Raw genomic sequence first — 115,343 nt, 5'->3', positions numbered from 1 at the left:
GCCCTCTGCCAGATCGTCACCAATATTCTTACCAAGCTCGTCAACGTCGGCCTGGTAATCAAGCACATCATCTATCAATTGAAAGGCAGTTCCTAAATGCATGCCGTAATTTTGCATGGCTTTGGTAACGCTTTCGTCCTGATCGGACAGCACAGCGGCGAGTTGGGTCGCAGCTTCAAACAGCTTGGCCGTTTTGCAGTAAATGACCTGCATGTAACTTTCTTCAGTAGTATCCGGATCGTTCACATTCATCAGCTGCAATACTTCGCCTTCAGCGATGATATTGGTCGCATCTGCCAGAATTTCCATCACCCGCATTCTGCCAAGTGACACCATCAGCTGAAATGATCGAGTATAAAGGAAGTCACCAACCAACACACTAGCCTGATTGCCAAAGACCGCATTCGCCGTTTCTTTGCCTCTTCGCAGCATCGACTCATCGACAACGTCGTCATGCAATAAGGTTGCTGTGTGAATGAATTCGATAATAGTGGCGAGCGTGACATGTTGCTGGCCTTGATAGCCCAACGCGCGCGCAGCCAGAACCGCCAATAATGGACGTAGCCTTTTGCCACCACTATTGACGATATAAATACCAAGTTGATTGATTAAAGCGACATCTGAACTGAGCTGAGAAAAGATGTACTGGTTGACTGCTGCCATGTCGTCTTGGCTTAACAGCTTGATTTCATCGAGCGTCATTCTGAATAACTGCACCAACGGTTAAAGTGGCTTGATTCTACACCAAGAGCCAGATCGGCAAAACTAAAACTGCAGCATTTTGTGAAGTGCTGATCTTTTTCAGAATTATGCTTGCGAGGGTAGGGGAAATTGCGTACAATTCGCGCCCTGTGAATGTAATTAACACGCCCCTTATGTGGCTGGCGTGATCTGTACGGAGTTAACTATGTACGCGGTTTTCCAAAGTGGTGGTAAACAGCACCGTGTGACTGAAGGCCAAACCCTTCGTCTAGAAAAACTGGACTTAGAAAAGGGCGCAATTGTTGAATTTGCTGCTCTGATGGTTGTAAATGGTGAAGAAGTCAAAATCGGTACTCCTTTAGTTGAAGGCAGTAAAGTTACTGCGGAAGTGGTCAATCATGACCGTGGCGATAAAGTTAAAATCGTCAAATTCCGTCGTCGTAAACACTCTCGTAAACAAGCTGGCCATCGTCAGTGGTTTACTGAAGTGAAAATTACTGGCATCAGCGCTTAATTTCAGGAGTAACGACTCATGGCAAGTAAAAAAGGTGTAGGTAGTACACGTAATGGTCGTGATTCAGAAGCGAAACGCTTAGGTGTTAAGCGCTTCGGTGGCGAATCAGTATTAGCTGGTAACATCATCGTGCGTCAACGTGGTACTAAATTCCACGCTGGCACCAACGTTGGTATCGGTAAAGACCATACCCTGTTTGCTTTAACTGACGGTAAAGTTCAGTTTGAAGTAAAAGGCGAACATAACCGTAAATTCGTCAGCATCGTTAGCGAATAATCGGAAAGCTTTTTGAAAAAGCCCCGCCTGAGTGCGGGGCTTTTTTTATGTACAGGACATTGATGTCGCTCAGCACCATGGGAATGCGTAAGCCTTTCCAGTAAAATAGAAATCAAAGAGTATTCCCACACTACGTCAGTAGTTGTATTGAGAAACCAATTCATATTTGTTGATATTGCAGCGTTTATATCAATTAAACGGCAGCAACTGGTCGACTGGAGTGATTGTTTTTTCGCCGAAAGTCATGCTTGGGTTTATAATATCCGCAAGCAAAATAGCAGGATAGGTCAGATGAAATTTGTTGATGAAGCGGAAATCCGCGTCGAAGCCGGTGACGGTGGTAATGGCATAATTAGTTTCCGCCGGGAAAAATTTGTCTCCAAAGGTGGCCCTAACGGTGGCGATGGCGGTGACGGCGGCGATGTTTATCTGCAAGCTGATACAAACCTGAATACCTTGGTTGACTTTCAATTTGAGAAAATTCATATCGCTCAAGGCGGCCAAAATGGCATGAGTACCAACTGTACCGGTAGACGCGGTGAAGATATGGTGCTGCGTGTTCCTGTTGGTACTCGCGCAGTCGACATTGATACCAATGAAGTTTTAGGTGATCTGACCCAAAATGGTCAAAAGCTGATGGCGGCAAAAGGCGGTTGGCATGGTTTAGGCAATGCCCGTTTCGCCAGCAGCACCAATCGTACACCACGGAAAAAAACCAACGGTACGCCAGGTGAAGTGCGTAACTTACGGCTTGAGTTGTTATTACTTGCTGATGTTGGCATGTTGGGATTACCAAACGCTGGTAAATCAACGTTTATCCGCGCAGTGTCATCGGCGAAGCCAAAGGTTGCCGACTATCCATTCACCACATTAGTGCCTAATTTAGGTGTGGTCCGTACTGAAAGCGCCAAATCATTTGTGATTGCAGATATCCCGGGATTGATCGAAGGGGCTTCTGAAGGTGCCGGTTTAGGTATCCAGTTCTTAAAGCATTTGGAACGTTGTGGTTTGTTGCTGCATATGGTTGATGTATTGCCGGCAGATGGTTCTGATCCAGCTGAGAACGCCCAAGTCATTATTCAGGAACTGGCGAAATATAGCGACAAACTCGCGCATAAGCCACGTTGGTTAGTGTTTAATAAAATCGATTTAGTGTTGGAAGACGAACTCGATGAAATTAAACAACGTGTGATCGAGACGATTGGCTGGGATGGCCCTGTTTATACAGTATCGGCTGCTTCACGCACCAATACCGAGCAGATGTGCCGTGAAATTCAGCAATATTTAGATGTGCTGCCAAAAGAGGTGGTCACTGAGCAATTGCTGGATCCGGTACAGTTCAAATGGGATGACTATCATGAGCAAGCCATGGACTTATCAGATGATTTGGACGACGATGACGATTTTGATGACGACGATTATGATGTAGAAGTCATTTATCAGCGCTAAGGATTTTAGATGAAGATTGCCTTGGTAGCGGCGATGGCCAATCAGAATGTGATTGGCCTGAAAAATCAAATGCCATGGCATATGCCAGCCGATCTTGCACATTTTAAGCAAGTGACGCTGGGCAAGCCAGTCATTATGGGGCGCAAGACCTATGATTCGATTGGCCGCTTGTTGCCTGGCCGTCGCAATATCATTATTAGCCGGCAGCCAGCGCCACAGCAACTTGCTGCTGACTGGGTTCATTCGATTGACGAAGCGCTTGCGCTGGTTGCAGATCAAGCTGAAGTCATGATCATTGGTGGTGCTGAATTGTACAAGCAAATGCTGCCACGCGCTGACCGACTGTACCTCACCCATATCGATCTCGACACTGCAGGTGATGCTTTTTTCCCTGACTATCAAACCGAAGCCAACTGGCGACAAATAAGCAGCGCAGAATTTGCTTCTGATCACAAAAACCCGCATTCCTATCGTTTTGTTTTACTTGAAAAGTAAAGCTGTCGTGTTGGTTGATTGCGCAGCGTATAACATGTTGCTACTATTAGTTCGGTCTGGATCCTAACTGTTTGAGAGGTCGTCTATGAAAGTATTACCAGCGATGTTATGCAGTTCGCTGTTAACTGGTCTGTTTGTGGTATCTCCTGTAGCGCATGCTGATCAACAGTTGGCTGCGTCGATGTGTGACTATGTTAAAGCAGATGATAAAAACCGTTTTCGAAAATTACTCAGTGATAACCGCTTACGTCTGCGTAATATCTATGACGGCGTTATGTGCGATGGCCATCCGCTCGTGCGTTTTGCAATCGTCAGCAATGCAGCTGGCGCCGGCGAGTTTATTATTAAGCAGTTACCCGCTACACAAATTAGCTCATCAGGTGATATCGCGTGGGCAGAAGCAAATCATGCAAGCTCAGCATTGATTGCAGTGTTAAAAGAACGTGCAGGTGGCGGTGACTAGTTAGTTACTTCAGAACCAAAAAAACCGCAGCAATGCGGTTTTTTTATGTCCATGGACGGACGGTATGGTGATTTCGGGCTTTCGAAATGCCAACGATTTGGCATTTCGCCGACATCACGCCAGAGCCTCTGGGACTGGCCGGTGACTAATGCCGGGAGCGTTTTTTAGTAGATACTCAGTTCGAACCTGGCAAATCGCGGGCAAAAAAACACCGCAGTGCGGTGTTTTTTATCATGAATAACCTTGGTTACACTTTAAACTGATCAACCGATTGACGCAGTTCTTCAGCTAAGCGGGCTACTTCATGGCTTGAATCAGAAGTTTGTTCAGCGCCTGAAGCAGTTTCTTCAGCGATATTTACAATCGATTCCAGTAATTTACTGATCTCATGTGAAACCTGATTTTGCTCGCGAGCCGCGTGCGAAATTTGCTCGCTCATATCGTGTGCTAAGTGCACCGCATGGGTGATGGAATCCAGCGCCTGATCGGCAATTTCAGTTTGCGCCACACAGTTTTCTGCCTGACGTTTGCCTTTATTCATTGCTTCTACAGCGGCATGTGCACCAGATTGCAGTACCTGAATCATCGCCTGGATTTCCTGGGTCGATGACTGGGTTTTGCTGGCAAGTGAACGTACTTCATCAGCAACCACCGCAAAACCACGACCTTGTTCACCGGCCCGTGCTGCTTCAATCGCAGCGTTTAATGCCAGTAAGTTAGTTTGCTCAGCGATGCCACGGATAACATCGAGGATGCTGCCAATGGAGGCGCTGTCCTGGTGCAGTTTGTTGATAACTTTAGAGGCTTGTTCAACTTCCTGCGACAACTGCAGAATGGTTTGTTTGTTGGTATTAGAAATACCTTTAACCCGTTCCGCTTCACTGTCGGCATGTTTGATTTCTGCCAGCGCATCACTTGAGCTTTGCATTACGCCTTGTGAGGTACTGCTCATTTCGGTCGTGGCTGTTGCAGCTTGTGTCACTTGTGACTTCTGCTCACGAATCGCCTGCGTCGATTGAACGGTAATGGCCGAAGTTTGCTCTGAAGCTGCCGCAAGCTGCGTAGAACGTGAAATAATGCCTTGGATCAACTGGCGCAGATTACCAATAACCTGATTACAGTTGCGTGCCAATTCACCGAATTCATCGCTGGCTGTGTCGTCTAAGCGTTTGGTTAAATCTCCTGAAGCGACAACACCTAAAATTTCATTCACTTTAGCCAGTGGGGTAGTGATGCTGCGAACGGTTTGCATAGCAATCCCGATAGCGATGGCGATTGATACCAGTACCACCACAAAAATGGTCACGACAGCTGAACTGACGCTAGACTCAGCTTCCTGCTGAATTTCACCAGCTGCAGTACGTACTTTTGCCAGCAACTGTGCAAGTGCCTCAACTGCCGCTGTGGTCTGTTGTTCTGTGGTTGCAAGTAACTTGGTCGCTGTAGTCTGCGCCGTTAAGCGCTGCTGCTTCAAGGTTAAAATACCTTCAGCACCGCCAATTAACTCGTTAATTTCATTAATTTTGTCATTTAAATCTGTCACCATCTCCACACTATCACCCGTTTCGGCGGCGATGATGGCCATTTTTGCGACGATATCACTTAAACGATTTTTAACTTCATTGCTTAATGTATCCGCTGTTGCTTGCGCGTTAGTCCGTGTTAAGTCAACTACAGTACTGACCAGTGCGTTCATACTGGTTTCCATTTCCGTGGCTGCTTCAGTGGATTTTGGAAAACGGCGGCTAACATCGCGTACATCAGAAAAATCAAGAATCAGGGAAGCTGCGTCATCTGAGCTGCCTTCTAAATCTGACAACTTGCTGTTCATCTGGTCGCGCAGGGTCAGACTTTTTTTCAGGTCGGCGAACAATGCATTACTACCGGTGCTGAACTCGTCATATTCTGAGGAAAGCTGTTTAAAGCTGGCTGCGAGTACCGGCTCTGCTGCGACAACCGCTTGCAGAGCTTTTGCTGCAGTGTCGTATTGAGATTTTTCGTTGTTAAACTCACCTTCGAGCTTAACCACGTCTTTCACTTCTTCACTGTAGAACGCCTGCAAACTGATTTTGCTCATTTTGACAAATTCACTTTGCAGCGCTGCACTGTTTTCGAGGGCTGGAATGGAGATGCTATTCACCTGATTGGTGGAATCACTGATCTCGCTCAGACTGTAGTAAGACGTGCCCCCTAAAAACAGTAACAATATTAAAATAGCGCTAAAACCACCTACAATTCGCATTGCTACAGTTAACTTCATGTGGAACTCCCAAAGGGTTTGTAATTAGTCGCTCGATTGTGCGTGCGGTTCGGCCTGACGACCAATTGTGCAGTCAAAAAACGATCGTATTATAGTTGTTTTTTGTATCCTGTGACACTATAACGCCGTTGCGTTTCAATACAATAGGCTGTTAAAGAATTTCCCCAGACGCATCCTGTATCCAGTGCATGGATCTTTTGTACAGAGCATTGACCTTGTAAAGCTGCCCAGTGACCGAAAAAAACCTCCGGGTGCTGACGCTCTCGCCAGAATTCAAACCAGGGTTTTAAATCGGGATTGGTCGATATTTCACCTTTTTCTTTCAGCTCCAGCCGACCATCTGCATAACAATAGCGCATACGGGTCAGACTGTTAATGCTAAAGCGCAGCTTCTCTGCCGTGGTTGCGGCATCAGACCATAAGGTCGGCGTATTGCCATACATCTGGCTAAACACAAATTCCGGCCGATGTTGGAGTTCCATAGCGACATGCTGACTGGCCACCAGCGCCATTTGCAGATCCCATTCCGGAGCTAATCCGGCATGAACCAGTAACAAGTTTTGCTCTGGTTCGAAGTGAAGTAGTGGTTGTTGTAGCAGCCAGTCGGCAAGTTGTTGTTTATCTGGTGCTTGTTGCAAAGGCGTCAGTTGATCGGCGGCAGAAATTTTGCCAAACCCATACAAAGAGGCCAGAAAATTCAGATCATGATTGCCAAGCACGGTGATGGCATTGTCCGCCAATGCTTTGACGAAGCGCAGACATTCGAGTGATTTTGGACCCCGTGCAATCAAATCACCGCAGAACCACAGCTGATCGCAGTCGCTTTGAAACTTAATTAACTGCAATAACTCCTGCAGTTGATCAAAGCAGCCCTGAACATCGCCAATCACATACCTTGCCATATCAGTTCAGAATATTTGGGATGGCCAGACGAAACACCGGAATTTGTGCATGAAAGCTTTCTCCGTTGGCAGCAGTCATTTCATAGTGACCTTGCATGGTGCCGACCGGTGTTTCCAACACGGCGCCGCTGGTATAGGTATAACTAGTACCTGGAGCGAGTTCCGGTTGTTCGCCAATGACACCGTCGCCATACACTTCACTGTGTTTGCCGTTAGCGTCGGTGATCGACCAATAGCGGCGCAGCAGTTTCACTTTTTGCTCACTTTGATTGCGGATGGTGATGGTATAAGCAAACACAAAACGTTCTGCGGCAGCGTCGGATTGGTTTTCAACGTAAAAAGTCTCAACCTCTATCGGAATGGCAAACTGACCGCTCATACTTTACTTTCCGGCTGTTGTGATAACCACTTGGCGATCCGGATAAACTCGCTGACCGGCAATTGTTCCGGACGTAGCGAGGGATCGATACCAAGGCCTTCAATTTGCTCAGCAGTGGCAAAATTACTGAAACAATTGCGCAAGGTTTTGCGACGCTGATTAAAGGCTTCCAGACAAACCCGGTTTAGCACCGTCACTGGTACGCCATCACGTTCGCTGTCAGCTTTAGGAATAAGCCGCACCACAGCGGAATGAACCTTCGGCGCCGGTTTAAATGCACCTGGCCCAACTTCTACGACAGGCATGGCGTGACAAAAAAACTGTGTCATCACGCTGAGACGGCCATAAGTTTTAGAGCCATGACCAGCGGTCATGCGTTCAACCACTTCTTTTTGCAGCATAAAATGCATGTTTTCAATATGTTCTGTAAATTCGAACAGGTGAAATAGCAAAGGCGTTGAAATGTTGTACGGCAAATTACCAAAAATTTTCAGCTTGCCACCAGCGGGCACCAAGGTGCTGAAATCAAATTTCATCGCATCGCCCTGGTGAATGGTCAGCTTGTCGGAAAGTGTCGGATGCTCGCGCAAGCGCTGAGCCAAATCCCGATCCAGTTCGACGACCGTCAGGTGACCACTGCGTTCTACCACCGGTTCGGTTAATGCGCCAAGGCCGGGGCCAATTTCAACCAGATGTTCACCTGGTTTTGGTGCTATGGCTTTAACAATACGTTCGATAACTACCGGGTCGTGCAGGAAGTTCTGGCCAAATCTTTTGCGGGCGGTGTGGCCCATATGTACTTTATCTGTCATTGCGTGAATTCGATTGAGTCGCTAAAAAAATCGCCTGATCCAAAGCATGATGAAAGCTGCCGGCATCGGCGGTGCCGGTGCCTGCTAAATCGATCGCAGTGCCATGGTCGACGGAAGTGCGGATCAGCGGTAAACCCAGGCTGATATTGACCGAACGGCCAAATCCTTTATGTTTCAGCACAGGTAAACCCTGATCATGATACATCGCTAATACAGCATCAGCGTTGTCGAGATATTTGGGTTGAAACAGCGTGTCGGCCGGAAGAGGGCCGACCAAATCCATACCTTCGGCGCGCAGGTCGTTTAAGGTCGGGATCATCACATCGATTTCTTCCCGGCCTAAATGGCCATCTTCACCAGCATGTGGATTTAACCCACAGACATAAATCCGCGGATTGGGAATGGCAAATTTTTGCTGCAAATCTTGCTGCAAAATCCGCAGCACCTGGGTCAGGCGCTCACGGGTAATGGCCTTGGCGACATAAGCCAGCGGAATATGGGTTGTTGCCAATGCTACCCGCAGCCCCTCAGTTGCCAGCATCATCACCACGTAAGGTGTATTGGACTGATGGGCGAAAAACTCGGTATGACCGCTAAATGGAATACCGGATTTATTAATAATGCCCTTATGCACCGGACCTGTGACGATGGCAGCAAATTCGCCGGAGATTGATTTTTCTCCGGCAAAGGTCAGGGTATCCACTACATAACGGCCATTATTTTCATTAAGCACACCAGGTACCACCGGCTGTGCAACCTGAAATGGCGCTATGGTGAGCGTTCCGGCTGCTTGTGGTGTCGCCGGATTCTCCGGTTGATAGGGCAATAAACTCAACGGCAGCTGTAACAATGCTGCCCGTTGTTGTAACACTTCCGGATCGGCGCACACCACCAGTTCAACCGGCCAGCTTTGCTGCGCCAGTTGAATAATGAGATCAGGACCAATGCCTGCCGGTTCACCGGGTGTTACGCCAATTCTTAGGGTCATTCAGTCTCAGCCAGAATTTCAATAAAGGCCTGGTCACGTAATTCGCGCAGGAAGTTACTGGATTCTTCATTATAACGGCGGTTGTAAATCAGTCGTGTGACTTGTTCACGCTTCTTCTCAGCGGTGGCATCCACGGTACGACGGTCATGCAATTCAATAATATGCCAACCAAAATCTGAACGGAATGGTTCGCTGATTTCACCTTTTTTCATCTTGGCAATGGTATCGCGAAACGCCGGTACATATTTACCAGGATCAGCCCAACCCAGCTCACCGCCTTTTAATTTTGAACCCGGATCTTCCGAATGCTCACGGGCGAATGCTGCGAAATCGCCTTTGCCGGCTTTGTACTCTTTAACGAAGTTAGTCAGGGTATTTTTCGCTTTTTCTTCGCTGACGATAATTGACGGTTTAATCAGCACGTGGCGGGCATTTACTTCCTCAAATTCAACAACGTTAGCGCCGCGAATATCAAAAATAGTCAGAATATGAAAACCAGCGCCTGAACGCAGCGGGCCAATCATGTCTGTTTTCTTTTTACCACGGATCTGGTCAGCAAATAGCGTTGGCATTTCGTTGATATTCAGCCAACCCATGTCACCGCCTTCCAATGCGGTTTCAGCAGAAGATGATGCGATAGCGATTTTTTTGAAATCACTGCCGCTACGCAATAACTCAATGATTTTATTTGCTTTAACTTCAGCTTCTTTCATTTGTTCAGCATCTGGCTGGCTTGGCAACGCCACCAGAATATGGCCGATATTGTATTCTTCGTTACTGGCACCTTGCTGTTCCATCAGTTTGGTAACAGTGTCGATTTCCTGCGGACTAACATAAATACGACGTTGCACGTTGGCGCGCAGCACTTCTCCGGTGGTGATTTCTTCGCGCAATCTTTCGCGGAAAACTTCGTAACTGCCTTCTTCCCGCACCACTTGATTACGGAATTGTTCCAGCGTCATTTTCTGCTCGCGGGCAATATTTTCAATTGTTTCATCAAGCTGTGGATCGGTAATTTGTAAACCCATTCGCTTCGCCATCTGCATTTGCAGGCTATTCAGAATGAGTCGTTCCATCGCCTGCGTACGCAATGCACGATCCGAAGGCAGCGTCTGGTTTTGACGGCTGGCATTGGTTTTTACCCGTTGCACCATCTCGTTTACTTCACTTTCAAGGACCACGCCGTTGTTGACAACAGCAGCGACCGCATCCACTTTCGTTTCAGCAGCCTGAGTGCTCAGTACGAAGCAGGTCGTTACGGCAACAGCAATCAACTTTTGTAACTTCATAAAATTCCACATTAATTATTTAATAAATAAGGGCGGCGGTAGCCAAAAATACCACTTGATAACATATCCGACACATCAAATCCGGCTGAATCACCAAAACCTTTTAACACAAATCGCAGCGCAATGCCGCTGTCTAGTTTGACCGGATGTGCGAAATTATCGATCGCGAGGTCAAGATTGGTTTCGATTTGCCGTCTGGCGACCAGGCGAATAGCCCAGCAGCAAGATTCGTATTGAAAACCGACGTTGGCTTCAATCATCCGATGATTGTTGATGTCCCGGTAGTAACTGGCCACTGCCTGCCATTTATCAGCGATGGGCATGGTGCCCAAAGCGCCAAGTTGAGCGATTTCGTTGCTTGAGACATCCCGGCTATAGCGATGGTTCAACTGAAATATTTTTTTATCATCGGCCCGATAATCGAGTGATACGCTGCTTTTGACCATGCGTTTGGTTTCAGAATCATACTGTACACCACCGTTAAGGAACCAGCGTTGTTGCCAGTGCAGCAGTGTCTCGGCAGCGAAAATCGACTCGGTCGCTGCGATGGCCGGTGGTTGACCTGGCGCAATTTCAAATTCGGTTTTGGGTTCATCTAAAAACAGGATTTGGCCCATACTGAAACGAAAGCGTTCAGTGTCCAACTGGTCGTAGACCCGGGTGGTCCAGCCAAGCGTCAGCTGATTGGTGTCGTTAATCCGATCCAAACCGGAATAACGATTTTGCCGGAATAAACCGTAATAATCGTCCTGTAAGCGGGCAGTATCAAACAAGCCAATATTGCGCTGATCACGGTATGGAATATACAAATATTGAATTTGTGGCTCCAGCGTTTGCAATGAATTGGCACCAAACCAGCTGGTATCGCGCTCGAAGTTCAGTTTGCCGTTCATACTGAGCTTGGGCATGCTGCGTTGTACCGATTTATCCAGCACTGCAGAGGGAAGCTGCAGGTCTTGCTGATAATAGGTTTGCAGCAAACTGCCTTCAAACAACAGCTCCAGTGCTGCGGTGTTATAGGGCAGCCTGACGGTTGGTTCAAGGTGTAAACGATCGGCCGCTTTGACCAGCTGACTGTCGTTGCTAAAGTGTGCGTATTGCCCTAACCACAAAAATTGCAACCCGCCGCCTAACTCTAATGGCTTGGTGGAGCTGAGGTTCAATTGCGGCAGAGCTGCGTAAGCTTTATTGTAATTACCAAGAATTTCAAAGCCTTGCATTTGTAAGTCAGAACGGACGTAATCACCGTAGTAACTCAGCGTAGCCTGACGGTAAAGCTGGGTATCACTTTGGTTGTTGATGTCGGAACCCAGTTCAGTCAGGTAACTGTCATCGCTGATATCGGTAAAGTCGACCGTCGCTCGCCAGCGGTCGTTAAAGTCGGCTAAATGACTGATATGCGACAAGTATCTTTTGCCAAAATCTGCGGCTTTATCTTGATCTTTATTCAGATATTCTAAGTACAGGCTGCCCTGATGCTGGCTGGTTAAATAACGAAATTCAGATTTCAGCTGGGTGCCGCGCTGGCTCATGTAACGCGGCGTCAGGGTGGCATCATAGTTGTCGGCAAGGTTCAGATAATATGGAACTTCAACATCGAGCCCCAGTTTTTGCGAGCTGCCGATTTTTGGGAATAGCACCCCGGTTTTGCGTTTGTCATTGACCGGGTAGGTCATGTACGGCAAATACAATACCGGAATATCTTTAATCTTAACCACCGAGCCCCAGGCTTCACCCCAGCCATCTTCGGCGTTGATGCTGATTTTGTCAGCGGCCAGTGCCCAGCCGTTATCACCTTCCGGACAAGTGCTGAATGTTGCTTGATTGAGGACCACACCTTGATCGGACGCCGACATTTCATTGGCGTATCCACGGCCTGCCTGACTGATAAAACGATATTCGGCGTCACGCATTGTCACTTTGTTTTCAGCCAGTTGCGCGCTGAACGAGCTGCTGCTGACTTTCAGTGCTGAGCTGTAATAGCTGATGCCGCCATCGGCGAACATACTTTGGTCAATTTTGCTGACGCGAGCCATTGGCGCAGTTAATAAAGTATCGCGGTAGGTCAGTTGTAACGGGCCGGTAAATTCAGCGGTTTGGTTATCAATAAGTTCTGCTTTATTGGAGTCAATTCGCAGCTGGTCGTCGTTTTTATCCAGCGTGGCCATTATGGCCGGAATGTCGGCTTTGGGATAACACAGCTGCACAGGTGCTGAGTCTGCAACCCGTGGCGAGTTTTCTACCTGAGGAGTGACGTCAGCCCAAATTGCAGGGGAGGTGCCAGCGAACGCCAACAACAGCCATTGATTTAATAAAGTTCGTTTCATCCAGCAGTCTCAGAATTGATGCATGTTGCTTAAGCCGACCGCAAAAACAGCAGGATGCTCATGATAAAGCAATTTTCTGTGCGTTGCTAATCAGATATAGTGCAGCCTTTGACTGCACCGGAGTGAAAAGTGCCAGATCGGTTGAACCTTATTTGTAGTTTTTTATCCACTCTGTGGCCAGAGCACCCATATCAGCTGTCTGCAATCAGCGGTGATGCCAGTTTCCGCCGCTATTTCCGTGTCCATTATCAGGGCAAAAACTACGTTTTGATGGACTCGCCGCCGACGCTGGAAGATGGTCAGCGTTTTGTGGCGGTGCAACAGGCATTTCTGGCCAGCGGGCTGCGGGTTCCGGCAATTTTGCAGCAGGATTTAGCTGCAGGATTGTTACTGCTGGAAGATTTAGGCGATCAGTTGTTACTGGATCTATTAAACCCTGACACCGTTAACGACTGGTACCAAAAAGCGCTGGCCGAGCTAGTGAAAATCCGCACCATTCACAGCACTGAGCAAGGGCCTCTTCCGCGGTTTGACCGGGCGTTTTTACTGCGGGAAATGCAGTTATTTATCGACTGGTTTGTCAATATCCATCTGGCATTGCAGCTTAATTCCGATGAGCTGGCGATGTTGTCGAAGCTATTTGAGTTTTTGGCGGACGCAGCGCTGGAACAACCGCACGCCGGTATGCACCGCGATTATCACGCGCGCAACCTGATGGTACTCGCGGATCAACAACTGGCGGTGATTGATTTTCAGGATATTGTCGTCGGGCCAATCAGCTACGATGCGGTATCGCTGCTCAAAGATTGTTATAAACGCTGGCCAGACGCGTTGGTCGCAACGCTGCGGGATGAGTTTTTTCAGCAATTGCAACAAAGTCAGCTGCTGGGTGCAGATTGGGACAGCAGCAGATTTGCCCGAAGTTTTGATTTGATGGGCTTACAGCGCCATATCAAAGTTTGTGGAATTTTCAGCAGATTATATCACCGCGACGGTAAAGCCGGTTATTTGGCCGATTTACCACGGGTGCTGGATTACATCATTGATGCGGCTGCGCAATACCCGGAATGCCAGCCGTTCTACAAGTTATTGCACCAGAAAATTCAGCCACGCTTGTTGGAGGTCATCGCATGCGGGCAATGATTTTAGCCGCGGGTCGCGGCGAGCGCATGCGGCCGCTGACCGACCACTTACCCAAGCCCTTGTTAACCGTTGCTGGTAAAGCCTTAATTGTGCACCACATTGAAGCGCTGGCTGCTGCTGGCGTGTTGGATATTGTGATTAACCATGCCTGGCTTGGCCATTTAATTGAGCAGCAGCTCGGCGATGGCCGGCAGTTTGGGGTACGTCTGCATTACTCCGCCGAAGGTGCAACCGGGCTCGAAACTGCCGGTGGCATCAAAAAAGCGCTACCCATGCTTGGGTCTGAGCCCTTTATGGTGATTAACGGCGACGTGTTAAGTACATTTCAACCGGCGTCGTTGATTGCAAAAGGTTTACCCCAAGGCGCGTTGGCGCATCTGGTGCTGGTGGCCAATCCGTCACAACACCCTAATGGCGATTTTGCTTTTGTGCCGACATCGCCGTGGCTTTGCTCGAGCGGTGGTGAGCAATTCACTTTTAGCGGTATTGCGTTATATCATCCAGATTTTTTTAAAGACGTGCCAGAAGGCTCCCAAAAACTGGCGCCGTTTTTGCGCCAGGCGATGGCTCAACAACAAGTCAGCGGTGAGTTGTTTACCGGTTATTGGGCAGACATCGGTACCCCGGAGCGTTTACAACAAGCGGATTCCACGTTTGCAGCACAACAAGAAATGCAGTTAAGGAAAGATCATGTGGGGTAAAATTCTCTGCGCTTTGTTCGGCATGGCGCTGTTTAAATGGCCCGGATTTTTTCTTGGGTTGATGATCGGCCATTGGTTTGACCGTAGCCTGCGCTCGTCGTTTGAAGGTGCGGGTGGTTTTGGTGCATTAAAACGCGACCAAGACGATGCCGAAGGGCTGTTTATGTACAGCACCTTTGCGGTGATGGGGCATTTGGCGAAAGCCGATGGTGTGGTTACAACCGCACACATCGATAAAGCCACTACGTTTATGCAGCAGCTGGGGCTTGATGCTGCGCAGCAGCAAGAAGCGCAGCGGGCGTTTCGCGAAGGAAAGGCTGCTGACTTTCCACTGCAACAGCAACTCGCTCAGTTAAAACAGCGTTATCGCTGGCGCCCGGATTTACTGCAGATGTTTTTGGAGATCCAAATCAGCGTAGCTTATGTTGATGCCAAGTTGAGCACAGTTGAATTGACCTTATTGCAGCAAGTGGCTGCAGCGCTGTCGATTTCAGGCTCCCGGTTGCAGTATTTGCTGGGACGATTTGAAGCCGAAGCGCGTTTTGCCAACCGGCCACCACAGCAAAAACCGAAAAATGCGACCGTACAGGATGCCTATCAGCTGCTGGGTGTTAAATCGGATTGTTCGAAAGCTGAACTGAAAAAAGCCTATAAAAAACAAATGGCACAGCATCATCCAGACAAACTAATGTCACAAGGTTTACCCAAAGAAATGATGGAACTGGCCAAACGCAAAACCCAGGATATTCAGGCTGCTTACGAGCTGCTGTGCCAGCATCGTCAGGACTGACATCAAGTAATCAGCTTTTGTGATAAAACATAAAATACACCGCGCCCAATAAACAAATTCCGGCATAGACGTAATTCAGTTTAAAGGGCTCTTTCATATACAACACCGCAAATGGAATAAACACGCTCAGCGTGATTACTTCCTGCAGAATTTTCAGTTGCGCCAGTGAAAAGACCGTCGCGCCGATGCGATTGGCCGGCACCATCAGCATGTATTCAAAAAACGCGATGCCCCATGACACGAAAATAGCCACAAAAATAGCAGAACCTTTCAGGTGCTTTAAGTGGCCATACCAAGCAAAAGTCATAAAAATATTGCTCATCACTAATAACAAGATGGTGGTCAGGGTAGGGCTTAGCTGAGGCATATCATTCTCCTGCAATACGAACCGTTATTATTACTGAAAATCATTGATTTTACCCCGGATTTTTACTGTTTGCTGCTCGTTAAAAAAAGCGTCGGCAACGCTTGTAATCAGTCGCAGCTCAGCTAGCTTTAATTTGAAAAGTTTCCAAGATAGAGACTTTCCAGGACCTAAACATGATGTTTTTATTCGAAGGATTGCCATGCCATGCGTCAGAATTTACCTGTTACCACCCGTGAACGTACCTTTGCCACTGAGCAAAGACTCATTTCAGCTACCGATGTTCAGGGCAATATTCAATTTTGTAATGATGCTTTTGTCGATGTCAGCGGTTTTACCCGGGAGGAACTGATTGGCAAACCTCACAATCTGGTGCGGCATCCTGATATGCCTGAACCTGTTTTTGCCGGAATGTGGGATTACCTGAAAAAAGGCCAATGCTGGATGGGCATTGTAAAAAATCGTTGTAAAAACGGCGATTATTATTGGGTGAATGCTTATGTCACACCGATTTTACAGCATGGCAAAGTGGTTGGATTTGAATCTGTACGGGTAAAACCCACCGCTGAGCAAGTCCATCGCGCACAACTGGTGTATCAGAATATGAAGGATGGTAAAGCTGTTGCAAGCGGCGTGTTTGCAAATTCGTGGCAATTGCCCGTCGGCGTGGCAGCAGTAATGGCAGTGACAGTGGGTGGCGCCATGTTGTTTGGTCAATACGGTGCCGGAGTTGCTGCCGCATTTGCCAGTTTTGGTCTGGTAAGTCTGGAGCGTGCGGGTACTCATAGCGCCCAGCAGAAATTTAAAGCACAGCTTAGTAATCCATTTTTATGTCCGGTGGCTAGTCAGGTCTATACAGGCAAAGGTGGCCACTGGGCGCAACTTGAGCTTGCGCTTATCACCGAAGGTGCGCATTTACGGACGGTATTAACCCGATTGGAAGATGCGGCTTTACTGGCATCAAAAGAATCAGCGCGAGCGCACAATTTGAGTAAAGCGACGCTGACATCTATTGCTTCACAACAAAACGAGACCGATCAGACCGCCACAGCAATGAATGAAATGACCCATACCATTGCTGAAGTTGCGCAGAACGTGCAACTTACCTCCAACCAGGCGGTGAATGCGAACGAGCTAACCAGTCAGGGCCAGCAGGTGGCACTACAAACGAAGGATGCTATTCAGGCGCTGGCAAGGGCGGTACAGGCAATTTCAACCGCAGTGAGCGATTTAGCAACGCAAACGTCCAGTATTACTCAGGCTGCCGACATTATTCAGCAAATCGCTGAGCAAACAAACTTATTGGCACTGAATGCAGCCATTGAAGCGGCAAGAGCGGGCGAACAGGGGCGAGGTTTTGCAGTGGTGGCTGATGAGGTCCGGCATTTAGCAAAACGGACCCAAGAGTCAACCAAGCAAATTCAGTTGATTATCAAAAACTTACAACTCGGTGCCAGCTCAGCGGTTTCGGCAGCAAATGACGGGATGAAAGCAACTGAGCTTGGTGTTGCAAAAGTGATCGAAACAGAAACCATGTTGCAAGGCATCATGGATGCAGTCAACATTATCGCCAAAATGGGGCATCAAATTGCAGTGGCAGTTGAAGAGCAGGCTCACGTGTCGGAGGATATTAATCGACAGGTCAGCCGGATTGCCGATTTAGCCGGTGAAAGTTACCAACAAAGTGAGCAGGCAGCGTCAGTCAGCAGTGATTTGGAGCAAAATGCCGAATCACTGTATCAGTTGGTTGAAAGATTTAAAAAATAGTGTTTTGGCTTTAAGACCAGAGGCAAGCGATATAGGCGGTTGGGTTAAAATCCCAGATAACTCAGCCAGCCATACACTTCGTTAAACACCCATTGCTGATTTTGCGGTTGGTCAATTGAACCCGGTAGCAGCCGTTGCCGGTAGATTTCTTTGATGTGTTTTCGCACCAGTTGCAGCCGCAACTGACTACTGGCCATCACAAACGAATTATCCTGTTGTTGCTGGATATCTAAGGTAGGAACTTTATGCTTGGCCAGTGCCAGCGACACAGCCTGATTCAGTGCTTTATCCGGCAAATAGGCGCTAAGCAGAATCAATCCCTCCGGCGCTGTCAGCTGCCCGGTCTGATACAGTTGATTAATCAAAGCGCCGCTACTGCCTTGCGCCACCACAATAATACTGCCGGTATTGTTTTCAGCGCTTTTCATCACTGCTTGTAGCCGTGTTAACAGCGCCGTCTGATAGGTTAACAGGGTCTCGGCGGTCGTTTCAGTAAGCTGCTCGGGCACCATCATCGCGATGGTATTCCAGCCGTAATCGACCAGTTGCTGGCGAAGTACATTGATCATTCTCGGGCTTGCAGCATGTTGTGACCAATCGGGCACCAGGATCACGGTGCCTTTGGTAAAAGCAGTCATCGCTGGTTTTTCCAGCACGGTAAATGACAGTTCTCCAGCCTGAAGTGGTTTGATTTCAATAGGGTCTATTTGATTTTGTAGATCGGAAGTGGTGAAACTTTCGCTACTGAGTTCGGCATTATTGGCATCAACGGCTGGGGAGAGGAGTAGCAACAACAGTAATCCGCGGGTAGCAGAACGAATCTTAAAAGTGATCATCAGGAATACTGTCATGAGGATAGATTAAACAAAGTATCGGCGAGCAAGCCGGAAACTTAAAGTTATCACCAGGATAAAAAAAGGCTCAACCTGAGTTGAGCCTTTTAGCAATCAAGCAATGGCTAAAAAAGCCATGCAGAAAGTTCGATATTAGCGGGTAACTGCTTCTTTTACTGACGCAGTTACATGGCCTTCGATACGACGGTTAACCGCGTGTGCAGCAGCAGTGTTGCCGGCAGCGCGTGGTTTAGTTACACCGTAACCGACAGCTTTTACGCGTGAGCGGTCGATACCGTATTGAGTCACTAATACATCAGCAACGGCGTCAGAACGACGTTGTGACAGCGCCATATTGTAGGCTGGTTTGCCAACATTTGAAGCGTGACCGGCAATTTCAACATCAGTATTTGGGAAACGTTTTAAGAAGTTTGCCAGTTTTTCGATGTCAGCATGATATTCAGGTTTCACAACTGAAGAGTCGTTGTCAAACTGAGCGTTTAAATCAATCCGCACTGAAGTTTCAGTGAAAATTGAACAACCAACAGTGTCAACTTTGTCAGTGATCGGCGTGTTTGCACACTGATCTTTATCATCAGTCACACCATCCTGATCCGCATCACCAATCACTGGTGCTGGCGCAGGAGCTGGTTCTGGCTGTGGTGCTGGTGTTGGAGCAGCTTGTGGTGCTGAACCAAATACATAGCTTAAACCAACTTTCAGGCCAGTATCAGCAAATGACTGGCTGATACCCTGGTAACGGTTCGCTTCAGCAAAAATAGCTAAGTTATCTAAAACAAAGAAGTTTGCGCCGATACCTACGTTTGCAGCTGATGCTGAACGGCCAGTTGTGAAGTTTTTCACACCGCCTAAAACGTAAACTGGCAGGCTGTCAATGTGGTACATCAGGTCGATACCAGCACGATTGCCTTTAACATCATAACCTACAGTAGCTTTGTCCAGATCCTGACGAGCGAACTCGGCACGGATTGCCCAATCTTTGCTGATACGGTAACCGATGTTCAGACCACGGCCATTGCCGTTGTCGACGTTTTGCCATTCGGTAGAACGTGCTTTGTCACTATCAGGGCTATACACTTCGTAGAAAACAGAACCAAAAACCCGATCTTGTAAATCTTCTGCAGTTGGGGCAGCAGAAGCAACAAACGACATCAGGGGTAAAGCAGCCAAAACGGCCAGTGCGCTAGTATTAAGTTTCATCCATCTCTCCTTTAGGGGTTTTTCCAACTCGCTAATTTTATTTGATTCGTCAATATTAAACAAACATTGCTTAAATTTAATTCAGATTTTCTGAATGTTTTATGCGCGAGCGGCGCTATCTTACCAGTTATAACTGAATCAAAGGTTAATTGATTCGTATATACCCGTCATCCTTGAAGATTCGGGGTTGTTGTCTTCGCTCTCTCACCCCAGTCACATAGACAGCTATGTTCCTGAGGCTTCGCGCTCTCGTCGCCTACCCGAATCTTCAATGATTTTGGGTATAAGCACTAAAATGGACTTGGTGCCGAAAACTCAAGCCACCGTTCATCGGTCGGATGTCGAAGTGCTAAAAACTCTGCATGTAGTTGCAAACGATCCGCTGCGGCGAGCCCATCGGTTGACGCATAAAATTTGTCACCAAGGATTGGATGCCCCAGCCACTGCATATGCACCCTGAGCTGGTGCGAGCGTCCGGTGACTGGCGTTAATCGCACTCGGCTACTTGTTGCATCCGTTGCCAGCACCTCAAAGTGAGTCAACGCTTTTTTGCCACGGCTAAAACAAACCATTTGTTTTGGCCGATTCGGCCAGTCGCAGATCAGCGGTAGTTCGACACTGCCGCGACGTGCACTGACCACGCCTTCCAGCCTGGCAATATAGTGTTTGGCGGTTTGACGCAGTTCGAATTGCCGGTTGAGTTGCCGCTGGCTGTCAAGGCTCAGCGCCATCACTACCAGACCGGAAGTGGCCATATCCAGCCGATGCACAATGCGCGCAGTCGGGAACACCCGTTGCACCCGGCGCTCCAGACAATCCTGATGTTCTGGCGCTTTGCCAGGGACCGTCAGCAAGCCGCTGGGCTTATTCAGCACCAGCAAATCGTTGTCCTGATAGACAATCTCCAGGTACGGCCACAGCGGCGGTTCATAGTGGATCAGCATCGAAATCCCACAGGCCGCAAAGCGGAGCGATAATCCAAGTCGTGATGACCTTTAATCATCATTTTTCCTACTCATTGCTGGCCACAATCACCCGAATTGCATCAAATTTCAGTCGGGCTTTGCTGATGTAATCCGTCAGTTGCGTTTGCATTGACTGCAAATGAGCGATTTCTTCCGGTCGCACTGACGGGTTAATTTTAGACAAGGCCTGCAGGCGACTGATTTGTGCCGTTAATGCCAGCTGCATTTTCTGCTGGGCGTCTTGCTGAATTTGCGCTAGCTGTGTTGAGGCATAAGCTTCGGCTTTAGCAATCAACGGGTGGATAGTGGTTTGCAACGCTCCAACTAATTTGCTGGCTGTCTGACGGCCAACCGGTTTTAGCTGCCGGTTAAAGTTGTCAAATGGTACATTTGGTGCCAGGTTTTTGCCGGTTTTTTCCAGCAATAACCGGATTGGCGTTGGTGGCAGATAACGGCCTAACTGCAACTCAGCCGGCGCACTGGCTTCGGCCACATAAATAAATTCGACAAAAAAAGTACCGACCGGTAGTTGTTTGTTGAACATCACCGCGGCTGAGCTGTTGCCCATGCTGTCGTTAGTCACAATATCCAGCGTGCCTTGGACCATTGGGTGATCCCAGCTTAAAAACTGGATATCTTCCTGCGCCAGCGCGGTTTGGCGGTCAAATGTGACGGTAACACCGTCTTCATCGAGGCCAGGATAATGACCCTGTGTTTGTTCTGATGGCGTCAGGATGATGCTGGTGTCGCTGCGATCGTCCTGATTAATCCCCAGAATATCCCAGGCTTTAATCATGTACAGCGGCAGCACGGTGTCGTCGTCCTGGGCGGCAATTTGCCCGGCGATAGAGGCAGCATAACCCCGGCCGGCAGAGTTAATTTCCAGCAGTTTATCGCGGCCTTGCTCCAGCTTAGTTTTCAGCTGCAAATTCAGCGCCTGAGTATCGTGCAGCAGTTTTGCCACAGCATCGGCATCTGGCTGATTCGCCGCAAGCTGTGCCAGCAACTGATGCTGCAGTTCTTCAAACACAGCGCGGCCGGTCTGACTGGTGAATTGCAACGCCTGCAGACCTTCGTGATACCACTGCACCAGAATTTCTTGTGGGTGATTCTTGAAGAATGGCAGGTAGATTTGAATATCGTGCTGCTGCCCAATCCGATCCAGGCGGCCGATGCGTTGCTCAAGTAAATCCGGATTCAGCGGTAAATCGAACAATACCAGCTGATGCGCAAACTGGAAATTACGACCTTCGCTGCCGATTTCCGAACAAATCAGCGCCTGTGCGGCGTTGTCGTCCTGAGCAAAATAAGCGGCGGCTTTGTCGCGCTCGACGATACTCATACCTTCATGGAATACCGCAGCCCGAATGCCTTCTTTCACCCGCAGCGCTTCTTCCAGCGCAATGGCAGTATCAGCATGGGCGCAAATGATTAGGAACTTTTTGTATTTATTGGCTTTGATCCGATCAATGATCAGTTCAACTCTGGGATCAAACTGCCACCAGCTACTTTTATTGCCTTCAAATTCCTGGAAAATCCGCTCCGGGAATAACTGTGCCCGGGCTTTTTGGGCGTCAGTTTGACTGGCATTAAAGGCCTGCTGCACTTTAATGGCGTTTTGGTATTGCTCCGGCATTTCCAGCGGTAATAAATGCGGCTGCCGTTTTGGAAAACCGGCAATCGCGGCGCGGCTGTTGCGGAACAAAATGCGGCCGGTACCGTGGCGATCCAATAACTGACTGAGTACGGACTGCTCGGCAGCCTGACGCTCTGCGCTCGGCTCACTCTGTTGCAATAACTTCAGCTCAGCAGACAAATCCGTTTCAGCAATTTTTTGCTGCAAGGTTGCTGCAGTCGCTGCTGAAATAGCAGGCGCGTCCAGCACTTCTTTGGCGAGTTCAGCAATGGCTTTGTAATGCAGCTCTTCGCCCAAAAAGGTTTGATAATCGTAAAAACGGGCAGGGTCTAATAACCGCAAGCGGGCGAAATGACTTTCGTGGCCCAGCTGATCCGGAGTGGCGGTTAATAAAATAACGCCTGGTGTATCCTGAGCCAGTGCTTCTATACGCTGATACTCGGTACTTGGGTTGTCCTGACTCCACTGTAAATGGTGCGCTTCGTCCACCACCAACAAATCCCAGTGCGCTTCGGTGGCCGCTTCGTGCCAGCTTTTTTTGCGGCTGAAAAATTCCAGCGTGGTCAGCACAAGCTGTTCAGATTCAAATGGATTGCCACCATCGCCTTTGGCTTCGGTGCAGCGTTCTTCATCAAAAATGGCAAACTTCAGGTTAAACCGACGCAGCATTTCGACCAGCCACTGGTGCATCAGCGACTCTGGCACCACCACCAGCACGCGCTGCGCTAAACCGGCAATCAGCTGTTGGTGAATAATCAGACCAGCTTCGATGGTTTTACCTAAACCCACTTCATCCGACAGTAAAACACGTGGCGCATGCCGTTTTGATACTTCATCGGCGATATAAAGTTGATGCGGAATTAAGCTAACCCGTCCACCGCCCAGACCGCGCATCGGGTTTTGCTGCTGCTGATGGATATGCTGCCAGCTGTGGTAGCGCAAGGTAAACCATTCAAAACGGTCGATTTGCCCGGCGAACAACCGGTCTTGTGGCTGGTTAAAGCTAATAAAATGATCAAGGAAAGTTTCGCGCAGACTGACTGCTTCGCCGTTGTCTGTTTTATGGCCGTGGTAAATCAGGGTCTGATTTTTTTCTTCAATGGTATCAACAACCAGGCTGAATTCATCGGCACTTTTGATGGTATCACCCGGATTAAATTGCACTCGGGTCAGAGGCGCTTCGGCAATGGCATAAAGCCTCGTTTCGCCGCTCGCCGGGAACAACAGAGTCAGCATGCGGCCTTCAATTCCAACCACGGTACCCAAGCCTAAATCAGACTCAGAGTCGCTGATCCAACGTTGCCCTAGTGCAAATTTCATCATATTTTTTACCACTCCGAAAAAGGGGCTGCATGGTACTAAGAATCGCCACAAACTGCATCTGAATGCTGCGGTTTTTTTGCAACAGATGAAAATCTGTCATGCGAATGTCATCCGTAACTACGATTCTTGCTCTACATTAAAAAGAAAAGAAAACCAATTCGTGAAATTCCGCTTTACCCACGCTAAGGAGCTGCATATGGCGCGAAGAAAAAGCAAAGAGAAAAAAATCTACGTTCTTGATACCAACATTCTGCTGCACGAACCTTTCGCCTTCTTAAACTTCCAGGAACATGACGTGGTCATCCCGATGACCGTGCTAGAAGAATTAGACCATATTAAAGATAAACACAAAGATGTTAGTCGCGAAGCCCGCGTGGCCATTCGCGCACTGGAGGATGTTCTTAAAGATGCCACCCCGGATCAGATGCTGGCAGGTGTGGCATTGCCGGCGCCAACCGATTTAAAAGAAAGCGGCCATTTATTTATCGTCAACGACCATCATTTATCCGATCAAATTCCAGGTTTACCTGGTGGTGAGAACGACCACCTGATCATCAATACCGCGTTGTTTTTACAACGGGAAAAAGCGCCGGTCAAAGTGATACTGGTCACCAAAGATATCAATATGCGGCTGAAGGCCAAAGGTGCCGGGCTGAAACTGGTTGAAGATTACCGCACCGACCAACTAATCGACGATGTACGCTTTTTATACAAGGGGTATTTTAAATTTCCCGGTGATTTCTGGAGCCAGATTAAAGATTGCCGCAGCGCCAATGAAGGGCGTGAAACCTATCACTATCTACCTCGCACCGTGTTACCCAATGCTTATATTAATGAATATCTGGTCGACGAATACGAAACCTTTGCTGGCCGGGTGGTCACTATCAACGATCATGAAATCAAAGTGCTGGATTTAGGTTTTGAGCGGCTGATGCATAAAAAGGCCTGGGGTGTGCTACCGAAAAATATCTATCAGGCGATGGCGCTTAATGCATTACTGGACCCGGATATGGATTTGGTGATCCTGACCGGTCCGGCCGGTTGTGGTAAAACCCTGCTGGCACTGGCGGCAGCGCTGGAAATGGTGATCGAACGTGGCTTGTACGATAAAGTCATTGTCACCCGTAACACGCCGGAAATTGCCGAGTCGATTGGCTTTTTACCCGGCACTGAAGAAGAAAAAATGGCGCCCTGGCTGGCGGCCATTACCGACTCACTGGAAGTGCTGCATAAAACCGATGAGCATCCACATGCCAGCGTGAACTACATTATGGACAAAGCGAATATTCAGTTTAAGTCGGTGAATTTCATGCGCGGTCGCAGCATTCAGAATGCCATAGTACTCTTGGATGAATGTCAGAACTTAACTGCAGCACAGCTCAAAACCATCATTACCCGCTGCGGTGAAGGCACCAAGTTGATTTGTTCGGGCAACTTGTCACAAATCGACAGTAACTATCTAACTGCGGTAACTTCAGGATTAACCTATATCGTCGAACGGTTCAAAAACTTCGAAGGCAGTACCACCATTAACCTCAATGGGGTGGTGCGCAGCCGGCTGGCGTCTTTTGCCGAGGCCAATTTGTAAACAAGTTGACTTGATGGGCTGATAGGTTACGCTATTCAGCCCTGTCGCATCGAGGAAGTGGAAGCCTGGTGAAAGTGTTTTCGTGGTCTGGTCTGGTCTTTGTCTTGTCCATCAGCTTTATTTGGAGCTGTGGTTATTGGTTATTGCTGCAAAGTGGATCGTGGCAGCTCCTTCAGCAAAAAAATGAACTCACCCAACAGCTTGATAAAGCTCAGACTTTGCTGCAAAACTGGCAACAGGGTTATCAGTTGCATTTGGCTTATCTGGAAACCGAATTGCTGGAAGTGCAACAACTGCCGGCTGCCGGTGTTGAATCGGCGCTGGTTGACCCATTACAGCAACTAGATGAACAAATCCGCCGGGTGTTATGGCCTGATCCATTGCTGGCGTATGCCGTGTTAGATAGTCAGGGCCGGGTGCTGCGGCTCAGCTCAGCTGATGCCAGTACCTACTTTAGCCAAACCAATTTTCAATCTGCCACTGCAGCAACTTTTTTACCGCCGTTAGTGCTCAAAGATCAATGGATCCTACCGTTGCAGGTCGACCAGCAGCAACAACGACTGGTGCTGTGGTTTGATGCCAGTCAGCTGCAACAACAATTACAACGATTAATGGCGACGCCACTGCAAGTGACAGAGCTGTTGCTACTGTCCAAAGATGCCGAGTTGTTATCCAGTAGTCGGTTTCAGAAATCGTTATTACCAAGATTGGGACTGGATAATCAAGATCCGCAACAAGCCCTTAAAATTTATGCCAAAAGGCCGCCGGAAAATTTGCTGCGCAGTAAACAACGTTATCAGGATGCCGGAGCCTGGCCGTTGACCAGTCTGATGAACGAAGTTGCGCGCAGCAGCAGCGGTTTTATTGCCAGTCATTACCTGAATTACCTGGGACGGCAAACGCTGGCCAGTTACCGGCAGCTGCCGGAATGGCAACTTTATCTGGTGGTTGAACGGGACGCTGCGCCGATGCTGGAAGAACTGGCGAGCATCAAAATGCGCTTACTGGCTGCCTTAACCGGCTTAAGTTTGTTATTAGGATTAGCGTTTTATCTGATCCACCGCCGGTTACGGAGCGCAACTGTGGCCGCGAACGCCGCCGAAGTGGCTGCGGCAGAATTTACGGCAGCGCAAATGACCGAGGGACAATTTGCCACGGCAGAATGGGCCGACCCGAATGAACATGGTTTTGATTCCCCGGTGCTGGGCACCCTTGAGCTGGCATTGCTTGCGGATCAGGATAAGCAAACAGTCACTGACGATATAGCTTCAACTGAGCAGTTCGTGGCCAAGCCCACGACAGTCGACAACAAAGAGCCGCAATCTGCCGACTTGCTGCTCACCGGGTCTCGTCAGACCGAATCAGCTACTGCCGAATCACCGATTGCCGAAACAGCGGGTAGTGCGCAACAGCCTGCGGCTTTTCCAGCAGCTGCGGCCTTATTACAAGCATGGCTGCAACAGCCGGTTGTTGATCCAAAACTGGCCGACATCAGCCGAAGCTGGTTGCAACAAGTCACACCAGCCGCTATCGGACAAATTTGGTGCAGCGATATCATGTTGGATCTGACGGCTATGCTGGCGCAGCGCCATCAGGTGGATACCAAACTAAATTATTTATTGGAAGCCAGTACCGATTTCCCCGAAGCCTTGTTGGTCCAGCAACAACGATTATTACCTTTGGTGCAAAGTCTGTTGGCGCAGACTGAATTGCGCGTTGGCAACGGCACCTTATTGGTCCGGCTGCTGCTGGCGGAAACGAATCAGCTGCGGATAGAAATTGTTGATCAGGCGCATAGTCTCACCGATGGGCAATGGTTGAGCGTGTTGAACCCCGTTGCCGATGATCAAAGCGCCACGGCGCTGGCGTACCGGCACATTCAGCAACAATTAGCTGAACTTCATGCGCATTTATCGGCGCGGGCTGATTTGGCGGCTGGTAACAAAATGGTGCTAACGGTGCCTTGTGAAGTTCCGTTGCAGCCCGTTGTTGCTGCCGCCGAGCCGCAGCCAGGCAGCGCGATGTTATTGTGCCCGCCCGGTGAGGCGCAGCAATTGTACCGGCGATTGTTCAGACAGTCTGGTTTGGACTTACTGCCAATGGACGACGCCAGTCAATTGCTGCAATGGTGTGAGAGTTCGCCGCAAGAACTCAGCAAAATGCTGATTGATGAAGATTTTGTGCAGTCGGATGCCGCTTTGGCCGGTAAAATAGCGGCAGTGGTGCGGCGATACTTTCCCGACGTGCAAGTCCTGCTTGTGGTTCGTCAGCCGCAACAATGGTTGAGTCTGGCGCAATCGGAACAGTTATTTTTGCTGGCAAAACCGCTGACGCCACTGGTTTTAACCAGGGCGTTTCACAGTACCTCCGCTGGAATTGTCACCGGACAAAAAGCAAAGATCTGGCTCTGTCAGCCGGATCCGCTACAGTATTGGTGGATTGAACAACAGCTGCACAACTTGCATTATCAGGTGCAGGGCGTGACGCGATGGCCAGAATTGCCCGGGGACTTGCAGCAGGATTATTACTGTCTGCCATGGACGTTGCATGAACAACTCGCGTCCAATCAGGCTCTGCCGCGGTTTGTTGTATGGTGTCTTGGGAATGAGCAGGCACCATCGCAGTCGCAACTGCAAGAATCTCATCCATTGTGGCCGATGGCGGATGGCGGCGCGGCATTAAGCCGGCATTTATATCAGATCACTTTACAACATCAAGGCAGCACTACGCGATGAATCCACTCCATACCGAATATAAAAGATCACAGCTGCGCACTTTTATCGTAGTGTTATGTCTGGCTTTTTCCGCTGCAGTGTTCGATTATTTTATTGCTTTAAATCAAAGAATTGCACAACAACAGAACTTACTAAATTCAGCTGTGGAAGACTTGGAACATCAGTTCAGTCCATTGCTGCATTTAATGACCGTCCTCAAAGCCGATGCCGAACTGAGTTTGTTGGCCGAGCAACCAAGTGACGCCAGCAAGCCGCTGACCGGGATGTTGTGGTCAGTTGTTGCTGAACAGCCTGATGCGACGCTCAGTGATGCTGAAGTCGCTATGTTGCAACAATTGATGCCAAAACTGCAGCATAGTCAGCGTAGCACGGTCGTGATCCGCCAGTTCAGTTATGTATCGAACAGCGGCGTCTGGTACTCGACGAATGACGGTCGCACGGCGGCACAGGAATTACAGTCAGAGTTGTACTGGGAACAAAAACAACAGCAGCACAAGTTGGGGTTACCGGATATCCGGCTGCATAAAGTTGATGCCGCTGAAGCGATATTTTTACTGGCAATCCCACTGCAGAAAAAAGAGCAGCATGTCGGTGAATTGCTGCTGGAACTTGATTTAGCCTTCATGTTGAAATTAGTCGCGAAGGCGCAGCAAGGCGCGCGTGTGCAGCTGATGAATGATGTTGGACAGGCGTTGTTAACTGTTGAAAAAATGCAGGTAGTGCCGGTACAACCACAAGATTTAATCCACCACAGCGACAATTTAAAATCCCTGGAGCAGCTCAATCTAACGTTACATCTGGAGCCGGTGCATATCGCTTCAGTGAGCAGTGAGTTGATGAGTTTTATGGGGCATGTGCTGCTATATCTGGCGACATTAATGCTGTTAGCGATTTATCTGCGGCGTCGGTTCAAGACCAAAGTGTTGTCACCGTTTCATCGGTTGTTGGTGCATATCGAGCGGTTGCGTCGTGGTGATATTCAGGGCGTACGGAATATTCCGGCAGATTGGGGGCAGGTGTTTCAACAAGTTGAGCAAATCCGCACCGGCACGGATGAGACTCAGAACAAACGGTGAGTAAACTGGCGGTTGGTCAGATAGGTTTGATATTTTTGCGCCAAGGTCCCTAACTTCGTTGGAGCCGGACCTGTTGGATCCACCACCAGATAGGTGATCCCCTGTAAGGTGACAGTCAGTTCATGTTCCAACGGCGGAATTTGCGCCGCCACGACGGCATGATCCGGAAAATACAAAATACCGATACTGTTTTTCGGGAAAATGTTCTGCAGTATCGCCGCATACAATACCGCTTTACTGTCGCAATCGCCGCCATGTTCCACTAACAGTTTTAGCGGTGGTGAATAGCCGCTACCCGCTGAGCCTTGACGGTCGGATAAATCCTGATAGGGGATTTGTTGCACCCATTCACTGATTTTTCCGGAAATTTGCCGGATATTATTTTTGCCATATAAATCGACAAAGGCATTTGAGATTGACTGCAGCGCCGGGCGGCTTTGTTGCATCACCCGCACATGGTCCGGGATCACAAATTGCTCGCCGGTCGGGCTTTTCATCAGATAATAAAAATCGCGTTTCAGGTAATTATCGTAGGCTTGCTGCTGAGCTTGTTGCAGTTGCTGCTGCACTTTCTCCACTTGACCCGCGTCATCGCCGCGCACAGTTACCCGAAATGGCAGATTTTTCGGCGACATCTGCACCCGAACTCCGCGCTTTTGCAATTTCACCGCCGCCAGTAGCACTTGATGGCGGATATGTTGATCGGCAAGTTCAGTGGAATAACGCCGGTTGCTGCCGGATTGCGCTTTGATATCGGCGTTGTCGAGCTGAAAACTTAACTCTGGTTCCGGCGGCCATTGATAGCGAAATTCAGTGGTTTTTTCCGCAATTGTTTTTTGCACATCAATGGCAGCTGCCAGCAGTGGTGACCAAAGTAAACTATTCAGTACAAACAGAATTTTCAGCACCAAGTGATTTCCGTCGATTCAGATAAACACAGCTTAATGCTAAAAAGCTGAAAACTCCAAGACTGCCGCCGGATTCTTCCCGCACTATCACTTCAACATAATCGTCGCGGCTTTGATCTTCCAGCGGCAGACGATTTAAGGTGTCGTTATCGTAACCGGACACTTCAGCCAGCAAGTAACCGGTGCTGGCATCAACCAGTTCAATCAGCAATTTATAATAGCCGGTCCGTAGCTGGCTTAAATCGGTTTCAATGGCAAACCAGTCCTGGCTGCTTTGACCGTACAAAGTAAACACCGAACTGGTATGAATGACCCGTTCCACACCAGCACTGTCGATCAGGCTGTACACCGCGTAAACCGGTTGCGAGTTGTAGTCGGTGTGCGCGTCAAAACGAACATAAAGCTGTGAATAAAAGCCGTTGTTGTTGCTGTCATAGCGCATGGTTAAATCGATGGTATGGAACCAGGCACTGCTCTGAAAGGCCTGCGTAACTGCCAAGGAGCGGTTCACCGCAATATTTGGTAAGGCTTGAGCGCTGCTGGCCACGGTGCTGGCGGGTAAATGAGATTCTTTGGTGGGTTGTAAAGCAGCTAAAGGTTCAGCTGCGAGCACTGAAGTAGTAGTCAATAATGCGAAAATCAACGGTAGTACATGGGTTTTCATGGTCAGTGCTCCTGTAGCTTTGATATCATCCTCGCCTGTTGCGGCTGAATAGCTCCTGAATTTTTTTCTTCTTACAAATGCCGGAAAAACCGGTCACTGGATGAGTTATGCGGATCTCAAAAACTATCGTTGTCAGCGAGCAAGCTCTTGCCATTGATGTGCTGTGCGCTGCGGTGCCGGAACTATCAAAAGCGCGGCTGAAAGATGCAATGAACAAAGGCGCCGTAAGCTGGCAACGTGGCAAACAGCACAAAAGATTACGCCGGGCGCAAAGCCCGGTCGCCGCTGGTGAGCAACTGCATTTAAACTATGACAGTGATTTACTGCAGCGTAGCTGTGACGCACCGGTGCTAGTGGCGGATGAGGGCAATTTCAGTGTCTGGTTCAAGCCTGCCGGCATGTTGTCGCAAGGCAACGAATGGGGCGACCATCTGAGTTTGTTGCGTTTTGCCGAACTATATAACAACAGCAAAAGACCGGTGTTTTTACTGCATCGACTGGATCGGGAGGCCAGTGGTTTAATGTTAGTGGCCCACCAGCAAAAAACCGCTGCTGAACTCAGTCAGTTAATCCAGCAGCATCAAATCAGTAAAAAATATCAGGTACTGGTGCTGGGGAAACTCGATGCCACTTTAATGGCTGCCGGACAAATTAATGCGGTACTCGACGGTAAAGCCTGTGAAACCAGGTTCAGCCCGGTCCCGGGCTGGCAGGAACCCGCGACTACTTTGCTGGATATCACGCTGATTAGTGGCCGAAAACATCAGATCCGCCGTCATTTTGCTGACATTGGCCATCCGGTGATGGGCGATCCACGTTACGGCACGCACAATCAGGATCCGGCAGGCTTGGGTTTGCAGGCGGTCGAGCTGAGTTTTGCGCTGGTGGGCGGCCGACGTAAATATCACTATCAATTGCCAGCAGAGCTGCGTCGTTATGGCGTGAAGTGACTGCTAATGTGGCTTCGCCAGCGGCAAATCGTTACAGGTTAAACTAATCAGACCCAACCGCAGTGCATTGTTAATGTCGCCGCGAACATTTTCAGTTTGCCAGCTGCAAGGGTTGGGCTGTGAACAATACAACTGCACCCGGTACAACTGCTGCGCTTTTTGTTGCTGATCCGCCAGTTGCCAGCTGAGCCACACCAGTTCGCGCAGGCCCGCTAAATCTGCCGGTTGCCAGTAGTCACCTAACAACGGTTGTAGCGGCGCGATAAAACTATAAAGCGTCGGTTGGGTAGGTAGTTGTGCCCGTTGTTGTAACAGCAGGTAATTCAGTTGTTGTTCGACCTGAGTAAAACCTTCCGGTGGGCAACGCCAAATCAGCCATACCGCATCGGTATGCACGGCATAACTGGCCAGATGTTCTGCCGGTAAAGCGCTGATCAGCTGCTGCATGGCTCGGCGCAGAATGTGCTCGCCAAACAGAAATTTAAACTGCTGCGGTTGTGCCAACTGAATACATTGCAGTTGCAGCGGCTGGGATTTGTGGTATTCGCGCTGCAGTTTACGGCAAAATTCCGTCCAGCTGGCCGCTTGGGGCAGATGTGTTGCCTCAGTCAGATCTTCACGGCCACTGTCCTGTAACCTCCGTCTGAATAGCCAGACCAGGCTGGCCAGCCAACTGATACATAACACAATCATGGTCAGCAGATACCAGTGTTGTTGTCGTTGCAAAACGCTCAGTTGTTGTTGCTGCTGTTGCAGCTGCAAACTATTGTTCAGTAAGTCCACGGTGTATTTTTGTTGGTTTTTCAGTAAGGTGCGCTGCAATACGTTGGCCTTTTCGCTGGCCTGGAACGCTGGCTGCCATTGTAAGCGTGCGGCATTTAACTGCGCCGCCATCTGCCAATACCGTTGTTGCAAAAAATCCGGCGAATTGGTCAGTAATTTTTCGGAAGGCATCGCCTCGATGGCCGCTTCGAGATCCTGCTGTTGCAGTGCAACCTCCACAATAGCCAGACTGATTTCCAGCTGCAGTCCGGAATGTTCGACCTGATTAAACAGCTGCAACGCTTCGTGCAGCTGTTGCCGGGCTTGCGGGAACCGATGTTGTTGCATCGACCACTGCGCCTGCCCGTAGTACACCAGAGCTATTAAATGCACATCTTTAAGCTCATTCGCCAGAGCCAGGGCTTTAGCCAGAATAGGTTCTGCCGCAGTCGGATCAGCCACTTGCAGATAGGTTTCGGCCTGATTAACCCAGACATTAATCCGCTGACTGCTATCGGTTGGTTTTTCGTACAGCTGTTCGGCTTTGGCAAAATGTTCCAATGCCAGACTATGCTGCGACAATTTCCGATATGCCATGCCAAGACGCAGATAAATAGAAGCCAGCGAGCTGGTGCGTTTCAGCTCAATCGCCAGTGCCAGAGCACGGCTGAAGTGCATTTGGGTCAGCACAAAATTGTTTTGCTGCAATGCCAGTCGGCCAGCGGTCAGGCGCGCTTGTAATTCCGGCAGCGGTAACTGATGTTCAGTGGCAATGGCGATACTGAGTTCGGCATACCGAATAGCTTCGGTCATGTTGCCGGTTTGATTGTAGGCCTGGGCAAAGCTTTCATAAATACTGGTTTGTAATTGTGGCTTATTCGCCGAGCTCAGATGGTCGAGTTTGGTTTCGGCAAGTTGCAGCGCTGCCAAGGCTTGTTGATTATCACGAAATAACATGCCATAAATCAGTGCTTTTTGCTCCAAAGCCTGCACCGTAACATCATCTGGTAATCCCAACTGCAACGCCATATTGACACTACTGAGCGCAGCATCTTTGTTTTTCAGACGTAAATACGCATGTGTGAGCTTAAACCAGTGGATGGCATCCCGTTGCTCGACCGCGACTTCACTCAGCTCGCTGGCAAATCGTGCCGGTTCGAGTTGGATCTGCTGAATTTCGGTGGCCAACGGATCTGCGCGCAACGGGGCGCTCAGACACACCAAAATGATTAACCAACGACATTTCACCTGGGCTGCTCCTGCAAGAAAAGTAGTGTGGGCATCATGTCGCTGCACTACAAACGTCTAGTGTACTCTGGCGGCAGTGAGCCAGCCAAACACTATTGACCACAAAAACGGAACTTAACTGCAAAACCCTTCAGCAACAACGTTTGGGTGTCCCGGTAAAAAAGCTGCGGATGTTATCAGCGGTTTGTTCGACCAACGCTTGCATCGCTTGCTGACTGGCCCAGCCGACATGAGGCGAGATCAGAATGTTCGGTACGTCTGGCTGTAATAGCGGATGATCGGGTGGCGGCGGTTCGATGTCTAACACATCCAGTGCGGCGCCGGCCAATTGACCGTTTCTCAGCGCTTGTGCCAATGCGTTAGCGTCAATCAGACTGCCTCGTGCGGTATTCAGGACTACAGCCGAAGGTTTCAACCAGCTCAGGGTTTCGCTATTGAGCAGCTGTTGATTGTCGGCAGTAGCGGGGCAGTGCAGTGATAATACATCTGCCTGCTGTAACGCCTCGCGAAAACTTAGTCGTCCTGGCCGGATCATCGCACTCCCCGGGCGCTCAGCGATCAGAATGTTCATACCGAAAGCTGCTGCCAGTTGCGCTGTCGCCTGTCCCAGCCCGCCGTAACCGACTACGCTAAAATTCAATCCGGCCAGTTGCCGGATGGGATATCCCAGCCAGCAAAACTGGCTGCTCCGGCTCCAGGCGCCTTGTTGTACCGCCTGGTGATAAGGCGCAATTTGATTAAACAATCCCAGTAATAACGCCATCGCTTGCTGCGGTACCGTGTGCTGAGCGTAGTCCCGGGCGTTGCAGACGGTGATCCCGGCACGTTGAGCTGCCACCAGATCAATATTGTTGATGCCGGTTGCCGTGACACAAATCAGTTTCAAATTTGGTAATAGCGCCAGCGTGGCGGCGTTAAGCACCACTTTATTCACGATAGCGACAGTGGCGTCGGCCAATCGTGTCAGCACTTCGTCAGGCGCAGTGTGTGGATAGCTGCGAAGGGGTAGAGACAGCTGTTGTAAAGGGCTTAAATCCACGTCCGGCAAAGTTGCCTGATCTAAAAATACCAACTGACTCATGAGGGTTCCTTGTTAACTCCAAGCTTGCTTTTACCAGAGGAAACGCCTATTGATAAAGCAGTATTATTGTTGGTGTGGGTCAATCGACCCAAAGTTTCATGGCGCTGGATGGCAGAGCATGCATGTGTTGAAGTTACATTTTGCCATAATCCGTTACTGCTGCGGCCTGTTGTTACTGTTGTTTTTACCTGCAGTGATGGCGAAATCCATTACCATCGCAGCCTCTCCGTGGCAAGGGTTGACCCATGCTGACGGTTCTGGTTTATATTTTCAGATTTTCCGCGAGGCGATGGCGACGCAGGATGTCAAATTGAATTTCCGGCTCAGTAACTGGAAGCGGGCAAAGCATATGTTTTATGCCAAGCGTGCTGACGTGTTGCTGGCGGATTATCGCCACGAAGATCCCAGTCGATTATACCCACGCTGGCATCTTGATTATGACCAAAGCGTGCAGTTATATAGCCTGCAGCCGCTACAAAACTTAGCTCAGTTACAAGGCCGTCCGGTGGGCTGGATGCTGGGTTATGACTTTGATCAGTATTTACCGGTGCCGGTCGAACGCTACGAAGTAGCCACCGAAGAAGAAGGGTTTATGCTGTTGCAACACCAAAGGTTGGCGGCATTTATCAGCTATCAGAGTCATCAGCCTGATCCGATGGTTTTACCTTTATATAGCCTGGAGATTTTAGCAGCGCAGCCGCTTTACCCATTGTTTCAGAACGATTTTGAAGGCAGACAACTGGCCAGAGCTTATGATTTGGGCATGGCGCAGTTGTATCGGAGCGGCCGGCTGGCCGAATTACATGGCAACCAGGCACGTTATCAACACGCCCGTTATGAACAGGTGAAATGACCTGTTGTTCAGCACTTTCCCCCAATACCGGTCAGTTCAATCCAGGTCGTCCAGTCAAGCTTCCTTCCTTGGCGCAGTGTCCAATTTCCCCGGACTAACGATACACCACATCACCATACATTGGTGCTAACAGTCCCAACAGTTGGTTTTGTGCGGCAATGCTGATGTTTTGTTCGGTCATCGCTTTCATCAGATGCCGTACCAGATTGTCAAAATCGGCCTGGGTGATCTTAAAACCGGTGTGACTTTCCTGCATACTGGCCCCGGTATATTTACATGGGCCACCACTAAGTTCACATAGCTGTTCAATCAATAACTTACGAAATCTGGCAATATCAGTGTCGCGAAAATGGTGGACAATCTGTGGGTCATGTTCAATTTCGACCAACAAAGCGTCGACGACTTTTTCGATGCCTACAGTACTACCAAGCTGTTGATAGAGATGATCTTTCGGAACTGTCTGGCTACAACCGTTCAGCGTAGTCACACCAAACACCGCCAGACACAAGCTCAGCCACAGGCCGGAATATGTTGCTGCTTTCATTAGGGCTGCTTTCATTAAAAGGTGGCCTCCAGCGCCAGATAATAGCCTTGTTGTTGTGCCAGACCAGCAATGCTGCCTAAATCGACATAGCCGCCTACCACACTGAAATTTTGATTGATAAACCAGCCAACAAAAATATCCCGCCAATGCTCTTCGTCAGCAAAAGCCAGATTGTTCGGTTTTTGCCGGAATTCAATACCGACGGCCAGATCCGGGCGCAGCAAAACTGCCGCTGAGCTTTCAAACATATATTGGTAGTGATTGTGGTCGGCGCCGCCAAAACCCAACAAACCAATTTGGTTGGCTTTAGTGGCGCGAACAGTCGCGTTTAACAGCAGGTTACGACCCGCCACCGCGCCAAAATAGACTTTACTGGCGGCCAGGTAGATATCAGTGCCGGAATCCTTTTGTGCGCCAACCGCCAGTGGTAAACCGGAGTTGCGGTGTTTTTTATACTGCAGTCCAACACTGATTTGCGGCAGACTGGTATACAGCAATTCGCCGGCAATATGGTATTTCAGGCCAAATACATCCTGCTGCAAATCGCCGCCAATGGTATCAAGCTGAAATTTTTGCCGGGTTAGTGACACTTCCCATTGATTGTTGTAACTGGCGCCAATACCGAAATTTTGCAGCGTAAAGTCGTCAACACCGACGCTGCTGGTAAAACTGTTGACCGACCACTGGCCGCTGCTGGCGTAGCCGTTAATGACTGCCCAGGGCACAATGCCGCCACCAGCGGCACCTTCAATCGAGGTCGAACCGCCGGTCGCAATCACTTTACTACCGGCAACTGCCGGCTGTGACAGTAGTACACCAAGCAGAGCGCACATCAGTAATTTCATCAATGACTCCCGGTATTGTCGCTGCGACCGAACCAGCGGTCACGTGCGGGTTCAAATGCCAGCAGCCATTGTTCGAAGGCGGCTGCCGGCAGAGGTTTCGAGAAAAAATAACCCTGTACTGTATCCACGCCATGCTGTTGTAGTTTGGCAAGGCCAGCTACATTTTCCAGCCCCTCTGCCGTCACCAGTAAACCCAGGCCATGTGCCAGCTGAGTGGTGGCTTGCACTATAAGTTCATCGTTTTGATTATGCTCAATATCTTTGATAAAGGCGCGGTCAATTTTCACTTCGTGTACCGGCAATTGTTTCAGATAAGCCAACGAAGATTGACCAGTGCCAAAATCGTCAATTGCCAGTTCGATGCCCATAGCCCGCAATTTGGTCAGCACACTAATCACTTGTGCCGGGTCCTGCATCACCGCGCCTTCGGTCACTTCCAAAGCTAATGCCGACGGCGACAGCTGAAAATGCTGTAACCGGTTGGCCATTTGCGCCGGTAACTCTGGATTGAGTAAATCGTGCGCGGATAAGTTAATCGCGACTTTCATTTTAATCTGCTGCTGTTGCCAGCGCGTCAGCTGCGCCATCACCTGGTCAATCATCCAGTCAGTCACCAGCGCAATTAAGCCGGAATGTTCGGCCAGCCGGATAAACTCATCCGGTGGAATAAAGCCAAGTTCCGGGTGTTGCCAGCGGATCAGTGCTTCGGACGACTGACAAATCTGTTGGCCAAGACTGACTTTTGGCTGATACACCACAAACATCTGGCCACTTTTTAAAGACAACGGCAGGTCGCGCAGAATAGTCAGTTCACGCTGGTGACTTTCGTCCTGACCCGGTTGGTACACCGCCAGATGATCATGGCGCACTTTGGCATGCACCATCGCAATATCGGCACGACGCAGAGCATCGTCGGCGCTGATCTCGGTGGATTCCAGCACATAAAGTGCCAGCGCCAGTGTCAGATTCATACTGGAGCCACCCAGTTTAAATTCCTGACTGAGGGAAAATTGCAGGCTTGCTAGCGGTGTTGCCGGGAATTGTTGGGGCGGCTGTTGTGGTAACACCAGTAAAAACTCATCGCCGCCAAGCCGCGCCAGTAATAACGGCGGCAGTGGGCTCAACAGTGGGCTTGATTTCAGCCGGCTCGCCAGTTGTTGCAGCAATAAATCGCCGTTCTGATAACCAAAGGTGTCGTTAATATGCTTAAAGTCTTTGATGTTGATCAGCAACAACTGTAAGTCAGGCTGGTGCAGCAGCGTCGGTAATTGTTGTTCGACAAAACTGCGGTTGGCGAGGCCGGTCAGTGAATCATGTTGCGACTGGAACAAGATTTGTTGTTCACGCTGCAAAATATCCTGTTGCATTTTGGTCAGCGTCTGACTGAGCAAACCCACTTCACCTTTATGTATTAGGGGCGCGTTTGCTCGGATCCCCTGACCAATTTGCCGTGCAAAATCAGTGAGCTGCCGTAGCGGCTGCGTGATGCTGCGCGCCACCAGGTATGCCAGTGCTAAGGCCAGCGATAAACCAATGCCAAAAATCAACAGCAGCTGACTGCGCGCCTGCAGATAATTGTCACGCCAGCGGGCGGTGGATAAATGTAAAAACGCAAACAACTGTTGCTGGCTGTCGAGTGCCACGGCATGGGTTAAATAGGGGGGGATCACATCATCAAACACCAGGCTATCGCTATCACCAGCGCCATCACTTGGGCTTAGCGACAAGGTTGCCGGTAACTGTTTTTGCAATGTAGTGGCCAGTAACAGCTGTTGGCCTGGCGTCACCCGGCTGAAGCTGATGTCCAGATCGGTCACACCTTTGATTTGGGTGGCTAAATCTTGATCCAGCAAAAATCCCATGCCAACCCAGGCGATCAGTTGCGGTGCTTTTACCGGCATCATTACCAATTGATAAGCTTCGTCACCGATCAGCACAATATCGGCCAGACTGTCGCGGCCACTTTGTTTCATTTCTTTATATAAAATTGTGATTTGCGTCTGGCTGATTTGTTGCTGCGTGCTGGCAAGTAATTCGCCGCTGGGGGATAACAACACACTGACATTGGCCTGGATGCGGCCGCCATGATTCTCCAATACAGAAGCGATGGTTTCCTGTTCGGACGTCGCTACGGCGCGGCGAAAGCCAAAATCGCTGGCAACGATTCGTACTGAAGTACTGAGCTGTTCTGAGCGGTTAGCGAGGGCTTGCTGGAAAACTTTGCTGGCAACCGACAACGACTGCCGGGCCTGATCGTAACTGTCTCGTTTCATCGCGCTGAGTGTGGCAAAACCAATGGCAACCGCCATAAAGCTGAGCAAGCCTAACAACAATAAGATCAATCGGATGCGTAACGAATCGAACATGAGACCTCGGTGATTTTCGGTCCTCAGCAATAGCCTGAGCATACCATAATCGAAACATAACAAAAGTTACGGATTTGCATATCCATCTGATTTTTCGACAGTTCAATCGGTTGATAACGATGAAAAACCCTGTAGTAGTCCTTGTTGCGGGTATTTTCGTCAATAATCGCCTGCCACTAACCTTAAGCCGGGATGTGCAGAAGTTCAACTCGCAGGCCGTCACAACAACCCGTTTATGAACAGAGAGGGAAGTTGAATTGTCTTGAGGTTCAGCATGGCATCAAGTACAAATGTGGGACAGTGTTGCTGCTCCGGCAGTTGCCTGAACTTCGAAATAACCATTTTAAGGATGAAAATATGGGATTTGGTGGAACCAGTTTAAGCGGGCTATTGTTGGCATTGATGATTTACATTCTGCCCTCTGTTATTGCATTGTTCAAAAATCATCAGCATAAAAAATCAATTATTCTGCTGAATCTTGTTGGCGGTTTGCTGTTGGGCACAGGTTGGCTGCTGGCCTTTATCTGGTGCTTTATCAGCGGAAAACGGGAATAAGCTGTACTGTATTCTACAGCTGCAGGCATAGCTTTTTTGCAAAAGTGGCACCTGCGTTCGATCCCTGGCATTGACGGTGCTTCTATCTACTTAGCTAGCTACCAACAACTGTTGGATCTGATGTCGTAACCAGCGTCGTAACGGATCGTCCTGAGTTCGGGAATGCCAGATCTGGCTGATTTGCACTGTGGGCAGCGGCACCGGACAATCTTTGATGATGAGTTCCGGATGGCTGCACCGGGAAAGTTCGGCCAGCGATTTCAGGCAGGTCAGCAGCAGATCATTTTTTTCAAGCAAGTAAGCAGGCGATAAAAAACCGGATAAACCAGCGCAGACCAAACGACTGTGACCGGTTAAAGCGAGCGCTTGGTCAACAATGCCATGCAAATCGCCGGTTAAAGTGGTGACGATATGCCGGGCCTGGCAATAATTTTCAAGCGTCAGTATCTGATCCGAGAGCGGATGTTGCTGACGCAGTAGCACCACAAACTGTTCCGCCAGTAGTTGCTGCTGATAAAAACTTTCCGGTAAATCACGATAAAAGCCGGCAATTGCCAGATCACATTCGCCCCGTTCCAGTTGTTGTTTCGGCAAAGTGCCCTGGGTGTGCCGAAAGACCAGCTGGACATTTGGTGCTTGTTCGCTGAACCGCGCCAGCAAATCCGGCAGCAGCAGAGATTCGATATAATCGGTGCTGTAAATCACCAGCCGATCGGTCTGGGCTAAAAAATCTGGTTGCGTCTGCTGTTGATAAAAACCTTCCAGCTCTGACACCAGCTGCAAAATTGCCGGCGCCAACGCAATCGCCTTGGGTGTCGCTGTTAAACCCCTGGCGGCGCGGACAAACAGTGGATCAGCAAATTCATGGCGCAGTTTATTCAGCTTATGGCTCAGCGCTGGCTGGCTTAAGTCCATCCGCACGGCGGCACTGCTGACGTTCAGTTCCTCAAACAACACCTTAAACAACAGCAACAGATTCAGATCTTTGGTTTTGATATTCATAATTTGGATTGGTCATATGAAGACAATTCATTTCTTTTGAGTTTAATGCCGGCGCAGAATAAACACCATCATTCACAGCACAAAAGGGCACACCAATGAAACTCTCAACCTATGTCGTAAAACTGGGGCTGGCGACAGCCTTAATCCTCAGCAGTACTTTCGCTTTCGCCGCAGAGAAAGTACTCATCGTGGTGACCAGCCACAGCAAAATGGGCAACACCGCGGAAAAAACCGGTTATTGGTTAGGGGAAGTGACGCATCCGTATAAAGAGCTGTTGGACGCCGGTTTTGAAGTACAGATTGCCAGTATTCAGGGCGGCGAGGCACCGGTTGACGCGCGTAGCCTGGCCGAGCCTGATGCGGTGAATCAATGGTTTATGGCGGACAAAAATCACAGCGTAAAACTCAAGCAAACCCGCAAACTGTCGAACGAAAAAGCTGCTGATTATAAAGCGGTATTGTTTGCCGGTGGCCACGGCACCATGTGGGATTTCCCGCAAGATCAACACTTACAGCAGTTTGCGGCAGATTTATATCAGCAGAATGGTATCGTAGCGGCGGTCTGTCATGGCCCGGCGGCGTTAATCAACATCAAACTGGCCGATGGCAGTTATCTGATTGCCGGCAAAAAGGTCACCGGTTTTAGCAACAGTGAAGAGCAGCAAGTGAAGTTAAGTGAGGTGATGCCGTATTCGCTGGAAGATCAGTTAAAACTGCGGGGCGCCAGCTATAGTGCAGCAGCAAGTTGGCAGTCAAAGGTGGTGGTTGATCAGCGACTGATCACCGGCCAGAACCCGCAATCGGCTGCGGATGTGGGTAAGGCGTTAGTGAAACTGCTGCAACAATAAGCTGTTGCGAAACAAACAAAAATGCCAGTCGATCATCTTGACTGGCATTTTGTTATTTGTTGGTTGAGCAGCGTAACCTCAGCGGCGGCGGGCTAACCACAGCAGTGCTGGTGCTAACAACAGCAAAGTTGCCGGTGCCGGAACTTCTTCCACACCTTCAATCACGCCGCTGGTGTTGCCGATTTGGACTTCGTCAGCCGGGATCTCAAAACCCCAGCCATCGCTTAATTCAACTTTGTTGAAGTTCAGGGCAAAAGCACCGGCTTTTTTCGCGATAAAAGTAATGGTCGCCAGCTGGAAACGGTTGTCTGGCGTGGCTTGTAACTCAGCCAGTTCAAAATCCAGTGCGTCAAAGTTCAGTTCAGAAAAATTTAGCAGATTGCCGCTGACTGCTGAATATTTATCGGTGTCAGCAAAGACTGTCAGGTAATTGCCAAAAGTGATGCTGTCAAAGGTCAGAGCCGTTGATTTAAACCATAAATCGATATTAAAACCGGCCAGCGCGGTGTTTAAATCGCTCATCCAGATACTAGCGCTGATGGTATCGCCTTTCTGATAGCTGGTATTGTCCAGTTCAACACTGATTAAAGCAGCCTGTGTTTGCAGGCTGAAGAATAAACCTAGTACCGCAAAGAATTTTTTCATTGTTCACATCCAAAATTAGTCATTCAATCAAATTGTTATGCTTTAAAGACCGCAGCGCAGAACCAGGCTGCGGTCAGCATGTTGTTTTAAGCAGACCGCTTATTTAATCGCGCAGCGTGCGTAAGTACATAACGCCGCCATCGCCCGCGCATCAGTACTGTTCACTTTGCCATCTTTGTTAAAGTCGTAGCTTAAACTCAGCACCGCGCCACTGCGCAGTAACTGGTTAAACAAGTTGATATCGTTGTTGTCGACGTCACCGTCTTTATCAAGGTCAGCAGGTTTTGCAGTGCTCAATGCCAGCTCAACCACCACCGGATCATGGTCAGAAGAACGGAATGGCGTGTCCTGGTACAAATCGGCTTGTTGCTGTGCTGTTTTGTCTTCGACGTTGTAGTCAAACACAATCGGCTCATCAGAGTTGATATGCCATTCAGTGGCATAAGATACCTGAGACGACAGGCTGTTGCTGGCCAGGGCGTGGTCCAGATAACCACTTTCACCGCTGAAGCTGTAGCCATAACCACGGTTACCCTGATGCTTTTCAATCAGGTTAACAAAACCGGCGCTGACGAAGGTATGAATTGGATCTTCTTTGGCGTAAGCGTTTAAGTCACCAATCACCAGTACATCTGGATCGGTGCTGCCGGTAGGCGATGTATTTAAGAATGCCATCAGCTGTGTTGCGGCCTGTACTCTGGTCGCATTCCAGCAGCTTTGACCATCTTTAAAGTCGCGGTCCGGGCTGGTTGAACCCGGGCAGCTGCCTTTTGATTTAAAGTGGTTGACTGCCACACTGAACACTTCATTGGTTTTCACTTCTTTGAAGGTTTGGACCAGTGGCTGACGGTTACCAAAACCAAACACACCGCTGCTGGTGGTAACTGCATTACCCACCGGCACTACCGAAGCTGCTTTGTAAATCAGGCCTACTGAAATTTCGTCAGTACCAAGTTCGGTGCTGCCTGGCACGCTGGCGAAAGTATAAGTGCCGGCACCTGCCACCGCGTTCAGGCGGCTGACTAAGTCAACGATTGCGCTGGCTGAACCATAACCGTCGTTTTCAATTTCCATCAGACCTACCACGTCTGCGTCCATCGCCGCCAAAGCCGCGACAATTTTGTCAGCCTGACGTTCAAATTCCACGGTGCTGTTGGCGCCACGTGAGGTTGGGAAACCCGTGCCATCGCCGTTACCGTTGAAATAATTCAGTACGTTAAAGCTGGCAACTGTCAGACTGTCCTGACGTTTCAGCTCTGGTGCGTCCTGTCGCAGATTGCTGGCAGTATGAGTTGGCGTGACGGCTGGCAATAACCGCCAGGCGCTGAAGCTGAAATCCAGCACACCTTGCAGATTACTGAAAGTATCGCCCAGACGGACCGGATTGTTCATGGTTAAACCTGGCGCCGGGTAGGTGATATTGGCCGGGTTTTTGCCGTTTTGCAGGTCGTCCAGAATGATTTTATCCAGCTTGTTCTGCGCGGCCAGTGCGATGGCTTCAGCTGTGCCCGGACGGAACTGGTTAGTTGGGGTGTACAGACGTTTCGACGACAGACCCAGTTCACCATAGGTGCCAAGGCTGAAGGTATCAGACACTGTCAGCGACTGATTAATCTGTACTTGCATACTTTCCAGCGCTTCCAGGCCAGTCAGATTGCTGAACGGCAGGCTAAGTGCAACCGGAGCAATTGCTTCACCCGGGCCGCAATCCAGCAATGCTGCTGAGCGTTTTAATTGCGTTTTGGTGAAGAATTCTTCAACCACACCGATGATCCGGACTTTGCTGCCCGCTGCCGGGTAATCAGTCACGCCGTTGTTGTAGATAAAGATTGCTTCGGAAGTGGCTGGGTTATTGTCAGAATCTGCCGCTTCTTCCTGCACATAAAAGCCGGTGGCTGTTTGCAGTTGCTGAGTGACAATACCTTCAATAATATGAATTTTGCCAACTTCGGCTGATGCAGTGCCGCTGCCCTGAATGGCGCTGATGAAGGTTGCGGCTTCACCGCAGGCGCCGATCAAAGGATCCGGCGTTGGGTCCGGATCTGGATCCGTGCCGCCACCGTCGCCTTCCATACTATGTGCACCTAAATTGCTGTAGGTGTTTTCGGCAAAGCCCAGCCATTGTGCTGCAGGATCAAAGGCATCGCTGCCATTGGTATCACCTTGATTTACAGTCGGTTTACGCACCAGCGTTTTATTCAGCGTCTGCACATCACCGCTACCCCAGGTGGTGCCAGGGTCAAAACCAATCTGACCAACTACATCAATTAAGGTGCTGCCGTTGTATAACGCAATGGCGTCATCACCGTTAAAATTGCCTGAGCCGAGCGTTAAGCTGGCGGAAGTTTGTTTGTCTTTTAATTCCTGCACTGCGGCGGTATCAACCAACACCAATACCGATTTTGCAGCAATTTCACCGGATAAATTCACGGTTTTGCCGGCGGTGACCGCGCCGTTTGAAAATACTTTCAGGCTGTAACCGGTCAGATTTAACGGTGTAGTACCAGGGTTGTAAATTTCCAGCGCTTTATTGTTTGAAGAACCTTCTACATATTCAGAAATAAAAGGTTCAGCCTGAAGTGCGGGCGCCAAAAGCGCTGGCAGCAGGAGCAGTTTAAATTTCATAGGGTTTCCATGGCTGTTTAGTTGATTGTTTAGTTAAATGTTTGTCGATTCTTTTGTTAGTTCTGTTGTTTATTCTGTTGTTGATCGTTTTGGTTGGATATTTAAGAGTGCCGACTTTGCTATCGGACTCATACACCACAGATCACGACTGTTGTGTTGATGTTCAGCTTGGCTAAATTAGAGAATAATTATGACAATTTCAATATAGAGTTATTAAGCTTTTCAAAACGTTATCTCATTTATGTAAAATATCTTGACACTTTTTTGCTAAGCTTTTGATTTACTGGACGGATCAGTAATTAAGTTTTTTTGAATTAATTTTCAGCAACCTTTGTCACGGCAGTTGGCAGGCAAGCACTTCGCCGTTAAGCTGGTTGAAACCTGTTTTTTCAGGCGGTTTTGTTAACATTTGACGCCGCCAATATTGCTTGCGGAGCAACCATGCCACAACCGGTGATCCTGGCCATTGATCAAGGCACTTCGTCCAGCCGGGCGATGTTATTTAGCCGTGACGGCGAGCTGTTGGCGCAAGCACAACAAGAGCTGAGTTGCCACTTTCCACAATCGGGCTGGGTGGAGCAGGATGCCGAACTTATTTGGTTGTCGGTGCTGGCGGTGTGCCGGGATGTGTTGCAACAAGCGGCGGCCTTGCAACTCGAGGTGATAGGCCTTGGCATCAGTAATCAGCGCGAAACTACCGTGCTGTGGCATAAACAAAGTGGCGTGGTACTGGCTCCGGCTATTGTCTGGCAAGACCGGCGAACTGCTGATTATTGTCAGGGATTACAAATGCATGCGCCAATGGTGCGGCAAAAAACCGGGCTGGAACTGGACCCGTATTTTTCTGCTTCGAAAATTCGCTGGTTGCTTGAAAACGAGCAGCAGGTGCAACAAGCGCTGGCGGACAACCAACTGGCTTTTGGCACCATCGATTGTTTTTTGCTGTGGCGTTTAACGGGCGGTAAGGTACATGCCACCGACACCAGCAATGCCAGCCGCACCATGTTGCTCAATATTCAAAGCCTGAGCTGGGATACGGAGTTACTGCAGCTGTTTGATATTCCTTTGGAAATATTGCCACAGGTCAAACAAAGTGCCGACGATTTTGGTTGTTGTGATAAAAAGTGGTTTGGCGCTGAATTGCCAATTCTGGCGCTGATTGGCGATCAACAGGCAGCGGCGATTGGCCAGGGTTGTGTCAGTAGCGGTTCGTTAAAAAGTACCTATGGCACTGGCTGCTTTGCGCTGTTAAATACCGGTTGTCAGCCACTGATTTCCGAGCAGCGGCTGCTATGTACTGTGGCGAGTACAGTGCAGGGGCAAACCCAATATGCGCTGGAAGGGGCGATTTTTGTTGCGGGCGCGGCGGTGAAGTGGCTGCGCGACCAGCTTGGGATCATTGTCTGCGCCAGCGAAACAGAAGCCTTGGCCGCCAGTCTGCCTGATAACGGTGGTGTGTATTTAGTGCCGGCTTTTACCGGACTCGCGGCGCCGTATTGGCGATCCGATGTTAAAGCCAGTCTCAGTGGCCTTAGCCTGGGTAGCGGCAAAGCGCATCTGGCGCGTGCTGTGCTGGAAGCTGTTGTTTATCAAACCAGCGATTTGCTGCAGGCGATGCAAGCGGATGGCGCCAGTATCAGTCAGCTGCAAATTGATGGTGGCATGGTGGCGAACAACTGGTTCTGTCAGCACTTAGCCGATGTGCTGAACCTGACGGTGCTCAGGCCAGCCGTGGCGGAAACCTCGGCTTTTGGCGCGGCATTATTGGCGGGGGTTCAAGCCGGTTGGTACAGCAGTCTGGCCGATACCGCACAAGTGCAATGTAAAGTGACCCGTTTTTCTCCGGCAATGCCTGCAGCCGAACGCGCTTTGTTACTGGAAGGTTGGCGCCATGCAGTGCAAAAGGTGCTCAGCTGATGCTGAAAAAGTACCTGCAGCAAATTAAAGACGGTAAAGCGGTGCAGTACAGCAAAATGCTGCAATTGCTGCCGCCGGGTTTTTATCAGCGCCGGGCTGAGCTATTTAAAGTGCGGGTGGTCGGCGCCGGAAAATGGCAGGTCAGTATTATTAATGCTGAACTATTTGAGCAGCTGTGGCAAAGCGCGTTGGAACCGGCTAGCCGGCAAATCGCCAGTTTGCAGGGCGATTCGCACCGCGCCAATACCTCGCACAGTTATCTGCTGTTGTATCATCAGGGGTTGACGGATGCGCGACCCGATTTAGTGCTGGCGCAAAGTAAGTTTGATGGCAGTGTACAGCTGCTGCAGAATTTTCAGCCGAAAAAGTGCCTGTTACTGATTGAAAACGAAGAGAATTTTTTCCGGTATCCTGAAGTCGCCATGCTGGCGCAGCAGATGTTGGTGCAGGATTTTAGTCTGGCGGGTAGCGATATAGCGCTGGCGTCCGGCTCGCGCATTGGTTCGGCGTTACTGCAGCCATTTCTGGCGCAGTACAAAGACATTTATTGTGCTTTTGACTATGACGCTGCTGGCCTGGAAACCTTTGATTTACTGCAGAAAAAATGGGGTGACAAAGTAAAGCTGGTGGTCGCGCCGGATTTAACGCCCTGGCTTGCAGGTTTTATTCATCCGCCAAAACAACCGCAGCAACTGGTGAAAGCTTTGCAACTGGCGGAGAAACATCAGCTGTTTGGCTTGGTGGATGCATTTACCAGGACCAAAAACTTCCTGGAGCAGGAAGTTTTGTTGCGGGGGTAAATGACGCAGAAGGTATTTATTCGAAAACCGCAGGCTACATCCGCCATTGCCGTCAATGGCGTACTATCGCTGACGCGATGAGTAGCGCCCTACGGTTTTTATCTTTAAATCAATGTTTTAAGCTTATTTTAAGCGTAAGGCGGACTCGGCCGAAGGCTAGTCCGCCACCAAGCCGATGGCGTTAGTCGTCATCCGGCATTTTTAAACAAAAAAATGTTAAAGCAAACCTTAACTCGTTGCCGCCACCGCTTCTTTCACCTGCAATGCCAGCTGCTCCTGTAACGCCGGATCCAGTTTGAGCTGGCGTGCTAATTCCTGCAAATAGGATTTTTCCATAAAATTCTGCTCATCAACCGTCAGCAAACTAGCGAGATACATTTCTGCCGCCATCGCCTGATCTTTAGCGTGCGAAGCCACTTCGGCCGGATCGAGTGGCTTTTTCAGCTCGCGATCAACCCATTGTTGTAACGATGGATCCGAAGTTAATTTCGCCACTTCGCCATCAATCAACTCGCGTTCGCGATCGTCGATATGGCCATCGGCTTTGGCGGCAGCAATCAGCGCCACCAGAATCACCGTGCAATGCACTTCGGCTTTTGGTGCAGACAGCTGATCAAAAGGTTTTACCGGATTTGGCTGCTGATGTTGGCTCGGCGTCTGCTGTTGATAATTTTGGTAGGCCTTAAACGCCAAAGCGCCAAGGGCGGCTAAACCACCGTAAGTGAGTACCGTGCCACCCATTTTACGACCGGACTTGCTGCCAAGTAACAAACCTAAAGCGCCACCCGCCAATGCGGCGCCGCCTTTGCCAGATAACAACGATGACAGCGTGTCGGTGAGACTGCCGCTGCTTTGGCTTTTTTGCTGGCCGTAGTTGCTGTTGCCAGAAGTCGATTGACCATAGCCCGAATTGCCAAAACCAGAATTGCCTGAAGATTTCCCTTGCAACATTTCGCTGCCTGAACGTAATAACTGGTCGAGTAAACTTTTAGTATTCATCCGTTGTCCTTTTATCCAGTGGCGAACAGTTTTGTGTCCGATAACGAAAGCTTAACGCTGTCTCTGACCTCACAGCAAGACGGTAAGTTGCAGCAACCGGCAAAGCTTTGTATCTGAATGTAACACTTTTGACTGCGGGAACGGCGGCCAATACTTTTAGTCTGTACAAATATACAGTCTTTGATACACTCAAAAGATCTCAGCTTTTTGTAAAACCGCCCATGGCCGCACCACAACTGCAGTTACCACCGGATTATTATCTGACCCATTTTCGCGACTTGCTGGCGGTGCTGCATAGTCGTTATCACAGCGTATTGTTGCCGCAACATCTGCAACTGATTGAAACATTTCAGCAATTGCCAATAACCGCCCAGCGGCAGTGGGTGCGGTTGTTAAACCGTAAAGGCCTGGTGTTTGCATTAAAAGATGTCGAATACGTCGAAGTACCAGATCAGGCGGCTGCCGTGGCGAAACTATTGCAAGCCGGATTACTGGACAAACCCTCGTCCGATGAAGATCTCGCCGATTGGCTGCAACGCGCCAATAAAGAACACCTGCTGGCGTTGGTGGAATTAGCTTCTGGCGCGGCAAACCCGGCGCTACCGCTGCTGAAAAAAAGCAGTACCAAACCGCAGATCCAGCAGTATATAGAACAACATCAGCTACTTACGCCAGCCTCGATCCAATTATGGTCTGAGCAGCATGGCGAACTGGTCGCACTGCGCGCGCAAACCGAATTGCAGTATTTGTATTTTCTGTATTTTGGCCGTTTTGAAACCAGTCTGACCGCTTTTACGCTACGCGATTTAGGCATTCTGCCGGGTAGTGGTTTTAAACAAGAATTTCAAGCGCGTTACACCGACCGCGATCAGGCATTGGCAGCTTTTGCTTATGCCCGGTTAAAACCAGAGTTGCAAAGTTTGCAGCAAGGCTGGAAAAGTCTGGATCTACTGGCTCAGGAAGCCGCATTGCGGCAATGGCAACAGCAAATGCTGGAGTGGCCTGAGCCTTTGGATGAGCGCACGCGGTTGCAACGGGAAGCTTTATGCACAGCGCTGGGTCGGCTGACAGAAAAGCTGCTCACGCACGCCAGTGCCGATGTTGCCTTAGTTGACGATGCTCATCGTCAGCGCGCTGCATTGACGCAACTTGCCATCGGTTTTTACCAACAAAGTGCCAGTTATCCGGCGTCCGAGCGCTTGCTGCGATTGTATTATGCCAACCGCAGCGACCCACAAATGGCTGAAGCGCTGCAGCAGCAGCTTCAACAAATGTTAGAAAACCCCAGCTGCGACGATGAACTGTGGTTCGCCCGCGATTTTGCCAGTCGCAAGCTGCAGCAAAAACCAACCTCAGATCTGACCGACTTTTTGCGCAGCGCTGCGACCATCACGCTAGACGAGTTATATCTGGGCCAGACCGAGCGGGGGGCAGTACACTTTTACCGGCAGCAGGGGTATCAGGCGTTTCATGCCGAAAACGAATTGTGGTTGAGTTTATTTGGCTTGTTGTTGTGGCAGCCACTGTTTGAGTCTGAGCAAAGTGCCATTTACAACGAGTTTGAACGAAGGCCACGGGATTTATCCAGCGGCGAGTTTTATCGGCGCCAGCAACCCTTGATTGAACAGCAACTGGCGTTATTGGCTGACCCGGCCGTTGCCGTCAAACAACTGCTGAAAACCTACAGTGCGCAGTTTCAAAAAGCCAATGCGGTGTTTAGCTGGCATCCAGATTTGGCGACGATGTTGCCATTATTGGTGCATGGTGCGCCAGCTGGGGTGCTGGCAAAAATTATCCGGCAAATGACGCAGGATTTTCGCCGTTGTAGCAGCGGTTTTCCGGATTTATTGCTGGCCAGAGAAAGTGCAGCTGGCACGCCAGAAATTCAACTGGTGGAACTCAAAGCGGTTGGCGACAGTTTAAGGCGCAACCAGCTGACCCGGCTGATGAGCCTGCGTGAACTTGGTTTTGCTGTGTCGCTCATGCAAGTGCAATGGTGGCAAAGCCCGGATCGGGTTTATGTGGTCATTGACGTTGAAACCACCGGCGGTAAAGCCGAGAACGATCGCATCACTGACATTGCCGCTTATAAAGTGCAATATGGCGACATTATCGATGAGTTTTCTAGCCTGGTGAACCCACAGCGGCGCATTCCTTATTTTATCCAGAAGTTAACCGGCATCACCAACGACATGGTGGCATCAGCCCCGCTATTTTCCGAAATTGCCGCCAAGCTGACTGAATTTATCGGCGACAGTATTTTTGTCGCCCATAACGTGAATTTTGACTATGGTTTTGTCCGCGCTGAACTTGGCCGTTGTGGTTACCCGCTGCAATTACCGAAGTTTTGCACCGTGGTACAAATGCGCCGTGCCTACCCGGGGCTTGCCAGCTATAGCCTTGGCAAACTGGCGCAACAGTTTGATATTCCACTGCATAACCACCATCGCGCTGCCGCTGATGCCAGAGCAACGGTGGAACTTTTAAAGCTTATTCAGGCGAAAACTGTGGTGGGGGTGGTGGAGCCGGAAGCTATGGCAGATGAGGTCTTAGAGGCTCACCGTTGAATTTTTTTCTGCGATTATTTTGTTACAGCACAATCTTTCAATGGATACCTTTGACCGCACCTGTAGACAGGTGCAAATAATGGTTCTGTTCAGCATAGTTAAATAGCAGAAGGTTGTGATGCAAACAAAATTTTCTGAAGATGTCATTCCATTATCCGATCTGAAAGTGAATCCGGGTAAGGTCGTGCATCGAACCAACGATACGCATCGCCCAATCTTGTTGACCAGCCGGGGACGTGGAGTCGCTGTGGTGCAAGGATTAGACGATTACGAAAAGTTGGCAGAAGAGCTGCGGTTTGTAAATGCCATTGCACAGGGATTGGCTGATATCCGGCAAGGCAATACTGTAACTGTCGCAGAGGCAAAAAAATTGTTGGGGAACAGTTAAATGGTCTTGAGTATTGCACAGTCTGCTTTGATTGATAGCAGATCCAGCAATATTATCTGGAACAAGGCATTGCTGAGATTGGGCAGAAAATACTCCAGGAAATTTTTCAGCGGACTGATTTAATCGTTGCGGGTCCGGATGCAGACCGGATAGTGCCGGAGTTTAATCAGCCGCAAATTCGCGAAATTATCTATCCGCCTTTTCGTATCGTCTATTTGCGTGAAGTTGACTCCGTACAACTGATCCGGGTGTGGCGAAGTTAAAGATTGTTGATATTGACTTAGTTTGAGGTGAGTGCATAAGACTGGTTTGTAAGCTCAGAGCTGCCGTTTGAAACTCTGAGCTTCACAAATTAAAAAAATACCCGCAGACTAAAATATATAGCTAAATACGCTTATTACTGAAGTGTAACTGCGTTTTTGGCTGATTTAATATCCTTTGCGTCCACTACTTCAATATTTATACTTGAACCAGGTTTTATCTCTGAAGGGACTGCTTCGAATAACCAACCATCATTTGAAATTCTGACCGCTTTGGTTACTCCACCAGCTATTGTAACGGTGTAACGGTAAGGTGCAGTGCCGCCGGAGGAAAAAACAATTGCCTGACGATTGATAAACTGAACTTCGGACATGGTGATTTTAGATGGAACAGTTGAATCTAAAGACCCAAAATAAAAACCAAGGATGGTTCCAAGTATGCCGACTAAGGTAGCTAAGATATCTTTGGCACTTGAGAATTTTACTTTTAATTCCTCAATATCTGAATTTGTTATTAACACCCAAACAGCCAAAATTATTGCGATAGATACGGTTACAAAAGCAACCAAAAAAGTAATAAATCCGCGTGTAATAGCTGTATTTTGTAGCAGAAAAAGAAAGTCGGGGCGAAGAACAGCAAACAAAATACCTACTACAACAAGAGTCACGACTACAAGTAAAATTCTGATTACCCACTTAGATTCGGTTGTATCATCACTATTCTCTTTAATGTTTGTTGGATTGGTCGCGTTTTGTTCAGTGGTCATTGTAACTTCCTTTGTTAGATTTCGTTCCAAAAATCAAGTTAGACCACCATTTATACATTTTCAAATCTGAAAATAAAATAAATTATAATAATTTTAAAGTTAATCAAATTATTATCACCACATTATCAATGATTGACTAATGAAAATAAAATACATCAGTTCGGTTGTGATAAGTTATGGATTTGTGAGAGTTTGTTTTATACATCTGACAACAGTAACTTACTGCCATTGTCAGATGTTTGTTCTCATTCTCCGTTATAAAAACATCCCACCCGAAGCTTCAATCCGCTGGGCATTGATCCAACCAGCCTGATCACTGAGCAATAACGCCAAAGCGCCGCCGATATCATCGGGCTGACCAACGCGGCCTAATGCGGTTTGACTGGCGATAAACTGGTTAATGCCAGCGTTGTCGCGCACTGCGCCACCGCCAAAGTCGGTTTCGATGGCACCAGGGGCCAGCACATTGACACGAATGCCGCGCTCGCCGAGCTCCTTCGCCCAGTATTTGGTCATGGTTTCCACCGCGCCTTTCATCGTGGCGTAAGCGCCGTAGCCCGGAATGGCGAAGCGGGTCAGGCCGGTGGAAACATTAACAATACGGCCGCCATCAACCAGTAAAGGCAGTAACTGCTGCGTCAGGAAAAACGGCCCTTTGACGTGAATATTCATCAGTAAATCAAACTGTTCGATGCTCGTCTCCAGCATTGGCACATGAATGCCAATACCGGCGTTATTCACCAGAAAATCAAACTGACTGCGCTGCCAATGTTGCTGTAACTGTTGCTGTACCGCAGCTGCAAAGTCGCCGAACTGCTGGCTTTGCCCGACGTCCAATGGCAGCGCCACCGCTTTGCGGCCGAGTTGTGCCACTTCAGCCACCACAGCCTGGGCATCGGCGGCGTTATGTTGGTATGTCAAAATAAGGTCGACGCCCTGGTTGGCCAGCTGCAGCGCCATATTTTTACCAAGGCCACGGCTAGCACCGGTGATTAAGGCGATTTTTGGCGCTGTGCTGTGCGTTGCAGGTTGAGCTGTTGCAGATTGGGTTGTTGCTAATGTTGAAGTGTGCGACATGATGTTCTCCTGGGATTGTTTGGCTGCTGTATTTCGAACTGGCGCCAGTGTATTGCCAAGCAGAAGTTGGATAAACGCCGGGAGAGTGGATAGACTGTTTGCTAATAGCTGACAATGAGGTTGTCAGAGCCCGTGGCAGCAACCGGTAGATAGCTAGAACAGCCTTGTAGCCAGAACAAACAGGATAAATTCAGATGCAGGATCGAATTCAGGCGATGCAGGTGTTTGTACGGGTGGCCGAACTGCATAGTTTCACCGCCGCCAGTGTAGAACTCGATTTATCAAAGACCTATGTGTCGACTTTGGTACAGCAACTGGAAAATCATCTGGGCAGCCGCTTGCTGCAACGCACCACCCGCAAGGTACAACTGACGCAGGATGGCCAGTTGTTTTATCAGCGCTGCAAAGACTTATTGGCGGAATTTGATGAAGTGGAAACTTTGTTTCAGCAGCAAAACGCTGAAGTGTCCGGCCGCTTGCGGATTGATTTACCCACAGTGATGGCGCGGGCGTTGTTGTTCCCTAAGTTGCCGGAATTTATGGCGTTATACCCAAAACTCGAATTTGAAATCAGCTGTACCGACCGCAAAATGGACCTGATTGCTGAAGGTGTTGACTGCGTGGTGCGGGTGGGGGCAGTGGAGGATTTGGGTCTGGTGGCGCGAGCGTTGCCATCAATGCCGCTGCTGAATCTGGCCAGTCCGTCGTACCTGGAAAAATTCGGCATCCCAACACATCCAGACGAACTTGCAAGTTCAGCCGGACGCCATCAATTAGTGCACTACGCGCCGCATTTTGGCAACCGCGACAGCTGTTTTGAATATCTGGAAGCTGGCCAGTTTATATCGGGAAATAAACTGCAGCGGGTCAAAATGCACGCTGCAATCACAGTGAATAATACCGACGCTTACTCTACCGCTTGTCTGGCCGGGCTTGGCATTGTCCAGGCGCCGCTGGGTGGTGTGCGGCATTTATTGGAAAGCGGCCAACTGCAACAAATTCTGCCCGATTACCTCGCGCCCGCGATGCCGGTCGCGCTGTTATACCCGCATCGACGCCATGTTCCCGCCAGATTGCGGCTGTTTATGCAGTGGTTTGAGCAGGAGTTGCAGGTTTATCTGACCCAGGCTGAGCCGCCGCTGACAACTAACAAAGGAGCTGGATAGATGTGGGTTTTTTATTGGCGGACTCTGTTGTCGATGGTGATATCGGTGATGTTGATCACTTTGTTGCATCAAGTCAGCGGTGTTTTGGATCTGATGAGCAATACCAACTATCAACCCTTGATGTGTTGGAGTCTGATCGCAGCATTGCTCTTGATCATCAGCTTGCTGCAAAAAAACGGACTGGTTTATCTGGTTTGGGGCTGGAAATTGGCCCTGAAGCCATCGCTTTGGCAACAATGGAATCGCGCGTTAATTTGCTTTTTTATTGGGTTAGCTGTGGTTTCCTGGCTGGTTTATGTCACGGTCAGCACTCCACACTGGTCTTTTTATAAACTTTATCTGCAACCGACAGCGATGGTTTTATGGCCCACAGTCTGTGGCAGATTTTTGCGGTATCGGTCACATTGCGGATCTGGCTTCACCGGTGCTGCCTGATAGACGGGTGAATGCTGTTTTTTATGAAACAAAATAAAGAACTTAATCCAGTACATATAAGTTTCAATGGTGCGTTTGGCATAACGCTGAAACACCATACGCTCGCGAACAAAATCTAAAAATGGAGTGGCCATAACACACTCGCAAAAAACTGTAGTTATACACAGTGGTTTAACTGAGTTTTTTTGCCACCGTCTCGCGGGCTTTGCGCCGTTGTTGAGCTGGGCTGATTTGGTTTACTTGGGTAGAAGTGGTTGATTTTATGTGGGTTAAAGGTTAACTTCTTTTGAGTAAAATTCATGAAAGAATGCAGCAGAACTGGCGTCTTGCGGGTTCTTTGCATTTTAATAAGTTGTTAGCATTTCAGGATGGTAGGTGTTCGTTTGAGAGTTCGTGAAGCAAAACCTGAAGATGCTTTAAGATTGTCTGAACTGTATAACCAATTGGTTATTAACCCTGCGGTAAATGTAGAGCCAGAACAAATACAGGCACTTTATGAAGATGCGCGTTCAAAGTTATTTGTCTGCGATTACCAAGGTAATGTTGTTGGTAGCGCATTAGTAGCACTGTGCTCTGATGTTATGTTTCGTAAACAGCCGTTTGCTGTAGTAGAAAACGTTATTGTTGATGTTGCTGCTCGCGGGTTGGGTGTTGGCACTGCTTTATTTCAGGCAATAGAGGTTTTTTGTGTTAATACAAACTGCTCTAAGATCATGCTTCTTAGCTCTTCGCAGCGTTTAGATTCGCACGCATTTTTTGAAAAGCAGGGTTTTAAAGGGGCGGTCAAGCGTGGCTTTGTTAAGTATCGTTCTGCATTTAGCAGTGCAGTGTAAAATGCTAACAAGTGCCTTAAACAACGCGGCCTGTGGCCGCTGGACTCGCAACAAGTTGCTCGCCGTTTAGGCGGGCGTTAGCGTGTAATATATGGATATTAATGTGAATATGAAGAAAAAAGTTTATACCCCTCAGCAAGCTGCTTCAGCAGCATTTTTTGGTGGTCCAATAGCAAGTACGATGCTCATCAAAAAAAATTTTGATGCAATGGCAAATTTTGAGTTATCAAGGAAAACCTGCATCTTTGGGGTCGTATTTGTTGTATGTCTATTATCTCTGCTCCCATTTCTCCCTGAAAAATTTCCGAATTATGTAATACCTATGTTGACGGCTATTTTCACAAAGTTGATTGTGGAAAATTTTCAGTTTAAAAAAGAAGAAATTTTAATGTCCGAAGATTTTGAATTTCACTCCAATTGGCGAGTTTTTGGTGAATCAATTCTGTTCATGTTATTGTTTTTTATAGTTTTATTTCTATCGTTTACATTATTTTCTTTATTGGGCGTAGTAAAATAAATTTTATTGCACGGTCTGCTAACAAGGCGCGCCACAGGGACGCCAAACCGCAAGCGGTTCGCCGCCCGTGCGCTTGGTGTTATGTCTAAACATCATGAGAATTCAACTTGATTTCAATTGAGCGATATTTAACAGTTTTGTTTAAATGCACCATCGTAAGCTGTGCAGTCACGCTTTTTGGATCATTATTGTTTAAAGCAAATCACCATGTGTTTGGTTTAGCTTTGCTAATAGGCGCTGTGGTTGGGTTTTATGGAAGTTTAAGCTATTGCACATATATCGCTTTTAAAAGCGGCAGTATATTGCAGAGATATATTTTTAGCATCTCACTTGCAACTGCTGTTCTACTAAGTCCTTTGGGTTACTTGGTGCAAGTGTTGAGTCTGGCGCTGTTTGTTTTTTGCTCTCTACTATTTTTCGTAATAATAAAATTTATTTATACAGCAATTTCAAATGTACTATTTAGATCCGACTGATTTGTATTGCACAAAAAACATAACAAGTTGCTGTTGGTCACCCCTGCGGGGCTGGGACGTCCAACGCGTTGCGTTGTCCGTCCCAAAGCAAATAGTTAGGTACTGGTTTGAACTATGAGTGTTTTTTCTAAAATATACGAATTTTTACTTTTTCTTTTGCTTTTAGGTTCTGGTCTTTTCTTAGCGGTGCATGCAATTTACGTATTTAGTTGTTACTCGGAGTCATCAGATTGGGATAAGGTTTCTTCTGAGGTTGTGGACGTTAATTTTGTTAAAGTTGAAGATAGTCAAGGTAAAAAAGATTCCTATGAGCGAAAATTGTCATACAAGTATGTGTACAAGGGGCAGGAGTATATATCGAAACGAGAATATTTTGGGCTAGTTCAAACATTTTCAAAACCCAATGATGATTACATTCCATCTCAGAATATTATTGTTTATGTAGACCCAAGTGAACCTAGTAAATCAGTTGTTCATAGATTCAATTTATTCAATTTCTTGGGGCAGTCATTAGTAATGTTTATATCATTTGGCATAGCTTATTTATTTAGGCCAAATTGGATTTCTTGATTATCAAGTCTTTTGGTTTTTTAAAATAAATCTAGAAAAAAAATTCGAGTTTTATTTAGGACTGTCAGTAATGAACCCTAACAAACGGCTGCTGTCGGACAGCCAAAATTGTCGCTCCTTTTGCTTGTGCAAAAGCAGCGCCATTTTTGCCTGCCGCAGAGCCGGAAGTTATGTACTAGTTAAAGCCAGAGGACACGGATCATGTCAGGTAAAAGCTTAAATACTCTGATACCCGCCTACAAGGAGGCTTTCGCGAGTGGTGAGATTCAAAAAACCTATCAAAGTCTGGTCGGTATTGTTCAAAACCTTAGAACTGAATTCTCAAAAAAATATAAAGGTGAGTTCTCAGTTGCAAATGTACTGCATGGCTACATAGATTTCACTTACTTTTATCTGCAAAATGATTATTTAAAAAAGAATAAGCTAAAGCTAGCAATTGTGTTTAACCATCAGCAGGTACATTTCGAACTTTGGCTTCTTGGACAAACGAAGGATGTGCAAATTCGTTATTGGGAAAAACTAAAAGGTGTGAAGTGGGTAAATCCGGAAACAATGCCGGAGTATTCAATTTTCGAAGTTACGCTGCTTGCGAATCCAGGCTTTGACAATGATAAAAGGCTTTCTGAATCTATACACAATGCATTCGGACCGTTATCACAGGAAATTTTTAACATGCTGGAGGCATACGAGTAGTGGCACATAACAATACGCAGCACTCGCTCCCGTTGGTCGCAGGGACGTCAACCCGCTGCGCGGCTCGCCACCCGTGTGCTTTACGTTATGTTTGAGAGGAAGCATTGTTCAGCAAACAATTTTTCCAAGCGTTAATTTGGATTGAAATGACACCTTTTGTTTTATGCCTGTTTATAGGCTTTATTCAGTTATTTCAATACGATCTTTGGGTCTCGTTTAAAGTCTGGTTGTTTACTTTTATTGTGTTGCAGCCTTTTTTCCTTATACCAAAGTGGCGCTTACTAAAATCTTTAGCAAAAGGTAATCGTTTGTAAGCTATGCCGTAAAACATAACAAGCCGCGTCATTTGCAGCCTTAGGCAAGTTGCTCGCTTGTGTGGCGAGCGTTATATTGCCGCTACGATGCACTTTGCATAACGATCCCGGTATTTGCAGTTTAATCCACCGGCCTTGTCAGTAATTGGTGATGTACCCGAAGTTTATCCAGTAGTTGTTTTAATTGCTGCTGTTCGTTGCTGGTTAATACCCCAAAGAAATAATCGTCATTGTCATCAGCCAGTTGCGCCAGCTGCGGTACTAACTTTCTGGCGCTGTCGGTTAGGCTGATCCATTGGCAGCGGCGGTCGGCGTCAGAACCCGTGCGTTCGACCAGGCCTTTTTGCAACAGCCGCTCGATGAGTTTGGACACGGCGCCACGGGTCAGGCCGGTTAAGTCGGCGATAGCGCTGGGGGATGTCTGGTTGTCCTGACCAAACATTTCCCGCAGGATCACCCATTCGGCGACTGTAACCTCGGTGGCGGCCAGCTTTCGGGCAAAACTGTGCGACACCGCATTGGATACGCTGCGCAGGTGGTAGCCCAAATGGTCTTCTAAGTTGCTGATATGACTTGTCGCTGCTTTGGTCATTGCTTCATTCTCTTCGGCGTCCTTGGTTAGCTATCAATCCGGAAAAAACTCAACATGTTGCTCACCACGACGGCCAAAATACACTACATGGCGACCGGCAATCCACACGCTGTAACCAATACAACCGGCTGCTAATACCAGTTCTTTAAATTCCGGGTACAACACCTTGCCTTGCTGCGCACTGACAATGGCCTGCTTTACCGCATCTTTACTAAATTGCTGCGCCACCGCTGTGCCGGAAGGTGCGAAACTCAGGGCATAACATTGATCGGCTTTAGTGTAATAAGTAGTGGTGCCGCTTCGAAAATCGACCGCGTAGGATTCAACGTCTGCTTCCATCAGCATGCCAATCACCTGACCAAAATGGATTTGTCCGGCGTTCGATTTGCTAAAAGCTTGGTTGATCAGTTGGGTTTGCGTTGGGTTCATCTGTTGCCTCTGTTACGTTAAGCATTGTCGTTACATGTCGAGGTGTGGCTTTGGGCCTCAGCACCGGCGTTTTTCAAGCTAGTGGTCACCGATATAGTTTCCTAAGGAACTAATCTTAATTTAAGTTTCCTAGGAAACTATGTCAAGGCAGGTAGCTGACGTTGGGTGGTTTTATTGATCGGTATTGTGGTCACACTCAGCCTTTTGGTTACAAAGATCAGGTTGCAGCAGCGGCCGGTCTGTTTTACAACCTGCTGGCAGCACTGGTTTTTATTGGCCTGTCTGCGTTAGTTGGCGAGCTGATGAATAGCGCAAGCGCGACCAACAGAGCACCGCAGCGTTCGTTATCAATTCCTTAAAGTACTGATGTCTTAAAGTGCTGATGTCTTAAAGTACCAATGCCCTGAATGTGCTTCAGGGCATTGGTTTTTCAGGCAACCAGCGTTTCAGAACGCTCTGCGCTGATCATCGGTATATCCGTTATTTTGCAGTTGCTTCCGCCGCTTCAATAATCAGCCCGGCTACTTGTTTTGGGTTGGACGTCATCACCACATGTGAGGCATCTTCGACTTCGACAATCCGTTTAGCACCGGCACGTTTGGCCATAAACTTCATTGCCGCGGCCGGAATGTTTTTATCAGCGGTACCGTAAATCGCCCAGGATGGAATGGTTTTCCAGGCCGGGATACCTGAGGCTTCATGCAAGGCCGCTTCGGTCACCGGGCGCTGCGTCGCAGCCATTAATGCGGCTTCGGCGGCAGGTACGTCGGCTGCAAACTGGGCGCCGAATTTATCCTGCTGAATGTATAAATCTTTGTTGCCGTCCTTTAATACCACCGGAGCTGCCAGCGCCGGGCCTAAAGTGCCGCCTGGGTATCTGCCTGATAATTCTGCAATATTTTCACCTTGTGCCGGAGCAAAAGCAGCCACGTACACCAGGGCTTTAATTTTGCTGGCATCCGCTGTGACATTGCTAATTACCGAGCCGCCATAAGAGTGACCCACTAACAGCACCGGGCCTTGGGTTTGCGCCACAATGTCGGCCAGATAGGCGGCATCAGTTTTTACACTGCGCAATGGATTGGCAACCGCCACTACCGGATAACCTTGTTGCTGCAGCTCGGCCACCACGCCATTCCAGCTGGACGATTCAGCAAAAGCGCCGTGGACCAGCAGTACTGTTGGTTTGTCGGCAGCAAAAGCGGCAGCGCCAAACAGCAGGCTGATTGAAGCGATAGCGCTGGTGAATACAGTTGATTTGAAGTTTTTCATGGCATGTTCCTTTTGGTGTTATTCGCTGATTAAGTTGGCCACAGTGGCCTGGTTGTTGTTGGTCTGCTGTACCCAGGGTTGCCGTTGCTTGCATCTGGTGGTTGGCAGCTGTGGTTATAGTAAGGCGATGAGCTTTCTTTTTGGGTTCAAATAATCTAACTTATGCAACAGATCGTCTAATTTGAGGTTTTTATGGATCGCCTTTCTACTTTGTTAGCGCAGTTTGGGATGCACGCCACCACGATTTTTGGTGGTGAGTTGCAGGCTGAGCTTGGTTTTGATGTCAAAGATCGCAGCGCCAAATTGCATTTGCTGCGCGCGGGGGATGCGTTGCTGCAGTTGGGTCAGCAGCAACCGATCCGCATCAGCGAGCCGAGTCTGGTGTTTTTGCCACGGCCTTGCAGCCATAACCTGCAGGCAGCGCCTGTGCCGAGCATGGAAAGTCAGCAGCAGGTGGAGCTGGTATCGGCAGCACTTTGTTTTGATGGCGGGCTGGATAATCCGCTGACCATGGCGTTGCCAGCTTATGTGCTGATGCCGTTGGCGGACATTCCGATGCTGAGCGGCAATCTCGACTGGTTGTTTGGGGAAGCTTTTGCCCAGCATTGTGGCAAAAACGCGGTGTTAAACCGGTTGTTTGAGCTGGTGGTGATCCAATTGCTGCGGCATATGATGGCGAGCAGCAGTGTGGCGTCGGGCATGATGGCCGGTCTTGCTGATTTGCGGTTAGCCAAAGCAGTGACGCTGATGCACGACCAACCGGCCAAAGCCTGGTCGGTAGCGGAACTAGCCAGTGCCGCCAGTATGTCCAGAGCCAGTTTTGCTGCCAAGTTTCACAAAGTGGTGGGTATTACGCCGGCCGATTATCTGGCGAGCTGGCGGGTCAGTTTGGCGCAAAAACTATTGCGGGAGGGCCGTCCCATTGCGCTAATTGCTGATGACGTCGGTTATGAAAGCCCGTCGGCGCTGGCTCGCACCTTTCGGCGAAAAACCGGCAGCAGCCCCAGAGAGTGGTTGCAGCTGCAGCAGTAAGCAGCCTGAATTGTCAATCGAACTTTGTGTTACAAATTTCAGTTTTAACCGTGTTGTGTTTGATGGTAAAAACTTCATTATTCAAAAACGCGCAACAGACTTCCAGCAAAGGAAAATGCACCATTGTTAGAGTTTAACCAGGTCTGCCACCATTACGACAACGCAGTGATCTTTCGCAAGTTGTCCTTTGCTATCGAAGCGCCGCGGGTGCTGATCACTGGCGCCAATGGCAGCGGTAAAACCACTTTATTGTTACTGGCGGCGGGTTTAATCAAACCACTGGCCGGGCAGGTCAGCTTCAAACAACAAGATGTATTACAGCCTCAGGCAAAACGGTTGATTGGCATCAGTGCCAACAAAGTTGAATTGCCGGTGTTTATGACGGTGCAGGAATTACTGCAGTTTCAGTCACTGCAATTTGCGGGCGATCACGACGAAACCGCAGTTGACTGGACAGCTGAATTTGGTCTGACACCCTTTATGCGCACCAAAGTGGGTGACCTATCGCTTGGCAACTATAAAAAACTGAGTTTGATCATGGCGTTGCAACATCAACCAGAGCTGTTGTTATTGGATGAACCCAGCAATGGCCTGGACGAGCAGTCCCGGGCAGTGCTTACCCGCGTTTTAACCCATTATCCGGGTCAGGTGATAGTCGCCAGCCACGAGCCATTGTCTGCCGGTGATTTACCGATGCTACATCTGCCGCTGGCGGATCTGATAGCCAATAGCGAAGCCGCTGCTTTTGAGTCAACAAAGGACGGAGCCAGCAAAACAGCATGAATTATTGGTTGTGGCGGGTCCGGATTTACCATGAGGAGCTGTGGCAGTGGCTACAAAGCCTGCAACAAATTGGTTTTGGGCTAGTGGTGTTATTTCCAATGGCGCTGCCGGCTTTGGTATTCCTGCCGCTGTTATCGTTAGGCGTTGCTGCCAATCCGGCAACCACGGCATTGGTGTACCTCAATACCTTGTGGGGTTATTTGCTGTTGTTGTATAGCTGGATGACGTTGCAACGTGAAGGGATCAGCGGTAATCGTTATCAGCTGTATCTGCATTCCTTACCAACCCGACCGTTATTAAAAGCTGCCAGTAACGCGGGATTGGTGCTTTATGGCGCCAACTTTTTTATCCTGGGGCCTTTGGTGTTGCTCAGTGTGGTGTTGTTGCAGCAAAGCGCTCGGCTGACCGCTGCCGGATCGTCGCAGCTGTGGCTGGAACTGGTGCCGCTGGCCGGGATGCTGCTGCTCGCTATCTGCTATAGCCGGTTGGCGCTACGCCGGAAAACTCCCTGGCTCAGTCTGTTGCTGTTTCCGTTTGTTGCTTTTAGCTGGGCAGCAGAATTTTCCAAGCCGCAGTGGTTATTGCTGTGGGGCGCGGTGCTACTTCTCGAGCATTGGTTACCGGCGTTTTCGCTAAAATTAGGCCGCTGGCCGCAAGGCCTGTACCGTTTGTTATTAAGATCCGATATGGATTCACCTTCGGCAGAATGCCTGCGGCTGGTGGCGCTGTTGTTACTCATCGCCTTGACGCGGGTCTGTGTTGCGGCAGTCAATGCCGAATTCGCACCTTATCTATTGAATCTCATCAGTTTTTTAACTGCGTTATTGCTTGCCAGCAGCTTGTTTGGCACCCAGGCGCTGCGCGCACAATATCAGCTTTATCTGGCGACTTTACCGCAAAGAGCAGCCACACAAGGGACGCAGGCTTTGATGTATGTTGTGGCAAAGACCACGCTTGGCGTCATGCTGATGCTAATGTCAGGAATTTTTGGCCTGACGCAATGGGGGTTGTGGTTGTTGTTTTATGTGGTGACACTAACCGGAATTTGGCTAAAACCGCAGCTGTTTTTGGTGTTTCCATTGGCGCTGATGGTAGGCTTGGTGGTGGTGAGGGCGGTTATAGCATAAGTTGTTTTATGGCACGCAACTTCTGGTTATATGCAGTTGAAATCGGCATAAAAGTAGATAAGTTAAGTCGTCATTTTGTTTTAAAGATGACAAACAGCCTCACGTTGCGTCATTCCGGCGCCTCACGACAGCACAGGTCATTAAGACAACCTGCTGTCGCTTGATTCATTCGTTGTCGGTGCTCGTGGCAACGTAATATAAAAAGTACTACCCACTCCTTCCACGCTATCAAAACCAATAGTGCCGTGCATCCGGTCCATCAGTTCTTTGCAGATGCTGAGGCCAAGGCCGGTGCCGCCGCGTTGGCGCGAATCTGAGCCGTCGGCCTGGGCGAATTTCTGGAAAATCCGCGAGCGGAATTCGGCCGGAATGCCGGGGCCCTGATCACGAACTTTGATCAATACCTGATTTGCCTGCAATTCGGCGCTGATGTGTACCGGGCTGCCGGCTTCGGAAAATTTCACCGCGTTGCTGATGAGATTACTCAACACTTGTTGCAACCGCTGGTTATTCACCTCTACCAACACCAGCAGTGGCAAGGCTTGTAAATCAAGGCTGAGCGGTACACCAAAATTGGCCGCGTAACCCTGATTTTGCGCCAGTGCCTGCTGCAGCAGTTCGCGTAGATCACAGCTTGAGAGCATCAGCTCCGAGTCACCGAGCTCAAGTTTTTCAATATCTAAAATATCATTGACCAGCAGCACCAGCCGTTCGGTATTTTTTTGCGCCAGGCTCAGCATATTGCTGGCGGCTTCCGGCACATGCCCCAGCACACCGGCATTGACCAGTTCGAGTGATCCTTTAATTGAGGTCAGCGGGGTGCGCAGTTCATGGCTGACGGTGGCAATAAATTCGCTTTTGAGCCGCTCAACTTTTTTCCGCTCGCTGATGTCATGTAACAGGCAGATAAACCAGGTGTGACCGGGCAGGGCGTAACTACTTAAACTGATTTCCAGCTCCAGCGTCGAATGTGTGGCTGTCAAACCAACCGTCTCGGTCGAGCGACCTTGCCGGCTTTGTAAAAATGAGCTGCCGGATTGCTGAAGTTCGGGTAATAAGCTGCCAATGTGCAGCTTTGGCAGTTGCCTTTCGCTGTATCCAAACAACTGTTGCGCTGCGGCGTTGGCGCGTTCGATTTGGCCTGCAGCATCAAAAATCAGAATAGCTTCGGCGGCGTTATCCAGAATGCCGCTCAATTCCAGCGTACGTTGCCGCACCAGTCGCTGCACATGTTCGGCGCGACCGGTTACTGACAATAAAAAACCGCCCAGCAGGCTGCACAACAACAAGCCGCCGGTGAGCACCGCCCACGGCTGCAGCGTGCTCTGGGTTTGCAAATAATGTTCGGTCGGCAGAATCTCCATCCGGAATAGCCTCCCACCTACGCTAAATTCTTCGAGCCAAATTAACCGTTTGGCATAAGCTGGCAGCGGGCTGGTCATTTTACTGAACAGATTGCCGGGCTCCATTCCGGGCTCCATTTTGGACTGTTCTGGCACGGATTTGTCACTGATATCGGTGAGCAGCAGTTGAAAACTTTGTTCCGGATAGTCGCGAATTGCAGATCCAATTACATCATCCATATGCAAAGCTGCCACCACAAAACCACGCAACGCCTGGCGGCGCTCTGCGACCAACAGCGGTGTTTCGGCGGAGCTGTACACCGGATAAAACAACAACATGGCATTTTTCTGTTGCTGGTTTTGTACCAAATCCAGTGGCGCCGTTAAAGTTGCCGTGCCCTGATCGCCCGCTGTTTGCAGTGCTTGCAATCGCAAAGCCTCGGAGCCGACATCATAGCCAGTGACGTTCAGGTGCAGCGGCATTGGCGCGATATAGGTGACAGGAAAATACTCAGCTCTGATCGCCGCAGGGATCAACTGACCGCGGTGATCCCGTTCGGTGATCCCCATGCTGTCGACGGTTGTTGCCTGTAAACCTGCTTCAAATAGCGCACGTTGATCCTGAGTGACTTTGCTATTCCAGCTCATGGCACGAATACCCGGATGATTATTGAGAATGGAATCAACAAAGATCGCAAATTCGGCGGCGGTCACATCGACCGATGCAGTAAACAGCCGCTCCACCGGCAGTACTAAATTGCTGTATAACGAAATCCGCGATTTGATGCTTTGTGCCATCAGTTTGGCTTGTTCGTGAAAGTGCTGTTGCAGCCGGTATTGCTCGCCGTGGCTGGTCCGAAAAAACAGCACCACCATCACCACACAGCTCAGCAACAACGGCAGCCCGACTGTACTTGCCCGACGCCGCCATATTTCGCGTGGGTAAGCAAAGGCGATAAACATCAGCGGCATTGCAATCAGTACGCCGATACTGTCGCCGATCCACCAATTCCACCAGCTGAACAGTAGTTGCCCAGGGGTAATAATCTGGTGGAAGTGCAACACCGCCGTACCCACGCTGGCACTGAGCAAACAAGTCAGCGGGCCACCAATAAAGAGCAATAACAGGATGTTGCGATCTTCGGTTAGGGGGTTGGGGAAACTCATCTTGCGGCGGATCAGCCAGTTAGCACACCAACACTGCACTGTGGTGCCAAAGGCGATACTACTGGCGATGATCAGTTGTTGCCAGTTAAGCTGTTGCTCGTTGCTAATGGCAATACTCAGGTTAAGTAAGGTTGAACCCAGGAACACGCCAATTAATAGTGGATAACCCCAAATCAGCACTGCCGCCAGCGCCACGCCAACCGGCGGAAAAATCGAGCTGATAAAGCCCGGCGGCACCGACAACAGCATCGCCAGATGGCCGGTCAGCATGTAGGCGATGGCCAACAGCGCAATCTTTGCAATGATGGATAAAGTGCTTTGCGGGGGCATCGGGATTGGCTGATTGGAGTTTGGCATTGGTGACTGCATCCCCGTGCTGTTTTGTGGTAACAGGTTAAAGCACAACAGCTTACTAAACTAAGATAGCGGAAGGGTGGGGTTAAGCCAAGGATTGAGGTTTTGGTCTGACGGGAATTGGTTGATCCGTGATAAGGACGGCAATTGATAAATGACCATAGGGCCCACTGCCGCTGCCGCGGCGAGTGGCGCCCTACGATCTATTTGAAGTTTTATCGAAAGGTCTTAACGATAAAAAGCTTCAACAACACCTTTCACCGTCACTAACAGCGGTTGGCCACGACGGTCCAGCGCTTTGGCTGCTGCGACTTTGACCCAACCTTCGCTGATGCAATATTCTTCCACATCAAAACGTTCTTTGCCGTTCAGGCGGATGCCTATGTCGTGTTCGAAAATTGCCGCATTGTAATGTGGGCTGCGCGGTTGTACGGCAAGACGGTCTGGTAAAGCCGGGCGTGCGCTGGTGTCGATTTGAGTGTCGTTCTGGATATCGGTCATGAGACTTGGTTCTGTGGTGAATAAAAGATGCGCCATTGTAGGCAAAACCGACTTTTCGCTCAAGAGCAGCGATTAGAATGGCGAATGGCTGAACTCAATGCGCCTGTCCGATGCGCAACTTGCCCGCGACGCTACTGTGCCAGCTGTTGCCGTGCTTTGCGATATTGGCTCGGTGTCAGTTGGGTTTCTTTTTTAAAGGCGGTATAAAACGAAGATTTGGCGTTAAAACCCACGTTCATTGCGATATCGAGCACCGTTTCGTCGGTGTTGAGGAGCTGTATTTTGGCGGCTTCCACCCGGTAACTGTTCACATAATCGAAAAAGTTGACGCCGATGGTCTCATTCAGCGTTTGCGAGATATAGCTGGGCGAGGTGGCAATATGCTTCGCCAGTTTAGGTAATGACAAAGCGGCATCTAAAAACAGCTGGTCTTGCGTCATCGCTATATGCAGTTTATTGACGATGTTGCCGGACAACTGTTCATTTAACGCTGATCGCTGATATTTAGCTTCGGTCAGCGTCTGCAGGGTTTCCTGCAGCTTTTCCTGCATTACGGCATCAGCTTTATACAGCTCAGCAAAACCTGGTTTTTGCCGCAAGCCCCAACTGGCAACGGTCCAAATCAGCACCAACACCACCAGGCTTTGCAGCGTCGGATCGGTCGGCAGATCTGTTGGCACCGAGACAACCAGATTGTCGTAAAGCAACGATGCTGCAACAAACAACCAAATCCCGACCACCGCCAGCAACAACCACAGGATCCAGCGTAGTTCGTGTGTCTCGGTACTGGCGAACACCTGTTTCAGCTGGTCGCGATAACGATGCAAGCGCCGAAACACCGCCAGCACATAACAGCCCGCCTGCACACACCAGCCGATCACCAACCCAAAGGTCAGGATCGCTAAGCCGTAGACAAAGTTACGGATGACTGCAGAGGTGGATCCCAGGATTTTTTCGCTGCCTTCCACCAACAAGCCATGACGAATTTCCGCAGGCAGCAGCAAAGCACAAATGACAATCACCAGCGCAACGCCGCTTAAGGCAAAATGTTTGAAATGGTTTTTCTGAAATTGCCAGGGGGAGCTGCTGGTGAGCCCCTGGACATAAAGCCAAAAGCAGGGGGGAAGCAAGTATAAAGCGGGTAATGACAGCAGCAAAAACAACTGTCGTAAATCAGGCGCCAGCTGTTTTAACCATGGGTCGCCAATCAACACCGCAATCGCCAGCAGACAGCCAAGCAATGGCCAATAGAAGGACTGATGTTTGGCCCGTTGCAGCAATAAATGGCCACTAAAGGCGATGATGGCGAGGGCAGCTGCGTTTAAAAAAAGCGCCAGCGCATTTTCTGTCACTATGGTCGTCACTCCATTGAAAATAGTGAAAATTCAATTGATTAGGCGAAAAATTGCTAGTCCATCCCGTTCGGATAGCACCTGAAAAAGTACGAGCCTTTGCATTCGGACGACAAATTCCGGCCTTGAATGCAGTATCGGTTGCATCTTAACCAAAAATAACCCGGAGACCAACCAATGACCCAGCAGATTAAAAATATCCCTTTAAAACTCAGCGCTGATCCGGCGGCTGAAATTGACTATAACTGGCCGGTCGTCAGCACTTTATGGCTGCTGCTGGCCATTCCCGGCATCCCGGCCATATTGATTGTGTCGTTGCTGATTACATCGCTGCTATTTGGGCCGGTCGAGTCGACGTTGTTGATGTCGATGCTTAATCCAAGCTATTTTTCGACGCCTTGGGCGGTGCTCGTGCATGGCAGCAGCGGCGCGGTGTTTTTTCTGACCATGCCCTGGCAGTTCTCGCCGGCCATTCGGCACAAACATCCAAGCTGGCACAGAGTCAGCGGCCGGCTGGTATTGCTGAGCGGCTGCACCATGGCAGTGTCGGGGGTTTGGATGCATCTGGTGTTATCGCCAGACGAACTTGGCATGCGATTTATCGGTCTGCTGTCGCTCTGCAGCGCGACGATCCTGGCTTTTTCGATGGCGTTTTATGCGGTACTGAACCGGCAATTCGACCGGCACCGCCGTTGGATGTGCCGCGCGGTCGCCGTCACTCTCGCAGCATTGACGCCACTTTTTATCGAAGTCGTTGCCGATCTGACCCTCGGCCAGGTTGCTGCGATCAAACCATTGCTGGCGCCATTTTTTTACGATTACGGCCGCTGGTTGGGGATTGGTTTGAATTTGCTGCTTGCCGAGTGCTTGCTCAGGAACAAAGTGATAGTGCAGCCAACAGGCGCTGTAATTCACTCTGGCTCGGAGACGGTATGATCTCAGTTCTACGGCAGCCGGCGTTTTCAAGCCCGGCTGCATGCACTGGTCAGGTAATTAAAACAGTCTCATTTTACAACCTGCATCTCATATCGCAGGTGCGGTGAGCGGATAAAAAGGCTCAATAAATTTAGCTTTATAAACACCATCTTGCTGGTACATCAGCTGCGATCCGCCCCAGATAGTGCCCGGGAACTTCATCAGCTGATCGATTTGCACATTAATGTGGGCAAAAGTAATCAGTTTCATCGCATCCTTTGTACTCAACCATCTGATTTCTTCAATCATTTCAGGTGCTTTTAACTCGCCGCTTTTAATTTTTGTGGTGTACACCAGCCGCGTTGAGAGCTCCTTATTTTGTTCAGTTTTGAGGGTAAACACCCCTCTTAAGGTTGGGGTGGTGATTTCTAGGCCATAGCTAGCCGCGAGTTCATCCAGCCCAGCTTGAATCGTCAGATTGTGGTCTTGATACCAACCCGGCGTTACCCAGCGGTCTGAATTTTTGACTTTGACAACCAGCAGTTCATTGTTGTCGTTGAACACCAGCAAACGATGAAAGGTGGATGGTTTTGCCAATTCTTCGGCAAAAATTGACTGTGAAATCAACATAATAAGCAGTAGTAGTTTTTTCAAAATAATCTCCATCTATTTTTACTATCGAACACACAAACTCAGTTGCGCCTGCCAGCTGTCGCAATTTTTGCTGAGTTAGTGATGAGCGCAGGCTGGCCAGAATTTCAGTTGTTTGCCGTTTCAGCCTGCAGTTGTTTGATAATCGCCTCTGCCACTAACGCCGACGATTTATAGTTTTGGCCAGTGATGATCCGGCCATCGACTTCAATATAGGCTTCACTTTGTTTACCCACGTGAAAGCTGCCATTGCGACTCTCGATCGTTTGTTTGATTAAAAACGGGAACTGTTTGAAATAGTCGGCGGATTTGTTTTCAAAATCTTCCGGGTAGCCGCTGATCCGTTTGCCATCGACCAGATATTTGCCATCTTTGGTTTTCAGATGCACGATACCTGCGGTGCCATGGCAAACGGCTGAAATGATGCCCTGGTGTTGCTCGTAAATCTCCATCACCAGCCGCGAAATTTCAGCATTGTCGGCCACGCCATACATAGCGTTACTGCCACCGACGTAATGCACCGCACGGTAGTCCTTCGCCTGCAGTTGAGTGGCTTGTTTGGTGTGCTTCAATGCGAACATCAAATCGCTGTCGTACAAATACATTTTATGCAGTGGATCAGAGGTATTAATGTAGGAAAGTGGCACCGCGCCGCCTTTTGGGCTCACGAACTCAACGGTGTAACCAGCTTTTTTAAACGTCTGATAAGCATGCACAATTTCCGGAAAACTGACACCGGCCGGTAGGGTCGAGTTGCCATGGAAATGCGCACTGGACAGGATAAACAACACCCGGACGCCGTTCTGAATGGAGGCTTCTTTGGTCGCCGCTTTGGTGATGATTTGCCATTGGTTCGCGACGTACTTTAACAAAAAGACGTCAATAAACCGGGTCTGACGGCTGGGGATCAGGATCTCAACCTTGGCGGTGGCGAGGTTGCCGCTGACATCAATCTGCAGAATTTCACCGATCCGGCCATTATATTTGCCGTGATCAGCAAGCTTGAACATGTTGAGGTAATCGGTGACCGGGACTTTGTTAAACGCCTGGCCTTCCTTATCCAATAACAAATCTGCGGCCGGGTGAAATGCCTTGGTAATTTGTGGTCTGTTGTTGTACGACGTGCCTTCGATGTAGTTATGTAGCACCTGTTCAATGGCCGCGACCTGTTGCTGTTGTTGAGGCTGTTGCTGGCTGCTGGCGTCGGCTGCGATGCCGGGTTGCTGCATCAACATCATCACGATAACTGCCAGCAAGGGTTTGAATAAATAACGCATTATTGCTCCTGAGTTAAATGGGAAAAACCAGGGGCAAACTTACGAGTGACGCGCCAGACCTGCCAGCGCAAAAGATGATTCCGGATGACGGATTTATAATTTCGGAGTTTAAAGTTCCGGAATTGAACGGTCTTGAATTGAGGGTTTTGGAATTAAGGGTTTGGAATTGAGAGTTCCGGTACTTTTTACGCCGAAGCTGGGGCGGCATCCGCTAAGCGCAAAGCCTTATATTTCGCCGGTGTCAGCTGGGTGTGTTTTTTAAAGGCAGCGTAAAAAGTCGACAGCGAATTAAAACCAGCACTTTCCGCCAAATCATCCATCTTCATCGAAGCTTCGCCCAGCAACAAGGTTTTGGCATGCTCAATCCGGTAACCATTCACAAAATCGTTAAAGGACAAATCAAGATTGTCATTCAGTAATTGCGACAGTTTTGGTGTGGGCCAGCCGAGCATTTTTGCCAACTTTGGCATCACCAGATTGGCATCTAAATACGGCTGTTCTACCGCCATAAACTGTTCCAGTTCTTTGATCAGCGGTGCTGCAGTTTCGGTTGCTATTTTCTTGTTGGCGTAGCGGTCAACAGTTTTGGTTTGATTGTGCTGCATCTGTAGCAGGAGGGCGAGCGCACCAACGGCCATTAAAAAAGTGAAGGTTAACGCACCTGAAATATAGGATGTATAAGTGCCAAAATGATAAGTACACCAAATCAGCCCGCTGCCAGCGACCACCGCCAGAACAATCAGCAGATCAGACTGTTGACGCCAGATACGCAGCTGAAGGCCGACAATTTTCGGCCACAGCAGATAAACCGACAGCAGGGTGTAAGCGAGCCAGCTGTAATTAATGATTTTGTAAAAAGGTCCATTCCAAAGCTGCGGGTTTAAGTGATAGGGATAAAGGCCGCCGACCACGATGACCAGCAACAGCGGAACAACAAGGTGCAGGCGATGCAGCGCAGACCGCTGGAACTTTCCAACAAACTGCAGGCAATAGCAAAACAGCAGCGGCCCAATCATTAAACAGGCGGATAAACCAAGTTGCAGAATTTGTTTGCCGATGTCCGGGTTAAAATTGAATAACACCGATTTCAACACCCGGATGCTCAGCATAAAAATAACACCAGCCAAAAAGCGGTTGCTCCAGGCGCCGGGCGGCCGGAAGAATAAAAACGCCGCCAGCAGCAAGCCATGTAAGCCGCCGATGCCACTGAGTAATAGGATAAGCTGATCTGAAATTGCCATGGTGCTGCTTAACTGTGGAGACGCCGTACTATAACATTATAAAAAACCAGCACGCTAACCCTTCACAGCAACAGTACCAGCAGGCCGCTAAGCAGATACATCAATAAACCAAACGCCAGCACAGTGGGCAGTAGCTGTGCGGCATTAGGCATAATCACCAGCAACGACAGCGCCAAAGTCAGATTGCGGATCAGCGTGGTCAGCACCAAAGTTCGTTTGAACAGCGGTTGCCGCTCCAGCAGTAGTGGTGGCAATACCAACAGCGTCACCAGTGTCGCCGCCGCCCATAATGGCTCGGCGGGGCCACCGAGTATTTCTGCACCATAACGCCAGGCGAGAGCGGCGATTAGCAATAGCACCATGATGCTACCTGTGCGGTCCAGCCTTGGTTGCCACAGATTGCTCACCAGTGGCCACTGTCGCGCCAGCATCGTTCCGATCAGAAAAGGCGTGAGGGTGATCAGCAGCAGATAGCCGCAAAGAGCGGTTAACGACAGCGTGCCGAAGTCGAGTTTTCCAGTGACGGTCAGAACAGCAATCACGCCCAGACTCAGCCCCAGCAAAACGATGAGTAGCGTAGCCGTGAGGGCAGTGGTAAATGTCGCCGAAGCGCCGGACTTTTTCACAAAAGCACCCGCCGAAGTGCCACCAGCTGCAGCAATACACATACTCAGTGCTGTCAGCGTTTCTGCACTAAACCATGCAGTGAAACTCGCTAACAGCATCAGCCCCAGCGCCGGTAACACGAAGTTATAACCGATAGCTGCGCGTGCGATTACCGCAAAATGCAGTTGCCCGGCAGTTGGCCGGTACGCCATGCCAAGCGCCAGCATGATGACGATGGTGTTGACCATCGCCCAGTAGTTCAGCAACACGCTCATTTGTCGTACCCTTTAGTTGCAACATGCCGGTAAAAATTGCCGAAGTCCGAATCGGGAAGCTGAGCCGGTGCGCAGGTAACGCTGCAGCTTTCTCACCACATGCGTCGCATCCGGACCAACCCCACGCAAGGTGGCGGAGGCATTGGATCGTTGCCAGGCAGTGCCGACAAAATACAAACCCGGCACATAAAGCGCAGTGCCGCCGCGTTGCTTAGCAGCGCGGCTGGCGTCTAGTCCGTCTAATCCGTCGAGATAAGCGGGACTGTTGATAAAGCCGGTGGCCAAAATCAGCGTGTCGATAGCTTCAAGCTGATCACGCCACTGCAAGCCGGTGGCGGTAATGCGGTCGAACAGTGGCCGGTAGCTCAACTTAGAATTCGCCTGCCCACTCTCAAAAGTCTGTCCGCTGGCAAAAGCCTGGCGATACTTGCCGTGATCCAGCACCGGCGCGGTCGGTTGGAAGTTAAACCAGTCGCCAAGTGGTAATTTGTCGAGGCCACTGCGGGTCAACCAGAAATGTAAATCGAGGCCAAACGGGCGCTGTGCGATAAAACGCGGCGGCTGGCGCGCAGTTAAAATAACCTGATGGGTTTGCGCCAATTCATCGGCAATTTGCACCGCAGAGTTGCCCGAGCCAACCACTGCAACACGGCGTCCAGACACGTCGGATGGACGGCGATAAGCCGAGGAATGCAACACAGTTCCGGCAAACTCGCTAAACCCGACAAAGGCCGGAATATTGGGTTGATTAAAGGGGCCGCTTGCGGCAATGACACTACGCGCACGGTAGCTCTGGCCGCTGTCGGTACTGACGACAAAGTCTTTGCCATCACGTTGCACCTGCCGCACCCGCGCCTGATACACAATTGGAAAATTAAAATAGCGCGCGTAATTTTCCAGATAGGCAATCACTTCATCGCGCAGCGGATAACGTTCCGGATCCCCCGGAAACGGCAGCTCAGGCAGGCTGCTATAACGCGCCGGAGAAAACAGCGTCAGGCTATCGTAATAATGCGGCCAGGAACCAGCCGCCCGATCGCTCGCTTCCAGGATTTGAAAGCTCAGTCCGGCCTGGGTCAACGCATGGCCAGCGGCTAACCCCGCTTGGCCGGCACCAATGACGATTACATCAAGCATCTTCGTTCTCCTTACTTTTGTTATCCAGTTTCGTTATCCTTAATTTCGGGAAATAACGAAATGAAAGTTAAATTATTCAACAACACTTATGTAAAAACTGCCCCAGCAGATCGAGGGTGATTTTAATCTGCGCCACATTCGGCCGGTATTCCACTTCCTTGCCAAATTTTTCACTGCTTAAAAGCCCGGCTTCTTTTAACTGTTTCAGATGCTCAGAAACAGTCGACATCCCAAGACCAGTGCGCTCAGCCACCACACCAACCGTCATCACATGCGTTTGTGAAAACAGCAGCATAATGCGCTGCCGGTTTTCATTCGACAGTGCTTGCAGGAATTTATTGACGTCAGTAGGAAGAGTCATAAGTACACGCTTCGGAATTTTCCGAAGTATATGGCGGGAAGGACTGTGGAGTCAAGTGTGGTTGCGTCAAGTGGGGGTGTGGAATTTATCCCTCAGTCGGAGTCAGTTCGGATACTGCTTAATTAAAACAACAAGTTGGCCAGTTCGAATGTCAGCGCCTAATCAAGGGACTTATTTATATTGGTATGCCAAGATGCAAAAATTGGGGTATTCGTCCCATTATTAGCCGAAATGTTGGATTAATATCCGGGTTGGTGAGCTGTGTTGGGTAATTCAATTAATTTGTATATAAAAAACATGGCGGATTTTCCGTTTGACGAATACGTTTTTGTTTTAACAACTACAACCCGGGATCGTCCGAAAGCCTGGCATTTTTTTTCGAATTTGCGGCAACTGCGCAAACTCGCGAAATGGTAACGAAAAATCACTCAGACGGTACTCGATTCGGTCTTCACCAGATAAAACTTCCAATCCCAACATCTAATGCAGCCAGTCGAATATTGTCACAAGCATCAGCAGCACCTAGAGACATTCCTTTTTATAGACCTGATGGGCACTGTTACCAAGGTCGAACGTCAGACTTTTCTGATCGTGGAAACTCTCTTCAATTTGCAGTCTGGCTTTGTAATGCTTTGGTATTTATTTTGTATAATCAATAGTTTATTTTGGATTTCTTACTTGCATAACTGCAGGTTGGTTCTTTTAATTCCGCTATTTTCAGTGACGGAACTTTGAATGCCGCGCCCAATGGCATCGACCGCGCATCTGCTGTTGGTAACCAAGCTTTGTAGCAAGGCGCAAATTGACGCCATTTTGGCTTTGTCGATGTGTTTTGGAGTAATAAACGACAGGAGATCGGTGCGTATTCTTGAACATTCGTGGCGAGATCCGCAGTTCGGTGTTTTGGCGAAAGATCAGTAACTGCTATGAATATTCGGTTATCGCCTAACATTTGGTTTTAACCAAATCATTTGTGAGGATGCTTCAGGCGAAGTATGGGTCTACAGTGAGGCTGTTGTCAGCTGTGCGCCACGCCGCCAGGACTTTATAGTCACTCTGATGAGCGTGTTCAATGTCTGCTGAAAGCGGAGGTGCAGATTGAGCACTCGAGTCGCAAATCTTTTTTGAGTTGCTTCTGAACACGACTACAGGCATAGTAAAAATGTCGAGGAAAGCTCCAGCAACTTATCTGTGGGATAGCAATGATTTGCATCGGATAAAATCCTGCTGAAAACTGTCTCTGTGAAACACCAACCTGCAAAAAAGTAAATCAGAAAGAATTTTATATGAGTAGTCATTGGTTTTTTGTACCCCACAAAGTGCATTCGCCGCACCTCAGATTGATTTGTTTTCCTTATGCTGGAGGCGGTGTCAGGACTTATTTGCCATGGGCCACTCAGTTGCCACCGGGAATTGAACTGATTGCAGTCCAGCCGCCTGGCCGTGGTTCCTTTATGGAATCGCCGGCATATAACAACATGCCAGAATTGGTTGGTGCTTTATTGCTACAAATTCTTCCGTTGCTCGATCGCCCTTATGTGCTGTTGGGACATAGCCTTGGCAGCCGTGTTGCATTCGAGCTGCTATATCAGTTACAGCAGCAGAAGCAACGGTTACCGGAAATGTTTATCGCGTCAGGGAGTAACAGCCCTGATACGATCAGGGTTAAAACACCGATTTATAGCTTACCAGAAGCAGATTTTATTGCGGAGCTGCAACGACTGAACGGGACGCCGGCTGAAATACTTGCTAATGAGGAACTGATGGCATATTTATTGCCGTTACTACGTGCTGATTTCCAAATTGCAGATACCTACAGTTTTACTGGCACTGCATCATTTCCTTGTCAGTTACATGTAATGGGGGGGGGGGACGACAACGACGTGCCTCTTTCATCTTTGTCGCATTGGGGGCAGTTCTTCACCAAACCGGCAGAGGTTCATACCTTTGCTGGCGGACATTTTTTTATTGAAAGTCATCAAAATGTCGTGTTAGCTCTGATAAAACAGCTTTTGCAAAATTGGTTGTCTGGCGCAATCCAAGCCCATAGTCACGATAAGCGCGTCGCAGTATAAGTATAAAAACAAGTTACCGTGGTGCTGCGGTAACCTTTACGCTTGCTCAATCTGTAGCAGATTCAGGCAACACACAGGCGTTTAAATACCTGTCTGGCTAGAAATGTCAGATCAAATGAGGGAATGGTATGCGGATTTTTCTGCTTAGTCTGGCTGGCACAATGCTGCTGGTTTTACTGGGATTGGGTTGGGGCTTTTATTCACTCTTTGCAATGCCGGGGTCACAGGACGTCGTGACTGAGGTCGGTTTAACTGCGCCGGTTACTGTCAGAACTGATGGCTACGGGATCCCAGTGATTGAAGCAGAAAACGAGCAATCATTATATTTTACAATGGGTTACCTTCATGCAAAAGATCGTTTATGGCAGTTGGAAGTCCAGAAGCGGCTCAGTTCTGGCACTTTAAGTGAAGTTTTTGGCAAAAAAACGCTGGCACAGGATGTCTGGATACGGACACTCGGGATCCGGCAGGCAGCTGAACAAGCGTTGTCACAGCTCGAGCCCGATGTACTGGCATCATTGCAGGCTTATTCGGATGGCATTAATGCCTGGGTTGCCAAGCAAACAAAGTTACCTGCTGAATTTGTCCTGCTGAACATTCAACCGCAAGGTTGGCAACCTGTTGATAGCTTAGCCTGGTCAAAAATGTTTGCATTAAATCTGGCTGGGAACTTTCGGCAGGAATTGCAACGGATGATTGCTCTGCAATTGCTTACTCCTGAACAAGTGGCTCTGTTTTTCCCGCAGGACGGGATCCCACTGTCGCGAACAGCACGACAATGGCCAAACACTGATTCTTTGCAGGGATTACTGGCTCCGCTGACCGATTTGCAGCAACATTTTGCGGTAGGTGGTACTAATGTTGGTAGTAATGCTTGGGTCGTGTCCGGACATCTCACTGCCAGTGGTGCAGCTTTACTGGCAAATGATCCCCATCTTGGCTTACAAACACCATCTTTGTGGTATGCAGTCAGCCAGCAGATACCGAATATGCAGGTGAGCGGGATGACGCTGGTTGGGTTGCCAGTCATTATTTTTGGCCGCAATGCTGATATAGCCTGGGGCGGTACAAATATGATGGCCGATGTGCAAGACCTGAATATTGAGCGGCTGAATCCGGCGAACCCCAGGCAATACTGGCAGGATGGGCGCTGGACGGATTTTGTTACCAGGTCTGAAACAATTCAGGTGAGAGCTGATTTCCCTAGTGCGTTGCGGGATCCGTTAAAGCCAGTCGTTATCCAGGTTCGCCAAACTGCAAGCGGACCTGTAATCTCTGATGGTGTTATTACCGTGTCACAACCAATGACGTTGCATTGGGTTGGGGTAGACCGGCACGACACGACCTATCAGGCATTTTATCGGCTGAACAGGGCTCGTAACTGGACCGAGTTTCTGGCAGCAACCGCTGAACATACAGCGCCGGCGCTAAATATGTTTTATGCTGATACCGCTGGTAACATCGGTTTCAAAGGGATTGGCCGGATCCCGTTACGTGAGAGTGGGAATGGCACCTTGCCGGGTGAGCATCATAAGGCACAGGGCAATTGGATAGGGTATATCCCGTTTGCGGAATTACCTATGAGTTACAACCCGCCAGAAGGATTTATCGTGAATGCAAACAATGCAAATGTCGATAGTACTTACCCTTATGTGATTTCACATGATTTTGCGCCGGCCAGCCGAGCAGAACGGATCAGAGAATTGCTGGCCAACAGCACCACAGCCTCAACAAAACTGACTATTGAGCAAACACGTCAGCACCAGAGCGACACTGTTGATTTGTCAGCAAAGAAGCTATTCCGGCAGCTCATTAGGCATCAAACTGGAACTGCAGATTTGCAGAATGTGATTACACAGTTGCAGCACTGGGATTTGCGTGCTGATCAACAGAGTGTGGGTGCCAGTATTTACTATACTTGGCTGTATTACCTTCGCACACAACTGTTTAACGACGAACTGAAGGGATACTGGCAGAAAAAAGGGTCTGAGTCGACGCTGACGGCCATGTCGGCACTAGTGACTGCCGACAGCATTGCCAGTTGGTTGCAACAGGAGTCAGCCTGGTGTGATGACGTGAATACAGCAGCTGTTGAAAATTGTCACGCTGTTGTGACGACTTCGCTGCAACTGGCTGTTGAAGATTTGCGCCGCCATTTGGGTAGTGACATGGCCGCTTGGCGCTGGGGTGCACAGCAGCGTAGCGTGTTCCGGCATACACCATTTAGTGACGTCAAAGGTCTGAATCAACTATTTGAGCTAACAACGGAAGCCGCTGGAGCGCCGGATACAGTGCAGGCAACAGCAGCGACTTATCAGGACAATGATGGTTTTACCGCAACTTTTGGTGTTGGCTTTCGGCAAATCATGCAAATGTCTAAAGAGACGCCAGTACATCTACTGATCAACTCGACCGGTCAGTCGGGTCAGATGATGAGTCCGCATTTCAGCGATATGTTGCAACTGTTTCAACAACAGCAGTATGTCGATTTAAATAAAAAACAATCAGTCACGGTGTTACAGCTGTTACCCGCGGCACAGGAGCATTAATGTGGGGCTAATCCGTCAGTTTGCGGCCGCAGCGCCTTATAAAGTCTTTTTTTCAGTGCTACTCGGTATTCTGGCAGGCATTTTTTACTCGGCCTTGATTCCACTGGTTATCAGCAGTATAGAGCCTGCAGATCCGGCTTTTCCGGAGCTGAACAGAACATTGTTGTTACCGGGGGATATCGAAGTGTCTGATCCTAAAATGGCAATGTTATATCTGTTTGCCTGCATTGTGGTTTTGCTGACTCGGAGTCTGTCTGAAATCATGCTGTTACAGGTCGGGGCGAGAGTTGCACGTAATTTCAGGATGTCGTTTTATCAGCGTATTAGTGCGACGTCAGTCGTAGCGTTGGAAAAAGCAGGTTCGGCACGACTGATTGGCGCCGTCAATTTGGATGTGCCAAGGATAGTGCTGGGGGCACGGTTAATCCCCGCAATATTCGTCAATTCGGTGACTTTAATTGGCATGCTCGGATTTCTGTTGTATCTGAATGCTTCGGTATTTAAGTTGGTGGTGTTATCCGTGGTGGCTGGTATTCTGGTCTATCAGTTACCAATGATTTTTGGTAGGCGTTTGTTTGAGAAAAATCGGGAGTTAAACGATCAACTACAGGAATCAATAAAAGGCTTAATCTACGGTGCCAAAGAACTGAAGTTGGACCAGCATAAATCGACGTTTTACCACAATCTGTTATTAAAAGCGCAAGAAGAAAAGCTACTCAGAACTGAAAGTGTCGGGCATGCGGTGACCAGAGCAACTGTCAGCCTTGGGGATTTACTGAGTTTTTTTGTGATTGGTGTTGTCAGTTTTATTGCATTAAATCATTACACTATCGCCAGCCACGAACTGGTAAGTATTGTCATGGCTCTGTTGTACATTACAACCCCTATTGCGATCGTCCTGAACTCAATTCCTGGGCTTACAGTAGCTGGCGTATCGTACCGAAAGTTGCATCGGTTGTTGGGGGAGCTTCCTACGGAAGGTTGTGATACAACGATAGTACCAGTGGCAGAGTGGCAAACCCTGCAGTTTGTCTCAGTATGTTACAGGTACCCATCTTATGGTGAAGAGGCTGGTTTTGCTGTTGGACCGATTGATTTGGAGATACATCGTGGAGAAATTACCTTTATTGTTGGCGGTAATGGGTCTGGTAAATCGACTTTGAGTAAGTTAATTACTTTGCACTATCAAGCCACAACAGGTGATATTGTATTTGGTAATCAGAAGGTAGCGGCACAGCAACTGAACAGTTTTCGCCATGAGATCAGCGCGATTTTTTCTAACTATTATTTGTTCGATCGGCTATTGAGTGATCTCACGCGTGAGAAAGAACAAAAACTACAACAGTATTTAGTAGATTTAAAACTGGCGCATTTGGTCAAAGTAACTGATGGTAAATTTTCCACCACAGCATTGTCTGATGGACAGCGCAAACGTCTTGCTCTAGTGGTTGCTTATCTGGATGATAAAAACCTGTATCTGTTTGACGAGTGGGCAGCTGATCAAGATCCGGAGTTCAAAGAGATTTTTTATCGACAGATACTGCCGGATCTAAAAGCTTCCGGCAAAGCGGTGGTTGTTATCAGCCATGATGACAAATATTTCCCTTTAGCCGATCAACTGCTGAAAATGGACGGTGGTCGGCTGATTTCTATCCGACGCGATAAGTCGGTTGCGCTGGCATCTTGTCAGTAATTTGGATTGAATGGTCTGGAGTTTATAAAGCGTGAATACACCGGCGATGTCACAACAATGCCTGCCACTTACAGCGGTGCAGCAAGATATCTATTTTGATCAATTACATTTTGTCGAGCTCCCGCTTTATAATGTCGGCGGTTATATTGCTTTGCCTGCTATTGATCTCGACAGATTACAGCGGGCGCATCAGCAACTGATCGAGCAATGTGATGTGTTTGGGATTCGATTGCGGTTGTCGTCTCAAGGAGTGACTCAGTTTATCAGCTCTGTGCGCGATACAAGGTTGCCGGTGCTGGATTTCAGTCAGGCTGAAGATCCGTTGCTTCAAGCGGACCAATGGCTCAGTGCCCATTTTCAGCGCACAATGCCACTGGATGAGGTTCCACTGTTTGATGCTTATCTGTTAAAACTCAGTGTTGACCGATGGTATTATGTTGGTAAAGCGCACCATCTTTGTATGGATGGTTGGGGTTTTGCGAATTGGGCGAGCAGACTCAGTAACTATTATCAGGACGCATCAGTGGTAACAGTGGGGAAATGCTGGCCCGACATAGTACAACAGAATATTGCTTACAATCACAGTGACAAATACGAAGTAGACAGGTTGTACTGGCAACAAACTTTGCAGCATCTCCCGGAACAATTGTTTCAGGTCCAACATTTTCGTCAACAGAACACTGCTTTTAGTCCGAGCCAGCGTCAGATACTGAAAATCTCTGCGAAACGTAGCTTAGCGTTTGCAGGTTTAGCCAAACAACTGCAGGTTCCAGTGGCTCAGTTGTATCATGCCTTGGTAGCCATATATTTCAGCCGTTGCTACCAACAGCATCAATTGTTATTCGGTTGCCCGGTGCATAACCGTAGCAGCAAAATGGACAAAATGAGTCTTGGTGTTTTTGTCAGCGTGATACCGGTATTATTGGAACTTGATGCTGACGCTACCTTGAACGAACTTTGCAGGCAGATTGCGCAGAAAAGTCGACAAAATTACAAACATCAGCGGTATCCGGTTGGTGAAATGTTCCGTGAATTTGTTAAAGGTACCGGGCGTGAATGGCTGTATGATATTGGCTTCAACTATCTACGGCTTGACAGTCAGCTTGATTTTGATGGGCAACCAGCTCATCTTGTGTATCTGAGTCATCAGCATCAACAAAACCCGTTGATGCTGACTATTTGGGAGTATGGGGATACTCAACAGGCCGAAATTCAGGTTGATTTTAATCTATTATATTTCTCTGCAACTGAGATTGAATTGATGCTGGGTCGATTGGACCTGCTATTCAACCAACTGTTGGAACAGCCGACTGCTTCGATAAACAGTTACGAGGTCATCCCACCGAAGGAACAACAGATATTGCAGCACTGGTCTGAAGGACCTGAATTGTTGTTTGACACACAGATATTGCCCCATCAGCTTTTTGAACAACAGGCTCTGGCAGAACCAGCCAAGACCGCACTGATTTGCGCAAAGCAGCAACTGACCTATTCGGCACTCAACGTTCAGGCAAACCAGTTAGCCCACCGATTGCTGGAGCTATCGTGGCAACCGGGGCAGTTTGTTGGCATACATTGTCATCGCTCTGTAGAAATGGTTGTTGCTGTGTTGGCTGCAATGAAATCCGGGATACCCTTTGTGGCGTTGGATCCTGAATATCCGGAACAACGTCTGACCTACATCGTGAGTGACTGCAAGGTTGGCGTGGTATTAACACAGGTTGGTCTGCCCAATCCATTTGGCGCAACACAGGTCATTGTGGTAGATCAACATCCGGAGTTGACAGCATTTCCTAAACACAACCCGCAGCTGGCCGGGATGCATGCAGAACAGCTTGCGTACTGTATTTACACTTCGGGATCGACCGGACAGCCCAAAGGCGTGTTGATTAGACAACGAAACCTGTTGTCTTTGTTGTACTGGGCACGGCAAACTTTTAGTGATCATCAACTCAGGTCGGTTTTGGTGAGCACCTCGTTAAATTTTGACTTGTCGATGTTTGAACTATTTGTTCCGTTGTGTTTTGGTTTTCAATGTGTACTGGTTCGCAATCCACTGTCGTTACTGGAACAGCAAGTTGATGTGAGTCTGATCAATACGGTGCCGTCGGCTATCCGTGCTTTGCTGCGGGCTGATGCTGTACCTAAATCAGTCAATACCGTTAATTTGGCTGGTGAACCTTTATCAGCGGCTATAGTGAATGACCTGCTGCAGTCGACATCTTGCCAGTTCGTCTACAATTTATATGGCCCGTCGGAAGATACTACCTACTCAACCTGGGCATGTTTCAACACAGGTATTTCGAGGGTGCCCGAGATTGGTAAAGTCATTGCTGGCAGCCAGGCTTATGTGCTGTCAGCGCAACTGAAACCGGTACCGTTGGGGAGCATTGGCGAACTCTACCTGGGTGGGGCTGGTGTGGCTGCCGGTTATCAAGGGCGTCCGGCGCTGACTGCGGAGAAGTTTGTCCGGCTTGATGCCAACAGCGGAATTTGTTATCGGACCGGTGATTTAGTTCGTTACCTACAGGATGGATCGCTGGCTTATCTGGGCCGGGTCGATGAGCAGATTAAGCTAAGAGGATTTCGGATTGAACCAGGGGAGATTGAACACACGCTGCTCGGTTTGAGCGGAGTGACCGAAGCAGTGGTCGTTGTCGCAGATCAGCGGTTATTAGCCTATCTGGTTGCCCGGCAGCAAGACGCTGAAAGTGTCAAAGCTCAACTTGCAGCACAGCTGCCTGCGCATATGGTACCGGACCATGTGATTTTCTTGGCTGGGTTGCCACTGACGCCGAATGGGAAGATTAATAAAAAAGCCCTACCTGCCCTTGAGTTATCACAACAGATCCCAACAGCCGGACTGCCGGAGAGCCCAATTGAAGTCCAACTGGCTGCATTGGTCGGTATGGTCTTGCGAGTGGAGCCGGCATCGATAAATATGCAACTTTCATTTTTTGGCAATGGTGGACATTCGTTGTCAGCTGTTGAGTTGGTCAGCCAGATTAATCAAACTTATGGGATAAACCTGAGTTTGCATCAGATCTTCGGTAGCCAGAATTTAAGGCAATTGGCGACGTTTGTTGACAATAGCGAACGCTGCCAATTACCACAAATAAAGCCGACAATTGCATCGAGTGAACCCGCGCCGATTTCGTTATTACAACAACGATTATGGTTGCTACATCTGGTGCAGGGTTCTTCGGCTAATTACCACATGCCTTTTGCATTGCGGCTAACCGGTACCGTGGAGCCTGCGCTATTAGAGACGGCTTTGGTCATGTTGTTACAGCGGCATGAGATCCTCCGGTCCGTCTATTGTACAACCGAATCAGATGTCCTGCTCCAGTCTTTAGCTGCGGAGTCTTTTCAGCTCGTTGTTGAACAGATTCCTGAGATGGCTGAGTCTGATTTTTTGCAGCTGCTACAGCAAAAATCGACAAAGTCATTTAATTTGGCGGATGATCTGCCATTGCGTGCCAGTCTAATCTGTCGGCAATACGGCAGTCAGGTTGAGTATGTGCTTTGGTTCTGCATTCACCATCTGGCGTTTGACGGCCAGTCGGTACCATTGTTGTTACGTGAGCTGGAACAAATTTGGCAGGCGTTACTGCTGAAGCAAATACCGCAACTGGCTGTTCCTGAACTGCAATATCATGATTTTGCCCGTTGGCAGCATCATCAGTTGGCCAGTGGCGCCCTGAACCATCAGCGGGATTACTGGCAGCAGCAATTGGCAGGAGCGCCATTGAGGCATAGTCTGCCGGTGAACGTAACCAGTTTGGAAAAGCCAGTGAAGGTTGGGTTGTTCAAACAAATACTGCCGGCCGCACTACTGGGACAGCTTCGGCATGCGGCTCGTTTGCAACAGATGACGGTGTTTATGCAGCTGCACGCCGCGTTGGCGCTTTCATTCAGTCGGGCGGGTAATTGTCAGGATGTATTGATTGCCACACCAATTTCAAACCGAACTTTGCCACAACTAGCTGAACTGATCGGCTTTTTTGTCAATACCTTAGTGCTGAGGGTAAATACAGCACAGCCAACTATCGGGCAGTTTTTGCAACATGTGCGAGATGTACATCTTTCAGCCCAACAGCATCAGGAGCTGCCATTTGATTTAGTGGTCGAAGCCTGCCAAGTGCAGCGCGATAGCCACTATTTGCCTTTGAGCCAGATTCTGCTGACTTATCTTGAAAAGTCTGCGGTTGATGTACTCTCATCTGGTGGGTCCCTGTCCTGGTATCCCTTAGAGCAACGACTGTTAAAATATGAGCTTGAAGTCGAAATAACCGAGGCTGATGGTCAAGCGAGTATTTGCTGGCTCTACGACAGCAGTATATTTACCGCTGGTCAGATTGAGCAACTGAGTCAGCAATATCATCTTATCCTGGAAGAGCTTACAGCTGCACAGTTATCTGGTGCCAGCAATATCTTGTCAGCGCCACTGCACCGGATCAGCGGAATACCTGAGTCTGAGCGACATTTTTTGTTGCAAACACTGAATCACAACAGCTTTGAGTATGACCGTACCGCTACGATTCCGGCTTTGTTTGCAGCGCAGGTAAGTTCACGGCCACAACACATTGCCTTGCAGGTTCAGGGCGTTGACTGGCATTTTTCCGATCTGGATCAGATGGCGAATGCATTGGCTACAAGGTTGATACATTTAGGAGTGAATCGGGGAGATCTGATCGGCATTTGTTGTCAACGCGATATTACCATGGTTGTGTCCGTATTGGCTGTGCTTAAAGCCGGAGCTGGTTATGTTCCGGTTGATCCGGCTTATCCGGTGAGCAGGCAACAACATATTGTTACAGCCAGTCAGATCAAGCTGCTGTTGACGAATCAAGGTCTGGCTGAAATGCTGCAGGTTGAGCAGCGCCTGGTGCTGGACGCTGCAGATATGGTGAAAGAACGTCAGGTCCAGGCTCCGTTGCTGACTGTCGGTGCGCAAGATATTGCCTATGTCATCTACACCTCGGGCTCAACTGGTCAGCCTAAAGGTGTCGTCATCCGTCACAGCAATGCAGTGGCGATGTTGCACTGGGCTGCGAGACAGTATTCTGCATCAGAATTAAAACAGGTTTTAGCAAGCACATCACTCAGTTTTGACTTGTCCGTCTTTGAACTGTTTTTGCCTTTATGCTTTGGCTACCAGTGTGTGTTAGTCGATAACGCACTCGCATTACTGACTATACAACCGGCGGTAACTTTAATTAACACAGTTCCTTCGGCGATCCGTACTTTGTATGAGCAGAAGGCATTACCGAATACGGTCAAAGTGGTCAATTTGGCCGGAGAGCCGCTAAAAGCTGAGTTGTTAAACCAGTTGTTAGCCTCTGGTATTGGAAAAGTCTGCAATCTCTACGGACCGACTGAAGACACTACTTATTCAACTTGTGCTGTGTTTGAGCAACCAGTTTCTGGTAGCCCGGTTATAGGTCAAGTGATCGGTAACAGCCAAGCTTACATCTTATCCAAGTCCCAGGAATTACTACCATTTGGGGTAGCCGGTGAGCTATATCTAGGCGGCGATGGTGTTGCTGCAGGCTATCTGGGGCAATCGGCACTCACCGACGAAAGATTTATTGCAAATCCTTATGGCAAGGGAATGTTGTATCGTACCGGTGATTTAGTGCGATATGCCGATCGGCAAGGAAATCTGGCGTTTTTGGGGCGTCTTGATGATCAAATCAAGATCCGTGGTTATAGACTGGAGTTGGGGGAGATCGAACACGTTATCCTGCAACTGCCTGCGGTTAGTGAAGCTTGTGTACTGGCCTCTGGTGACGGTGAGCATCGCCAGTTACGGGCTTTTGTGGTTGCTCGAGTTGGACAAGCAGACTCAGAGGTGCAGCGGCAATTGTGTGTCCATTTAACGGAACAGTTGCCTGAATATATGCAACCGTCAACAATCCAGCTGTTGGCGGCAATGCCACTGACACCAAATGGGAAAACTGATAAAGCAGCGCTCAGCCGATTAAGTGAATCCTCAGGCTCTGCCATAGTGGAGCCAGCGACCCTACAAGAAGCTCAGTTGAGGACAATTTGGGCGAAGGTGTTAGATCATCCACTTGCTACATGTAGTGTCACCGGGCATTTTTTCCAGTTAGGCGGTCACTCTTTACTCGCGGTCCGGCTTAGCAGTGAGATTAGTCGGTCGCTACATCTGGACTGCACGGTGCAGATGATTTTCCAGTATCCGACAATTCGTTTGCTGGCAGCTCAGCTGGCTGCACAACCAACCGCAGCACAGCTTATTCCAGTAAGCGCTGATATCGATGAGCCTTGTCCGTTATCTTTTGCCCAGCAAAGGATCTGGTTCTTAACACAGTTGGCACCCTTAGATGATGCTTTTAATATGTCGGCAGCTTTGACCATATTTGGCAAGTTCAAGCCAGAATGGGTGCCTTCGGCACTGACGGCTTTAGTCCAACGACAACAGATCTTACAATATCGGTTTGTGCTTCATCAGGGAGAGCCGCTCCTGCAGCGTCATGCTGATACGCAGGTACCATTTTGTCACGTTGATTTGTCATCGATGGCGCCTGAACAGCAGCAACAGGAAGTGCAACGTTTACGTCAGGAACATGCTGCTTATACGTTTAATTCGGCTACTGAGATGCTAATGCGTCTGACCTATCTGCAACTAGCCAGCCCGAATTCAGCGTCAGACAGTGTTGAACGACCAGCAGGAATATTGTTACTAACGATGCACCATCTGGTTGCAGACGGCGGTTCGATCCCGCTGTTATTACAAGAGTTTCTGAGCGCATATCAGGCCTTGGTCAAATGTGAGGTGCAGCAACTGCCTCCGCTGCCAGTTAGTTATGCCGATTTCTGCCGCTGGCAACGGGCTAGGTTTGGTCACGCATACCTGAGCAGTCAAACGGCATTCTGGCAGCAATTGCTGGCTGATGCGCCACCGGTGCACCGTTTGCCATTGGCTGGTCCGCGTCATACCCAACCAAGCAGAGGTGCTCAGCTGAAACAAGAGTTGCCCAGTGCGTTATGCCGGGAACTTGAGGCGCAATTACACAGTGCTGGTGTGACGTTGTTTATGTTGTTACAGGCGGCTTTGGCATTGCATATTGGCCGTCTGAGTCATGAGTATGATGTGGTGATTGGTGCGCCTGTTGATGGCCGACAACATCATCAGTTACAACCTTTGGTTGGTTTATTGTTAAACACCACGGTGTACCGGACCGAATTTGCTGACAATCCCGCTTGGTCGTTGTTGTTAGAGCGAACTCGCGAACAACATATCCGATCTTTGCCATACCAGGATGTGCCGTTTGAAGCAATTGTCGAAAAAATAAATCCGGTTAGAGATTTATATCAATCGCCAATTTTTCAAATCTTACTTAATTACAATAATACTGAGCTGCCGACACTACTGCTGGATGATTGCCGCTTGCAACTGCAGGCTGAACTGCCGCAGAGTAGTAAGTATGATTTGACTTTGTATGTCAGCGGCGACACAGCTAAAGGCATTCAGTTGTGCTGGGTTTACAATGAAGCTTTGTTTGCCCATGAAACATTAAGTTTTTATGCCAGTGAGTTTGTCCATCTGCTGACGCAGTTGTGCCAGGCTCCACAGACCCCAGTATTACAATTTGGCTGGCTCAACCGCCCGGACTGGCCAGTACCGCAGCAGAATGTTGCAGAGGACTATCAAATATGGCAATTGCTGGAACTTCAGGCGCAACAGCGTCCTGCTCAGCCCGCGCTGAGTGACGGAGACCATCAATACAGTTACAGAGAGTTAGCCTGTCAAGTTAATCAGCTTGCCAATTATCTGCATGACCATGGGTTTTCTGCCGGTCAGCGTGCCGCGATTCTAACTCAGCGACACGCACAGCGTATCATCAGCATATTGGCTGTTCTCAAGGCCGGTGGTGCCTATGTACCTTTAAGTCAGGAACTGCCGGAAAGCCGATTAATTTATATGCTTAACAACGCAGCGCCGACGCTGCTGCTGACCGATATAGCAAGTCAGGAGGCTTGTCCGTTGTTGTGTAGCAGCTTTAAGGGGCAGGTTGTGTGTATTGATGCTCCGGCTGTGCACATTCAACTGACTCAGACTGCCGATAACTTTCAGGCTGTTGCCCGTAGTGCGATGGACGAAGCTCATATTATCTTCACGTCCGGTTCGACGGGTTTACCTAAAGGGGTCGTCGGCACTTGTGCAGCAACGATGAATCGGGTGCAATGGATGTTAACTGCCTACCCATATCAGCTTGCAGAGCCGGTAGCTCATATTACGTCGATGGCATTTATCCGGGGAGTCTGGGAGTTGCTGGTTCCTTTGTGTGGCGGTGCGCATTTAATTTTATGTGATCGTGATGTGGTGCGCGATACAACTCGGCTTTGGCATTGGTTAAAACACCACCAGATCCGGCGGTTGGTGACAGCCCCGTCGTTGATGAAAGCGCTGACGGATGTTGCCTGCACGTTGCAGGAACAACAGCAGATGCCTTTGCATTACTGGTTTGTCAGTGGGGAACCGTTACTGCAGCAACATGCTAATGCAGTGTTGAATTGTTTTCCTGAGCTCAGATTGTTTAATTTGTATGGCTCGACTGAGGTCATGTCTGATGTACTGGTTAAAGAAATCTATCTCGATTTGCAACAACACTGGGTTACTTTAGGGCTTCCGATTACAGGAGCCGATGTTTGTATTCTGGCCGATGATGGTTTACCAGCCCCTGATCACGTTGTTGGTGAAATTGCGGTGCTTGGTTGTGCGCTTGCCAATGGTTACCTATCGGAAACTGCGAATTCACCTTTTATAGATAGCTCCGCAGGTCGTGTGTACCGTACTGGTGATCTTGGGCTCCGCCGGTCCGATGGCGACATTTCATGTCTAGGGCGACGGGATGATCAGATTAAAATTCGTGGTTATCGGGTAGAGCCTGGTGAGATCCGAGCATTGTTGATTCGTCATCCAGCCGTGCAAAATTGTTATGTTCGCCCTTGGCCGCGAGGCGAGCAACTGCTTTTGATCGCGTATCTGGTTGTTGCGGAGACCGCGCAAACGCAAGCGACAATTCGGGAACAACTCGTCGAACAAGTCAGAGCTAGTTTGCCCTTTTACATGCAACTGTCGGCCTATATTTTTGTCGATGCCCTGCCGTTACGGCCAAATGGCAAAGTCGATCGACAGGCTTTACCTGAACCTGATCTGATCGCCGTACAAACAGAACGTGTCCCGCCGGCCAACGAGACAGAGCGACAATTATGTCTGCTGTGGGGGGAGTTATTACAGCTAGAACCTACAGAGTTAGGGGTCACCAGTTGCTTTTTTGAGTTGGGTGGTCATTCGTTATTGATAACTCAGTTGCAGCATCAGCTATCAGAACGTTTTGGTCTGGTTTTGAGTTATCAGGAGCTGTTTGCCAATAGGACAGTCCGCTATCAAGCAACACGCATATCGCGGCTGAAACAAATGGAAGACGTCGTCAACCCAAGGACTGTCACCGACAGTCTGAAGAAAATTTTGATTTAGGAGCATTCATATGACGGTTGGTCAGCACCAGAGCGACAATAGTTATTACTCAAATCTGTTCGCTGAGCTGGCAGCTTTGTTGCAGAACAACGCCAGCCTAGCCCACTTAGCTTTTGATGATGCTAACAGCAGTATCTCAGATTTCATCAGTGATTTTCGTTATAACGTAAGCCCCTGGCCCGTTGTTATTGACGAGCGGATCATCCGCTGTTTTTCGCGGGTGGTTGAAAGTATGCCATCAGTGTTCAGCAAAGTGCTGCGTTACTACTATCAACATGATCCACAGTGGGTTTGTCAGTATCTTGGAATTTCAGAGTTGATGTTACAGCGATTCGGGAGTCAGGGCCCTGACACCGCAGATCTGATGTGTCGTTATGACGCGATAATGGCCGGGCAACAACTGAAGCTGGTTGAGCTGAATGTCGGCTCGTCGCTCGGAGGCTGGTGGTCTGACTGGCTATATCCTGAGATCAGGCAAGTGCTGGATCACATTGGTGAAGTCAAACATTGGAATCATAAATACCGGCGGATCTCAGAAAATACGTTTAAGGCGGTCTGGCAATCGATCTGGCGTCTGAAAGGATTTGCAGCGCAAGGCAATGTATTTATTTATTTGCCAGCTACCGCGACAGCAAATCTGCAGCGGGTCCATGACCATCTGTATCAGATGGTCATGTTGACCCGTCCTGAGCAATATCCCAATGCAACTCTAACGATTTTTAATGATTTAGATAACATTGAGTGGTTAGCCGACGGCAATATTGCCTGGCAGGGTACTGTAATGGATACATTGTTATTACCGATAGTGAAAGGTGATGAGTTGCCCATCAGTTTCCAGGCAAAATTGCAGGGGTATTCGGAAAAAAATAAATTCTATTATCCCGACAGTGAGCGTCTGACTTTGTTGTCGGTGAAGATGTTGTTTGCGTTATTGCATGAACCGCGAAGTCGGCAAATCCTGAGCGACGCAGAATGGCAGCTTGTTGAGGATCACATACCTTGGTCAGCGAAGCTGGCACAACCAACCGTGAGTTATCATGGGCAAATCTATCCAACCAAGACATTTGTCAGTGACCAACAGCAACAGCTGGTATTTAAAAAATCCCGTTCCATGCAAGGTAAAGATGTGCTGGTAGGGCATTCAGTACCGGCGGCAGATTGGATAGCCTTTTATCAACAACATCAACAGGATCCGGACTGGCTAATCCAGCAATACTGCGCGCCGGATTTAGTTGCCAGTGCCGACCAGCGATCAGGTTTTAACAGTTACCGGATGGTGTGGGGTATTTTTGGATTTGATAACCGGTATGCCGGTGCCTGGTGTCGTGGAGTACCGGCTGCTCATGAGGATACGGTAATAAATCTGGCGCGGGGCGCAGTTGAATTTGTTGTGACAGAACAACAACCACAAAAACTAAAAATGACTTTATAGCAGGCGGGCTAAATATGAACTTAACAGAACAGATCATTGCACTTTGCGCCGAACAAGGCGTTAGCCTAGCGGTGCAAGACTCTAAACTGGAGGTAGTGTTTGATGATATGCCAACGGAATCACTGTTGCAGCAATTACGACAGTACAAATCAGAGTTAATCGATTACCTGTTGCAACATCAACACCGACAGCAAAGCACCCGCATTACTGCGTTGCATGAGCAGACAGCTCCATTGTCCTTCGGTCAAAGACGTCTGTGGTACATCGACCAACTGGAACAAGGCAGTGCGCATTATAATATGTCTGTGGCTCTTGAGCTGAACGGACCTCTGGAGCTGACTTTACTGAAAAATGCCTTGCATACACTGGTTAGCCGTCATGAAATTTTGCGCACCACTTACGATAGCAGCGGCACCCGTCAGATTATCCAGCCGCAGGCGCAGATGCCTATGTGTGAGCTGGACTGGAGTGACCAACCCAGTGAGCAACAACTTGCAGACCTTTTCGTGTCAGAGCAGTTGTTACCTTTTGTTCTGACTACGGAGATCCCGATCCGGGTCACCTTAGTTAAACTGGCTGAGCAAAGGCATGTCCTGCTATTGATTGTGCATCATATTGCCTGTGATGGTTTGTCACTGGGGATCATAGTGCAGGAGCTTGCCAGTTGTTATCGCGATTTGCTGGCAGGTGACCCGCTGTCCTTACCGTCACTGACTGTACAGTATTCTGATTATGCGTATTGGCAACAGGCAAATCAGGACTTGTTTGAACAGCAGCTGGGATTCTGGCGCTCCCATCTGGCCGAGGCACCGGCTATACACCGACTCAGTACTGACCGTCCTCGACCACCACAACAAAGTTTTACCGGCGATTGTGTCAGTACGAAGTTGTCGGCAGAAGTGGTTTCTCAGATCCATCATTGCTGTCAACAGTTCGATGTAACGCCATTTATGTTGTGTTATTCCGTGTTTGCGCTACTGATAGCCCGCTACAGTGATGAGCAGGATGTACTGATTGGGTGTCCGGTGGCAAACCGGCACCAATCGGTAATTGAACCGTTGGTGGGGTATTTTGCTAATACTGTTGTGATGCGCAGTCGGCTGCAGGCGGGGCACACCTTCAGTCAGTTGCTAGCTGAAACCAAAACCATGGTTCTGGATGTATTTCAGCATCAGGAAGTCCCATTTGAAATGGTGGTTGAACGCGTGCAGCCGGAACGTAATTTGGCTTACTCTCCATTGTTCCAACTGATGTTTTCGTTTCACAGTCACGGTAAAGCCGAGCTGTCCCTTTCCGGGTTGCAACTTGCCGAGCTCAGTCTGAAAGCAAAAACTGTGAAAACTGATTTGGAGCTGGCGATCACTGTAACTGCCGATGGCTATCAGCTGGATTGGAACTTCAGTACTGCCTTGTTTGACGCGTCTTCTTTGGCTCGGCTTGCAGCTAGTTATGCAGTGTTGTTGCAGGCGGTATTGGCAGATCCGGCTCGCGCTTTGGCTGTTTATCCTGTGATGCAAGCGTCTGATGAGACATTATTGCAGCAGTGGGGTGGGCTGAAACCAGCTGACAGGCAAGCAGTTCAAGGGATCCAAGAACAGACTTTACATCAATTGTTTACAAATTCGGTGCAACGACAACCTGATAAGATAGCTTTGCAATGTGAAGGCCGCCAGCTGACTTACTTACAATTGGATGGTTTGTCAGACCAGGTTGCCTGCTATCTGCAGGCGCAAGGCGTGAGCGCTGGTCAGGTAGTCGCTGTTGAAATGGGTAGGACCGAATGGCTGGTTGTTGCGCTGCTGGGAGTATTAAAAGCCGGCGCCTGCTATCTACCATTAGAGCCAGGTTATCCGCAACACCGGCTTGATTATATGCGGCAGGATAGTCAAGTTAGTCTGACGCTGAATGACGCGGTTGTCGAACAAGTTATCAGTGGCGTAGCTATGAGCGCTGCTCAACAGATGCCTGTCGTCGACGGCCAATCATTGGCCTACATTCTTTATACTTCGGGCTCTACCGGGCAACCGAAAGGAGTGATGGTTAGTCATCACAGCGCTGTTCATTTTCTGCAGACCATGGCTGCACAGCTGCAAGGTGGCGGCACCTGGCTGGCGGTAACAGGTGTGGCATTTGATATCTCAGTACTGGAGATTTTTGGCAGTTTGGCGTTTGGCCTGACCCTGGTGCTCTGGTCGCCGGACCAATCGCAGTCGGTTGCAGAGGCAATAGTCACGAACAGAGTCAGTCATCTGCAATGTACTCCGTCTTTTGCTCAAATGCATCTGAGTGGCCTTGCTGCAAAGCACCAATTACAAAGTCTGCAACAGCTTTATATTGGCGGGGAAGTATTCCCACCGATGTTGGCTGAGCAGTTGCTGCAGCTAACATCTGCTCAAATTCACAATATGTACGGACCGACAGAAACGACGGTATGGGCGACCTCATATCAAGTCCAGTCTCATGTTGCCGCTATCCCTCTAGGTAAACCTTTACCAGGTTATCAGTTAAAGGTGTTGGGTCAGGATGCGCAGCTATTACCGCCGGGTGCTGCTGGTGAGTTATATATAGGTGGTCCTGGTGTGGCAGCAGGATATCTGAATCAGCCTGAGTTGACTCGTCAGCGTTTTGTGCAATGTCCGAATACTCAGAGTTGCTGGTATCGTACCGGGGACAAAGTACGGTGGATGCAAGATGGTCAGCTGCAGTTTCTTGGCCGGCTTGATGCACAAATAAAATTGCGCGGGCACCGAATCGAACCCGATGAAATTGCCATGCAGTTGAGCAAACATCCTTCAGTGAGCACTAGTGTTGTATTGCTGGAGCAACTTGCGCAGGAAGGCGCTCGATTGGTTGCGTATATTCAGCCGGCGAGCTGGCCTATTGCAGAGGCTGAGTTAATTAACCAATGCAAAACTTTTTTAGCGCAACAACTGCCCAGTTATATGATTCCGGCTGCCTTTATGGTTCTGGAAAAACTGCCGCTGACGCTCAATGGCAAGCTGAATAAAGCAGCATTGCCATCCAGCCAGAATTTAGCAGTTAGTCAGAATTTTCGAGGGCCGCAATCTGAAACCGAGCATGCATTAGTGTTGATTTGGGCAGAGTTACTGGCGGTGCCTGCGGCACAGATTAACTGCCAAAGCAGCTTTTTTGATCTGGGTGGTCACTCCATATTGCTGACGCGTTTACTGGCTGCCTTACAAGAGCAGTTTGGGCTGAGATTAACCATTCGCGAAGTCTTTGAACATGCCAACATTGAGTCGCTGGCTGTCATTATCGACCAACGCCAGCTGCCTGCGGGCGGCGACACATTTAACCTGCTGAGTCAGACAGATGTCGGCCAGAGTGAGGAATTTATTCTGTGAACCTTGAAGATTTTATACGATGGTGTGTAGCGCAACAAATCAGCCTGCAACTGGCCGGCGACGGTCAGTTGAAAGTCAATGCGCCGCCAGGATTGGTGACGTCGGCAATTCGTGCGGAGCTACAAGAGCGAAAATCCGAAATCATCCAGTGGCTCAGCAATCGGCAGCGTGAGCAGTTACAACCGTATTCTGATGGAAACAATGTGTTCCCGCTGTCATTTGCCCAGCAACGCTTGTGGCTAGTGGATCAAATCCAGCAAGGCAGTCCGGAGTATAACAATCCGCTGCCAGTTCGTTTCACAGGTCAGATAAATGTCGGGCTGGCAGAGCAGGCATTGATGTTGTTAATCAAGCGGCATGACATCTTGCGAACTGGCTATCGGCGTGGTGATGAGCCGGAACAGTTTGTTCGGGATAGTTTTGTGTTTCAGTTAAGCCACTGTAATTTGAGCGAACTGTCGCCGGACATCCAAGAGCAGCGTTTATCGCAGCTGTTGCGCGATGAGATGAATCGTAGCTTTAATCTGGCCGATGATTTAATGTTGCGAGCCACTTGTATTGAGCTCTCGGCACTTGCAGACGGTCGTTCTCATGGTGTTTTATTACTGAATATCCATCATATCGCTTGCGATGGCTGGTCGCTTGAATTGCTGTTGCGAGAATTTTGTCAGATTTATCAGCAACTAATCTCAGGGTTAGTCGTCACGTTGCCGGTACTGCCATTTCGTTACGCTGACTACGTTTTGTGGCAGCGTCGCTGGCTGAACGAGCAGGAGCTGATGCAACAAACCGCTTACTGGTCGCAACAGCTCGCAGATGCACCATTAACTCATGGCATCCCTTTGGATTATCCCAGACCAGCACGCATGACTCATAAGGCTGCTGTCGTTCGGGGAGGGTTACCAGCGAAAAGTGCCGGTTTGTTGCGGGATGTTGCCAAAGGACAACAGGTAACGGCGTTTATGTTCTGTCATGCAGTGTTGGCACTGATGTTATCACGGCACAGCTTTGGGCAGGATGTACTACTGGGCACTCCTATAGCGAACCGAAGGCTAAAAGAACTTGAGCCGCTGGTTGGTTTTTTTGCCAATACACTGGTATTGAGAACACAGCACCGGCAAAACACCTTTACCGAGTTGTTACAGCATGTCAGACAGATTAATCTGGACGCGCAAGATCATCAGGATATTCCTTTTGATGCTTTGGTTGAGCGGTTGCAGGTACCGCGGGATGCTGCAATTACCCCATTGTTTCAAATTATGTTTTCATTTACTACTGAGCCAACTTTCCAACCAAATCAGCAGCAGCGTTTCCAGTTACCAGGGGTTGAATTATCGTTGGTGAGGGATGATGCGCGACTGGCCAAATTCGATTTAGATATCTATATCAACCTCAACGATGATGGTTTGCAATTTTACTGGATTTACAATACCGAACTATTTAGTGCTGAACGAGTCGGTCAATTCAATCAGCATCTGAGCAACTTGTTTACTGCGGTATTGGCCAATCCTGCGGCAGCGCTGACTGATTTACCGATGTTGAGCGAGCAGGAGCAGCAACGTTTGCTGGAGCACTATAATCCGGTGCAGCAGAGCTGTTTGCCAGATGATGATGATGGTTTTATTCACAGTAAATTTGCGCAGGCTGCCAAACTGTTTCCGCAGCGGATAGCACTGAGTTTTGCAGAGCAGACGCTGACGTATGCCGAGCTGGCACAACATGTCGAACTGCTGGCTCATTATCTGCAAAGTAAGGGGGTTGGTCCGGACGTATTGGTTGGGGTTTGTTTGCCAAAATCGGCTGAGCTAATCATAACGATTCTCGCTATTTTGCAGGCGGGCGGGGCTTATGTCCCTTTAGAGCCTGATCATCCGGATGATCGCATCGCCTATATGTTGCAGGATAGTCAAGTGCGGTTGTTGCTGGTCGAACAGGTTCTGCACACGAGGTTGCAGTCATTGACAGAGGCTGAACTGCTGATGGTGCAGCTTGGCAATTGTTGTCAAGAATTGCGGAGTAATGCTGTTGTGACCACTGTCATGGCGTCGCAGGCCCTGACTCCGGATCATCTGGCTTATCTTATTTATACTTCAGGTTCTACCGGGCAACCCAAAGGAGTGATGCAAACCCACCGTAATGTCCGCCGATTATTCAGTTGCACTGAATCCTTGTTTGACTTTAGTGAACAGGACACCTGGTTACTGTTCCATTCCATATGCTTCGATTTTACTGTGTGGGAGTTGTGGGGAGCCTTGTTTTATGGTGGACATTTGGTGGTGCCGGAACCCGGCTTAACGCGAGATACTCAGCAGGTGATAGCTCTGTGTCAGCAACGAAAAGTTACTGTACTTAACCAGACACCCAGTGCGTTCAAGGCACTTAGTGATGCTTTACTGACTTCAGCGCAGAATTTGCTGACGCTGCGTTACATCATTTTTGGTGGTGAGGCTTTTGAATCCTCTGTGGTGCAGAATTGGCATCGCCGGTACCCAGAGACGTTGACACGGTTTGTCAACATGTACGGTATTACCGAAACAACAGTGCATGCGACCTATTGGCCGGTTGACCCAAATCAGCAAGGTCGTTCGGTCATTGGTCAGAAACTGGCAGACATGACATTTTACTTGTTGGATGCGCAGCAGCAACTGGTGCCTGAGTTTGCAGTCGGTGAATTGTATATTGGCGGAGCTGGCCTGGCTCGGGGTTATCTGTATCGACCAGCTTTAACTGCTGAGCGTTTTGTAACTGACCCGTTCAGTGCAACTCCTAACGCGCGCTTGTACCGCACAGGCGATTTAGTGCGATACATGGCTGATGGTCAGTTGGAGTATATGGGACGTGCTGATGAACAGGTTAAGATCCGGGGATATCGAATTGAGTTGGGCGAAATCTCGGCCCAATTGAATCAACTTGCGGTCATTAGTTCGAACGTAGTGGTGACCCGAGCTACAAGCGACGGTACTTTGCAAATTGTCGCTTATGTGGTGTGGGTACCAGATATCAGTACAACATCTGCTGAGCTGCTGGAATTCGTTCGGCAGGAACTCCAGGTTCGGTTACCAGACTATATGATGCCAGCAGCAATAGTTCCGTTGCCACAATTGCCGATGACAGTGAATGGAAAAATTGATCGCAATGCTCTACCAGCCCCTGATTTCATGGCGCTGCAGCAACAATACGTTGCGCCAGCATCCGAGCTAGAACAGCAGTTAGTCCAGATCTGGGCGAAGTTACTGAAGGTAACCGCGGATAAGTTGAGTGTGACGGCTAATTTCTTCCGTGCTGGCGGGCATTCATTATTAGCGGTTCGGCTGTTAGCCGAGATTCGTTACCTTTTAGGATATGAAATACCGGTTGCCGCTATGTTTAACCACTCCAGCATTCGTGAGCTCGCTGATTATATCGGCGAACGGCAAAGGGACGCTGACGCGATTGAAATTAAAGCCGTCCCTCGTGTGCAAGCGCATCACAATTTGTCCGCTCAACAGGAGCAGCTGTGGTTTGTTGATCGGATGCAAGCTGGTAGTCCTGAATATAATATCAATCTCAGTCTTGAACTGTGCGGAGAGTTCAGGCCTGAGCTTGCTGCTGCAGCACTAACCATTTTGGTAGAACGACATGAAATATTACGCACAACTTATTTTGAACAAGATGGTGTCGTACAGCAACGGGTAAATCCGGGGCGGTGTGTTGCATTGCAGCAAGTAGACCTATCTGCAGAGCCAAATGGACAGAAGGATCGGCTCGAACGTTTGCTGGCTGAGCACGGTGTTGTTTGTTTTAATCTGGCTGAGGATCTGATGCTCAGAGCAGTGTTGTATAAATTAGCGTCTGAGCATGCTGTGTTGCTGCTAAGTGTACACCACATTGCCTGTGACGGCTGGTCCGTGGCATTGCTGGTGCGGGAATTTGCTGCGCTTTATCAGTCGCAGCTAAGTGGACTACCTGCTGGCTTAGCTGCTCCGACATTGCATTACGTGGACTATGCGCAGTGGTCGCAATCCGCAAACGCACAACAAAAACATGCGCACCAACTGCTCTACTGGCAGCGGCAACTGTGTGATTTACCCCAGGTACACAGTTTACCTACGGACAAACCACGGCCTGCACAACAGAGTTACCGCGGCGGAAAAGTCAGTTTCAAGGTGGATCCGGCGGTCATCGCAGGGTTAACAACTTTAACCCTGCGGCAAGATGTTACTTTGTTTATGGTAATACATGCGGCTTTTTCGTTGTTGTTGTCGCGTTATTCCAATGAGCAGGATGTAGTTATCGGTGTTCCGGTGGCGAACCGTCAGGCCCCGGCGTTGCAATCAATGATTGGTTTTTTCATGAATACACTGGTACTTCGTACTCAGTGTGATGGACAGCTCACTTTCAGCCAGTATTTGCAACAAGTCAAACAAGTGACTCTGGATGCTTTGCATCATCAAGATGTCCCATTTCAGCAGGTATTAAAAGCGTTAGACCCAGTTCGAACGGCCAGTCATGCGCCGCTGTTTCAAGTCATGTTATCGATGGACAACAATGAACGCTCTGCCATTGAGCTCAGCGATTTGGCGATCCGACCTTATTTGGCACAGCAGGTTACGTCCAAGTTCGACATGATTCTGCATGTTGACCAAATTGAACAACAGCTCAATTTTGCCTGGGAGTACAACGCGGATATTTTTGAGGCGTCGACAATCGAACAAATGACGACTCATTTTGCCTGTCTGTTAGCCGCTGTGACCGAGCAGCCCGAACAGTTGATACTGGCGCTGCCTCTGTTACCTGCCGCACAGCAAATTCAGCTACTCAAGGAGTTTAACCCTGATTTACATGATCAACGTGCGACAGAAACTGTCGAGCAGCTTTTTATTCGGCAGGTCGTTGCTGCGCCACAACAACAGGCGTTGATAGATGCGCAAGGCTGTTTGACCTATGCGCAAGTGTATCAGGCAGCGATGGCGGTTACTCAGAAGTTACGTGCTGAGTCGGTCTGTCCAGAGCAACTGATTTGTGTCCGGATCCCGAAAGGGCGTTATCAACTGATTGCAACTCTGGCTGTGATGATGGCAGGTGCAGCTTACCTGCCGCTGGAAGTGTATTGGCCAACCCAACGGTGTCAGCATATTTACCAAAAATCAGGCAGTCGACTTGTGTTGGTATGCCGGCCTGAAGATCAACTACCGTCTGCTGAGATCAACCAATTAGACATCAGTGATCTCATCCAGCAGGCTCTGTTGCAGCTCTCTGACGTGGTACCAGATGCAGTGAGCTACCAGCCGTTGCAACGACCTGAGAATCTGGCTTATGTTATTTTCACTTCAGGCTCAACCGGCGAACCTAAAGGGGTTGAAATCGAACACCATGCCGTTGTAAATACCTTACTCGATATGAACCAGCGGTTCGCGATCACCGCCAATGACAAGGTATTAGCTGTCTCTGCATTGAGTTTTGATCTATCTGTTTATGATTTATTCGGGTTGTTGGCTGCCGGCGGAACAGTTGTTTTCCCGGAGCCCGCTATGGCATCGGATCCGGCCCATTGGCTGGCACTGATTGAACAACATCAAATTAGCCTGTGGAACTCAGTACCTGCTTCCGCTTCGATGTTAGCTGAGCAACTGGAATTACTAGGGCGAAATTGTACTTCAGCCTTACGGCATATCTGGATGAGTGGTGATTGGATTGCTCCGACGTTACCTCGCCGCTTATGGCAAGTTTTTCCCAACAGTCAGGTACATAGTTTGGGTGGTGCGACCGAAGGATCTATCTGGTCGATCCATTACCCGATAGTGACCGATCCTGCTCATTTAAAGAGCGTTCCATATGGCAAGCCTATGTCAGGGCAGGCGTTTTACATTCTTAACGCTGTTGGTCAACTAGTCCCACCGGGCGTCAGTGGCGAATTGTATATAGGTGGATTGGGCGTTGCCCGTGGTTATTGTTGTGATCAACAACAAACGTCAGCCCGGTTTATCCAACACCATAGATTAGGTCGTTTATATAAAACTGGGGATATTGGCCGTTATTTAGCAGATGGTCTTATCGAGTTTATTGGTAGGGTTGATCATCAGGTGAAGCTGCGAGGATTTCGTATTGAGCTTGGTGAAATCGAAGCGCGTTTAAATCAGTTAGCTTGGGTGGAGGAAGCGATAGTGCTTGTGGTGGGGCATGCTGAGCATCGTCAGTTAGCGGCCTTTATTGTGGCAATAGCCAGCCAACATGACATTAACTCTCAAAATATCAACTCTGCGGTAAAAACAGCCTTAGCTGGGGAGTTACCTGATTACATGATCCCAACAGCGGTTGTGATGCTAAAACAATTGCCACTAACTGCCAATGGTAAAGTTGATCAAAAAGCGCTGCTATCACTCGACGTAACTGCTGCCAGCCAGCGCTGTTATGTCGCACCGAGGGACCCGATGCAACAGCAGCTCTGTCAACTGTGGCAGAAGTTACTTCAGGTCGGGCAAGTGGGGATACAGGATAACTTTTTTGAGCTTGGTGGCCATTCTCTGATTGCTATTCGTTTGATCAGTGCGGTACGCCAGACATGGCAGGTTGAGTTGCCATTGCGGCTCATCTTTGAACAGCCGACCATTGAGGCCTTGGCATCGTTTATTATGCAGGCACACCGGCGCATTGCAATCGATTTGAAAGTGATGGATCGGCCAGAACAACTGCCATTATCGTACGCACAACGACGCTTGTGGTTTCTTGACCGTTACAGTCAAGGTAGTAGTGAATACAATATGCCAGGGGGCTTTACCATACGTGGCCAGCTTGATGAACAAGCCCTGTATCTGGCGCTGGACGCTTTGCTGGAAAGGCACGAAGCGCTTCGAACCGGTTTTTATGAGGAGGGTGGGCAGCCGTGGCAATTGATCCGGGCACAGGTGGCCTTGCCGTTAGAGCAGTTTGATTTGAGGCACGACGACGAAACGAGCCAGCAGCAACGGATTATGTCGTTGCTGGATCAGGAATCGCGTCATGTGTTTGATTTGCAGCACGAGTTACTGATTCGATTTAAATTGATTCGGTGCGCTGAACAGTGTTCAGTATTGCTGTTTAATATGCACCATGTCATTTCGGATGGCTGGTCGATGGGGATCCTGCTACGAGAGTTCGGCGCTCTGTACCAGCACTTTGCCGGTGACCAGATACAACCATTAGCACCTTTGCCAGTCCAGTATGCCGATTTTGCATTATGGCAAACCCACTGGCTCAGTGGTGCTCAGGTCAATGACAGTGTGCAGTTCTGGCGCAAACAGCTGCAATTTATGCCACAGTTGCATAATCTGCCGCTTGATAAAGTCAGACCAGCGCAGCGACGTTTTTGTGGAAAAGCCTGGCAGCAAAGGTTAGAGGTCGGTCTGACTGGGCAGATCCAAGCCCAATGTCTCAAGCACAACGTCAGCTTATTTATGTATTTGCAATCGGTATTTGCCATCTTGATTGGTCGGTACAGTAATCAAACTGATGTGGTGATTGGTACTGCGGTCTCAGGGCGTGAGCATCAGGATTTAGAGTCGTTGATTGGCTTTTTTGTCAACAGCGTCGTGTTACGCAGTGATTTGAATGGCGATCCGGCATTTACCGATTTTCTGCAACAAAATAAAAAAATGATTCTGGATGCTTTCACGCATCAGGATTTGCCATTTGATCTGTTAGTGGAGGAGCTGAATCCCGCACGAACAAACAGCCATAATCCATTGTTTCAGATTATGTTTGTGCTACAAAATAACGATCTGGGTAGTATCGAACTACCAGCTTTGAAGCTTGAACCGGTCAAACGACAACATCTGGACAGCAAGTTTGACCTACACCTGATGATTGAGGAAACAAACGGGGCGTTGTCTCTGTACTGGGCGTTTGATACGGACTTGTTTACCGAACAGACAATCATTAGGCTGGCTGAAAGTTATCAGTTGCTGTTAGCGCAGCTAACGGCCAATGATACAGCTGGGATCGAATCTGTTGCTTTAGTAGCGGCACAGGATCTACCTACTTTGCTGGCAGCTGCCCCGGTTGCTGGTTCAGAGTTGGTGTTCCGACAATTTGAAAGGCAGGCTGCCCTACAACCAGACAAGACGGCCTTAGTGTTTGGTGATGCCAGCCTGACGTACCAGCAACTAAATCTAAGTGCAAACAAGTTGGCGCGGTACCTGCTACAACAAGGTGTGAAGCCGCATATGCTGGTGGGGTTGTCAGTTGAACGCTCGCTGGAGATGGTGATTGCGATACTGGCTATTCTGAAAACTGGAGCAGCTTACTTACCACTTGATCCGGCTTATCCTGAATCTCGGCTTCAATACATGATTGAAGATTCATCCGTACGTTATGTCGTGACTCAATCGCATATTGTGCTGGCATTGCCAACTGCGGTCAGTCGTCTGGATTTGGATCAACCACAACTGCAGCAGATGGTGTTTTCATCAGATAACTTGCCATTGGCAGACAGTGTCGATGACCAGAGCCTTGCTTATGTGATTTACACGTCAGGTTCAACGGGAGCGCCAAAAGGTGTGATGGTCGGACATGGCAATGTCAGTCGCCTGTTCAGTAGCTCGGATGAGCTGTTTGGTTTTAACCAAACGGATTGTTGGACTCTGTTTCATTCATACGCTTTTGACTTTTCCGTCTGGGAACTCTGGGGAGCGCTGTTGTATGGCGGTCGCCTGGTGATAGTACCAGCGGATGTGGTCGGTTCTGCCGCCGCATTTGCTGATTTATTATGCAAAGAAGCAGTGACAGTGCTGAACCAGACGCCTTCAGCTTTTTATCCGTTGATCGCACCTTTGTGCAACCATTCTCAACCACATCAACTGCGTTTTGTCTGTTTTGGTGGAGAGGCTCTGGCATTTAATAAATTGTCGGCTTGGTTTGACGCTAGCCATAGTGCACATACCCGTTTGATAAACATGTATGGGATCACTGAAACGACGGTGCACGTTACGTATCATCAAGTAGTCGCTGAAGCGAACAGTAAATCGATTATCGGGCGGCCATTGCCTGATTTGACTGCAGTGGTTTGTAATGCTCGTCAGCAATGTCAGCCGGTAAATGTTGAAGGAGAGTTATGGGTGGCAGGAGCTGGCGTTTCACAAGGATATCTGGGACGCCCTGAGCTGACAGCAAGTCGGTTTGTCACACATAGTTTTGCTGGTGAAGCCTCGCGATGCTGGTACAGAACTGGTGATTTGGTCCGGCAGTTGCCCAGCGGCGAGTTGGAGTATATTGGTCGGATCGATGCACAGGTCAAAGTCAGGGGATATCGGATCGAAACCGGTGAAGTCGAACATGTAATCCAGCAAAGTTCAGAGGTGGAAGAGGCTTTGGTATTGGCGCAGACATCGTCTGCCGGAGACACCGCCTTAGTCGCTTATCTGCGGCCTGCCCAGCACTTATTGGATCACTATGACGGGGTTCATGATGACCATGGAGTAGCTGCATGGCAGGATGTGTTTGACAGTACTTATGCAAAAGCGGGTCAATCGGATGCAGAACCTGAAACCGATATTACCGGTTGGCAGTGTAGTTATCGCGATATGCAAATCCCACTGGTGGAGATGAAAGAGTGGGTTGATCAAACAGTGGATCGGATTCAACAGCTGAAACCATCCAGAGTCCTGGAAATTGGGGTCGGCACCGGCATGTTGTTGTTCCGCTATGCTGCACAGTGCGAGCATGTCACGGCTATTGATATATCCGCGACGGTGTTACAGCAAGTACAGCACGGTATCAGTAAACTAGGCTGGCAGCATGTGACATTGCAGCAGGCAGATGCGACAGCACTGCAGGCATTTCATGGCGGGAATTACGACACCATCATACTTAACTCGGTGGCTCAGTATTTCCCAAGTTACAACTACTTCCGGCAAGTGCTGTTAAACATGCTGCAATGCCTGGCTCCTGGCGGTAACATCCTGTTAGGTGATATCCGTAATCTGGATTTGCTGGATGCATTCAGTGCATCAATTGAGATTTGTAAAGCAGATGATGAGGTGTCAACCGAGCAACTGTATCAACGGGCAGCTTCAGCTATTCAGCATGAAGAGGAGTTGTTGTTCAGTCCGGCTTATTTTTCGGCATTGTTGCAGCAGGATTTATCGATCGGCCAAGTTGATATCTTGCTGAAACCAGGATTGTCGCTGAATGAGATGATGCGCTATCGCTATGATGTGATACTGCGCAAGACTCCGGTTCAGGCATCGCGGGTTGTTCAATGGTATCGCTGGCAGGATCTAGCTGCTTTTGAACAGTTACTTGCGCAACAGCAGTTACCATATTTTGGTGTTACCGGGATGACTAATCCAAGGATTCATGCCGATATTCGTGCATTTGACAGTTTGCTCAGTCACCAAAACTGTCAGATACAGGCACTGAAAGCTGCAGTTGGCCAAACCCGCTGTGATCAATTGCAACAACTGGAAAAACTGGCACAGGACTATGGATATCAACTGCAGTTCACCTGGGATCAAACCAACAAATCGCGACTTGATTTGATTCTGACGCGCTCGGATTTGACTGCCCTGCCGATGATCCAGCCCTGTCAGTCTGCTGAACACCGTAATTTTGTTAATGCGCCACAGCTCAGGGCAGTGGCCCGGCAGTTAATACCTGCTATCCGGCAACAACTGGAACTGCAGTTGCCAGCCTTTATGGTGCCTTCTGCTTTTATGTTGCTGGAAAAGTTTCCTCTGACTGGCAATGGCAAGATTGATAAAAAGGCTCTACCCAAATGGGTCGCGATACGACAGGACGACTATGTTGCGCCCGTCAGCACGACAGAAATTGCTATACAGCAGATTTGGCAAAAAGTGTTAAACCAACCCGAACTTAGCATCACAGCAAACTTCTTCTCGTTGGGTGGACACTCTTTGCTGGTGACGCGTTTGAACAACGAGATCAGTCAGCAACTGAGTATCGAATTGAAAGTACGGGATATTTTTGAACGACCCACGATTCAAGCGCTGGCTGCATATATTGATGAACTGACTGCAATGCGGGTACTCAGTAACCGCACTCTGGTAACGTCCGACGAGCGGTTAGAAGAACTGGAGTGGTAATACAATGAAGTTACAGGAACTGCTGACAATTTTAGGTCAGCATAATGTGAAAGTATATTTGGACCAAGGGAGCCTGAAAACTCAGGCTGCCCCGGGGGCAATAACACCGGAGTTGGCCGGGTATATTAAGTTGCTGAAAGACGATTTAGTGCAGCTCTTGCATCAGTCAGAGCAACGGCAAACCGAACCGCTGATCAGCCGGCAGCCTCGAACAGAGCCTTTATTGTTATCTTATGGTCAAGAACGGTTGTGGATGATCGATCAGTTGCAAGGAGGCAGCACCGAGTACAACATGCAGTTTGTATTGGGGGTCAGCGGTGATTTTGATCTGCAGATCGCTGAGCGTGTATTTACGACCATAGTGCAGCGGCATGAGGTTTTACGCACCACATATCGAAGTGGAGAAGACGGCGTTCCAAAGCAATGCATCCAGCTAGCCACCGAAGTACCAGTACAGCTGATTCATTTACCAAAAGAACAGGTCTCTGAAACTGACGTCTGGCTGGCGAAACTGGCAGCTGAACTCGCTGCGACAGCATTTGATTTGCGAGTTGATCCTATGCTGAAAGTCGTCTTTGTCAGTACTGCGGCTGGACGCACAGATCCGACCAAACATCAGGGATACTTGCTGCTGACCATGCATCATATTGCTGCGGATGGCTGGTCAATGGCAATTTTGCATCGCGAGTTTGTCAGTCTTTATCAGGCAGAATTACAGGCCACCCCGTTAAATTTGGTTGAGTTACCTATACAGTACGCCGATTATGCGCACTGGCAGCGGCAAATGTTGGCGCGATCTGACTATCAGCTGCAACTGGATTATTGGCTGCAACAACTGGCAGATATTCCGCCAGTACATAGCTTGCCACTAGACAAAAATCGGCCACCGGTTAAGCAATATCAAGGGGCTTTGGTTCAAACAAAATTAGCTGGCAACACTTCAACAGCCTTGCTGGCACTTGCACGCGAAAGTGGATTAACGCCATTTATGATGATGCATGCGCTGTTTGCAGTGCTACTCAGTCGCCATAGCAATCAGCAGGATGTGGTAATTGGTATTCCGCTGACGAACAGGCCTAAACCTGAACTCAATGGGCTGGTTGGCTTTTTTATTAATACGTTGGTGCTGCGACTTAACATGGCACAACCTACGGTCGGTGACTTACTGGCTCAGGTGCGTCGGGTTCATCATGAGACGCAGGCCAACAGCGACGTACCCTTTGAGCAATTAGCTGATTTGTTACAAGTTCCTAGAACAACTGCGCATACCCCAGTCTTCCAAATTATGCTGACTGCTGATACCGATTACACGCCGAACCTGCCGGATACTGATCCAATGGCAGCGCTTGCAGTAGAGTTTAGTGCGGTTGGCTCGGGTCCTGTTCAGGCTAAATTTGATTTGAATTTAGATTTTCGACTGGATGCTGATGGGATCAACATCAGCTGGATTTATGACGTTAGTTTGTTTAGCGAGATACGGATCCGCCAAATGAGTGACCACTTTTGCCGGTTAGTCCAGCAGCTGGTATCCACCCCGGCTGTATTGACGCTGCCAATGGAGAGGTTGCAGCTGTTATCTGAGCAGGAGGTTCACCAGCAATTGAAGGTCTGGAATCAACCCAGCAATGGTCATCGGACAGATTTACTGTTACATCAATTGTTTTTACAACAGGTGGATGTTGCGCCTGAGCAGACTGCTTTGATTGATCAAGATGGTCAAATGAGTTATCGGCAGTTATTTGAGGCTGCTGCATTGCTCTGCGAGCTGTTGCACGAGCAGAGTCTGAATCCAGGTGAGCGGGTTGGTGTGCGAATGCCCAAAGGGCGGCATCAGGTTATTGCCGTTTTGGCCATTTTAATGGCTGGCGGCGTTTATCTGCCGATGGAAACAAACTGGCCGTCACAACGCTGCGAAAAAATATGTCAGAAAGCGGCGTGTCGGCTGAATCTGATAGTCGAGCCTGATCATCAATTACAATTACCCAATGGTAACAATCTGAATATCAAGACAGTTGCCAGTCAGGCGTTGCTTGCGACTCAGTTGCCAGCAACAGCAACACAGTCGCGTTACCTGCGCCAGCAAGCAGACACACTGGCTTATGTGATTTTTACATCAGGCTCAACAGGCGAACCGAAAGGGGTCGAAATTGAACATCACAGTGTAATGAACACTTTGCTGGAGATGATTCGTTACTATCAGTTGAATGCACAGGATCGCGTACTTGCGGTTTCGGCACTTAGTTTTGATTTGTCCGTGTTTGATATTTTTGGCATGCTGGCTATCGGCGGTGCAGTTGTGCTACCCGACGCGAGACGCGCGACCGATCCGGGACATTGGCTGGAATTAGTGGAACAGCATCAGGTGACTATCTGGGATACTGTGCCGGCTGCGGCAGGGTTGCTGGCTGATCAACTGGAATATCTCGGACGCACCTGCCTCGCGCCTGTGCGCCATATGTTACTGAGTGGGGACTGGATAGCACCTTCATTGCCCGCACGGCTCTGGCGGTTATTGCCAGGGTGTCAGGTGCATAGTCTGGGAGGTGCGACTGAAGCCGCAATTTGGTCTATTCATTATCCTATTACATCAGATCCTGTGGAGTGGCGAAGTGTTCCTTATGGTCGTGCAATGTATGGTCAGTCATTCTACATTCTCGATCAGCGACAGCAGTTGTTACCTGCCGGCGTAACCGGTGAACTTTACATTGGTGGCAGAGGGGTGGCTCGTGGTTATTGTGCTGATGAAGCTTTGACCAGCCGACAGTTTATCTGGCATCAGCAACTGGGCATCCGGCTGTATCGCACAGGCGACCTCGGTCGTTATATGCCGGATGGACTGATCGAATTTATCGGCCGTGCCGATCACCAGGTTAAAATTCGTGGATTCCGCATCGAATTGGGGGAAATTGAAGTGGTGCTGAACCAGCAACTGCACGTTGACTCCTCTTTGGTTATTGCCAGTCGACAGGCTGGTAGTGATCACCTGGTTGCTTACGTGAAATTGACATCTGAGGGCAGTAGTCAGGCTGCTGAGGTACTGTCAGCGGTCAAAGTGGAATTGGCCAGACAGTTACCGTCCTACATGGTGCCGTCGGCCTTTGTCCTGATTGATAGCTGGCCACTGACTGCCAACGGTAAAATTTGTAAAAAATCTTTACCGCCAGCAACCTCGTCGATGTTGGCCGTGTCGTTGGTGGCAGCAAAAACGGATACTGAAATTGAATTGGCCGGACTCTGGGCTGATTTGTTAGCAGTTCCTTCAGCCCAACTCAGTGCCGCTGCTGGTTTTTTTGAGTCTGGCGGGCATTCCTTGTTGCTGATTAAACTAATGGTTAGTCTGCGCCGGCAGTTTGATGTGGAACTAAAAATGCAAGATTTACTGACACATCAGACAATCCAACAGCAGGCAATGTTAATCGAAAGTGCTCGCTATTTCTCCCGACTACAACAGTGTCAGCCAAAACAAAGTACAGAGACTATGGTGGTCACGTTATGAGCATACATCTGTTAATTCGCGAGCTAGCAGAGAAAAATGTTCATCTGGCGGTTGCTGGTGAAACGGAGCTGACGGTGACCGGCGGACAACAACAGTTAACTGCAGATTTACTGGCAGCGATTCGTCAGCATAAATCAGAGATTTTAAACTGGTTGCGCAGTCGTAACAGTGAGCAACAACCAATCCGAAAAAATCGGGTGCTTCCAGCTGTCGTGCCTTTATCGGATGCGCAACAACGTTTGTGGATCCTTGATAAACTACAAGGAGGTAGTGCCGAATATCATATGCCATTGGCTTTTTCGGTGAGCGGAAAACTCGATATTCCGCGCTTGAATCAGGTGTTCTACTCTATTATTGAACGGCATGCTGTTTTGCGTACAGTCTACGACTCTGTCAACGGTGAAGCATGTCAGCGTGTGTTAGCAGTAGAACAATGTGATTTCAGAGTGGAAGTAAATGATTTCTCTGGAATCGACGCTAACCAGCAAACTATGCTTGTACAGCAGTCGCTGATTGAAGCTGCCAGCAGACCTTTTGATCTGAGTCGTGATTTAATGCTGCGGGTTCTGGTATTGCAGCAGTCGTTAACTGAAGCTGTGGTCCTGATCACGATGCATCACATCGCGTCAGATGGTTGGTCAGTTGCCGTGTTGTTGAAAGAGTTTCTGGCTTTGTATCAGGCCGAACAGTTGCATAGTGTAAACCCGTTGCCGCCTCTTGAGTTGCAGTATGCCGATTATGCGATCTGGCAGCGACAACAAGAGATTTCTGTGGCCTCGCGTGACTATTGGCAACAACAGCTAACCGGACTACCGGAAACGCATGGATTGTCGCTGGCCAGGCCACGAACTCAGTTTAAAGCTTATCAGGGCGCTCTAGTCAGCGATAAACTCGGGGCAGCCAGCAGTCAGCAATTATTGAAACTGGCTGCTAAGTATCAACTGACACCCTTTATGCTACTTCATGGTATTCTGGCATTATTACTTTCTCGCCATAGTTACAGCCATGATATTGTAATCGGAACGTCAGTTGCCAACAGAGTTCAGCCAGAGCTTAATGATTTAATTGGCTTTTTTGTCAACACTTTGGTGCTGCGGCTTAATACAGAACAACCATCGTTACACGACTTTATCGACCACCTACGGCAGGTTCACCGGGATGCACTGACGTACCAACTTCCATTTGAAGATTTGGTTAAACAGAGCCAGATTTCACGCAGCAGTTCGATCAGCCCCTTGTTTCAGATTCTTATGACTTACAACAGTGATTTTGGCGTGCTGGCCAGCGAGCAGCACAGTCATTTCAGTTTACCTGGTTTACAATTAAAGCTGATACCGTCAGGCCACTATCAGGCAAAATATGATTTAACTGTTGAGTTCCAGCTAAATGAATCAGGCTTGCAGATTCATTGGTTGTACGATGTGGCGATATTCGATGAAGTACAAATCAGACAGTTGAATCAGCATTTTTGTCAATTGGCGCTTTCTGTTGCTGATAGCGGAGGTGACAACCGGGCACTTGAAAGTCTTGATATGCTCAATACTGGTGAGATAGAGCAGCTGTTATATGGCTGGAACCAGACTACTGTTAGGTATCCAGAGCACTTGCTAATCCATCAGTTATTTGAGCAACAAGCCTTACTTCAGCCATCCCATATTGCCGTGCGATTTGAAGATGACAGTTTGACTTATCAGCAGTTAAATGAGCAGGCCAACCAGTTGGCGCATCTGATTGCTGCGACTACGCCGCTGGCTGCAGATACCTTGATTGGTATCTATGCACATCGATCTCTTGGTATGGTTGTGGCGATTCTGGCAGTGCTAAAGGCTGGGGCCGCTTATGTGCCGCTAGATCCGGAATACCCTGTGGAGCGATTACATAACATTCTGCTGGATGCTGCCATCCCAGTGGTGCTGACTCAAACAGACTTAATGGCACGACTGCAAGGCTACACTGGTGTGCCTTTGTTATTGAATGGCTGCGAAGCTGTGCTGAGCCATATGCCAAAGCATAACCCGGGGGTAGCGGTACAACCAAATCAGTTGGCTTATGTGATTTATACTTCAGGTTCTACCGGCAAGCCCAAAGGCGTCATGATCGAGCACGGAGCTCTGCTTAATCGAATTTTATGGATGGATCACCAATACGGTGCCACGTCAGCAGACCGGGTCTTACAAAAAACGCCATTCAGTTTTGACGTGTCTGTGTGGGAGTTTGTCTGGACTTTGTCAAAGGGAGCGACGTTGATTGTTGCAAAACCCGATGGGCATAAAGATCCAGCTTATTTAGCTGAATTGATCCGGCAAGAAAAGGTGACTAAGTTACATTTTGTGCCTTCAATGCTAGGTCTGATGCTGGAACATGGTGGCCTGCAACAATGCGACAGTCTACGTCAGGTGTTTTGCAGTGGTGAAGCTCTGATATCCAATCATGTTGAGGCATTTCGTCGCCAATTGCCGAGCGTTGCCTTACATAATTTGTATGGACCGACCGAAGCCGCCATTGATGTCAGTTACTGGGACTGTGCTGGTGACGTCACTGCGGGAGTCCCGATCGGAAGGCCAATTGCCAACATCCAGTTGCTGATTCTAGATCCCCAGTTGTGCTTAGTGCCGGATGGTACCGTCGGTGAACTATGTATAGGTGGAGTAGGCCTGGCCAGAGGTTATCTAAACCGGCCAGAATTAACCGCCGAGCGTTTTATTGCAAATCCTTATTATCAGAAGAGTCGTGCTGACAGTAGTCGGCTGCTGTATCGAACCGGTGATTTAGTATCCCGCCGTGCTGATGGTAACATCGAATATCATGGACGCACAGATTTCCAGCTGAAGATCCGGGGGTTTCGGATTGAACCGGGTGAGGTTGAGCATCAACTGACTCAATTGCCTGGGATTGAGTCTGCTGTAGTCCTAGGTAGGATGCTTTCAGGCAGTCAACAATTGGTTGCCTATGTAAAAGCTGACAGCTGGCACAAGGGCATGGCAGACGAATTACGACTTGCGTTAAGTCAGAGATTGCCTGATTATATGATTCCGTCGCTGATTGTCCACGTAACGGAATGGTCACTGACTGTCAACGGAAAATTAGATCGTACCGCACTGCCATTACCTGACGTAGCTTTGCAACCACAGTATGTTGCTGCGGAAACAGCCGTCGAGGAGAGCTTACTCGGAATTGCTGCGGAGTTACTACAGCTTAATGCTGCCAACATCTCGGTGACCGCCGACTTTTTCAGTTTAGGCGGTTATTCCCTTCTGGCTGTGAAGTTTCTGCTGCAGGTGGAAGTCAAACTGGCGATTAACCTGAGCATTCAGGATCTGTTTAATATGGGCTCGTTTCGGGCGCTGGCGGCAAAATGTGAAACTATTTTACAAGCGAAGACATTAAAACACGAGTTGGCCCATGCTAACTCTGACGAACTGGACGAAGTGGAATTTTAGGTCACAATAATGGAAAAGCTTATCTCGATGCTGGTCGAACAAGGTGTAGATCTCGTGTTGGAGCAGGGCAGGCTGAAAGCAAAAGCAAAAAAAGGTGCGTTGACTGCCGAACTCTCCGCGCAGATTGGCAAGCATAAACAGCAACTGATTGCATACCTGCAACACAACGAAAATCAGCAAATACTACCAGCGAGCCGGCTACCGAAAATAGTACCGGTTGCAGCTCAGACTGAGTTCTGGCCTCTATCGTATGCCCAGCAGAGGCTTTGGTTTATTGACCAGATGAATGGCAGCAGTGCGGAATATAATATGCCACTGGCGTTTCGGATCAGTGGCGCCTTCGATTTGTCCGTGGCCGATCGTGTGTTGACTGAAATTGTCCGCCGACATCAGATCTTGCGAACCTGTTATGTTGAAATTGATGGTGTGCCATATCAGCAAGTGCGGCCTGAGACCGGTGTTTGTATACATAAGGTAGTCGTGCCTGTCGGTACTTCAGACACAGAATCCACGGTTTTACAGCAATTAATGGCCGCAGAGAGCGCCGTAGCTTTTGATCTCTCTGCGGACGTGCTGATTAGAGCCTGTTATTTCGAATTGGCCGGTGCAACCGAATCAAATGCTGTTATTTTATTTGTTTTGCATCATATCGCGGCTGACGGTTGGTCACTTGAGATACTGCGTCATGAATTTTGTCAGTTATATCAGGCTTACCAGCACGGGCTACCAGCCAATCTTGCGCCGGTCATCTTACAGTATAAGGATTACGCCTGTTGGCAACGCGAGCATTTCTCAGGTCCATTACTTGTCCGGGAACAGGCTTACTGGCAGCAGCAACTGGCTGACTTACCGTTAACTCACAACTTACCACTGTTGACAGACAGACCGTTGCAGAAACAGACAGTGGGCGCACTCTTAACCGATCAATTGGACGCAGCCTCAGCCCGTGTATTGCTTAATATCGCGGCCCACTTCCAGTTAACGCCCTTCATGTTTCTGCATGCAGTATTGGCGTTAGTGCTGGCACGTCACAGTAATCATAACGACATCGTTGTTGGGATCCCGGTAGCCAATCGCCAACAGGTTGAATTATCTGATTTGATTGGTTTTTTTACTAGCACTCTGGTGCTTAGGCTCAATACCAAGTCCCGTTCTTTCAGCCAGTATCTTGCTGAAGTCAGGCAGTGCCATCTTGAAGCCCAAAACCATCAGCATCTTCCATTTGATATGCTGGTTGAACAACTGCAGGTTGAACGCAGTACAGCTTATACGCCGTTGTTTCAGATTATGCTAACGACCGGCAATCAGTTCCATCTCACGCATGAGACCGCCGTCAGTAGTCTATCTGACAGTGGTCTGGTGTTTAGCCTGGCAGACTCAGGTATACCTCCAGTCAAGTTTGACATTTCAATCGATTTGAATCTCCACGAGCACGGAGGGAGCTGCCAGTGGTTGTATGATGTCAGTCTGTTCAGTCATATACAGATTGCTAATATGCAAGCGCATCTGAAAAATCTGCTACAGCAGTTGGTAATAATGGCAGAAAATGGTATCACAGCGCTGGGTGAAAGGCCGCTGGCCACATTGCCAATGTTGCCGGAAACGGAATACCAGGATCTTGTGGTGCACCGGAACAG

The 115,343-nt window shown here is 48.9% G+C and carries 82 protein-coding genes (2 of these 82 cut by a window edge); 43 read left to right on the top strand and 39 right to left on the bottom strand.

Going from position 1 to position 115,343, the window contains the following annotated elements; translation table 11 throughout:
* Positions 1-702: the 5' portion of an octaprenyl diphosphate synthase gene (gene ispB, locus A5320_RS05560; protein ID WP_068062024.1), read on the bottom strand. The gene continues 270 nt to the left of window position 1, outside the view; only the first 702 of its 972 coding nucleotides appear in the window; the start codon lies at positions 700-702; the stop codon falls past the left edge of the window.
* 205 nt (positions 703-907) lie between these two features.
* Here ispB and rplU point away from each other — a divergent pair, with 205 nt between their 5' ends.
* From rplU to A5320_RS05535, 5 genes are all read left to right on the top strand, one after another.
* Entirely contained in the window at positions 908-1,216 is a 309-nt protein-coding gene (gene rplU / locus A5320_RS05555) for a 50S ribosomal protein L21 (protein WP_068062020.1), read from the top strand.
* Between the two features lie 18 nt (positions 1,217-1,234).
* Positions 1,235-1,492: a 50S ribosomal protein L27 gene (rpmA, locus tag A5320_RS05550; protein WP_068062017.1), complete on the top strand. Its 258-nt coding sequence runs from the start codon at positions 1,235-1,237 to the stop codon at positions 1,490-1,492.
* 291 nt (positions 1,493-1,783) lie between these two features.
* Positions 1,784-2,941 carry an Obg family GTPase CgtA gene (gene cgtA, locus A5320_RS05545; RefSeq protein ID WP_068062014.1) on the top strand — a complete coding sequence of 386 codons (1,158 nt, stop codon included), beginning with the start codon at positions 1,784-1,786 and terminating at the stop codon, positions 2,939-2,941.
* A 9-nt stretch (positions 2,942-2,950) separates the two neighbouring features.
* Positions 2,951-3,436 carry a type 3 dihydrofolate reductase gene (folA, locus tag A5320_RS05540; RefSeq protein WP_068062010.1) on the top strand — a complete coding sequence of 162 codons (486 nt, stop codon included), beginning with the start codon at positions 2,951-2,953 and terminating at the stop codon, positions 3,434-3,436.
* An 85-nt stretch (positions 3,437-3,521) separates the two neighbouring features.
* A complete protein-coding gene (locus A5320_RS05535; RefSeq protein ID WP_068062006.1) occupies positions 3,522-3,899 on the top strand; it encodes a DUF3718 domain-containing protein in 378 nt (125 codons plus the stop codon).
* A 247-nt stretch (positions 3,900-4,146) separates the two neighbouring features.
* Here A5320_RS05535 and A5320_RS05530 read toward each other — a convergent pair whose 3' ends face one another.
* The 7 genes from A5320_RS05530 to A5320_RS05500 all read right to left on the bottom strand — a co-directional run bounded on the left by A5320_RS05530 (position 4,147) and on the right by A5320_RS05500 (position 12,856).
* The gene (locus tag A5320_RS05530; RefSeq protein ID WP_068062003.1) at positions 4,147-6,159 is read right to left on the bottom strand and encodes a methyl-accepting chemotaxis protein; all 2,013 of its coding nucleotides are present in this window, start codon (positions 6,157-6,159) and stop codon (positions 4,147-4,149) included.
* Positions 6,160-6,248: 89 nt separating this feature from the next.
* The gene (locus A5320_RS05525; RefSeq protein ID WP_068061997.1) at positions 6,249-7,061 is read right to left on the bottom strand and encodes a symmetrical bis(5'-nucleosyl)-tetraphosphatase; all 813 of its coding nucleotides are present in this window, start codon (positions 7,059-7,061) and stop codon (positions 6,249-6,251) included.
* A gap of 1 nt (position 7,062) precedes the next feature.
* Positions 7,063-7,440, bottom strand: a complete 378-nt coding sequence (apaG, locus tag A5320_RS05520; RefSeq protein ID WP_068061996.1) for a Co2+/Mg2+ efflux protein ApaG — start codon at positions 7,438-7,440, stop codon at positions 7,063-7,065.
* Positions 7,437-8,252: a 16S rRNA (adenine(1518)-N(6)/adenine(1519)-N(6))-dimethyltransferase RsmA gene (gene rsmA / locus A5320_RS05515; protein ID WP_068061995.1), complete on the bottom strand. Its 816-nt coding sequence runs from the start codon at positions 8,250-8,252 to the stop codon at positions 7,437-7,439. Before rsmA ends, apaG begins: the two co-directional genes overlap by 4 nt.
* Positions 8,242-9,240: a 4-hydroxythreonine-4-phosphate dehydrogenase PdxA gene (pdxA, locus tag A5320_RS05510; protein ID WP_068061994.1), complete on the bottom strand. Its 999-nt coding sequence runs from the start codon at positions 9,238-9,240 to the stop codon at positions 8,242-8,244. The genes rsmA and pdxA overlap by 11 nt, the downstream gene beginning before the upstream one ends.
* Positions 9,237-10,529, bottom strand: coding sequence for a peptidylprolyl isomerase SurA (surA, locus tag A5320_RS05505; protein ID WP_068063016.1), 1,293 nt, complete (start codon positions 10,527-10,529; stop codon positions 9,237-9,239). The genes pdxA and surA overlap by 4 nt, the downstream gene beginning before the upstream one ends.
* A gap of 11 nt (positions 10,530-10,540) precedes the next feature.
* Positions 10,541-12,856, bottom strand: a complete 2,316-nt coding sequence (locus A5320_RS05500; RefSeq protein WP_082971549.1) for an LPS-assembly protein LptD — start codon at positions 12,854-12,856, stop codon at positions 10,541-10,543.
* Positions 12,857-12,985: 129 nt separating this feature from the next.
* Between A5320_RS05500 and A5320_RS05495 the strand changes: the two genes are divergently transcribed.
* Genes A5320_RS05495 through djlA form a run of 3 tightly spaced genes read left to right on the top strand, consistent with a single transcriptional unit; the run spans position 12,986 to position 15,490 of the window.
* Positions 12,986-13,999, top strand: coding sequence for an aminoglycoside phosphotransferase family protein (locus tag A5320_RS05495; protein WP_068061992.1), 1,014 nt, complete (start codon positions 12,986-12,988; stop codon positions 13,997-13,999).
* Positions 13,987-14,700 (top strand): N-acetylmuramate alpha-1-phosphate uridylyltransferase MurU, encoded by a 714-nt coding sequence (murU, locus tag A5320_RS05490; RefSeq protein ID WP_068061990.1) that lies wholly within the window; start codon positions 13,987-13,989, stop codon positions 14,698-14,700. Before A5320_RS05495 ends, murU begins: the two co-directional genes overlap by 13 nt.
* Positions 14,690-15,490, top strand: coding sequence for a co-chaperone DjlA (gene djlA, locus A5320_RS05485; RefSeq protein ID WP_068061988.1), 801 nt, complete (start codon positions 14,690-14,692; stop codon positions 15,488-15,490). The genes murU and djlA overlap by 11 nt, the downstream gene beginning before the upstream one ends.
* A gap of 10 nt (positions 15,491-15,500) precedes the next feature.
* Here djlA and A5320_RS05480 read toward each other — a convergent pair whose 3' ends face one another.
* Positions 15,501-15,857 carry a DMT family protein gene (locus A5320_RS05480; RefSeq protein ID WP_068061985.1) on the bottom strand — a complete coding sequence of 119 codons (357 nt, stop codon included), beginning with the start codon at positions 15,855-15,857 and terminating at the stop codon, positions 15,501-15,503.
* Between the two features lie 204 nt (positions 15,858-16,061).
* Between A5320_RS05480 and A5320_RS05475 the strand changes: the two genes are divergently transcribed.
* A complete protein-coding gene (locus tag A5320_RS05475) occupies positions 16,062-17,621 on the top strand; it encodes a methyl-accepting chemotaxis protein (RefSeq protein WP_068061982.1) in 1,560 nt (519 codons plus the stop codon).
* Positions 17,622-17,665: 44 nt separating this feature from the next.
* On the opposite strand, the gene A5320_RS05470 is transcribed toward A5320_RS05475, so the two are convergent.
* The 4 genes from A5320_RS05470 to rapA all read right to left on the bottom strand — a co-directional run bounded on the left by A5320_RS05470 (position 17,666) and on the right by rapA (position 23,599).
* Positions 17,666-18,457, bottom strand: a complete 792-nt coding sequence (locus A5320_RS05470) for a DUF3530 family protein (protein ID WP_197489989.1) — start codon at positions 18,455-18,457, stop codon at positions 17,666-17,668.
* A gap of 150 nt (positions 18,458-18,607) precedes the next feature.
* Positions 18,608-19,675 carry an OmpA family protein gene (locus tag A5320_RS05465; RefSeq protein WP_068061976.1) on the bottom strand — a complete coding sequence of 356 codons (1,068 nt, stop codon included), beginning with the start codon at positions 19,673-19,675 and terminating at the stop codon, positions 18,608-18,610.
* Positions 19,676-19,965: 290 nt separating this feature from the next.
* Entirely contained in the window at positions 19,966-20,619 is a 654-nt protein-coding gene (locus A5320_RS05460; protein WP_068061973.1) for a pseudouridine synthase, read from the bottom strand.
* 67 nt (positions 20,620-20,686) lie between these two features.
* Complete coding sequence (gene rapA, locus A5320_RS05455) at positions 20,687-23,599, bottom strand: RNA polymerase-associated protein RapA (protein WP_231916654.1); 2,913 nt, start codon at positions 23,597-23,599, stop codon at positions 20,687-20,689.
* Positions 23,600-23,795: 196 nt separating this feature from the next.
* Between rapA and A5320_RS05450 the strand changes: the two genes are divergently transcribed.
* The 3 genes from A5320_RS05450 to A5320_RS05440 all read left to right on the top strand — a co-directional run bounded on the left by A5320_RS05450 (position 23,796) and on the right by A5320_RS05440 (position 28,998).
* Entirely contained in the window at positions 23,796-25,187 is a 1,392-nt protein-coding gene (locus tag A5320_RS05450) for a PhoH family protein (RefSeq protein ID WP_068061967.1), read from the top strand.
* A 68-nt stretch (positions 25,188-25,255) separates the two neighbouring features.
* A complete protein-coding gene (locus tag A5320_RS05445; protein ID WP_068061963.1) occupies positions 25,256-27,922 on the top strand; it encodes a hypothetical protein in 2,667 nt (888 codons plus the stop codon).
* Positions 27,919-28,998, top strand: a complete 1,080-nt coding sequence (locus A5320_RS05440; RefSeq protein WP_068061960.1) for a hypothetical protein — start codon at positions 27,919-27,921, stop codon at positions 28,996-28,998. Before A5320_RS05445 ends, A5320_RS05440 begins: the two co-directional genes overlap by 4 nt.
* Here the strand turns inward: A5320_RS05440 and A5320_RS05435 are convergent.
* Positions 28,983-29,906: a hypothetical protein gene (locus A5320_RS05435; protein ID WP_157605649.1), complete on the bottom strand. Its 924-nt coding sequence runs from the start codon at positions 29,904-29,906 to the stop codon at positions 28,983-28,985. The genes A5320_RS05440 and A5320_RS05435 overlap by 16 nt on opposite strands.
* Positions 29,878-30,570: a choice-of-anchor H family protein gene (locus A5320_RS05430; protein WP_068061952.1), complete on the bottom strand. Its 693-nt coding sequence runs from the start codon at positions 30,568-30,570 to the stop codon at positions 29,878-29,880. Before A5320_RS05430 ends, A5320_RS05435 begins: the two co-directional genes overlap by 29 nt.
* 107 nt (positions 30,571-30,677) lie before the next feature.
* Here A5320_RS05430 and A5320_RS05425 point away from each other — a divergent pair, with 107 nt between their 5' ends.
* The gene (locus A5320_RS05425; protein ID WP_068061949.1) at positions 30,678-31,520 is read left to right on the top strand and encodes a pseudouridine synthase family protein; all 843 of its coding nucleotides are present in this window, start codon (positions 30,678-30,680) and stop codon (positions 31,518-31,520) included.
* A gap of 3 nt (positions 31,521-31,523) precedes the next feature.
* Here the strand turns inward: A5320_RS05425 and A5320_RS05420 are convergent, their stop codons facing one another.
* Together A5320_RS05420 and A5320_RS05415 are read right to left on the bottom strand one after the other, a co-directional pair.
* Positions 31,524-33,530 (bottom strand): tetratricopeptide repeat protein, encoded by a 2,007-nt coding sequence (locus tag A5320_RS05420; RefSeq protein ID WP_068061946.1) that lies wholly within the window; start codon positions 33,528-33,530, stop codon positions 31,524-31,526.
* A gap of 130 nt (positions 33,531-33,660) precedes the next feature.
* Positions 33,661-34,611, bottom strand: a complete 951-nt coding sequence (locus A5320_RS05415; protein WP_068061943.1) for a D-2-hydroxyacid dehydrogenase — start codon at positions 34,609-34,611, stop codon at positions 33,661-33,663.
* Between the two features lie 118 nt (positions 34,612-34,729).
* Between A5320_RS05415 and A5320_RS05410 the strand changes: the two genes are divergently transcribed.
* On the top strand, positions 34,730-35,464 hold the full coding sequence (locus A5320_RS05410; RefSeq protein ID WP_068061942.1) for a hypothetical protein: 735 nt from the start codon (positions 34,730-34,732) through the stop codon (positions 35,462-35,464).
* 94 nt (positions 35,465-35,558) lie between these two features.
* Here the strand turns inward: A5320_RS05410 and A5320_RS05405 are convergent, their stop codons facing one another.
* The 3 genes from A5320_RS05405 to A5320_RS05395 are packed head-to-tail and all read right to left on the bottom strand — an operon-like array spanning position 35,559 to position 39,219.
* Entirely contained in the window at positions 35,559-36,008 is a 450-nt protein-coding gene (locus A5320_RS05405; protein WP_068063013.1) for a group I truncated hemoglobin, read from the bottom strand.
* Between the two features lie 14 nt (positions 36,009-36,022).
* Positions 36,023-36,853 carry a DUF3034 family protein gene (locus A5320_RS05400; RefSeq protein WP_068061940.1) on the bottom strand — a complete coding sequence of 277 codons (831 nt, stop codon included), beginning with the start codon at positions 36,851-36,853 and terminating at the stop codon, positions 36,023-36,025.
* Entirely contained in the window at positions 36,853-39,219 is a 2,367-nt protein-coding gene (locus tag A5320_RS05395; RefSeq protein ID WP_068061936.1) for a putative bifunctional diguanylate cyclase/phosphodiesterase, read from the bottom strand. Before A5320_RS05395 ends, A5320_RS05400 begins: the two co-directional genes overlap by 1 nt.
* Before the next feature lie 318 nt (positions 39,220-39,537).
* Here A5320_RS05395 and A5320_RS21650 point away from each other — a divergent pair, with 318 nt between their 5' ends.
* Positions 39,538-39,774, top strand: coding sequence for a superinfection immunity protein (locus tag A5320_RS21650; protein ID WP_197489988.1), 237 nt, complete (start codon positions 39,538-39,540; stop codon positions 39,772-39,774).
* A gap of 90 nt (positions 39,775-39,864) precedes the next feature.
* Here A5320_RS21650 and A5320_RS05385 read toward each other — a convergent pair whose 3' ends face one another.
* Positions 39,865-40,776: a LysR family transcriptional regulator gene (locus A5320_RS05385; protein ID WP_068061931.1), complete on the bottom strand. Its 912-nt coding sequence runs from the start codon at positions 40,774-40,776 to the stop codon at positions 39,865-39,867.
* Between the two features lie 95 nt (positions 40,777-40,871).
* On the opposite strand from A5320_RS05385, the gene A5320_RS05380 reads away from it, so the two are divergent.
* Positions 40,872-41,624: a type 1 glutamine amidotransferase domain-containing protein gene (locus tag A5320_RS05380; protein ID WP_197489987.1), complete on the top strand. Its 753-nt coding sequence runs from the start codon at positions 40,872-40,874 to the stop codon at positions 41,622-41,624.
* A 78-nt stretch (positions 41,625-41,702) separates the two neighbouring features.
* On the opposite strand, the gene A5320_RS05375 is transcribed toward A5320_RS05380, so the two are convergent.
* Positions 41,703-42,269: a cohesin domain-containing protein gene (locus A5320_RS05375; protein ID WP_068061928.1), complete on the bottom strand. Its 567-nt coding sequence runs from the start codon at positions 42,267-42,269 to the stop codon at positions 41,703-41,705.
* Between the two features lie 99 nt (positions 42,270-42,368).
* Positions 42,369-44,894, bottom strand: a complete 2,526-nt coding sequence (locus A5320_RS05370) for an ExeM/NucH family extracellular endonuclease (RefSeq protein WP_068061926.1) — start codon at positions 44,892-44,894, stop codon at positions 42,369-42,371.
* Positions 44,895-45,335: 441 nt separating this feature from the next.
* Here A5320_RS05370 and glpK point away from each other — a divergent pair, with 441 nt between their 5' ends.
* Positions 45,336-46,811, top strand: coding sequence for a glycerol kinase GlpK (glpK, locus tag A5320_RS05365; protein WP_068061924.1), 1,476 nt, complete (start codon positions 45,336-45,338; stop codon positions 46,809-46,811).
* Complete coding sequence (locus tag A5320_RS05360; RefSeq protein WP_068061921.1) at positions 46,811-47,611, top strand: hypothetical protein; 801 nt, start codon at positions 46,811-46,813, stop codon at positions 47,609-47,611. Before glpK ends, A5320_RS05360 begins: the two co-directional genes overlap by 1 nt.
* A 228-nt stretch (positions 47,612-47,839) precedes the next feature.
* On the opposite strand, the gene A5320_RS05355 is transcribed toward A5320_RS05360, so the two are convergent.
* Entirely contained in the window at positions 47,840-48,610 is a 771-nt protein-coding gene (locus tag A5320_RS05355; RefSeq protein WP_068061918.1) for a tellurite resistance TerB family protein, read from the bottom strand.
* A 221-nt stretch (positions 48,611-48,831) separates the two neighbouring features.
* Between A5320_RS05355 and A5320_RS05350 the strand changes: the two genes are divergently transcribed.
* The 3 genes from A5320_RS05350 to A5320_RS21645 all read left to right on the top strand — a co-directional run bounded on the left by A5320_RS05350 (position 48,832) and on the right by A5320_RS21645 (position 51,828).
* Positions 48,832-51,177 (top strand): exonuclease domain-containing protein, encoded by a 2,346-nt coding sequence (locus A5320_RS05350; RefSeq protein WP_068061917.1) that lies wholly within the window; start codon positions 48,832-48,834, stop codon positions 51,175-51,177.
* A gap of 118 nt (positions 51,178-51,295) precedes the next feature.
* Complete coding sequence (locus A5320_RS05345; protein WP_068061916.1) at positions 51,296-51,565, top strand: type II toxin-antitoxin system Phd/YefM family antitoxin; 270 nt, start codon at positions 51,296-51,298, stop codon at positions 51,563-51,565.
* Positions 51,566-51,606: 41 nt separating this feature from the next.
* Positions 51,607-51,828, top strand: coding sequence for a type II toxin-antitoxin system RelE/ParE family toxin (locus A5320_RS21645; protein WP_082971547.1), 222 nt, complete (start codon positions 51,607-51,609; stop codon positions 51,826-51,828).
* Positions 51,829-51,962: 134 nt separating this feature from the next.
* Here A5320_RS21645 and A5320_RS05340 read toward each other — a convergent pair whose 3' ends face one another.
* Positions 51,963-52,592 (bottom strand): hypothetical protein, encoded by a 630-nt coding sequence (locus A5320_RS05340; protein ID WP_068061913.1) that lies wholly within the window; start codon positions 52,590-52,592, stop codon positions 51,963-51,965.
* Positions 52,593-52,847: 255 nt separating this feature from the next.
* Positions 52,848-53,669, bottom strand: coding sequence for an SDR family NAD(P)-dependent oxidoreductase (locus A5320_RS05335; RefSeq protein WP_082971546.1), 822 nt, complete (start codon positions 53,667-53,669; stop codon positions 52,848-52,850).
* Between the two features lie 194 nt (positions 53,670-53,863).
* On the opposite strand from A5320_RS05335, the gene A5320_RS05330 reads away from it, so the two are divergent.
* Both A5320_RS05330 and A5320_RS05325 read left to right on the top strand, forming a co-directional pair.
* Complete coding sequence (locus A5320_RS05330; RefSeq protein WP_068061911.1) at positions 53,864-54,835, top strand: LysR family transcriptional regulator; 972 nt, start codon at positions 53,864-53,866, stop codon at positions 54,833-54,835.
* Positions 54,836-54,837: 2 nt separating this feature from the next.
* Positions 54,838-55,167, top strand: coding sequence for a hypothetical protein (locus tag A5320_RS05325; RefSeq protein WP_068061909.1), 330 nt, complete (start codon positions 54,838-54,840; stop codon positions 55,165-55,167).
* 3 nt (positions 55,168-55,170) lie between these two features.
* Here the strand turns inward: A5320_RS05325 and A5320_RS21885 are convergent, their stop codons facing one another.
* Positions 55,171-55,404 carry a phage integrase N-terminal SAM-like domain-containing protein gene (locus A5320_RS21885; RefSeq protein ID WP_068061903.1) on the bottom strand — a complete coding sequence of 78 codons (234 nt, stop codon included), beginning with the start codon at positions 55,402-55,404 and terminating at the stop codon, positions 55,171-55,173.
* 234 nt (positions 55,405-55,638) lie between these two features.
* Here A5320_RS21885 and A5320_RS05315 point away from each other — a divergent pair, with 234 nt between their 5' ends.
* From A5320_RS05315 to A5320_RS05300, 4 genes are all read left to right on the top strand, one after another.
* Positions 55,639-56,103 carry a GNAT family N-acetyltransferase gene (locus A5320_RS05315; protein ID WP_068061897.1) on the top strand — a complete coding sequence of 155 codons (465 nt, stop codon included), beginning with the start codon at positions 55,639-55,641 and terminating at the stop codon, positions 56,101-56,103.
* Between the two features lie 103 nt (positions 56,104-56,206).
* A complete protein-coding gene (locus A5320_RS05310) occupies positions 56,207-56,620 on the top strand; it encodes a hypothetical protein (protein ID WP_157605647.1) in 414 nt (137 codons plus the stop codon).
* Positions 56,621-57,210: 590 nt separating this feature from the next.
* Positions 57,211-57,666, top strand: coding sequence for a DUF3592 domain-containing protein (locus tag A5320_RS05305; RefSeq protein ID WP_068061889.1), 456 nt, complete (start codon positions 57,211-57,213; stop codon positions 57,664-57,666).
* A 201-nt stretch (positions 57,667-57,867) separates the two neighbouring features.
* Positions 57,868-58,359, top strand: coding sequence for a DUF7000 family protein (locus tag A5320_RS05300; protein ID WP_068061885.1), 492 nt, complete (start codon positions 57,868-57,870; stop codon positions 58,357-58,359).
* Between the two features lie 435 nt (positions 58,360-58,794).
* Here A5320_RS05300 and A5320_RS05290 read toward each other — a convergent pair whose 3' ends face one another.
* Positions 58,795-59,265: a MarR family winged helix-turn-helix transcriptional regulator gene (locus tag A5320_RS05290; RefSeq protein WP_068061878.1), complete on the bottom strand. Its 471-nt coding sequence runs from the start codon at positions 59,263-59,265 to the stop codon at positions 58,795-58,797.
* Between the two features lie 33 nt (positions 59,266-59,298).
* Positions 59,299-59,694: a DUF1398 family protein gene (locus A5320_RS05285; RefSeq protein ID WP_068061876.1), complete on the bottom strand. Its 396-nt coding sequence runs from the start codon at positions 59,692-59,694 to the stop codon at positions 59,299-59,301.
* Positions 59,695-59,855: 161 nt separating this feature from the next.
* On the opposite strand from A5320_RS05285, the gene A5320_RS05280 reads away from it, so the two are divergent.
* A complete protein-coding gene (locus A5320_RS05280; protein WP_068061874.1) occupies positions 59,856-60,053 on the top strand; it encodes a hypothetical protein in 198 nt (65 codons plus the stop codon).
* A gap of 121 nt (positions 60,054-60,174) precedes the next feature.
* On the opposite strand, the gene A5320_RS05275 is transcribed toward A5320_RS05280, so the two are convergent.
* A complete protein-coding gene (locus A5320_RS05275; RefSeq protein WP_068061871.1) occupies positions 60,175-60,966 on the bottom strand; it encodes an alpha/beta fold hydrolase in 792 nt (263 codons plus the stop codon).
* Positions 60,967-61,158: 192 nt separating this feature from the next.
* Here A5320_RS05275 and A5320_RS05270 point away from each other — a divergent pair, with 192 nt between their 5' ends.
* From A5320_RS05270 to A5320_RS05260, 3 genes are all read left to right on the top strand, one after another.
* The gene (locus A5320_RS05270; protein WP_068061868.1) at positions 61,159-61,998 is read left to right on the top strand and encodes an AraC family transcriptional regulator; all 840 of its coding nucleotides are present in this window, start codon (positions 61,159-61,161) and stop codon (positions 61,996-61,998) included.
* Positions 61,999-62,121: 123 nt separating this feature from the next.
* Positions 62,122-62,781: an ABC transporter ATP-binding protein gene (locus A5320_RS05265; RefSeq protein ID WP_068061867.1), complete on the top strand. Its 660-nt coding sequence runs from the start codon at positions 62,122-62,124 to the stop codon at positions 62,779-62,781.
* Positions 62,778-63,908 (top strand): DUF6136 family protein, encoded by a 1,131-nt coding sequence (locus A5320_RS05260; RefSeq protein WP_068061864.1) that lies wholly within the window; start codon positions 62,778-62,780, stop codon positions 63,906-63,908. Before A5320_RS05265 ends, A5320_RS05260 begins: the two co-directional genes overlap by 4 nt.
* Before the next feature lie 140 nt (positions 63,909-64,048).
* Here A5320_RS05260 and A5320_RS05255 read toward each other — a convergent pair whose 3' ends face one another.
* From A5320_RS05255 to A5320_RS05245, 3 genes are all read right to left on the bottom strand, one after another.
* Positions 64,049-66,775 (bottom strand): CHASE domain-containing protein, encoded by a 2,727-nt coding sequence (locus A5320_RS05255; RefSeq protein WP_068061860.1) that lies wholly within the window; start codon positions 66,773-66,775, stop codon positions 64,049-64,051.
* A 225-nt stretch (positions 66,776-67,000) separates the two neighbouring features.
* Complete coding sequence (locus tag A5320_RS05250) at positions 67,001-67,273, bottom strand: DUF3297 family protein (RefSeq protein WP_068061856.1); 273 nt, start codon at positions 67,271-67,273, stop codon at positions 67,001-67,003.
* 131 nt (positions 67,274-67,404) lie between these two features.
* Positions 67,405-68,625: a helix-turn-helix domain-containing protein gene (locus A5320_RS05245; RefSeq protein ID WP_068061855.1), complete on the bottom strand. Its 1,221-nt coding sequence runs from the start codon at positions 68,623-68,625 to the stop codon at positions 67,405-67,407.
* Between the two features lie 177 nt (positions 68,626-68,802).
* On the opposite strand from A5320_RS05245, the gene A5320_RS05240 reads away from it, so the two are divergent.
* A complete protein-coding gene (locus A5320_RS05240) occupies positions 68,803-69,561 on the top strand; it encodes a DUF2306 domain-containing protein (protein ID WP_082971544.1) in 759 nt (252 codons plus the stop codon).
* Between the two features lie 87 nt (positions 69,562-69,648).
* Here the strand turns inward: A5320_RS05240 and A5320_RS05235 are convergent, their stop codons facing one another.
* The 6 genes from A5320_RS05235 to A5320_RS05210 all read right to left on the bottom strand — a co-directional run bounded on the left by A5320_RS05235 (position 69,649) and on the right by A5320_RS05210 (position 75,088).
* Positions 69,649-70,206 carry an NUDIX hydrolase gene (locus A5320_RS05235; protein WP_068061852.1) on the bottom strand — a complete coding sequence of 186 codons (558 nt, stop codon included), beginning with the start codon at positions 70,204-70,206 and terminating at the stop codon, positions 69,649-69,651.
* 92 nt (positions 70,207-70,298) lie between these two features.
* The gene (locus tag A5320_RS05230; protein WP_197489986.1) at positions 70,299-71,468 is read right to left on the bottom strand and encodes a nuclear transport factor 2 family protein; all 1,170 of its coding nucleotides are present in this window, start codon (positions 71,466-71,468) and stop codon (positions 70,299-70,301) included.
* 185 nt (positions 71,469-71,653) lie between these two features.
* A complete protein-coding gene (locus A5320_RS05225) occupies positions 71,654-72,709 on the bottom strand; it encodes an AraC family transcriptional regulator (RefSeq protein WP_068061849.1) in 1,056 nt (351 codons plus the stop codon).
* Positions 72,710-72,771: 62 nt separating this feature from the next.
* Positions 72,772-73,590 carry a hypothetical protein gene (locus A5320_RS05220; protein ID WP_068061841.1) on the bottom strand — a complete coding sequence of 273 codons (819 nt, stop codon included), beginning with the start codon at positions 73,588-73,590 and terminating at the stop codon, positions 72,772-72,774.
* 12 nt (positions 73,591-73,602) lie between these two features.
* Positions 73,603-74,727, bottom strand: a complete 1,125-nt coding sequence (locus A5320_RS05215; protein ID WP_068061837.1) for a flavin-containing monooxygenase — start codon at positions 74,725-74,727, stop codon at positions 73,603-73,605.
* A 76-nt stretch (positions 74,728-74,803) separates the two neighbouring features.
* Positions 74,804-75,088: an ArsR/SmtB family transcription factor gene (locus A5320_RS05210; RefSeq protein ID WP_068061832.1), complete on the bottom strand. Its 285-nt coding sequence runs from the start codon at positions 75,086-75,088 to the stop codon at positions 74,804-74,806.
* Between the two features lie 735 nt (positions 75,089-75,823).
* Between A5320_RS05210 and A5320_RS05205 the strand changes: the two genes are divergently transcribed.
* From A5320_RS05205 to A5320_RS05155, 11 genes are all read left to right on the top strand, one after another.
* A complete protein-coding gene (locus A5320_RS05205) occupies positions 75,824-76,009 on the top strand; it encodes a hypothetical protein (RefSeq protein WP_068061829.1) in 186 nt (61 codons plus the stop codon).
* Positions 76,010-76,374: 365 nt separating this feature from the next.
* On the top strand, positions 76,375-77,163 hold the full coding sequence (locus A5320_RS05200) for a thioesterase II family protein (protein ID WP_068061826.1): 789 nt from the start codon (positions 76,375-76,377) through the stop codon (positions 77,161-77,163).
* A gap of 128 nt (positions 77,164-77,291) precedes the next feature.
* The gene (locus A5320_RS05195) at positions 77,292-79,712 is read left to right on the top strand and encodes a penicillin acylase family protein (RefSeq protein WP_068061818.1); all 2,421 of its coding nucleotides are present in this window, start codon (positions 77,292-77,294) and stop codon (positions 79,710-79,712) included.
* Position 79,713: 1 nt separating this feature from the next.
* Positions 79,714-81,405, top strand: coding sequence for a cyclic peptide export ABC transporter (locus A5320_RS05190; RefSeq protein ID WP_068061815.1), 1,692 nt, complete (start codon positions 79,714-79,716; stop codon positions 81,403-81,405).
* Positions 81,406-81,436: 31 nt separating this feature from the next.
* Positions 81,437-90,916, top strand: a complete 9,480-nt coding sequence (locus A5320_RS05185; protein ID WP_157605645.1) for a non-ribosomal peptide synthetase — start codon at positions 81,437-81,439, stop codon at positions 90,914-90,916.
* A 10-nt stretch (positions 90,917-90,926) separates the two neighbouring features.
* A complete protein-coding gene (locus tag A5320_RS05180; RefSeq protein ID WP_068061810.1) occupies positions 90,927-92,348 on the top strand; it encodes a hypothetical protein in 1,422 nt (473 codons plus the stop codon).
* A gap of 14 nt (positions 92,349-92,362) precedes the next feature.
* Positions 92,363-95,713 (top strand): non-ribosomal peptide synthetase, encoded by a 3,351-nt coding sequence (locus tag A5320_RS05175; RefSeq protein WP_068061807.1) that lies wholly within the window; start codon positions 92,363-92,365, stop codon positions 95,711-95,713.
* Positions 95,710-106,770, top strand: a complete 11,061-nt coding sequence (locus tag A5320_RS05170; protein ID WP_068061804.1) for a non-ribosomal peptide synthetase — start codon at positions 95,710-95,712, stop codon at positions 106,768-106,770. Before A5320_RS05175 ends, A5320_RS05170 begins: the two co-directional genes overlap by 4 nt.
* A 4-nt stretch (positions 106,771-106,774) precedes the next feature.
* The gene (locus A5320_RS05165) at positions 106,775-110,266 is read left to right on the top strand and encodes a non-ribosomal peptide synthetase (protein WP_068061798.1); all 3,492 of its coding nucleotides are present in this window, start codon (positions 106,775-106,777) and stop codon (positions 110,264-110,266) included.
* Positions 110,263-113,706: a non-ribosomal peptide synthetase gene (locus tag A5320_RS05160; RefSeq protein WP_068061795.1), complete on the top strand. Its 3,444-nt coding sequence runs from the start codon at positions 110,263-110,265 to the stop codon at positions 113,704-113,706. Before A5320_RS05165 ends, A5320_RS05160 begins: the two co-directional genes overlap by 4 nt.
* A 9-nt stretch (positions 113,707-113,715) precedes the next feature.
* A protein-coding gene (locus A5320_RS05155) for a non-ribosomal peptide synthetase (RefSeq protein WP_082971543.1) crosses the window boundary here: on the top strand, positions 113,716-115,343 show its 5' end (the start). The gene runs 7,282 nt beyond the window's last position; only the first 1,628 of its 8,910 coding nucleotides appear in the window; its start codon is at positions 113,716-113,718; the stop codon falls past the right edge of the window.

Origin of the sequence: Rheinheimera sp. SA_1, from assembly GCF_001669775.1 — a bacterium.
GTDB lineage: Bacteria > Pseudomonadota > Gammaproteobacteria > Enterobacterales > Alteromonadaceae > Pararheinheimera.
This window is presented reverse-complemented; position numbering and strand designations above follow the sequence as displayed.

Excerpts from the sequence above, each read along its gene's own strand:
- rplU (WP_068062020.1), top strand. The coding sequence starts at position 908 with ATGTACGCGGTTTTCCAAAGTGGTGGTAAACAGCACCGTGTGACTGAA.
- rpmA (WP_068062017.1), top strand. The coding sequence starts at position 1,235 with ATGGCAAGTAAAAAAGGTGTAGGTAGTACACGTAATGGTCGTGATTCA.
- cgtA (WP_068062014.1), top strand. The coding sequence starts at position 1,784 with ATGAAATTTGTTGATGAAGCGGAAATCCGCGTCGAAGCCGGTGACGGT.
- folA (WP_068062010.1), top strand. The coding sequence starts at position 2,951 with ATGAAGATTGCCTTGGTAGCGGCGATGGCCAATCAGAATGTGATTGGC.
- A5320_RS05535 (WP_068062006.1), top strand. The coding sequence starts at position 3,522 with ATGAAAGTATTACCAGCGATGTTATGCAGTTCGCTGTTAACTGGTCTG.
- A5320_RS05530 (WP_068062003.1), bottom strand. The coding sequence starts at position 6,159 with ATGAAGTTAACTGTAGCAATGCGAATTGTAGGTGGTTTTAGCGCTATT.
- A5320_RS05525 (WP_068061997.1), bottom strand. The coding sequence starts at position 7,061 with ATGGCAAGGTATGTGATTGGCGATGTTCAGGGCTGCTTTGATCAACTG.
- apaG (WP_068061996.1), bottom strand. The coding sequence starts at position 7,440 with ATGAGCGGTCAGTTTGCCATTCCGATAGAGGTTGAGACTTTTTACGTT.
- rsmA (WP_068061995.1), bottom strand. The coding sequence starts at position 8,252 with ATGACAGATAAAGTACATATGGGCCACACCGCCCGCAAAAGATTTGGC.
- pdxA (WP_068061994.1), bottom strand. The coding sequence starts at position 9,240 with ATGACCCTAAGAATTGGCGTAACACCCGGTGAACCGGCAGGCATTGGT.
- surA (WP_068063016.1), bottom strand. The coding sequence starts at position 10,529 with ATGAAGTTACAAAAGTTGATTGCTGTTGCCGTAACGACCTGCTTCGTA.
- A5320_RS05500 (WP_082971549.1), bottom strand. The coding sequence starts at position 12,856 with ATGAAACGAACTTTATTAAATCAATGGCTGTTGTTGGCGTTCGCTGGC.
- murU (WP_068061990.1), top strand. The coding sequence starts at position 13,987 with ATGCGGGCAATGATTTTAGCCGCGGGTCGCGGCGAGCGCATGCGGCCG.
- djlA (WP_068061988.1), top strand. The coding sequence starts at position 14,690 with ATGTGGGGTAAAATTCTCTGCGCTTTGTTCGGCATGGCGCTGTTTAAA.
- A5320_RS05480 (WP_068061985.1), bottom strand. The coding sequence starts at position 15,857 with ATGCCTCAGCTAAGCCCTACCCTGACCACCATCTTGTTATTAGTGATG.
- A5320_RS05475 (WP_068061982.1), top strand. The coding sequence starts at position 16,062 with ATGCGTCAGAATTTACCTGTTACCACCCGTGAACGTACCTTTGCCACT.
- A5320_RS05470 (WP_197489989.1), bottom strand. The coding sequence starts at position 18,457 with ATGATCACTTTTAAGATTCGTTCTGCTACCCGCGGATTACTGTTGTTG.
- A5320_RS05465 (WP_068061976.1), bottom strand. The coding sequence starts at position 19,675 with ATGAAACTTAATACTAGCGCACTGGCCGTTTTGGCTGCTTTACCCCTG.
- A5320_RS05460 (WP_068061973.1), bottom strand. The coding sequence starts at position 20,619 with ATGCTGATCCACTATGAACCGCCGCTGTGGCCGTACCTGGAGATTGTC.
- rapA (WP_231916654.1), bottom strand. The coding sequence starts at position 23,599 with ATGATGAAATTTGCACTAGGGCAACGTTGGATCAGCGACTCTGAGTCT.
- A5320_RS05450 (WP_068061967.1), top strand. The coding sequence starts at position 23,796 with ATGGCGCGAAGAAAAAGCAAAGAGAAAAAAATCTACGTTCTTGATACC.
- A5320_RS05440 (WP_068061960.1), top strand. The coding sequence starts at position 27,919 with ATGAATCCACTCCATACCGAATATAAAAGATCACAGCTGCGCACTTTT.
- A5320_RS05430 (WP_068061952.1), bottom strand. The coding sequence starts at position 30,570 with ATGAAAACCCATGTACTACCGTTGATTTTCGCATTATTGACTACTACT.
- A5320_RS05425 (WP_068061949.1), top strand. The coding sequence starts at position 30,678 with ATGCGGATCTCAAAAACTATCGTTGTCAGCGAGCAAGCTCTTGCCATT.
- A5320_RS05415 (WP_068061943.1), bottom strand. The coding sequence starts at position 34,611 with ATGAGTCAGTTGGTATTTTTAGATCAGGCAACTTTGCCGGACGTGGAT.
- A5320_RS05410 (WP_068061942.1), top strand. The coding sequence starts at position 34,730 with ATGCATGTGTTGAAGTTACATTTTGCCATAATCCGTTACTGCTGCGGC.
- A5320_RS05405 (WP_068063013.1), bottom strand. The coding sequence starts at position 36,008 with ATGAAAGCAGCAACATATTCCGGCCTGTGGCTGAGCTTGTGTCTGGCG.
- A5320_RS05400 (WP_068061940.1), bottom strand. The coding sequence starts at position 36,853 with ATGAAATTACTGATGTGCGCTCTGCTTGGTGTACTACTGTCACAGCCG.
- A5320_RS05395 (WP_068061936.1), bottom strand. The coding sequence starts at position 39,219 with ATGTTCGATTCGTTACGCATCCGATTGATCTTATTGTTGTTAGGCTTG.
- A5320_RS05385 (WP_068061931.1), bottom strand. The coding sequence starts at position 40,776 with ATGAATATCAAAACCAAAGATCTGAATCTGTTGCTGTTGTTTAAGGTG.
- A5320_RS05380 (WP_197489987.1), top strand. The coding sequence starts at position 40,872 with ATGAAACTCTCAACCTATGTCGTAAAACTGGGGCTGGCGACAGCCTTA.
- A5320_RS05375 (WP_068061928.1), bottom strand. The coding sequence starts at position 42,269 with ATGAAAAAATTCTTTGCGGTACTAGGTTTATTCTTCAGCCTGCAAACA.
- A5320_RS05370 (WP_068061926.1), bottom strand. The coding sequence starts at position 44,894 with ATGAAATTTAAACTGCTCCTGCTGCCAGCGCTTTTGGCGCCCGCACTT.
- glpK (WP_068061924.1), top strand. The coding sequence starts at position 45,336 with ATGCCACAACCGGTGATCCTGGCCATTGATCAAGGCACTTCGTCCAGC.
- A5320_RS05360 (WP_068061921.1), top strand. The coding sequence starts at position 46,811 with ATGCTGAAAAAGTACCTGCAGCAAATTAAAGACGGTAAAGCGGTGCAG.
- A5320_RS05355 (WP_068061918.1), bottom strand. The coding sequence starts at position 48,610 with ATGAATACTAAAAGTTTACTCGACCAGTTATTACGTTCAGGCAGCGAA.
- A5320_RS05350 (WP_068061917.1), top strand. The coding sequence starts at position 48,832 with ATGGCCGCACCACAACTGCAGTTACCACCGGATTATTATCTGACCCAT.
- A5320_RS05345 (WP_068061916.1), top strand. The coding sequence starts at position 51,296 with ATGCAAACAAAATTTTCTGAAGATGTCATTCCATTATCCGATCTGAAA.
- A5320_RS05340 (WP_068061913.1), bottom strand. The coding sequence starts at position 52,592 with ATGACCACTGAACAAAACGCGACCAATCCAACAAACATTAAAGAGAAT.
- A5320_RS05335 (WP_082971546.1), bottom strand. The coding sequence starts at position 53,669 with ATGTCGCACACTTCAACATTAGCAACAACCCAATCTGCAACAGCTCAA.
- A5320_RS05330 (WP_068061911.1), top strand. The coding sequence starts at position 53,864 with ATGCAGGATCGAATTCAGGCGATGCAGGTGTTTGTACGGGTGGCCGAA.
- A5320_RS21885 (WP_068061903.1), bottom strand. The coding sequence starts at position 55,404 with ATGGCCACTCCATTTTTAGATTTTGTTCGCGAGCGTATGGTGTTTCAG.
- A5320_RS05315 (WP_068061897.1), top strand. The coding sequence starts at position 55,639 with ATGGTAGGTGTTCGTTTGAGAGTTCGTGAAGCAAAACCTGAAGATGCT.
- A5320_RS05305 (WP_068061889.1), top strand. The coding sequence starts at position 57,211 with ATGAGTGTTTTTTCTAAAATATACGAATTTTTACTTTTTCTTTTGCTT.
- A5320_RS05300 (WP_068061885.1), top strand. The coding sequence starts at position 57,868 with ATGTCAGGTAAAAGCTTAAATACTCTGATACCCGCCTACAAGGAGGCT.
- A5320_RS05290 (WP_068061878.1), bottom strand. The coding sequence starts at position 59,265 with ATGACCAAAGCAGCGACAAGTCATATCAGCAACTTAGAAGACCATTTG.
- A5320_RS05285 (WP_068061876.1), bottom strand. The coding sequence starts at position 59,694 with ATGAACCCAACGCAAACCCAACTGATCAACCAAGCTTTTAGCAAATCG.
- A5320_RS05275 (WP_068061871.1), bottom strand. The coding sequence starts at position 60,966 with ATGAAAAACTTCAAATCAACTGTATTCACCAGCGCTATCGCTTCAATC.
- A5320_RS05270 (WP_068061868.1), top strand. The coding sequence starts at position 61,159 with ATGGATCGCCTTTCTACTTTGTTAGCGCAGTTTGGGATGCACGCCACC.
- A5320_RS05260 (WP_068061864.1), top strand. The coding sequence starts at position 62,778 with ATGAATTATTGGTTGTGGCGGGTCCGGATTTACCATGAGGAGCTGTGG.
- A5320_RS05255 (WP_068061860.1), bottom strand. The coding sequence starts at position 66,775 with ATGCCAAACTCCAATCAGCCAATCCCGATGCCCCCGCAAAGCACTTTA.
- A5320_RS05250 (WP_068061856.1), bottom strand. The coding sequence starts at position 67,273 with ATGACCGATATCCAGAACGACACTCAAATCGACACCAGCGCACGCCCG.
- A5320_RS05240 (WP_082971544.1), top strand. The coding sequence starts at position 68,803 with ATGACCCAGCAGATTAAAAATATCCCTTTAAAACTCAGCGCTGATCCG.
- A5320_RS05235 (WP_068061852.1), bottom strand. The coding sequence starts at position 70,206 with ATGGAGATTATTTTGAAAAAACTACTACTGCTTATTATGTTGATTTCA.
- A5320_RS05230 (WP_197489986.1), bottom strand. The coding sequence starts at position 71,468 with ATGCGTTATTTATTCAAACCCTTGCTGGCAGTTATCGTGATGATGTTG.
- A5320_RS05225 (WP_068061849.1), bottom strand. The coding sequence starts at position 72,709 with ATGGCAATTTCAGATCAGCTTATCCTATTACTCAGTGGCATCGGCGGC.
- A5320_RS05220 (WP_068061841.1), bottom strand. The coding sequence starts at position 73,590 with ATGAGCGTGTTGCTGAACTACTGGGCGATGGTCAACACCATCGTCATC.
- A5320_RS05215 (WP_068061837.1), bottom strand. The coding sequence starts at position 74,727 with ATGCTTGATGTAATCGTCATTGGTGCCGGCCAAGCGGGGTTAGCCGCT.
- A5320_RS05210 (WP_068061832.1), bottom strand. The coding sequence starts at position 75,088 with ATGACTCTTCCTACTGACGTCAATAAATTCCTGCAAGCACTGTCGAAT.
- A5320_RS05205 (WP_068061829.1), top strand. The coding sequence starts at position 75,824 with ATGCCGCGCCCAATGGCATCGACCGCGCATCTGCTGTTGGTAACCAAG.
- A5320_RS05200 (WP_068061826.1), top strand. The coding sequence starts at position 76,375 with ATGAGTAGTCATTGGTTTTTTGTACCCCACAAAGTGCATTCGCCGCAC.
- A5320_RS05195 (WP_068061818.1), top strand. The coding sequence starts at position 77,292 with ATGCGGATTTTTCTGCTTAGTCTGGCTGGCACAATGCTGCTGGTTTTA.
- A5320_RS05180 (WP_068061810.1), top strand. The coding sequence starts at position 90,927 with ATGACGGTTGGTCAGCACCAGAGCGACAATAGTTATTACTCAAATCTG.
- A5320_RS05175 (WP_068061807.1), top strand. The coding sequence starts at position 92,363 with ATGAACTTAACAGAACAGATCATTGCACTTTGCGCCGAACAAGGCGTT.
- A5320_RS05165 (WP_068061798.1), top strand. The coding sequence starts at position 106,775 with ATGAAGTTACAGGAACTGCTGACAATTTTAGGTCAGCATAATGTGAAA.
- A5320_RS05160 (WP_068061795.1), top strand. The coding sequence starts at position 110,263 with ATGAGCATACATCTGTTAATTCGCGAGCTAGCAGAGAAAAATGTTCAT.